Consider the following 115,343-nt stretch of genomic DNA (forward strand, 5'->3'; position numbering starts at 1 on the left):
AGAGGGCTTTCTGGCCCTCTTTTTCTTTCAACAAATCCTGCTTTAACTTGTTGATAACCCCTGAAAATAGAGAGAGGCCGTCCCTTTTGAGACAGCCTCTTTCTTGTTTATATCCATATTTCTTTCTTAAAAAGCTTGATAGTAAAAAACGTTATTTTTAAAATTAGACCGATATTCTTCTAAGTAAGTTAATAACAAAGAATCATCCTTTACAACAAAGTAGATAAATTCTGTTTTTCATAATCAATTACAAAAGCTTGTAAAATAACAAAAGTGAGAAATCATATGACTCTCACTTTTGCGATTAATATTAAATCTTACTCTTTCGAGTATCTATTAATAAGTAGTTGCTTGTGGGTTAAAGTTAGCCCAACCAGAAGTCCAGTTAGTAGTATCAAAAGCACCTTTGTAATTTACCTGCGTAAAGAAACTGTCTAAACCTGTAAAGCTAGCACCTGTTTTAGCAACAGAGGCTGATTTTAGCAAGAAGTTAGGAGCAGTTTGGTTAAATGCATCTTCAATACCTGCGTCTGCGGCTGCAGTAAGAGCAGTATTACCTAAAAGAGCCAATGCTGAAGCTAATGCTGCATCATCAACGTAAGTTGCAGCAGTTGTGCTTTTTACCCCGTAAGGCTTAGCAATACCAAATACCAGGTTATTTTTGAATTCAGATGAACCATCTTTTAATGAAGCTGCAGTATTATCACTTTCAATTATAACACCAGTAGTTGCAAAACCGGTAATAACCGAGTTACGAACAACTAATTTAGAGCTTCTTCTCCAGTGGTTACCAGCTGCGTGGTGAGTATTTGCAGTAGAGTTAGCACCAATTAAAGTCATGTTTGAAATTACAGGACGGGTAAGTGGAGCATTGGTAGTACCGTTAGCATCATTATCAGATTCGATACCGTTTGATGCACCGGTGCCAGCGTTATCGGCATATGCGGGGTCTTGTTGAGCAACGATAAATTGAAGTTTTCCTGAGAAACCATTATCAAAATCGAAGTTATCATCAGTAGCGTGAACTGAAACTAAATATTTAGCATTTACAGTTCCACCAAAAAACTCGAAACTATCATCACCTGAAAATGAAACCTGGATGTGTTCTAATGTGGTACCAGAACCTACACCACCGCAAGTTAATCCATTAATCTCGTTTCCAGGCTGGAACGCAATCCCAGGATATTCGATACGAACATATTTTAATGAACCTGAATTGTCGGCAGCATCTGAACCTCCGTATTTACCATCTCCAGTCACATTATCAACACCACCTTCAATAATACCTTCTCCACCAGTAATATTGATAGGAGCTTTACCTAATAAAATAATTCCTCCCCAATCACCAGGAGCACGTTGTCCGGCAGGTTGAGAAGATGTAAATACAATTGGATCTGATTCAGTACCATTAGCAACTAATTTACCACCGCGAGTTACGATGATTGTTGCTTTAGAATCTTTATCACCTTTAATAACTGACCCTGGCTCGAAAGTAACGGTTGCGCCATTCTTAATATATACAAAGCCTTTCAAAACATATGATCCACGTTTATAAGTAATGCTCTGAGTAATTTCGCCAGTAATTTCCTGATTAACGATAGGTGGTTCAGGAGTAGGATCGTCATTACTACTACTACATGAAGCAAAACCTAATGCTCCAATACCTAATGTTAAAATCGCTAATAAATGTTTCTTTTTCATTTTGCTTCTTTGAATTTGATACAAACATAGAGTCAAGCTGTTACCTAAATGTTAAGCATTGATTATATGTAAAGCATCCTTTCGTTAACAATTTGTTAAGCAATAACACCTCTTATTCTTTTGGTTAATAAAAAAAGGGCCGAATACTTCGGCCCCAATTACAATCAAAAAATAGTGGTAAAAGTGATTGTTATTTAAAGGTATATGAAAAGGCCAAGGAGAAACTTCTGCCAAAAACTGAGGACCCAATAACATTGTCCGACTTATCAAATGACTTACTTTTATTAACATCTTGATAGAATGAGGCTTTCTGATTCAATAAATCCGAAGCTGTTAGTTTTAATTCAGCATTACTCTTAAATAGTTTTTTGCTAACCTGAAAATCAACTACATCGCGAGTATTCTCATAAACATCTTCATACTCACCCGGAACACCCACTTCGTTAATCCGTCTGCCTATTCGATTATACATCAAGCTCATATTTAATGAATTTTCCATTCCACTAAATTGCAAGCCGGCATTGATCAGATACGGTGATTGACCCTGAAGCGGACGACTTCCTATTATATTACGTTTCGAATCGAGTACATCAACTTTGGAATCAATTAAAGAAGCATTAGCAAATACGATAAAATTATGGGCCCAAGCCGCTTTCGAAATGAAAGTAAGATCTTTACGAATTTCGGCTTCTATACCGTAGTTAACTGCTTTATCAACATTTTGAAAGCTGCGTGCACGGTTCACCCCACTTAATCCTGGCACAACCACCTGCTCTATAGGATTTGCAAACCCTTTATAGAATCCTGAAATGGATAATACTTGTCCTGCAGATGGATACCACTCGTACTTCACATCAACGTTATTGATATTACTTGAAGTAAGATTCGGATTACCATAAATAGTGGTAGATATTGAGAAATCATAAAAAGAGAAAGGCGATACTTCTCTGAACTCTGGACGAGAAACTGTTCTTGAATAAGCTAAACGTGCGTTTGATTTATCATTTACCTTATAAGTCAAATTTGCCGATGGCAATAAATCAAACTTAGATAAATCATATTGTTGAGCATGCAGATTATCAATAGTACGGGTTTTTAAGCTTTGATTATAAGCTTCTGTGCGTAATCCCCATACCAATCTTACCTTTTTTGAAAGATTATTGTCGAACATAAGGTACCCTGCATTTAAATTAGCATCAGCAGCATATTTATAGGTTCCATTAATAAGTTCGCCTAATTGAAATCCTCCCGGACGAATATTGGCATCATCAAAAATTTGATCCTGTGGTAAAGAAAGCAGATTGTACTCAAATCCGTTGGAAGTTATATAACCAAGTACTCTTGAAGAAAAATCACGTTGCTTATAATAGCCCATGTAACCGAACTTCAGCAAACTTTTATTCTTAAGGAATGTAAAAGGAACGGATATATAGCCGTTTGCACCATAAACATCATCTTTTAAATCAGAATAAAACTTCCCTCCATAGTTTGGAGATGGAGAACCTCCTACACTGGCAGTATATGGTACCGAAGGATCATCAACATCCTCTAAAGGCTTAGAGTATAGCATTCGGCGCAGGTCAGGCTCCGACCGACGAGCATTGGTATAGTTTAGGTTCCAATCTAATTTAATATTACTCGCACCTACTAAATGCTCGCCTTCAAGTTGAGAAGACCAAAATCCCTTTTGTGACGTATATTCAGTATTTCCAAGAACTGAAGAAGGAGTACCATCATAATTTGCACCTGTTCGATCAGTATGTGCGTTATCAAGATTTCTGTTGTAGAAATTCTTTAAAGAAATTTTATTGTCCTTATAAGTATAAGCAAGGTTAAAAATACCACCTAAAGCTGATGAGTATTTAAATTGGTCATCGTTATAATTGTAAACCTGACCAATATTATCATAATCACCGCGTCCGGTAGTTGTTAAATTTTCCTGATAACGATACGACAAAGAAAACACTGAACCCAGAATAGAGTTATTCTTAAACTTCTTGTTATTACCCAAAGTAAATTGCAAACCTGTAGAAGGAATACCATTTCCTTGGTTAAGCACCCCCCAATCATTCTGAAGGTCGCGACCAAATTGATAGCGCTGTTCATTGCTATAGCTTGAATTTACTTGCGAAGGAATTGTTGAAGGCAGCTCTCTGGTTCCATCTTCAATAGTTAACCAATCAAACTTACCCTTCTTACTTCCTTTAAAAGGTTTAAAGGTTGATTGAGAATTAAACCCAGTTCCTAAGTTAATGGTAATGAAGTTTTCATCCGGAATGTCCTTGGTGGTAATTTGAACAATACCGCCAGCAAAATCACCAGGCATATCAGGAGAAGCCGTTTTATTGATCATTACATTTTCAACCAAATTTGAAGGAATTGCATCAAATGAGAAAGCTTTTCTATCAGGCTCTGTACTTAACATTAACGAATTATTAAGGGTTGTAACGTTATAACGATCATTTAAACCACGAACAATAACAAACTTATTATCCTGAACGCTTGTTCCACTTACTCGTTTTAAAACATCACTGGTACTTTTATCAGGAGTCTTTTTTATAATCTCAGCCGAAATACCATCTGAAATGCTGATGTTATTCTTCTGTAATGAATAAAGCGCGTTTACAGTTTCTTTTTTATATGATGAAGTTACCACTACCTCACCAAGTTCTGTAGCGGCATCATCCATCACCACGTTAAGCTCGGTTACTTTACCAGCTTTAACTTCAACTTCAGCAACTGTTTTTGTTTTATAACTGATGTATTTAAATTCCAGGGTATATGTGCCCGGAGCCAAACTTAACTCATAACGGCCATCAACATTCGTGGGTGCAACTTTCTGAGAACCTTTAACCACTACCGGTAAACCTGCAATAGGTTCGTTAAAGCTTTTATCACTAACCTTACCAATAATTTTACCGTTTTGCGCCCATGCACTAATTGCAGTGAGCATTATCAAAGTCATCGAAAGGAAAATCTTTGAAATGGAGAATTTTTTCACTTTTACCTAATTTTTGTTTGAGGCAAAAGTATATGGGGCACATTAAGCTGATGTTAACTATCAATTAACCTTGTTTTACTTATTGGTTACATCAATGTTAAGTGAAATCAAAAAACAACTACAAACAATTAACTGTCAGCATTTTAAATAATAATGAAAAATTATACAATTATTAACTCAAGTTTTATTTATTGTATTTAACAGTACATTTTAAGTTAACGTTCTAATAAAATGAGGTCAGTAACGCATAAAGCCACGCCAAGAAAGTATTAAACAAAAGGATAATCAGGTTTCAATAATTATTGAAACCTGATTATCCTTTTATATTCCTTGCGAGATTTATAACTAGTAAGCTATGCCCAATTTTTTAAATATGAAATGGAGCAACCAGATAGGGCCTATCAATAAAAACTTAACATCATCTAAAAACGAAGGCTTTTTACCTTCAATTTTATGACCGATAAATTGGAATATCCATGAAACTACAAAAATAGCTGCGCAAATAATGGCCAAGCCCGACAAACCAATTTGTTGCTCAATAAATACATATAAAGCCGAAAAAGCACCTATAATCACCACCATTACCAAGGCTAGTGGCTGCGACAAGCGCCAATAATAATACAATGAGAACGCTATCAAAAAACTTGCCCAGTTCAAAAACTTATAGTCCCATGGAACAGGTATACTCCATAATAAACCAATCAAACTAAACATAATTAATGGGACACAGATCCAGTGAATGAGTTTATTGGTTTTATTCTGATGACTTTCAGCATACTTATCGAAATACTGATCGACTAACTTTGGAGCGTTTGCAGTTGATTTTGAGGTTGCGGCCATCTTCTAAAATTGGTTGTTTTATTAATGATTGGTTAAACATTTATAGCATCCTAATTTAATATAATTCTGTAAATAACAATAAGGCCCGACAAATTGCCGGGCCTTATTGTTATAACTGATTAAACTAAGTCTTAATTCTATTTTGCGTATGCCACCGAACGGCTTTCGCGGATAACAGTAACTTTAATCTGACCCGGATAAGTCATTTCGGTTTGAATACGAGTTGACAAATCAAATGCTAGTGTTTCAGCCTGTTGATCTGAGATCTTATCACAATCAACAACTACACGTAGCTCACGTCCAGCCTGAATAGCGAACGTTTTTTCAACACCAGGATATGATAAAGCAAGGTTTTCAAGATCGTGAAGACGCTTAATATAGCTTTCAACTACTTCGCGACGAGCTCCCGGACGAGCACCTGAAATGGCATCACAAACCTGAATAATTGGTGAGATAATGCTGGTCATCTCCACTTCGTCGTGGTGAGCTCCAATAGCATTACAAACATCAGGATGTTCTTTAAATTTCTCAGCCAGTTGCATACCTAATAATGCGTGAGGGATCTCCGGATTATCTTCTGGTACTTTACCAATATCATGTAAAAGTCCGGCACGTTTAGCCAACTTAACATTTAGACCTAGTTCAGCAGCCATGGTAGCGCAAAGATTTGCCACCTCACGTGAGTGCTGTAACAAATTCTGACCGTAAGATGAACGGTAGCGCATACGACCCACCATACGAATCAATTCCGGGTGAAGGCCATGAATTCCTAAATCAATAACAGTACGTTCGCCGATTTCCACAATCTCGTCTTCCAATTGCTTTTTAGTTTTGGCAACCACTTCTTCAATACGAGCCGGGTGAATACGACCATCGGTTACCAACCGGTGTAACGACAGGCGGGCAATTTCTCTGCGAACAGGGTCGAAACAAGAAAGGATAATTGCTTCGGGGGTATCGTCAACAATGATCTCAACGCCTGTAACAGCTTCCAAGGCACGAATATTACGGCCTTCGCGACCAATAATACGACCTTTTATCTCATCACTTTCAATATTAAAAATTGAAACAGTATTCTCAATTGCAGCCTCGGTAGCGGTACGTTGAATAGTTTGAACAACGATCTTTTTAGCTTCTTTGGTAGCAGTTAGTTTAGCGTCTTCAATTACATCTTTAATTGAAGCCATAGCCTGCGACTTTGCTTCATCCTTTAACTGCTCTACCAACTGTTCTTTAGCCTCAGCAGCTGTTAAACCAGCAACCTTCTCTAGTTGAGAAACATGATCATTCTTAAGCTCTTCAACCTCTTTTTTCTTGCCCTCAACAATCTCTAACTGCTTGGTCAAATTTTGCTTTACCGCTTCCAACTCCTGGTCTTTGCGATTAAGGTTTTCAATTTTCTGATTAAGCGATTGCTCTTTTTGTTTCAAAGAGTTATCTCTCTGTGCCGCAACCTGATTCTTCTGATTGATTTCCTTTTCATGTTCGGCTTTAAGCTGAAGGAACCTCTCTTTTGCCTCCAATAATCTATCCTTTTTAAGGATTTCAGCCTGCGCTTCTGCTTCTTTCAGGAATTGTTTAGCCTTATTTTTGGCCATCACTTCCTGGCTTTTGAATAGCCGACGTAACAAAAACCGGTCGATTCCGATACCTGCTACTAGCGCCAATACTGCATATAAAATAATATCCATTCTACTTTTAAAATAAAAAACCGCAACTAAAACTATATAAACACTTTACAGGAAATTACACCTGGCCAAACAAAAAGTGATTATATAAATTTAACTGCGGTTAAACCTATTTTTAGTCGCTCGAAAAATTACTGACTTGATAAAAACTGTGACAGCTGATGGTCTAATTCAGCTACTTTTTCAGAGATGCCATTATCCTCAATTAAGTTTTTACCATCGAACTTTAGTGCAGCTGTTGCATAATGCAACACACACATCGATAGTAAATCTTGCTTGTCACTAACCTCATAATTCTGCATCAGCATTTTTATGCGGTCATTGATTTCTTTAGCGGCCTTTCTCACAGTTTCCTCTTCCGAAGCGTTAATTCGCAACGGATAAACCCTATCGGCAATATTTATTTTAATGGAAATTTCTCCCATTTGAGCATTAAATCACGAGTTTATTTAGCCAAAAGTGCTATGCACCTGTCTATTTCTTTCGCAAATTCGTTAATTTTTTGTTGGATGTCAAGAGCCTTTTCGCTACCGCCTGATATAGAAGCAGCTAAACGGGCAACTTTTACCCTGTCTTCCAACTCCAAAATTTGAACTTTCCGGCCTTCTGATTCTACCTTAACCTGTTCCAGCTCTTCAATCAACAATGCATGTTGCTGCTGAAGTTTTGCATGCATCACCATTAGTTTCTGCATCTTTTGCTGGAGTTGTTCAAGTGTTTTTACCAGATCAGCCATTTATTTTTGGTTAATGGTTTGTAGTTAACTGCTAATTAACTCACACCCTAAATATATAAATGAGATTACTAATAACTAATAACCAACAAACTTATTTTCTAATTTCGGCACCTAGCTTTTCAAAACCGGTCACTAATTTTTGCATTACTGCATCAATTTGTTTATCAGTCAGGGTTTTCTCCTCATCCTGAATAACAAAGCTTAATGCATACGATTTTTTACCATTTGGCAATTTGTCGCCCTCGTATTTGTCAAAAATATTAACCTCTTTCAAAAGGTTCTTCTCGGTTTGAAACGCCAGTTCTTTTAACTGCGCAAAATTCAATGAGCTATCAAGCAACATTGATAAATCGCGACGAACGGCAGGGAACTTAGCCACTTCTTTATATTCAGCTTTATTATTTAACTGAACTTTAACCATGTACTCCCAATTGAAATCAGCAAAGTAAACAGGCTTATCAATATCCATTTTCTTCAAAATGGTTTTACTCACCTGGCCAAACTGCACAATAACATTCTTTCCTTTTTTGTAGGCCAAAGCTTCTGAAAATAAGTCATTCTTAACAACTTCAGATGATGCTACAGCAACCTTTAGCTTAGTTAAAATTGCATCTACAAAGCCTTTCAACTGGTAATAATCAGCGCTGTCTTTTAAGGCATTCCACTGCTCAATTTCTTTACGGCCGGTAATAAACAATGCTAATTTAGATTCTTCAGCAAAGTTACCTTCAACCTCTTTGTAAATTTTACCGAACTCATATAACTTCAAATCGGCGTTTTTACGATTTTGATTGTAGGCAATAGCCTCTAAGCCCGAAAACAATAAAGTTTGACGCATTACATCCAAATCACTGCTCAATGGATTTAACATCGCCACATTTTCATCAGGATTGATGGTGGTTGTTAAATGACTATAAGCTGATTTGGTTAATGAATTAGACATGATCTCATTAAAACCATTTGAAGTAAAGAAATCAGCAACTGCATGTTGCAATTTCTCACGATCAGGTTTTACAGCAAACGATAAGGAAGAATTCAATACCGTTGGAATTTCGATATTGTTATAACCGTAAATACGTAAAATCTCTTCGATTATATCCACCTCACGAGTAACGTCCACTTTGTTGGTTGGTACGCTTACTTTTAAACCATCTGCGTTTTCAGCAAGAATTTCGATTCCTAAAGCCACTAAAATCGACTTAATTTCATCAATAGAAAGTTGCTTACCTATTAAACGGTGAATGTTTTTATATGAAACTTCTATCTCTGCTTTTTGAATTTTAGTTGGATAGATATCGATCACATCCGAAGAAATTGAACCGCCAGCCACTTCTTTTATCAATTGTGCAGCACGTTTCAAGGCATAAACCGTTGCATCCGGATCTGTACCGCGTTCGAAACGGAAAGAAGAATCAGTCTTTAAACCATGTCTTTTCCCTGTTTTACGAACAGAAACCGCATTAAAGTAAGCAGATTCAAGGAAGATCGCTTTTGTACTTTCATTTACTCCCGAATGTAATCCACCGAAAACTCCGGCAATACACATTTCTTCTTCAGCATTACAGATCATCAGATCTTTTGAAGACAAGGTACGCTCAACACCATCAAGGGTAATGAATTTCTCTCCTTCAATTGCATCACGCACAATAACTTTATTGCCTTTTATCTCAGCAGCATCAAAAGCATGTAATGGTTGCCCCGTTTCATGCAATACATAATTGGTCACGTCAACTACGTTATTGATCGGACGAACACCAATTACACGAAGTTTATTTTGCAGCCAATCAGGTGAATCTTTAACTGTAATACCTGAAATAGTAACTCCTGAATATCGCGGACAAGCCTCGTGATCAATCACTTCTACCGAAATGCTTAACTCTTTATTATCAACTGCAAAGTTATCTACCGAAGGAAGTATCACTTTACTTTTTAAAACAGCAGCGATATCCTTAGCAACGCCAATATGAGAAGCGGCATCAACCCTATTCGGGGTCAAACCTATCTCAAAGCAATAATCATCTTCAATTTTAAAGTATTCTCTGGCCGGCATTCCAATTGGAGCATCTTCCGGAAGCACCATAATACCAGCATGAGATTCTCCCAAACCAATCTCATCTTCGGCACAAATCATTCCTTCAGAAACTTCTCCACGGATTTTAGCTTTCTTAATTTCGAAAGGCTCACCTGATGAAGGATGCACTGTACAACCAACAGTTGCTACCACTACCTTTTGGCCCGCTGCAACATTTGGAGCTCCGCAAACAATATCTAATTCGCGTTCACCTCCAACATTTACTTTGGTTACACTTAATTTATCGGCATTTGGATGCTTATCACGAAAAGTCACATGCCCAATTACCAATCCTTCCAATCCGCCCGGAATGGTTTGTATTTTCTCAAGGCTTTCAACTTCTAAACCTGTATTGGTAAGAATCTTTGAAATTTCCTCGGGACTTAATTCTGTATTTATGTATTGTTTTAACCAGCTATAAGAAATTTTCATTTGTTTCAGCGCTTTTAGGCGAAGCGCAAAAGTAGGAAAAAAAACGGTTTACGACGAAACAGTCGGCAATCTTCAGTATGCAGATGGCAGCAGGCAGTCAACGAGCGCCCTTGATTTTAAATTTATAATTGAGTAATGCATCGTTTACCCTTATCTATTCACCATTCTCATTCAATACTTCTATTTAGATTAATTACAAATAATTTTGCTGGATTAAATTTGATTTATACTTTTGCGCTTAATTTAGATTTAATACAAATAGTACTTCAATATGAACTCCAATATCTACAAATCAACCTCTCTAGCATATGCATTGAGCTTTATGCTGATATTATTTTTAGGCTTCAATGCGCAGGCACAAATCAAAAACGGTATTATTTCTGGAACAGTTAAAACCAGTGATGGAAATCCTGCTGCTTCTGTTAACATAAGTCTAAAAGAATTAAATAGAGGAACCTTTACCAACGAATCGGGTTTCTTTCAGTTAAAAAACATTAAAGAGGGTTCTTATACAATAATAGTAAGTTTTGTAGGCCTAAGTACACAAGAAAAAGCTATAACGGTAACTGCAGGTCAAACATCAACAGTTGAAGTAACCTTAACAGAAACTGCCGGTAAACTAGCCGAAGTAGTGGTAACCGGAGCAAAAGGAGTTAACAAAAAGCCTGTTACAATCGGTAAAATCGAAATAGCTCCTATGGATCTTCCTCAAGCAGTAGCAATTGTGGATAGCAAAGTTATTGAACAACAACAGGTAAATAAATTAAGTGACGCCATTAAAAATGTAAATGGTGTGACTTTAGGTACCACAAGAGGAACTACCTCTGAAACATTTATTGCGCGTGGCTATGCCCTTGGAGCTAATAATATTTTTAAAAATGGCGCCCGTTCTAACTCTTCTGTCATTCCTGAAGCAAGTACTCTTGAACAAGTTGAGGTGCTAAAAGGAAGTTCTGCTCTTTTGTTCGGAAACGTTACGTCAGGTGCAGTTATTAATATGGTTACCAAACAACCTAAGTTTAATTTTGGTGGTGAAGTTTCGATGCGTACTGCCAGCTATGATTTTTACAAACCTATAATTGACGTTTACGGACCAATTAGTAAGAAAGTAGCATTTAGAGCAATTTCTACGTATGAGCATTCAAAAAGTTATAGAAACTCAATTGAATCAGAACGTATCTATGTAAATCCATCTATTTTATACAAAATCACTAATAAAACTGATGTATTGGTTCAAGGAGATTATTTAAATGCAGATTTAACCCCTGACTTTGGAATTGGCACAATAAGTAATGGTGAAACAAGTAGTATTCCTACCACTATTGCTCGTAACAGTACATTTAACGCACCATGGGCGTACAACAAAGCAAAACAAACTACAGCCAATGCAACAGTAAATCATCAGTTTAATGATATTTGGAAATTAAACGGTCAGTTGTCGTATCAAAACTTTGACCGTAATTATTTCTCAACAGAACGCATTCAAGCAGATCGTAATGGAGACTGGGACAGAACCCTAACACGTACTAAAACGAATGAAAACTATTATACTTCACAGCTAAACTTAACAGCTGACACAAAAACGGGAAAGATTGAACATAAGTTATTAGTTGGTGCAGATGCTGAACGTTATAATAATATCACCTATACGTTCAAGAAATTTGTAGCAGCATACGACAAGATCAATCTTTTTGAGCCATCTAAATACACTTTACGTACCGATATGCCGGTTACCTCTGATTCATTAAGAACAGAAGTTCCGACTAACCGTTTTGGCATTTTTGTTCAGGACCTGGTTTCGATATCTGAAAAAGTTAAAGTGCTGGCAGGCTTAAGATGGTCGTATCAGAAAGTAATTACCGGTGATGTTTACAATTTAGCATCTGGAAATCAAACAAAAACTACCACTCCTGATAAGGTAGATAAAGCCTTTTCACCAAGATTTGGTGTTGTTTACCAGCCCTTAAAATCAACTTCAGTATTTGCAAGTTACTCGAATAACTTTGTGCCTAACTCAGGAGTGGATATCAATAATAACAACCTTGATCCATCAACTATTGACCAATATGAAATTGGTGTAAAGAATGATTTCTACAATGGTCGCTTATCTGTAAACGTTACTGTATATAGAATTGTTAACAGCAATTTAGCTCAAATGGCACAATTTAAAGCCGATGGAACTGCCAATTCAGATGCAAACGTTAAGGAACTTACAGGAGAGACCACCAGTAAAGGTGTTGAAGTTGATGTAACCGGAACAATTGCCAAAGGTTTAAATTTCATTGCAGGCTATAGTTATAATGATATGCGCTATACCAAAACCCTTGCAGAACAAAAAGTAGTAGGCAGCTTTTTTGAAGGTGACCGTTTAGTAAACATGCCTGCTCATACTGCTAACGGTACTATTTTCTATAGTTTTTCAAATTCGCTCTTAAATGGCTTGAGAGTTGGTTTCTCAAGTTTCTATACAGGAGAGCGTAATTCAGGATGGAATAACACCTATGGCTATGTGCCACCAAAATCGCCTAAAGATCAACCTAAAAACCGCTTATTTGCTGTCGATGGCTTCACCACCTTTGATCTGTCATTGGGTTACACCTACAAGAAATTATCAATCTTAGGAAAAGTATCAAACATTACCAATGAATTGAATTATATCGTTCACGAGAACTATAGTGTTAATCCAATAGCTCCTCGTCAGTTTACTACTACTTTGGCTTATAAATTCTAATCAGAATCAATAATAAAACTATACAACCGGGTCATTTTCCAGTGACCCGGTTTGCTTATAAATAACATGAAAGTATTTTTTCGAAATATCCACCTCTATTTAAGTCTCAGTGCCGGACTCATCATCTTTATTTCTTGTTTAACAGGAACCATTCTTGTTTTTGAAGAAGAACTGGAGCATTCGTTACATCATAACCGCTATTTTGTAACAGAAAGTGGTTCTCGTTTACCATTAGACCTGCTAGTAAAAAATGCTGTTCAAAGTACTCCAAAATCAAAACTAGCATCGGTTAAAGTGTATGAAGAGGAAGCTAGAACCATTGAGGTAAGTATATCGGTACCCGAAAAGAATAAAAAAGAGGAAGCAGGTAAATCTCAACCTAAGAAAGAAGAGCCAAAAGCAGAAAAAGGCACTAAATCAAAAGAGAAAAAACCTGAAAAGCGTAAACCTACTTTAACTGCTTATGTGAATCCATATACAGGCAACATAATTGAAGTTGTAAACCGTCGTGATTCATTTTTCTTTACTGTTGAATCTATTCACCGTTGGTTATTGGGAGGTAAAGACAGCATTGGAAACCTTTTAACAGGCATTTCTACCTTCATTTTCTTCTTCATTTTAATAACAGGTATCATTTTATGGTGGCCTAAAACGAAAAAGATTTTTTACCAACGCCTAAAAATTAAGTTTGATGGTAACTGGAAACGTTTAGTTCACGACTTACATATTGTAACCGGATTTTACCTTTCCCTCTTTCTGATCATTATTTCGTTAACAGGTCTTGTAATGGCTTTTAACTGGGTAAACAAAGGTATTTTCACCCTTACGGGCAGCAAGATGGAAAACCCGGAACCTCCAACTGTGGTTTATCAAAAAGATGCGAAGCACCTTTCTATTGATGAGGTATACAGTACCGTGCTCAAAGAAGTTAAATCAGCTGAATCATTTAACATTCGTATTCCAAAAGATTCTGTTAGCACTTTTAGCGTAAACGTTTTACCTGAAAACACTATTGAAACCGCCGGAGATAATTATTTTGTTAATCCTTACAATGCAGCAATTGTAGGAGTACAAAAATTCTCAGATAAAAATCAAGGACAAAAAATCAGGGCAATCGTGAAACCTTTGCATACAGGTGCTCTTTATGGTTTACCGACAAAGATCATCAGCTTTTTAATATGCTTGTTGACATTATCATTCCCGGTAACCGGGGTTATAATGTGGTTAAACCGATTAAAGATTGATAAAAAGAAAAGTTCGAAATCGTCGATAGTAGAAACAGCATAATAGAACGGAGCCTAATTACAGGCTCCGTTCTCTTTATAATCACAGTTTGCCTTCATCAGCAAAACTAAAATACCCGCCATTGGTAATAATCAAATGATCCATAACTGATATATCCAATACAGCACCTGCGCTTTTGAGTTTAGCGGTTAAGACCAAATCTTGCTGGCTTGGTTTAAGGTTACCTGAAGGATGGTTATGGACAAGCACTACATTTGATGCAGTATGCTCAAGAGCCAGTTTAAAAATAATCTTTGGATCGGCGATAGTGCCAGTAACGCCTCCCTTACTGATATTTTGAACAGAAAGTAAGCGATTAGATCGGCCTAAAAAAACAACCCAGAACTCTTCATGATTTAAATCAACGAGATAAGGTCGCATAAGTTGATAAGTATCTTTACTGCATACAATTCGTTGAATTTTACTTGCGTCCTCTTCTTTTCTTCTCCGGCCTAACTCTAAAGCCGCCAAAATGGATATCGCTTTCGCTTCGCCAATACCGTTAAAACGGGTAAGTTCTTTAATATTCAGTTTTGCCAAGGCATTTAAATCATTATTCAGTGCATTTAATATATGCTTGCTTAAATCAACGGCGCTTAATTTTGGTGTACCTGAACCTATTAAAATGGCTATCAATTCAGCATCGCTCAGGCTCTGTCGGCCCTTAAGCATCATTTTCTCACGCGGACGATCGTCTTCGGCCCATGCTGTAATGGGCATTTTTTTGTTATAAAGGTTTTCCATAGATGTATATTGTTCATTAAGATGGCAAAAAAAAGAAAAAGCAGAACTCAAAAGCTCTGCCTTAACTAAACTCAATAATTATCTAACTAATGTCTTCCTTTCCCGTCTAACCCCTTCAGCGATTTATATCTTTTTTCGTTATTTCTATACATCCACCATCCAGCAAACAATCCACAGAAAACATATACCGGCACTCCTACATAAACCCTAATCATAAGGTACTCATCCATGTCATCAATTCCTTTAATAAGATCGTACCCGATAACAATAAGAATGATGGGAATCACATACTGAAAAAGCCCAATTCTAATGGCAAATCGCCATTTATTTTCTTTCCTTTCTTTTTCCCATTTGCGCAAAAAAGCAAAGTCATTTTTGGGTTGAGGCATATAGAGAGTATTAAGAATTAGAGAGTTAAAAATTAGCAAACATTTTCAAAAATTGAAAGACAAAAAGTTTACCAAATAAAAAAACGCCTTTAAAGAGGCGCTCATCACATTATTTTTTTTCGGATTGAATCAGCTAACTTATGGAGTGGTAGTAGCTACCGGAATAATCTTCCCGTTAAAAAACTTATGACCTGTTATAGCAAAATCGGCAATGTACTTACCCATTTCAAAGGCTAAAACCGGGGCTTGATAACCAGGGAATGCTTTTTCCAGCATTTCGGTTTGTGCTGAGCCTAAGGCCAGGCAGTTCACCTTGATCTTTTGCTCTTTCAGTTCCTCAGCGAGGCATTCGGTGAGATTATGCAGGGCCGCTTTACTAGCTGAATACGACACCAGACCTGGAAACTTAACACTTCCCTGAAAACCTCCCATGCTGCCAATATTTAAAACATGGGCATTCTCTGAAAAATAAGGCAGTAACTGTTGAATCATCCGGATGTGCCCATACAAATTACTGTGCATCATGTGGTCGAAATCGGTGATGTTTAATTCAGCAAACGGTTTATTGATCAGTTCTCCAGCATTGTTTATTAGGATATCAACTTTACCAAAAATCTGCTTAACAAATGGCAACAAGCCTCCTTCATAGTCACCTGAAAAAATATCGAATGCAATGGCATATAGTTTAGAACCAGGGTTAAGCTGTTCATTTATTCCGGCCAACTTAGCCAGTCGCTCTTCAGTGCGGGCCAATGCAATTATGTTCACATTTGAATGTGCTGCCAGTTCAAGAGCGGCTTCAAAGCCTACTCCACTACTGGCTCCGGTTATGATAATGTTCATGTTTTAGTTAGTAAAAGGTCCATAGTTGATAGACCATGGACCATAATTTTCTTTGCAAAGATAACAGAACAAGACCAATGGACTATCGACCATGGTCTATGAACTTAATTTAATGCACAAGGTCAATTACCGGATTGGCAATCAATGAAAAGCCATCATTAATCAACTTGGTGATTGCCGGGTTACTTGCCGCTTTATTTTTTAGCACATGCTTAATATCATCGGCTAACTCTGGATGCAAACCGGTATGTTCAAAAATCTCTAAAATTTCCAGGGCACATAACCAATCATTGTTGTGTTCGGTTTTCAGTGAGTCCCAAACTGAAGGTAAAAGTGCAACATCGGCCTTATGCTCACGTACATTTCTAACTATACGATACAACTCATGCAAGCGTACCGTTTTATTATCGAACTGCATCTGATGTGTTTTAGTTTCAGAAACCAATGCTATGGGTTCAAAAGCATCTTTATCGGCAGCACCACAAAATACTGAATCAATTTTGTGGCCTACAGCCATATCGTAAACTCCCCAGAAAGGCTCGAAATAAACCTTACCTGAGTTTTTGTCATGCACCTTACAATCAATAAAACTTAAAAGAACCAGTTTCTCTTCTTCCTGAATCACAGATTTTAATGTACCCTCTACAACAATCCCGCTTTCAAACTCAAACACGGTAGGTTCACCCAGCTCAATTCCCATATTCTTAAAGTCATTAATATGAAAATCTTCCAAAGGCATTTCAAAATCTTTCAACTTACCTACCGGAGAGCTAAAACCATCAGCATGATAAGCTTTACCATGTCCATCTAATTGGTTATCGTTATAACTTAAAGCCGATGGACCTGTAGTTTTAATATAAACAGGTACATCATTTTCATTCAGAACTATATCAGTAAAAGTACCGGTAACCTGCAAGCCTGAACTGAACACAGCGGTACAAGTATTTTTACACTCAATAGCTTTCATTAAACCATGAGTTCCTCCTTTTCTGAAGGACATGGTGGAAGCAAATTCTTCCAGCACGTTTATCAGGGTTTCGAAGTCGGGAGTTACAAATAACTGGGGCTGAGGCTTGGTAATATCGTACGAATAATTCAGCGTATCTATCGAATAAGGAAGTTTCGTTACATCCGGACGCATACATGTTGCGCTTTCTCCAATTGACGAAAGTAAGCCGGCTCCATAAATTTTAGGATCTTCAAGGGTTCCGATCAAACCATATTCAACAGTCCACCAATGCAAACGACTCAACAGAGCCATTTCCGAAGGCTCACCCAAATTTTGCTGCTTGAACTCCAGGTCTTTTTCTGCTTGAGCAATATCTGCAGGATCGGCATCAGGCATCTCTTTTAAAATCGATAACTGACGTATTGCTTCATACAATTCAAAGTCTTTTGACGAATACATCGCCTTTGAACCGATATAACCAAAATAGCTTAAATAATCTGCGTAACGAGGTTCCCCAATAATAGGCGCATGTCCTGCCGACTCATGGATAATATCAGGAGCCGGGGTATATTCAATATGATCAATCTGACGAATATCTGCAGCAATTACCAAAACCTTGTAAGCCTGAAACTCCATGAAAGCCGCCGGAGGAATAAAACCATCAACAGTAACAGCTCCCCAGCCAATTTGGCCAAGAGCGTCGTTCATTTCCTGCAAACTAGGGATCTTTTCAATGGTTAACCCTGCCTTTTTCAGACCGGGAATGTATGGATAAAAGGCAACATCCTTTAAATAGCTGTAATTCTGACGCATTACATAACGCCAAATAGCATGATCAACGGTTGTATAATGTTCATAATGCTGCTCAACTATGTACTGTCGTAAATGATTAGGCAAGGCTGCCACCTGTTTATTGTTGAAGGTATTCATTAAAATACTAGATTGATTGGTGCCGTAAATTTAGCAATCGACATTGTTTATCAATAACTTTTTGCAAGTTAGTTTAAAGTCTATCCTGTTTAATAACCGCTTATAAAATTTCCTTAAAAAAATTTAGAATAACAAGGGTTACATTCTCACCTAATTTGGAATTAATGGAAACTAATTTATACGAACCGAACGTAACTTATAGCTGCCAATTCTAGACAAACAGACATAACATACCTAAGGTTAAATTCATCCATTTAAAACCTTATTAAAATGAAAAACGTACAAAAACTACTAATTGTAGTTCTTTCAGCTAGCGCTATGAGTTGTGGCGAAGGAAAACACCCAGAAAATTATGAAGGCTCCGCTGATAGTGCATCTGCTGTATCCTCATCAGCTGCAACTGAAACCGCCAATACTTCAGGAAGAAGATTCGTTCGCTCGTCAGAATTAAAGTTTAAAGTAAAAAACGTAACGGAGGCTACTTATAAAATTGAAGACATTACCAACAGAAACGGTGGCTTTGTTACCCTCACCAATTTAAATAGCAATGTGGATTATACAAATACAACAAAGGTGAGCGCTGATTCATCGGTTGAGTCAAAATATGTAACCGTTACAAATGAAATGACCATCAGGGTTCCTAACACCAAACTCGATACTACCTTAAAAGACATCGCAAAGCTGGTTGACTTTTTAGATTACCGGATCATTAAAGCAGATGACGTAAGCTTACAATTGCTTTCCAATAATTTAACTCAGCAACGCATAACACGAAACGAGCGCCGACTAACTAATGCCATCGATAATCGTGGAAAGAAACTAAATGAAACTTCCAACGCTGAAGAAACCTTATTGAACAAACAAGAAGAGGCTGATAACGCCAAAATCTCGAACCTTAACCTGGAAGATCAGATCAATTTCAGTACTGTTCAGCTTTCTATTTATCAGCGCCAGTTGGTAAAACAAGAGTTGATTGCCAACCAGGAAAACATCAGACAGTATGAGCCGGGATTTTTCAGTAAAGCCAAAGAATCATTCATCACCGGTTTTGAAATACTTTCTGACCTGATTGTATTTATCATCAGACTTTGGGCGCTGATCCTTTTGGCGGTTATTGCTTTTATTCTTTACAAAAGGTATGGCTATAAATTGAGAAAGGAAGTGTAACAAGCTATTAAACGCTCTCTTTTCTACATCACTTAAAGCTATTTGAACATGAAAATAGTATTAAAAAACATTTCGAAAATCTTATACGGTCTTTTGATGCTTTCATTTTTTTTACCTGCAATCAAATCATGTACTGGAATGGAGGGAAGAAAAACAGAAGGTGGTCAGGATAGTATTTCTGTTGATACAACTAAAGCTGCTGTTGATACAACAGGCCTTGCAAGCATTGATTCTGCTGCAACTAAACCGCACAGCTCAACAGAAATCCAGTCTGATTCAACTAAAACTAAGAAGGATTATTTAGATCTGGTTTTAATGCCTGACGGTAAAAACGATTCATTAATCGGTTACGTCTATCGTTATTTCAATAAATCCAGTATAGCTATTTATTTTATCCTTAGCATTATTTCGTTCACCTTAGTGTTAAAAAATAGAAATCCAAAAACGCTATTTAAACTCTCCATTTTAACAACTATTCTTTTAGGCTTATTTCTGTATTGGGGAGATACCGTAGTTTGGGGATTTTGGGTTATTTTATCCATAAATATCAGCATACTAATTATTAATCTTATTCGAGTCAGGCTTCATTCAAAAGATAATAATATTAGCACTCCATAAACAATTAGGTTATATTGAAATCCAATTTGAAGCAAACTCGATTTTCAATAAACCACTGAACATGGAAAAGCTGAACATCCACCCTGATATTACCAAAGCTGAAACTTTACCAACGTCATTCTATAAAAGCATAGACCTTTTTGAGGAATCCAAAGAAAAGATCTTCGCTAAAAGCTGGCAGTTAATAGAATCAGAGGAATATGCAAAACAGGCAGATGAGGCTTTTCCATTTTCATTGTTACAAGGTTTTTTAAACGAGCCTTTGGTTTTAGTCAGAAATCAGAACCATGAATTAAACTGCTTTAGCAATGTTTGCACCCACCGAGGAAACATTTTGGTTCATCACCCCGGTAAATACAAAAAGTTCATCTGCAATTATCATGGCCGAAAGTTTAATATCGATGGCCAATTTGAATCGATGCCTGAATTTAAGGAGGCCAAAGATTTTCCAAGAGCATGTGACGATCTTCATCAGATTGATGTAAAAGAATGGAGCGGATTTCCATTTGTTTCATTAAACCCAGGCTTTGATTTCGATATTTTAGCTGCCATTTTAAATGAGCGTGTTGGCTTTATGCCGGTTTCACAGTTTCAGTTTCGCCCCGAACTATCAAGAGAATACCTGGTAAACGCTCATTGGGCACTGTATTGCGATAATTACCTGGAAGGTTTTCATGTTCCATTTGTCCACCCGGATTTAAATAAGGTTTTAGACTACCAACAATACAAAACCCTGATCTATGATTATTGTAACCTGCAAATAGGCATTGGGGACCATGCCGATGAATGTTTTGACCTGCCGAAGAACCATGTTGATCATGGACAAAAGATAGCTGCTTATTACTATTGGCTGTTTCCAAACATGATGCTCAACTTTTATCCATGGGGATTAAGCCTCAATATTGTAAAACCTATCTCCATTAAACAATGCAAGGTTAAGTTCTTGACCTATATGTATGATGAATCGAAATATGATAAAGGAGCAGGAGCGCTTTTAGATAAAGTAGAACGAGAAGATGAATTTGTGGTGGAGAATGTTCAACGTGGTATTAACTCACGGTTTTATAAAAATGGCCGCTTCTCTCCGACCCGAGAACAGGGCGTTCACCATTTCCACTCACTTTTAAGCCGTTTTATCAACAGCTAGATCATCTCCTAAATTTTTTTTGGCCATTTTCTGAAACAGGTAATAAATAGGAACGCCTGCATTTAATAAGATGACACCGTAAAGAATACTTTTCGGACCGGTTCCTATAATAGCACCTATAGAGAACAGAAAGGCGATAATGGTAATAACAACAAGCTTAATATTCTTTCTCCAGCTAAAGTCGGCTTCCATTTTTCGTTTTATCATCAACTCGGCTACTGAACAAAAGACATATGGAATTAAGGTGGACAAAGTAGATAGAAGAATTAGGTTCTGAAATTGCTCCTGCAGCGATTTTGAATAGTTTAAGCCAATAACAACGCAGGTAAGGGCGCTCGAAATGATCAACGCGTTTGTAGGCACATTATTCCTATTCTTTTTCTTAAAAAATGAAGGGAATGCTCCGTTAGTGGCAACTGCGTAAGCGACCTGGCCTTGCATAAGTATCCAACCATTTAAAGTACCTAAGCATGCAATCACAGCAGAAACAGCAATAATGGTATAGAAAATATTTCCTCCTATTACCTCTGCCGCATCAGCAAAAGGAGCTGTTGATTTGGCCAAATTAGCGTTAGTTAAAATACCCATTACTGCTGTACTGGAAAAGATATAGATCACCGCGGCCAAGACAGTTCCTATAATTGTTGCCTTCGCTATGTTTTTCTCCGGATTACGAATATGCTCGGCAGGAACGGTAGCTGATTCCAAGCCTAGAAAGGACCATAGAGTTAAAGCTGCTGTTTGCAAAAAAATCGCTGGGTAACTAATATGCTGCGGACGAACCCAAAAGCTGGTCGATTTAAAATAGAAGAAGCCAACTGTTCCGATAATCACCAATGGAATTATTTTAAGAATAGTGGTAACCATCTGAAACTGGGCCGCTTCTTTTATTCCTTTCAGATTGATAAATGTTATTATCCATACCACAGCAATTCCAATGCTCAAGGCTGCCAATGGAGATTGATTGAGAAATGGAAAAAATGAGGATAAAGTAGCGACCAGTGTGATAACTATAGCCGCGTTACCTGTCCAAACGGCTATCCAATATCCCCAGCCTATTATAAAACCCATCAGCGGACCAAAAGCCTTATCAACATAAATATAAAGGCCACCGGTAAATGGTAGCAGTTTACTTAAACGGGCGAAAACAATGGCAAGCGTAACAGCTCCAACGGTTGAGATGAGCCAGCCCCACAAACTGAAATAACCAAATACAGCCAATGAGGCAGGTAAGAACAGAATTCCTGTACCAATCATGTTTCCTGAAACAAGTGCGGTAGCATGTAAAAATCCAATCTTTTTATCAGGCATAGTAGTGTATCGCTATAATCAATGTAATTATAAATCTGTTGCTTTCAAAGTGCTCCAAACAACTCTATCTTACTGTAAATCAATTATACAACACTTTTGTTACGAAACATTTCGTAGAAACTATTTTAAATACGAAACTCTTCGTATATATTTGATATACGAAACAATTCGTAGATAAACATTAGCGTTTAGAACGTATGAAAATTCCGAAACCTACCGATGCCGAATTAGAGATACTGCAAGTATTGTGGGAATATGGCGCCAACACTGTCCGTTTTGTAAACGAACATCTGAATGAAAAAAAAGAAACAGGTTACACCACTACCCTAAAGCTCATGCAAATTATGCATGGCAAAGAAATGTTATCTCGAGATGACAGTAACCGTACACACATTTTTGATGCAGCAGTTAAAGAAGAAGATATTCAAAAAGAATTACTTGATAAGTTTTTGGATGCTACTTTCAGAGGCTCGGCGTCGAAACTTGTGATGCACGCACTGGGAAATTCTCAAACATCCAAAGAAGAGCTCGATCAAATTCGTCAACTTTTAGACCAATTAGAAGGAGGTAAATAATATGAATTCCTTTGATTCTATCTTAAACGGAAACTTTTCACAGGCCTTAGGCTGGACCCTTATCCATTCCATCTGGCAAATTGCTATTGTAAGCTTAATACTTGCTGGGCTGATGGTTGTTTTAAGAGATAAAAGCGCCCGACTACGGTATAATGTAGCTATCGGTTCTCTTGGAGCCATTTTGGCAATTTCCTTAGTTACTTTTATGAGTGTATGGAGCAGCACACCTGCAACTTCACAAAGTATCAGTTTCAACCAACTTAGCTACAGTCAGTTGTTTTTTGAGACTAACACCCAAAACAACTTACTTGCAACTTGGTGGAATTTATTAGGTTCATTTATTCAACAAAACTTAAACCTGATCTTAATTGCCTGGGCAATTGGTGTAGCAATCCTTTCTGTTCGACTGATCGGTGGAGTGTCTTATATATTCCGTTTAAGAAATCGGCATTTAAAACCCGTTACTGAACAGTGGCAAAACAAGCTTAAAAAACTTGAAGACCGCTTTGAAATAAAACGCAAGGTAGCCTTGCTTGAGTCGGCGCTGGTGCAAATCCCAACCGTTGTTGGATATCTGAAACCTTACATTTTAGTTCCCCTAGGCACTTTTGCAGCTTTACCGGCTAATCAGATTGAAGCCATATTGGCTCATGAGTTAGCGCACATTAAACGCAATGATTACCTGATCAACATTCTACAAACTATTGTTGAGATCATTTATTTCTTCCACCCCGGAATTTGGTGGATGAGCAATACCATTAGAAAAGAACGCGAATTATGTTGTGATGATTTAGCCGTATCGTCAGGATGCGATGCCCTCTCACTTGCACGCGCATTATCCAATATTGAAGAATTTTTCACCACTCAACCAAAAACAACATTAGCTATGGCAATTAATGGAAAAGGATCGCTATTGAATCGGATCAAGCGATTAATAGGTCACCAAGAACAAAGCACAACAACTCTTAACAGTTTCTCCGGAACAGCGATTATTCTTATTGCTGCAATTATCACCTTTACAATGAATAGCACCAATGTGTTTTCATCAGATAAAAAAGATAAAAAGCCGATTGAAACAGCACTTAATACTGAAAAAATCCCTGTTCAAAATGTCTCGTTAACCAATATTTCTTCAGGGAAATTTGTGAATTTAGATAGTATCAAAATCAATAATAATGTAAGTATTGATGATAAAGATGCCGTGGTAATTATTAAAAACGATAAAGGCGAGGTAAAAGAAATTAAAGTGAATGGCAAATCGATTCCTAAAGAAAACTGGAATCAAAAAGAGCTACAAATGGCAATTAGCCAGCGAATGGGTGCCCCGGTAGCTCCTATTGCACCTCCTCCTGTTCCACCGGTTGGCGCCGTTTCTCCTATAGGAGCCGTTCCACCTGTCCCACCTACTCCACCATTTCCAGGTTCTAGCGCATTGCCTCCTATTCCTCCGGTACCTGCCTTGCCTCCAATGAATTTTAATTTCCCTGGTTTTAAATTCGATATGGACTTTAGTGATGCTAAAGAGAATATGACTCCTGCTGAACGCAAAGCCTTTGAAAAGAAAATGAAGAAATTTGAAAAAGATATGGAGGCCTGGGGTAAAGAATACGAGAAGAACTTTGGAAAAGACTGGGAAGCAAAAATGGAGAAAGAATGGGCTCCTCAGTTAAAAAACTGGGAAATGAGCATGGATGAATGGTCAAAACAAGCGGCTCCTCAATTAGAAGCAATGGCCGCTAATATGGCGAACATTAATCCAGAGGTAAACATGAACTTTCCTGCTCATAGTTTCAATTTTGACATGAATAATAACTTCTCTTCTTCATTGGAACAAGCACTGTTAGCTGATGGATTAATTAAGAAAGATGAAAGCTATAGTTTCATTATCTCAGGAAGAAATAAGGAGCTTATTGTAAATGGTAAAAAACAGTCGGCAGAGTTGTTTGAGAAATATGATAAACTGGTACGGAAATCATCGGGCGCCAAGGGCGATGATTATACGTTCAGCATTTCGAAATAATTCTCTTTCATAAAAATCATATAAGCAAAAATGCCTGCCAGATTTAACCGGCAGGCATTTTTTATTTACCCATAAAGTCTTTGATATTTTTAATCCGTTCTCTGAGCCTCTCACTATCGGGCAAATAATTTAAAGCATTATTAAGCAAAGCTTGAGCTGTTTTATATTGTTTCTTACGTACATAATAACCTGCTGCTGAACCAAAAGCTTCTGCCAACAACTCACCTGAAGAACCATAACTTAATGTAGACTTCTTTAAGGTTGATTTCAATCTATTTAAATATTCTTCTCCTTTGGCAATTTCTCCAAATTCGTATTTTTTTGATACCTGATAGGCTAGGTTAGCCAATTGCAATTGATAAATACGTTCATTACTAGCCAGAAAAGGGTATTTTGCAATGGCGCTATCTACTTCTCCAATAATTTTCGCATTGAGCTGACTGTTGCTTAAATTATTCGTCACTATGTAGGTGATATATCCCTGAATCTCTAAATCATTATTATTCATAAAATAGAGCTTGTCCAAATATTTTAAAGATTCTTTAAATTGATTTTTAAGGTAGTAGTATTTAGAAAAATGGTAATAGGTGATTCGCTTTATATCTACCTGGGCTAATGAATCAATTACAAGGGCAAAAGTCTGATTAAATATTTTAGTATATCGTTCTTCTTCTTGGTTCTTAATCAACAATTTATCGCTAATGTTTGAATAAATATCCTTTAACAGTAATTGATTAAAATCACTGTATCTGATATTAGCGTATTTGGCTAAGTAGTAAGCAGACTCTTCTTCTCTCCCACTTTTCACATAAGTCAGTAGACTCACCAAACAAGCCGACTTAAGGTATTTTAAGCGCTCTTCATTTGAATAAAGCATACTGGATTTTGAAAACTCTTTATATGCATTTACAAAATCAGATTTATTCAGATAATCTAAACCTTGATTATAATATTGAAGTCCGATTAGATGGGTTAAATTGATAGGTATTTCAGAAAAGAAAAACTTATTGAATAAACTATCAACACCCAAAGCCTCCACCTCGTTTTCTTTTATCAATTTATTCTTTTCCAGATATTCAACAAAGCGTTCTTTGGCTTTTTGATCGAAGGTAAGTACAGTCGCTCCTGGAGTGGTTGTCTCAAAAACCATATTATTCCCAGTTTCGCCGACCACTAAATAAACATGATCAGTTGCTTCTTTTATTGAATATCCAATCCCTAGGCGATCTAAAATTAATGCAAACAATGCAGAAGCAGTTACACAGTTATATTGTCCCGAAGTAAAAATATCTTTAAAATCAACGCTAATGTTATACTTAATTAAAAACTGAGCATGAATATTTTTATAAATACTCTTCAAGGAATTTACTGACTTCAATTTTGGGTCAGAAGTATTATAGTTACTTAAAAACTTATCTATCTTTTCTTCTGCTGTTTTATAAAGCTGCTCATTTATTTCCTTGGAAGATGTGTTCATCAAGAGCAATAAGTGATTAACTTTTTTTGTTTTGCCAAAGGAATCAAAACACTGTTCCTCAATTTTGTTTCGGTAAACTGAAGTATCAATGGTTTGAGCTATTGATGAAATGGAGTTGAAAATTAAAAAGAATAAGCAAAGTACACTAATCTTCTCTAAGATTGACTTTTGAAAAAAACGCAGCATGATGATTTAATAAATTGAGCCTAATAATATTTTTATTAACAACGAGAACGATTCGTAACTAAAAGGCAATATTAACAAAAAAAGACCTTCTTAAAGAAGGTCTTTTTTACTATAAAGTTGTGATCAACTATCCTAACAAATTCTTCCAGCTCACTTTCTCAGCAATAATTTTATCCAATTGGTCAATTGCTACACGCTCTTGCTCCATTGAATCACGGTGACGGATAGTTACGGTGTTATCTTCTAACGATTGATAATCAACGGTAATGCAGAAAGGTGTTCCAATAGCATCCTGACGACGGTAACGTTTTCCAATTGCGTCTTTCTCATCATATTGCATATTGAAATCTAGCTTCATCTTATCCATGATCTCACGCGCCTTTTCAGGTAATCCGTCCTTTTTGGTTAACGGAAGTACCGCAGCTTTAACAGGAGCCAATGCCGGGTGGAATTTCAATACCACGCGAGAATCTTGTTTATCGCCTTCGCTCAAATCCTGCTCTACGTATGCATTACACATGGTTAACAAGAACATACGATCTAAACCGATGGAAGTTTCAATTACATAAGGCACATAGTTTCCGTAAGGTTTGCCTTCTGCATTTAGCTCAGGATCGAAATATTGCATTTTCTTTCTTGAATATTCCTGGTGCTGGCTTAAATCAAAATCGGTACGTGAGTGAATACCTTCTACTTCTTTAAATCCGAATGGAAATTCAAACTCAATATCTACAGCCGCATTTGCATAATGCGCTAGTTTAGTATGATCGTGGTAACGGTATTTCGCAGGATCTGTACCTAAAGCCTTGTGCCATTTTAAGCGAGCTTCTTTCCAGTAAGCATACCATTCCATTTCGGTACCCGGACGAACAAAGAATTGCATTTCCATTTGCTCAAACTCACGCATACGCATAATAAATTGACGGGCAATTACCTCGTTACGGAACGCTTTACCAATTTGCGCAATACCAAAAGGAATCTTCATTCTTCCTGTTTTTTGAACATTCAAGAAGTTTACGAAAATACCTTGAGCTGTTTCAGGACGTAAATAAACTACATCTGCCTCGTCAGCCATTGCTCCGAACTGGGTATTGAACATCAGGTTAAACTGACGAACATCGGTCCAATTACGGGTGCCTGAAACAGGGCAAGCAATTTCATGCTCAATGATCAATTCTTTTAAACCAGCCAGGTCTTCGGCTTTCAGGTATTCATCCATTTTAGCCTGAAGCTCTTCAGCCTTTTGGGTTTTACCGTCTTTCTCGTACTTGGCAATTTTATCTTCTAACAAGTTATCGGCACGATAACGTTTTTTAGAGTCTTTATTATCGATCATCGGATCGCTGAAGCCATCAACGTGACCTGAAGCTTTCCAAATTTTCGGATGCATAAAAATTGCCGAATCAATCCCGACAATATTCTCATGCATTTGAACCATGGCTTTCCACCAATAGGTTTTAATATTATTTTTAAGTTCAGCACCTAACTGTCCGTAGTCGTAAACAGCGCTTAAACCGTCATAAATTTCGCTCGAAGGGAAAACAAAACCGTACTCTTTTGAGTGTGAGGTAACATTTTTAAATAGTTCGTCGTTGTTTTTACTCATAGTGGCGCAAATATATTTTTTATCAGCCAAAAAAACACGGTTTGTACGGCATTAATTTGAAACTAACGGCTTTAAGCAGATGTTGGTTCTTTACTCAAACGTGCACATAAGCTTGTGGCTCGAACAATCAAGTAGCCTAACCGCCCGAAGAGTATCATTCGCCAAATACAGTACCTCTTAAAGATATCTTTCAATATAAAATGACAAGAAATCTAGAAACGTCAAATCAATTAATATTAACTCTTTTTGATTGGCTGATTTAACTTCTTTCTCTAACTTTTCTAGTTTTCTTCTGTTTATAGCATTTACTGTTTCATCCAAAGCAACTCCTGACGCTGAGATATATTCAAATTGATTTACGGCATTTTGTGCCATTGACGAAAGATCTGAATTCGCGTTTCGGGAAGATATCTCCGCCTTAGCTTTAAGTTGTGCTATTCGGATATCACGAATTTCTTTTTCAAACTTAAATTGTTCTTCTCTTTCTCGCTCTTGTATTTCTTCAATACTTAGAGGAGCAATATTTATTCCCGGTTGAAATTTCAATTTAACAGCCGTCTTAAACAATTGTTTCTGTTGAGGATTAAGGTTTTTATGAAAATCTACTGAAGCTGAATAATTTAGTGTGTCAGTTTCATAGTTAAACGTTGACAACATCAATGAAGAATCTGGAATACCCCAATTGAAATGTAAAAGCTTTAGTTGAGTGTTATTTTGGGGTACCCCGTTTTTTATTTCCATTTTCTTTACAATACCTAAATAGCTTTTTGCGGTGTATACTAAATCATGCATCGCTTTAATACCGAATTGATGAAAAGCCATTTGGGTATAATCCGGAACCTCAATTATAGAACAGAAATCCAAAGAAAAATTTAATTTGTTGGCAGACACATTGTGATACCATAAACTATCTATTTCAGTTAAACTGTCACTAATAGTTGTTTTCCAATTAGTGGTATCTCTTGGCACATTCCTTAATACTAATTTGTGTTTACTGTTATGAAATAAGTACTGAATTTCATTTTTATTTATATCATAAAAAGTATCATAAACTTTCTCGGTATTATAATCAATCACTATCGTTCTGACCGAATCATTATGATAGTAGCAATTTACCCTTAGCGGTTTTTTAGAACTGGTATTAATTTCATAAACAAAAAAAGCATCCCTTTTTGCTGTTTGTCCAAATACAGAAATTAAGGTTGAGTTTAATAATATCAGAAAAAAGATGGTTAAGATTTTAGGCTTCATTAAAATAGCTAGTTTGTGGCCGCAAACTTAAAATATTCTGGAAAATTCATTTCAACATTTAAGCGCGTAAAATATTTATACTTAATGGCGCCTTTTATTACTTTCGCAGGTGATTTTTGATTTGTCAATAAGCCACTTACTTTTATTAATTGTCTTTAATCCTTATTTTTAATTCATGAAATTAGAATCGAAAATAGAAAACTTAATATTTCAGGAAACGAAAGGACTTTCAGAGGCAACACTAAAGGAGATCCTTGATTTTGTTTTATTTCTTAAGCAAAAAAGTGCAGGATCTACACCAAAATCAACCATTTTTTATGATTTACAATTAATGCAATCTTCAGAGGTAAATCATTTGGAAGAAGAGTTTGCTGACTATAAAAAATTATTCCCGCTTGAAGAATAAATATTTAGCCGATACCATGGCGATTGTCCTTTTTCTCGAAAAAAGAAAACTCCCTGTCAAAGTCAAAGCATTATTCTTGAAAGCAGAAAAAGGAGAAATTGAAATTTTAATTTCTGCAATTTCTTTGGCTGAAATTGCTTACCTAAGTGAAAAGAAACGAATTGACACTAATTTGGCATCAGCCACTCACTTTTTCTCTATTTATTCATCTTTTCAAATAGTTGAGTTAAGCGAAGGTGATATCTCAGCAGCATTTTTGATTGACGATATTCCAGAATTACATGATCGCTTAATTGCTGGAACCGCTCACAAAATGCAAATCCCTATTATCACCAATGATCCCAAAATCATTACATCTATCCATACAAAAACTATTTGGGAATAATCATTTCAAAATAGATTGCTAACTCTTAGGCTGTTTATTACTTTCGCAACTGATTTTTGATAATTGATTTATAGAAGCTTATTCTATCTTTCAATCACTCAATCATTCAGTCATTACAAGAAAGCATGTCGGTAATAGTAGAACAATTAACCAAACAATACCAACACCAAACGGCCGTAAACAGCATTTCATTTGAAGCTCATCCCGGCCGGATTATGGGTTTTTTGGGGCCCAATGGCGCCGGAAAGTCCACCACGATGAAAATGCTTACAGGCTATATTCCACCTTCATCTGGAAAAGCGAGCGTTTGCGGTTTCGATATTGTTGTGCAATCATTAGAAGTTCGCAAGCATATTGGATATCTTCCAGAGCACAACCCTTTGTACTTAGAGATGTATGTAAAAGAATCATTGGCTTTTACTGCAGCTATGCATAAATTAAAAAACCCAACCAAACGCATTGCAGAGGTAATTGAAATGGTGGGTTTGGACGTGGAGCAGCATAAAAAGATCGGTCAACTATCAAAAGGATATCGCCAACGTGTTGGATTGGCACAAGCTATCATTCATGACCCTAAGGTTTTAATTTTAGATGAACCGACCACAGGTCTCGATCCGAATCAGTTAACCGAAATCAGAGGATTGATAAAAACCATCGGAAAAGAGAAAACAGTTATCTTTTCTACTCACATTATGCAGGAAGTTGAAGCCATTTGCGACCAGGTGGTGATCATCAATAAAGGGCTTATTGTTGCCAATGACAACACCTCTAATTTAAAGAACCTGCTTTCTGGAGGCTTTACTTTTTATGTTGAGTTTGACAAGGCTGTATCTGAAGAACAGTTAATGACTATTGAAAGCGTTAACGCTGTTCAACAATTAAAGGATCATGAATGGAAACTAAGCAGCACCGCTGACATCAGGAAACAGGTTTTTGATTTCGCCAAAGCGAATGACCTTGCCCTGTTGAGCTCTAAGCAGGAAGAAAATTCATTGGAAGATATTTTTAGAAATTTAACTAAATAGTTATTGAGTTAATTGTGAAATAGTTATTAGATGAATCTATAATTAAAATCATGACAAGTTTTGAAGACCTTGAGGCATGGAAATTCGCAAGAGAATTCCGCAAAGAAATTTCAGAATTAACTAAACTTTTCCCATCAGAAGAGAAATATCGACTTACTGACCAAATCTTACGTTCATCAAGATCAATTTCAAATAATATTGCAGAAGGCTTCGGAAGGTTTCATTTTCAGGAAAATATTCAATTTTGCAGGCAAGCAAGAGGCTCTTTAACTGAAACTAATGATCACTTATACATTGCTTTTGATGAAAAATATATCTCAAAAGAACAGCTGGATTTGCTACTTGAAAAATCAACTGTTTGCTTAAAGGTGCTAAATGGTTATATAGCCTACCTGAAAAATGCAAAGGAAAAAACCAAATCAATCTAAATCACTAACAATTACGAACCAATAACTATTAGCACAATAACTAATAACTAATGCTAACGATACTTAAAAAAGAAATTTCAGGATTTTTAAGCTCAATGGTTGCTTATGTAACCATTATCTTTTTCCTGGTTATTACCGGCTTGTTTTTATGGGTATTCCCAGATTCAAGCATTTTAGATTACGGATATGCTGGCCTCGATAGCCTGTTTTACATCGCCCCTTATGTATTCATGTTCCTTATTCCGGCTATTACGATGCGTTCTTTTGCCGAAGAAAAGAAAGAAGGAACCTTTGAATTACTTTCTACAAGTCCGGTAACTGACTGGCAGATCATTTTAGGAAAATTTGGTGCAGGTCTTTTACTGGTTGTTTTCGCCCTTGTTCCGACTATTGTTTACTACTATTCGGTTTATGAATTAGGAGCAACACCTGGTAACCTCGATTCGGGAGCGGTTGTGGGTTCGTACATTGGCTTATTATTACTCGGAGCTGCATTTACAGCTATTGGCATTTTCAGCTCGTCAATCACCAATAATCAGATCGTAGCTTTTATCATTGCTGTCTTTCTATGTTTTGCAGCCTTTAACGGATTTGAATCGATCAGCTCAATCGCTTCTTTAGGAGCCTTTTCAACTGCTTTGATCAACCTGGGTATTAATGCGCATTATCAGTCAGTCAGCCGTGGAGTGTTGGATACTCGTGATCTGATCTATTTTCTAAGCTTTGCAGCTGTTTTTCTAGCAGCTACCAAAACAGTTTTATCCGCACGAAAATGGTAGCTAAATTATCAACTGTCATGCTGACGCAGGAAGCATCTGTCACAAGAAATGATATTAATTAACAGATCCTTCGTACCTCAGGATGACAAGCTTTTAAAAACTTGGAATTGACTCAATGAAAAATACCAAACAAAAAAATATACTTCAGCTTATCGGTTTTATCGCTGCTATTTTAGCGTTGAACGTTATAGCTTCCACGTATTTTACCCGAATAGATTTCACGAAAGAGAAACGCTACACCCTTTCAGAAACAACAAAAGGAATACTCCAGAACTTACAAAACGAAGTAGTTGTTAACGTTTACCTTGACGGAGAGCTTCCCGCAAACTTTAAACGCTTAAAAAAGTCGACGCAGGAAATGCTGGATGAATTTAAAGCTTATTCAAATGGTAAACTTTACTTCAACTTTATTGATCCCCTTGCATCCACCAATGTCGAAAAGCAAAATGCGATGATCGATTCATTGGCAAAATCAGGTTTACAGCCAACCAACCTGATGATGAAAACCGATAAAGGGAATACGCAAAAGATCATCATTCCGGGTGCATTAGTTTATTATGAAGGCCGACAACTGCCGCTTAATTTATTGCAAAACAGCAGCAGAGCCGGTGCAGGAACCCAGGAAGAAGCTATTAACGCTTCTATTGAAAACATTGAATACTCATTGGCATCTTCAATTAAGAAGCTATCAGAGAAGAATAAAGCCTTAATAGGGTTTACTATTGGCCACAATGAGTTAGACGACCAACATCTTTCGGATATAGGCAGAAGTTTGGCCGAATCATACCAACTACGACGCGTTGATTTAAATGCGGTTAAGCTGGCTGATCTTTTCAAATTTAAAACCCTTGTAATTGCAAAACCAACTCAACCATTTACCGAGCCTGAAAAATATAAACTCGATCAGTTTTTGGTGAATGGGGGGCGTTTATTTCTATTGCTAGACCAGGTAAATGCCGAAACCGACAGCATCAGAACCCGCGGAATGTCTCTTGCAACTCCTATCAGCTTAAATCTCGACGATCAGTTATTCCGTTATGGTGCTCGGGTAAATTATGACTTGGTAGAAGATGTTTACTGTGCACGTATTCCGGTTATTTTGGGCGAAGGCAACCAGGCTCAGCAAGAGCTTTTGCCTTGGGTGTATTATCCAATGCTGATCTCCACTTCAAATCACCCAATAGTTCGCAACTTAGATGCTGTACGTTGCCAGTTTATTAATTCGATAGATACTATTGGCAATAAAAACATTCATAAAACAGTTTTATTGACCACTTCACCATATACCCGTAAAGCTAAAGTTCCGGCTATGTTGTCATTAGCTAGTGTACAGGAAGAACCCAACCCGAAAGATTATACCGGCGGTCCACAAGCTGCCGCTATTTTAATGGAAGGAAAATTCAATTCGGTGTTTAACAACCGAACAATTGAAGGCGCTGATTTAAGCACTCCTTTTAAAGCCGAAAATAAAGAAAGCAAGATCATTCTTGTAGCCGATGGCGATGTGATCAAAAACGATGTTTCGGCTTTAGACAAGCAAATATTTCCTTTAGGGTTCGATAAATACACCAACCAAACCTTTGCCAACAAAGTGTTTGTAGAAAACAGCATCGACTATTTAAGTGATGATTCGGGCTTATTAACGCTTCGGACCAAAGAAATTAAGATCCGCTTGCTGGATAAAGAAAAGATTAGAGCTCAGCGTTTACAATGGCAGCTAATCAACACCATTGTTCCGGTAGGATTGGTATTACTGTTTGCTATAGGGCATTCGTATTATAGACGAAGGAAGTATGCAGTGTAAGAAAAAAGAAAAATAGTTGCACAAGTCCCATGTTTAGTAAAAAAGCTTCCTATCACAGGAAGCTTTTTTTATTTCGAACTAAAATAAGTTAGAAAGAGTTTTAGTTATACAGCACCCCATCCAACACCTGAATCACATTATATTTTCCCTCAACATCACTGTATATAACTTTAGCTTTTTGATTGATTAAAGGATGATGTTCCATTTCCATGCTCATTGGATGGTAATGTAAATGGTTAAACTTTTTTAGTAAACAGACAAACTTCACTTATATTTCAGTAAATTGATACCAATTGATGAACGAATTTTACGCTCATAAATCATGCATTTGCTCGAATACATTGGCTTTCTGTTACTTTCGTCGGTTAAGTTTTTCTTCTTTTACCCTATATTCATTACTAAAGAAAACTACAATTTTTTCGAGGCCATGACCTTTGGTTTAACCTCGGGATTTATTGGCTCGGCAACCTTTATTTTTTTCGGAGACCTTGTTTACAAGTTCTTTCACAAACTAAAACTCAAGAGGGAAGCAAACGGCCCTGCCAAAGAACCCCAAAAGCGCAGTGTAAAGCACAAACGACTAATTATTAAACTACGTAAAGGTTGGGGATTGTGGGGTATCGCTTTATTATCTCCGGTGCTGATCACTATTCCCTTTGGCTGTTTTTTGGCCACACGATATTACCATAATAAACATAGAATATTGGGTCATTTTATGGCAGCCATAGCATTCTGGTCGGCACTGATCTATATATTCAAAGGATTTGTTGTTACCCTGATCTCCTAAATTAAAACTCAATAAATCTTACAACTTTAACTCCCTCAGCTTTAAAAGGTCCCGCCATCGTATAGTAAGTAACCTCTCCAACTTTTATGAATTCAACAAGTACTTTCGTCTTATTGACTTTATATTTTGCTGCAATATTATCTTCGTTGGTAACCTTATAATTGGCTTCTTTAATTTTTAACCATAATCCTGCACCATCGGCCGCAGGATCACCGTACCAAATCACATCAGCAACACTTTTTTCGAATCCGTCACTTTCATTTCCTTTTCCACAGGAGCTGAATAGGATTAAACTAGTAATCAGTACTCCAATGATATTTTTCATATTCACTCGTTCTTTTAGGGTAAATCAAACTTAACAAACTACCTATATAAATGATTTACAATGAAATAAAAAAAGAGCTCTTTTATTCTTTAGCTTTATTTGGTTTATTAACGAAACGTTGATACTTTCATCTTTTTAAATTTAAAACTAAGGTCTATTTTTAGCCTTTCGAAATTTTACGCTTAACTCATACCAATTGCTATTTAATACATACATAAAATTGCACTTGGGTTCAAAAAACTAACAATACACACATGAAATTTATTGTTTCCACAAGTACCTTATTAAAGCAGCTACAAGCCATTGGTGGTGCGCTGAGCAGCAATACGGTGTTACCTATTCTGGAGAACTTTTTATTTGAGATTAACGAAGGAACACTAACTGTTTCGGCTACCGATCTACAAACTTCAATGACTACCAGCTTAATGGTAGAAGCTAAAGAAAATGGCAAAATTGCCATTCCTTCTCGTATTTTGTTAGATACTCTGAAAACCTTACCTGAACAACCGGTAACCTTTACTATCGACAAAAGTTCATTTGCGGTAGAGATAAACGCTGGTGATGGTAAATACAAGTTGGCCGGTGAAAACGGAGATGATTTCCCTAAAATTCCGGTGGTTGAAAATGCAAATAGCATTTCTATTACCGCCTCTGTTTTGGCCGAAGCTATCAGTAAAACCTTATTTGCAGTTTCTAACGACGAATTACGTCCGGCAATGACTGGTGTTTATTGCCAATTATCACCTTCAAACATAACGTTTGTAGCAACTGATGCGCATAAACTGGTTCGTTACCGTCGTTCAGATACCAAAGCTGAATCTGCTTCATCGTTCATTTTACCTAAAAAGGCATTGAACCTATTAAAAAGTTCATTACCTACCGAAGATGTTGCTGTTCAGATAGACTATAACAACAGCAGTGCATTTTTCCGCTTTAACAGCATCAGCTTAATTTGTCGTTTAATTGATGAGCGTTACCCTGATTATGAAGCGGTAATTCCTCAAAATAACCCAAACAAATTAACCATTGATCGTTCGCAGTTTTTAAGTTCACTTAAGCGTGTGGTTATTTATGCAAATAAAACCACTCACCAGGTTCGTCTGAAAATCTCTGGAAGCGAGTTGAATATTTCATCAGAAGACTTAGATTTTTCGAACGAAGCTTATGAGCGTTTAACTTGTCAGTACAATGGTGAAGATTTAGAAATTGGCTTTAATGCACGTTTCCTGATCGAAATGTTGAACAACCTGGATTGCTCGGAAGTGATTCTGGAAATGTCGACTCCTAACCGTGCAGGTATCTTATTCCCTACCAACCAGGAAGAAAACGAAGATGTACTAATGTTGGTAATGCCAGTAATGTTAAATACTTACGCATAAGTACTTTATTTAATAAGTTATAAAAAAGCTGTTCAGGTAAATCTGAACAGCTTTTTTATTGGTCTCACCTATACTCTACTTAATCAATAGACTTATTTTAAAATAAATTTGGGTTTCTTATTTATAGAAACTTATATTTGACCATCGAATTACTACAATGCTTTTCTAAGCAACCGTAATTCTTTATACAGAAGAGGCGAGAGAACAGGCTCAATGACCCTCTGGCAACCCCCAAAATGGAAAGGTGCCACTTCCTGCCCCGTAAAACCGGGGAGCTATAAAAATTACAGGATATGAAAAAAACACTTCAAACTTCAGTATTGTCAGCTTGCGACTTCAATATTTCGCAACCGGCTAAACTTATTACTAACAAGCTTAACAACATTTGTTATTGCTGTTGTTGTATGTGTTAAAGTGTTTTTACACTTCACCCATGACTTAACGCTCAAGCCAAAGCGCGCTGGCAATAGCTATTAAAGTCGACCTTTCAATTTTCATTTAATTTAAAAATCTTAATCGCTCATATATGTCAACATCAAATTACCGTTTTGAAACCCTGCAATTACACGCAGGTCAGGAAGTAGATGGAACCACCTTATCACGTGCTGTTCCATTATATCAAACAACATCATACGTTTTTAAAGATTCTAAACACGCAGCAAATCTTTTCGGATTAAAAGAATTCGGAAATATTTACACGCGGATCATGAACCCTACCACCGACGTTTTTGAGAAACGCATTGCAGCACTTGAAGGCGGAGTGGCTGCACTAGCAGTTGGTTCTGGGCAGGCGGCTCAGTTTATCGCGCTCAATAATATTTTACAAGCCGGCGATAACTTTGTTAGCACTTCATTTTTATATGGAGGCACCTATAACCAGTTTAAAGTAGCGTTCAAGCGCTTAGGAATTGATGTTCGTTTTGCCAAAGGTGATAAGGTTGAAGAGTTTGAAAAATTAATTGATTCAAATACCAAAGCACTTTATGTTGAAACCATTGGTAATCCGGAATACAATATCCCTGATTTTGATGCATTATCAGCTTTAGCTAAGAAATATGATATTCCATTAATTGTCGACAACACATTCGGCGCTGGTGGCTATCTGGCCCGTCCAATTGAGCATGGCGCAAACATAGTGGTTGAATCAGCTACCAAATGGATAGGCGGACACGGAACCAGTATTGGTGGGGTTATAGTTGATGCCGGAAATTACAATTGGGGCAATGGCAAATTCCCACAGTTTACTGAGCCTTCTGAAGGTTATCACGGACTTGTTTTTTGGGACGTCTTCGGTGAAGGTAATCCACTGGGACTTCCAAATATCGCCTTCGCAATTCGTGCAAGAGTAGAAGGATTGCGAGATTTCGGCCCGGCAGTAAGTCCTTTCAATTCATTCCTTTTTATTCAAGGTTTAGAAACGCTTTCATTACGTGTTCAGCGCCAAGTAGACAATGCTTTGGTGCTAGCACAGTGGTTAGAGGCACATTCACAAGTGGAATATGTTCGCTATCCGGGTTTAAAAAGCAGCGCTTACCACGACCTCGCAAAAAAATATTTACGTAATGGTTTTGGAGGTGTTTTATCATTTAAAATTGCCGGAGGCAAAGATGCCGCTGATACATTTGTAAACAACCTCAAACTCATTAGTCACTTAGCCAACGTTGGTGATGGTAAAACCTTAATCATTCATCCAGCCACCACTACTCACGAACAATTAAGTGAAGAAGAACAATTATTGGCAGGTGTTGAGCAGGGTTTATTGCGTATATCGGTAGGTTTTGAACATATTGAAGATATAAAAGGTGATTTACAACAAGCATTTGAAGTAGTAAATAAAGAAGCCACTTTGGCATAAATACAGATCGGGAGTATTGAGTTAGAATTTAATTTGAACCAATATCAAACTCATTTGATCTAATTTTTTTTAATTGTTTTAAGTTTGCAGTTACATCTGCGGTTTTTACCGCAGATGTTTTCCTGTTTTAGTGACGCATAGTATTAATGATTCAGCAGTTTACGTACAAAAACCCATTTGAATTAGAGTCGGGCGCAATTTTGCCCCAGGTGGAGATTACTTATTTCAGTACCGGTAAGTTAAATTCAGAAAAGAACAATGTTATTTGGATTTGTCATGCCTTAACCGCAAATGCCGATGTTAGTGACTGGTGGAGCGGTATTGTTGGTGAAGGAAAAGTTTTTGACCCCGATCATCATTTTATTATATGTGCGAACATTCTGGGCTCTTGTTATGGCACAACCGGCCCGCTTTCTATAAATCCTGAAACAGGAAATCCTTATTACCATACATTCCCGCAGGTTACCACGCGTGATATGGTTCGTGCACACGAGCTTTTGAGAAAACACTTAGCAATTGATAAGATCAACACCGTAATTGGTGGCTCAATGGGTGGCCAGCAAGCTATGGAATGGGCTATTGAACAACCTGATTTAATAGAAAAGCTATTCTTAATTGCTACCAATGCTTATCATTCTCCATGGGGAATTGCTTTTAATGAAAGTCAGCGCTTGGCAATTGAAGCCGATACGACCTGGAAAAACAGCAATGCTGAAGCCGGCTTAAACGGAATGAAAGCTGCTCGTTCAATGGCGCTATTGAGTTATCGTCATTACGATGCTTATAACATCACTCAAAAAGAAACGGACGTCAACAAAGTGGATGATTATAAAGCTAGTTCTTACCAAGCCTATCAGGGAGATAAACTTGTGAAACGCTTTAATGCTTTTTCTTACTGGCATTTAAGCAAAGCAATGGATGCACATAACGTAGGACGCTGCCGAGGTGGTATTGAAACAGCTTTATCAAAAATAAAAGCGAAAACACTTGCTGTAGGTATCAGTTCCGACTTACTATTTCCGACCAATGAACAAAAGTTTCTGGCTGAAAACATTAAAGGAGCAAAATACATTGAAATCGATTCGTTCTTTGGCCATGATGGCTTTTTAATAGAGTGGGAACAATTAACAAAGATCATTAAAGAATTTTAATATTAGCTAACCGCAGGGTTACACAGTGTAACACTGAGTTTTAACCACAGAGCAACACTGTGCTACTCTGTGGTTAAAAAAACACATAGCCCTACTCTTCTTCTCGTACTTTTAATTTCAATTTAGAAACCGCTAAACTATCCGTTTCCGGCACATTAATCGTTCTGACCCAATTGTTCAGATCGGGTTGGCCAGCATTTACCCAAGCCGTATACCAAAAGCTCCCAATAGAATAAATCGCTGCTCGCATTCTTCTTTCAACCATACCATTCAACTGGGTATGATAAATTGTTGAATACTCATCTGAATAATCACTTACAACAGCCCCATTCTTGCTAATCAATCCAAATTTTCTTTCCGCAGGAGTTGCCTTGTTCAATTTTGACTCGAAATCTAAAACTGAATCGACTGCTGAATGACTTTGAAGTATTAGTTGCCAGGTATACTCATCAGCTTTATCAATATAAACAGCTCTGCCTGTAAGTTGATCATAACTTTCGGCGAACATTACCGGCAAGCGAGTTTCCCAAAAGGCATGAATGCCTTTTTGATTGGTCTTTAAGCCGTTATAGTTTGATGTTGTATGCAGTGGAACCGAAGCATCAGCCACATAATGGCCTAAAAAAGTTGCGTATCGAAGAATCGCTGCAGAGTCTCTTACCATAAAGGCCTTGGTTAAACGCTTCATCACCCGTTCAATGTTCCAGGGCAAAACGCCATTTTGCTGCAACGTATCAATTGAATAACATGTTACCGCCTCATTCCATTGTCGCAGTTTAGTTTGCGTTAATAATTGCGGATACAGATCCAGATCGATATAATGCTTGGGAGCTTCATCTTTTAATAAATAACGAAGTTTATCAGGATCAACGGCATGTTTGGTTATGTAATCAATATTTCGCTTGAAGAAGCCCAGCATTTCTTCGGGCAATGTAAAAACCGCCATACGATTTATTTGCATATGCGACCAGAAGCCCCATTTTCTGGAAGCCTTTGCAGTAATTAACGGTAAAAACAGCAATACGAAAACGATCGATATTATTCGAAAACGCATAGATAGACTTTAAGGTATAGATGTTATAAAGTCTTAGCAGATTTGAAGCCAGATTTTGGCTTGGCACTAACAATATTCAATTCGCTTTGTGATTTATTGAAAATGAACACTTTTATTGCCCCTATGGTATAATTACAAACCCAGGCTTCGAGTTTATTATCATCTTCAAATAAATCAACCCCAACAGGCGCTCCATTTGATTTGAGAGAATAGATTTGCGTAAATCCATTGTCTTCTATTTTAAATATCTCGAGCTTATTCCCTTTGTAACAGGTAACGAATAAAAACTTGTTATTTTTTGACAAAGCAATCGTCCTGGGATTATCAGATGTTTTGGCTGTGAATAATGTTTTACCCGTTACCGGATCGACACAGGCTATCTGAGAGAACATATTATAGGAGATGAACAATCGCCCCTGATCGTCCGTAACAATATGTCTTGGGTTGGATGACACATTAAGGATTGTGTCCTTACTCCAGGTTTTATTATCGAGTACATTAATTTGCGCCCCGCCCATGATGGCTATGTATGATTTTTGACGAGCCTGATCAATGGCAATTCCCCGCGGAATAGCTCCTGTTGAGATATTCTTAACCAAATGTGCGTATGGGAACTCCAATGAGTTAATGGCTAACACGCTGGTTGTTTTTGAATGCCAATTGCTTACCAAAAGGTGCTGACTAGGCTCATCAACTGCAATAACCTTGGGTGTTTTACCTGTCGCAATTAAAGGCACAAAAACAGTATCAGGAGTTGCACCTGTTTCATATACCACCTGCAGTTGTTTAACCACCGAATCAGCATGTGTAGGAACTGTTTTCATCTTTAATACATCCTGTAAAAAGATGGGTGTAATACCTCCATTATTGTGCAGTGAAACCCATAAAATACTATCATGATTACTAATGGCTGCTTCTACTGGTTTTTCACGATAGGAAATGATCTCCTTGGCATCGTCATAATTCCAACCTTTACCAATTGAAGGTTTGAATTTAAACTCTCGGATCAATTGTTTGGATGCCTGACCAAATTCATAAATACTTAGGCCTTCTAAATTCAAGGCATACAACCGACTTTGACTGCTATTGAACAGCACCGATTTAGTACCTGGCGCCGATTGAAGGACAATGGAACTATCAAGTGTCAAATGAGAATAAGGCTTTATGATTGGTTTAATGATGACTAATGTATCAACCTTACTTACCTTTGAAGTCTCTGTTCTTTTTTCAATTACAGCTTTCGATTTATTGCAGCTAACCGTCATGAAACCTAATAGAAATATCACGACAAAAAATAAATTCTTTCTCAAACTCTGGGTATTTGTCGATCAATATTAACTATAAACTTCAATCTATTCACAAAAAATAAATTAATTACTTATTAAGGAGTACTGAAAAACCAATAGTTATTATCGATAACCTAACTGCTTATTTATCTGAAATCAGGAAAATAGCCCATTTACCGTTTCAAAACAGCATTGTTTTTATATCTTTGCACCGGCGGAAATAAACTATAACCCAATGGCTTAAATTTTAAAATGATGTTTGCATTTTAAATTATAAGCCCTATATTTGCAGTCCTTTTAGAAAAGAGTTTAATAATATCATGGCAAATCATAAATCAGCGATAAAAAGAATTCGTGCTAACGCAGCTAAACGCCTGAGAAATCGTTACCAGGCAAAAACAACCCGTAATGCGGTTAAAAAATTACGTGGAATGAACAGCAAAGCAGAAGCTACTGAGTTATTCAGAAAAGTTTCTTCTATGTTAGATCGTTTAGCTAAGAAAAACGTTATCCACAAAAACAAAGCGGCTAACAACAAATCGAAGTTAGCTAAGTTTGTAAGCAAATTAAGCTAATCAGGTACTCCACAGTACTTAATTAAAATATACATGAAAGCTTAACTCTTAAAGGGTTAAGCTTTTTGTGTTTTCCCTCCTTTCATACATAATTACCTTCTAACCCACCACATTCTTCATTGTAATATTTTATATACTGACAAATTTGTATACCATTTACCTGCAATGATTTCTAACTTAGTACGATATATTTAATCAATTCACTTTCATATGAAAAAAAAGCTGATTGGAGCAGCCGCGCTCCTGCTGGGCTTAACAACATCAACCTATGCCCAAAAAGTTGAATTCACAGAATACAACCTTGATAATGGATTGCATGTGATTTTGCATAAAGACAATAGCGCTCCTGTAGTAACTGTATCTGTTATGTACCATGTGGGATCAAAAAACGAGGTAGTTGGACGTACCGGATTTGCCCATTTCTTTGAACACCTGTTATTTGAAGGCTCCGACAACATTAAACGTGGTGAGTTTATGAAAATCGTTTCGCAGGCCGGAGGGCAAAACAACGCCAACACCACTCAAGACCGTACCTATTATTATGAAGTTTTACCATCAAACGAATTGCAAACCGGTTTATGGCTTGAATCGGAGCGTATGCTTCACCCCGTGATCAACGAAATTGGTGTTAAAACCCAAAATGAAGTAGTAAAAGAAGAAAAGCGCCAGCGCATCGATAACCAACCTTATGGTCGTTTTGCCGAAGAAGTGTTTAAACGTTTATTCACCCAACACCCTTATACCTGGCAAACAATTGGGTCAATGGCCGATTTGGATGCCGCCAAACTGGATGAATTCAAGGCATTCTTTAAAAAATTCTATGTTCCTAACAATGCCTGTTTAGTAGTTGCAGGTGATTTTGATACTGAAAAAACTAAGAACCTGATCAGCGAATACTTTTCAGCTGTACCTAAAGGCGAGGCAGTTGTTCAGCCATCCATTACAGAAGCACCTATCACTAAAGCCATTGTAGATAGTGTTTATGATGCCAACATTCAACTTCCGGCAATCATTACCTCCTACCGGGTTCCGGGTATGAAAGCCAGAGAAACTTATGTATTAAACATGATCTCAACTGTTTTATCAAATGGAGGTAGTTCGCGTTTATACAAGAAAATGGTTGATGACAAGAAAAATGCGCTTCAGGTTGGAGCATTCAACTATACACTCGAAGATTATGGCGCTTATATTACTTACGCTCTTCCTAATGGAAACTCGAGTTTAAATGATTTGGTTAAAGATATTGATGAAGAGGTGGCAAAAATGCAAACTGAACTTATTTCAGAGCATGATTTCCAAAAACTTCAAAATATTATGGAAAACAACTTCGTAAACGCAAATAATGGCGTAGAAGGCATTGCCAATAACCTGGCCGACGCTTATACATTCCAGAAAAACACGAATTTGGTGAATACTGAAATTGATATTTACCGCTCAATTACCCGTGAAGAAATGCGTGATGTGGCGAAAAAATATTTAAATCCTAATCAGCGTGTGTTGTTGTATTATTTACCAAAAAGCAATCAATAAGTTTAAAACGAATCTACAATGAACAAGATATTTTTAAGTGCAGCGGCTTTTTTATTGCTATGCACAACCACCTTTGCTCAAACTATTGACCGTACGCATAAGCCTGCCGCTGGCCCTGCACCGGCTATTAATATAGGTAAACCACAAACTTTTGTATTGCCAAACGGTATAAAAGTATTGGTGGTTGAAGACCATAAACTTCCAAAAGTAAGTGCTAGTTTATCTCTTGATCGTGTACCACAGATCGAAGGCAGCAAAGCTGGTGTTTCAGGCCTGATGAGCGCTATGCTAAACGAAGGAACAACAACTCGTCCAAAAGCTAAATTTGATGAAGAAGTGGATTTTATTGGGGCGAATGTATCTGCCAGCGCCGGAGGAGGTTCGGCTTCAGCTCTTACCAAATACTTCGACAAGGCCTTTGGTTTAATGGCTGACGCTGTTTTACATCCTGCTTTCCCTTCAGAATCATTCGATAAGATCAAATCACAAGCTATAACCAGCTTAAAAGCCGATGAAAAAAGCGCTAAGGCTATTTCGAGCCGCGTGGTTGCTGCATTGGTTTACGGAACAGATCATCCTTACGGCGAATTTGAAACCGAAGCCAAGCTTAACGGAATTACCCTTGATGATGTAAAAGCTAACTATAAATCTCAGTTTGTACCCAATAAGGCCTATTTAGTTTTTGTTGGTGATATTAAGCTGAATACTGCAAAAAAGCTAGCCAACCAATATTTTGGAAGCTGGGCAAAAGGCGCTTTAGATGAAAAACCAGTTAAAACACCGGTGAATGTTAAAACCACTGAAATTGACCTGGTAGATGTTCCAAGTGCGGTGCAATCAGAAATCTCTGTTACTAACCTGGTGGGCAACACTAAAAAGAACCCTGATTACTTTGCGCTAATTGTGGCAAACCAAATCTTGGGTGGCGGTTCTAACGGTTACCTATTCATGAACCTACGTGAAAAACATGCCTACACTTATGGGTCTTACTCATCGGTTGGAGCTGATAAATATGGTGCCCGTTTTGGTGCTTCAGCAAGTGTTCGTAATGCCGTTACCGATAGTGCAGTTATTCAAATTGTGAACGAGATTAACCGTTTGGGCAATGAAAAAGCTACAGCCGATGCTATTCAACTGGTTAAAAACACCTATAACGGTAGCTTTGCAATGGATTTGGAAGATAAATCAAAGATTGCAACCTATGCCTTAAATGTTGAAACGGAAGGTTTACCACAGGACTTCTATCAAACGTTCCTACAAAAAATAAATGCAGTTTCAGCCGAAGATATTCAACGAGTTGCCAAGCAATATTTTACTCCTGGTCAGGCACGTATAGTTATTGTTGGAAAGGCTTCGGAAATTGCACCTAACCTCGAGAAGTTAGGCTACAAGATCAATTATTTCGACAAATACGCAAACCTGGTAACTAAAACTGCCGAAGCAAAAGTTGCAGCAAATGTAAATCCTCAAACTGTACTTGATAATTACATTAAAGCGATTGGCGGAAACGACAATGTCAAAAACATTAAATCGCTTTTAATTAATACTGATGCGGCCGTACAGGGAATGACATTAAATGCAACCATTAAGCAAATGGCTCCAAATAAAGAATCAATGATAATGAGCTTTAATGGAATGACGGTAATGAAATCGGTATTTGATGGAGCTGCAGGCTATAATGAAATGCAGGGACAAAAAATGCCTTTAGGTGCGGATGATGTTAAGAAAAAACAGGAAGAACGCTCCATTTTCCCTGAAATGTATTATGCTGCCGACAAGTTTATATTAGCAATTGAAAGTACAGAGAAGGTTAGCGACAAGGATACTTATAAAATGAAAATCACCTCTCCTACCGGAAATATAAGCTATAAGTACTTCGATATAACCTCAGGCTTATTGTTGAAACAGGAAATGACAGTAAAACTTCCTACAGGTCAGGAAATGAGTCAATCTTCAGAGCTTTCGGATTACAAACCAGTTAATGGTGTATTAATGCCATATACGATTTCAATTTCTGCGGGCGCTCAGCAAATAGATTTAAAAGTTAAAGAGGTTAAGGTAAATTCAGAAGTTACCGAAGCTGATTTTAAATAGATCACTACTATTTATAAATAACAAAGGCTGTTTTTAGAACAGCCTTTGTTATTTACTCTATTTTGAAATAAAGAATCTTTGATCTTAACGGTTCCCTTCCTAAGCATTATACAACTTTTCATAATATTCCTCTGCCATTCGGTTCGACTCGAAATATGGCAACACATCCAGCATACTTCGTTTCATCATGGCTAACCATTCGGCAGGCCTTTCGTAATACATCGGAATAATTTTATTTTCGAGGATATCATAGAGATTATTCAAATCTTGCGCATCCTGATCAGAAGTAGACTTTGATTGATCAGCTAAAGGAATGAGAAATGAGTTCTTATCATTCGCATACTCTGGAATCCATCCATCTTGCGTAGAAAAGTTAATAGCTCCATTCATGCACGCCGTCATTCCTGATGTTCCAGAAGCTTCTCTTGGCACTCGTGGGTTGTTTAACCAAATATCTGCGCCATACTTTAGCTTTTTCGAAAGCTTCAATTCATAGCCCACCAATACTGAAATATTTGGATACACCTTTGATAAATGAACTAAACTATTAAACGTCGATATGGCGCCATAATCCATTGGATAAGGTTTTCCCGCCCAAATAATCTGAACCGGATATTTTTTATTGGTAATAATCCTTTCAAATCGTTCCTTATTTTGCGTGATCAATTCAGCCCGTTTATAGCCAGCAAACCGACGTGCCCAAACCAAAGTTAGAACGTCAGTACTGAACAAATCTCCAGCCTGATCTGCCACGGTTTCGAACAAGCGCATTTTTAAGTACTTCTTGCGTATAACCAGCTTCTCATCCTTATCATTCCTTACAAAATCATACATTTCTTTATCTCCCCAATAAGTATAATTCTGGGAGTTAGTGATGGATATTATCGGGCATAAACCTTCATATTTACTCCACATGGCCTTAGCAACCTTACTATGCAACGCCGAAACGCCGTTAGCAATTTTAGCGAAACGTAAGGCTACTTGTGAATAATCGAAAATATCATTGTGCATCCCTGTAATAAAGCGAACCTCATCGAAGTTAGTTCCGCAGAAATAACCCATTTTGTTAAGCAAATAAATATCGTGTTTTTCATTACCGGCTTCTTCAGGCGTGTGCGTAGTAAACACCAGGCGTTTCCTGACTTCTTCCAGCTTCTTAAATTTTTGGTAGAGATAAAAGCTGGCTGCCAATCCATGAGCTTCATTTAAATGATAAATATCCGGCTCGTAGCCTAACTCATCCAAGAGCTTTGCCCCTCCTACCCCCAACAAAATAAACTGAGCCACCTTTGCAGCTAAATCAGCATCGTACAAATGAAAAGACATAGAGCGCGCCAGGTAATCATTTTCAGGGAGATCGGTGGTTAGAAAAAACATCGGCACCGAATTAAACAGTTGCGGCGGAAGATACTTTGCAGTTACCCAAACAGGATGTCCATTAACATCAATAGTATATTTTATTCCTGTATCCTGCAGATATGAATAGATCTTCTCCTGAAACAGCACGTTCATTGATTGATCTTGCTGCCGGATCTGATCATAATAGCCATATTTCCATAAGATACCGATACCTATCAGGTTTTGCTTTAGCTCAAATGCACTGCGCATGTGTGAACCCGCCAGAAAGCCCAAACCTCCAGAGTATACTTTCAGACTTTGGTCAATGGCAAACTCCATACTGAAGTAAGCAACCCGTTTAGAGAATTTAGGATCACAAGAGTAAGGATGGCTGAATTGGGTTTCAAATAGAGACATAGAGGAGCGATGATTTAGTTTCCTCTTAAGTTCCGAAAGAAATGGAGCAAATGCAAATCGAGTCTATTCGCCAAATTGGCTCATAGACTCGTAATATGTTAATTAAGTGCTAATAACACTTTCCAAGCTTCCTGAACATTTCCACTATCGAGGAGTTCTTTGGCTTTAGCATGAAGATGAACTTCGAGTGTATTTTTATCACCAATAAATGAATCGAAAATATCTTTTATTTCAGGCTTAAGTCGCATCGTGTCAATCTCTTCTTCAGTTGGTAAATGTTCAACATTGCCCAATTGACCAAGGTTATTACCTGTTAAAACAGTGCTATTGCGAATAGACGAAGGAATTTGATCAACACCTATTCCAAGTGTCGTTAGGGGTTTAGCAACATGAAACAATGATTCAGGCGTTACACGGCAATACCAATCGCCGCCCAAACGCGCTACATGATCCACCTTTCGTTGATCAATGCCTGAGCCATCCTCTTTCATAATGTGTTCGCTGATGTGCATTTTCACTACCTCAGCCAGCACTAAATTACCGGCGCCTCCCTCGGTTCCTAATGCAATCACTTCACGTACAACACACTCTAATTGAACCGGTGATTCGGCTACCCGCATTGGCTTAATCAAATCGGACTTAAGCATGGTAAATCCTGCCTTTTCAAACTCATTAACACCCTTTCCATATTCGGTACTGGCTAATGAAGTTTGCTGAACCATATCATAGCTTACAATATTGATAACCACCTCTGGCACTTGCTTTACATTCTCTAAAGTGTGCTTGGTAGTATTGTCCCTCACCCTGCGAGCCGGAGAAAAAACACAAATTGGTGGATTGGAACTAAATAAGTTAAAAAAACTAAATGGACTTAAATTATGATTCCCTTCTGAATCAACGGTTGCCGCAAAACAAATTGGACGAGGGGCAATTGCATGCTGCAAATAGTTTTGAACTTCAGCAGGTTTTAGGGATTTTATATCAAGAGAAAGCATGGAATGAATTTCGTGTTTCGTGTTTCGAATTGCGCGTTATAATTTTTTATTTATTGCTTTATGTTTAGATTCGAAATTAACAAGATACTTCATGCAACTGCCGATCTGTTTACCAAGCTTTATTGAGTGTAAATACATTTCATTATAAAAATCTTCTGAAATCATATTTGTTCTTCTCAATAATATAATTTGATTTCTAAACTCACCTGTTGATCCCTTAGCAAATCTTAAAAACCGAATAAAATCTTTGTTATTACCGTATTCAAACCCTTCAGCAATATTATTTGAAATAGAGGCTGCAGATCTTCTAATTTGATCTTTCATACCAAAATCACTTTTTAATGGAGGCTGCTCCGAAATCAGGTAAATTTGTTCAGCAATTACTATAGCATCACGCCAAATTTCTAAATCTTCAAAATTATTAAATGTTCCCAGAGGTATTTTTATCTATTACGTGTTACAAGTTACAGATTAGATACATTTATTTAACGCGTAACCCGCAACCATTAATCCGTAATAAATAATTATACTTTCTTATTCTTTAAAAGCGAGAACTCCGTTTCAACGGCTTTAATAGTATTACTTAACACACCAAGTCCAGTAATTTCCATTTCTACCACATCTCCATCTTGTAACCACTGCTCTTTATAATTTCCGTCATTTAATTTTCCGGTACCGTTTAGTTCTAAGAAACAACCTGTTCCAACAGTTCCAGAACCAATCACATCACCTGGCAAAATATCAGCTCCGTAAGCACAACGCTCAATAATTTCGGCAAAGGTCCAATCCATGTCTGCTACCGATCCGTCCGAAACTTGCTGACCATTTACCCAGCATTTCATTTTCAGATCATAACTATTACCCACATGGCCTTCCTTCGCAGGAACTTTAAACTGCTCTAATTCATCAGGAGTCACTAACCATGGGCCTATTACGGTAGAAAAATCCTTTCCTTTTGCCGGACCAAGATTTAGCAACATTTCTTCCATCTGCAAAGTACGGGCGCTCATATCGTTCATGATCATATAGCCGGCAATGTATTCATCGGCTTCAGCAGCTTTAATATTACGGCCTTTTTTACCAATAACTACTGCTACTTCCAGTTCAAAATCCAGCTTAACAAAGTGATCCGGCATACATTCAATTTCACCAGGACCCTGAACAGCATTATGGTTTGTAAAGTAGAAAATAGGATATTGATCAAACTCCGGAATCATTGGAACACCACGATTACGACGTGCTGCAGCTACGTGCTGACGGAAAGCATACCCGTCACGGCATGAAGTTGGGTTAGGTACTGGTGCTAACAGTTCGAAGAAAATCTCTTCTTTTGCATCCAGTTTACCATCCTTTATATCGGCATCTATTTGTTTTGCACGATCCATCAGCTCATCTCCACCTTGTAGGAAAGCGATGATATTATCAGGAATGGCTTTATTTAATGAATGTAGATTAAAAATATGACCATTGATAAACACTCCAAGGTGTTCCTGGCCTTCGGTTTTATAACTAACTAACTTCATTGCTTAGGTTTTTTTAGGTCGTCAAAGCTATACATTTTTAGCTGAACTCTCCTATTGACATTTTAATCAGAATAATTTCTATCTTAGCCCTTTCCAATTTAAGTAGAAAATGATTTTAAACGCAATACAACATACATCCTTTTCGGACAACGGCAGTATAGCCGCGTTGTTCCGCAAGGAGTTGATTGCTAAAATCGTTTTCGCCCAATATTCCCTCTAAACAATCCCCTGATTTCTTTGTAAATTAGATTCAACAACAACTTACTGATTATCAATAACCCTATTTATTTAACCTAGTTAAATTCTTGTTTCCATATGCCTATTTATCATAATTTGGGCACAATTCCAGCAAAACGCCACACGGTTTTCCGTAAACCTGATGGTAAACTGTATGCTGAAGAATTGGTATCAACAGAAGGATTTTCTAATCTTTACTCGTTGGTATATCATTGCCATCCACCAACAATAGTAAAAGCAACCGATGAACCTTACTCTGTTGAACCTACAATAGCTCGTAAAAAACATTTACGTCATACCAGCTTAAAAGGCTTCAAAATTCAACCTGAGGATGATTTCATGAAAAGTCGTAAGCCGGTTTTGGTTAATGACGATCTGCATATTTCATTAGCTGCGCCACGTAAATCAATGACTGATTATTTTTACAAGAACAGTCAGGCTGATGAAATGATCTTTGTCCATGTGGGCTCTGGAACTTTAAAAACCGGATACGGTAAAATTCCTTTTGAATACGGTGATTATTTAATCATTCCTCGCGGAACGATTTATCAATTGGAGTTTAATGATGAAAACAATCGATTATTTATTGTTGAATCATTCAGTCCTATTCGCACACCCAAACGTTATCGTAACGAGTTTGGCCAGCTACTGGAGCACTCTCCTTTCTGTGAACGTGATATTCGTCGCCCGCAGGATTTGGAAACCTTTGATGAATACGGCGACTTTAAGGTTTTGATCAAAAAGCAAGGATTAATCTATCCTTACGTTTATGGAACGCATCCTTTCGATTTTGTTGGCTGGGATGGCTATCATTACCCATATGCATTCTCGATTCACAACTTCGAGCCGATAACTGGTCGCGTTCACCAACCACCTCCGGTTCACCAAACTTTTGAAGCACATAATTTCGTGGTTTGTTCATTCTGTCCACGTAAATACGATTATCACCCAGAAGCAATTCCGGCACCTTATAACCACAGTAATGTTGATTCTGACGAAGTATTATACTACGTAGATGGTGATTTCATGAGCCGTAAAAGCGTTGAAAAGGGGCAAATCACATTACACCCGGGAGGTATTCCGCATGGACCACATCCTGGAACAGTTGAAAAAAGTATTGGTAAAGAATACACCCAAGAGTTGGCTGTAATGATTGATCCGTTCCGACCGCTAATGGTTACTGATGAAGCGATAGCTATTGAAGACCCGGATTACTTTAAATCATGGCAGGAAAATATTGAATAGATAATTAACTAACTAAACGGTTATGAAACTTTGTTAAACATTCATAATCCGTAATATGATATCTAGAAATTAAATTAGAAATGCAGGTACTAGCCGTTTTAAGTGAACATTTAGCTATGTGGTAACAGTGGCTGAGACATCCGTTTTGAAAAACAAGTGAAAGGGTAACCATTAATCTAATTATCGACTTAAAATTTAAAAACCATGGCAACCGCTGAAGTAGTAAATAAATTAAAAGAATTACATAAGGATCATAATCCTTCAAACGACTTTTTACCATTATTAGGAACTGATCACGTTGAGTTTTACGTAGGTAACGCAAAACAAGCTGCGTACTTTTATCAGATAGCCTTTGGTTACAAACTGGTAGCTTATGCAGGTCCTGAAACCGGTGTTCGTGATAGAGCTTCATACGTTTTACAACAAGAAAAAATCCGTTTGGTATTAACCACTTCGTTTGATCCTAACAGCTATATTTCAGAACATGTGCGTGTACATGGCGATGGCGTTAAAGTATTAGCCTTATGGGTTGATGATGCTGAAAAGTCATTCCAGGAGACTGTTAAACGTGGTGCTGAACCTGAATTTGAAACCAAAACATTAACTGACGAATTCGGTGAAGTAAAAATGTCGGCCATCAAAACCTATGGCGAAACCATTCACACTTTTGTTGAGCGCAAAAACTATAATGGTGCATTTTTACCTGGATTCGTAGCCGTTCAAAACCCTTCAGTTAAATCAACTCCGGTAGGATTAAAATACATTGACCACTGCGTTGGTAACGTAGGATGGGGTGAAATGAACAAATGGGTTAACTTCTACGAAGAGGTTTTAGGCTTTAAATTATTGATCACCTTTGATGATCATGATATCTCAACAGAGTATACTTCGTTAATGTCGAAAGTGGTTTCTAATGGTTCAGGATTCGTTAAATTCCCAATTAATGAGCCTGCAGAAGGTAAAAAGAAATCACAAATTGAAGAATACATCGATTATTACCATGGCGCAGGTGTTCAGCATTTAGCTTTGGCTACTGATGACATTATCCATACAGTTACTGAATTACGCAATCGTGGGGTTGAATTCTTAGTAGTTCCTGATACCTATTACGATAGTTTATTTGAGCGTGTAGGACATATTGACGAAGATATTCAAGCAATCAAAAACCTTAATATTTTAGTTGACCGTGATGAAGAAGGTTATTTGTTGCAAATCTTTACTAAACCGGTAGAAGATCGTCCAACTGTATTCTACGAAATCATCCAACGTAAAGGAGCAACTTCTTTTGGTAAAGGAAACTTTAAAGCCTTATTTGAAGCTATTGAGCTGGAACAAGGTAAAAGAGGTAACTTATAATTACGAACCTTTTATAATTTGTTTAGATAAACTTGGGCCGGATCATCCGGCCTTTGTTATTTATAAGACAATAAAAAAGCGGACTTTGCTCATAAGTCCGCTCCATTAATCGCTATAAAAACTCTAACACTGAATTACTTTTGAACTAAAACCGCTTGCTGGATATTTTTATCTAAAACAACTTCCTTGTTTATTCCATCTTTGGTTCTATAAATATGTTCACCATCCGAAAACAAGAACCATTGATCATAAAAACTAAACCAGGTAAATGTTTTATCAAGAATATTATTGAACATTATATTTTTGACACGAACCTTAGCATCGTACATTAATATACTTCCACCAATCTTTCCCTTTTCATGCTTAAAGTACAGCATCTTATTGCTGTCGATCCAAACCAGTGAATTATATTTTTCAGGTGAACCGAAATACTCATCATTTCTTCTTAAAGCCTTATCTACAATATTTAAATTCCTGGTAACCAAATCATAGACACACAAACGATATTCGCATAAAGATTGATCGTCATAGTTAAAGGTGTGAATAAACGATAGCGTATTTCCATCATTTGAGACACTTAAATTGGTAAAATTTAAGCCATCCGGAATCTGAACTTGATCTTTCTTACCATTAGCAAGACTTATTCGATACATTTTTTGGCCCGAAGAGTAACGATTCCCTGGATTAGCATCCGGATTATCATTAAGTGACACTGCATAAACATACTTGTCACTTACCACCAATTCTGAAACATTATAGATTTTATCGGCTAGCACAGAACTCTGCTGTCGGTCAAAATTATAACTGAAAATAGCAGCTCCATTTGTCCAGTAAATTTCACCTGTTGGAGACGAAGCCCATCGGGTTAATGCTGGATGCGCTGTGTCTTTAATAAAATCAAGCGGGCAATAGCTTCGCTGAACAGCTCCTAAACTATACTTGCCAAATACTTCAAAATTTCCAGAACTGGCTGTATAATTTTCTTTAAATAAAATTCGTTGACCATACACCGACTGTTGTATGAGCAAAAGCGTCAAAATTAGATAACGTTTCATAGATCCCTTGATTAGAAAGCAATAAATATTTAGTTATTTATCTCTTAACGATTAGGGCTGCAGTTGATTGATTGTTGCAATAGATGTAAAAAAATTCCCCGTTTTTTTTTATAACAACCCGAATCTGTGGAACTAAATCCACAAACCATGCCCAACTGGATAAATATAACTTTCGATCTTATCAATAACCCGTATTTTAGTTATCCAAACATCTATATATCGCGTTAAATAGCAGATAATTAACTATTTAAAAAAAATAATCAACTTAATTATTCCAATAAATAATAAAAAAAAACTATTGGTTTTATATTTAAAGTATATGTATACAATAATGGTCAATCTGTAGGAATATTCATACTGAAAGAATATGATTTGACATTTATTATATGTAATATTCGCAGAAGTGGCTAGAAAACACATTAACAACAATCTCACACAATGGACGAAGTAAAGCTTCAGGGGCATTATCAGCTTCCTATATTATTTGATCTTTTAGCAACTTTTCTTTTTGCATTTTCAGGTTCTGTGAAAGCAATTGAGAAAAACTATGATTTCATTGGCGTTTTTGTTTTGGCTATGGTTACCAGTACCGGTGGATCATTGATCAGAGACATATTGCTCCAAAATGGCCCTCCTGCGGTATTACTCGATTATCGATATATTTTAATGGTTTTGCTTGCCGGACTGGCAGGTATTTACTTTTATAACCTTAACAATAAAATGGAAAGCACCATTAAAACAGTTGATGCTATTTCACTTGGAATGTATGCTGTTTTTGGCACTCAAAAAGCCATTGCCTTAGAACTGGGCATTTTCGCAGCATTTATAATTGGATTCATTAATGCCATTGGAGGTGGGTTGATCAGAGATGTTCTTACGAAAGAAGAATCGAAATTATTCAAACCAGGACATTTGTATTCTGTAGCCTCAATTGCGGCAATTATCACCTTTTTAATTTTAGGAGCTGGATTTAAACTTAATGCTCAAATAGCGGCCCTATTTGCCATTGGAGTATCATTTATTCTGAGGTTTTCAGCTTTAAAATTCAATTGGATGACGAAAGCGATTAAGAAACGAATGTAAAAAAACAATTACAGAAACCTTTTACAGTCAATTTATCCCAACGAAACTCACTCCATATTAATTTATTGGTTAACTTTCCTTCATTCATCTATTGAAAAGTAGAATGCATCTAAGCGTTAGTTTTAATTAATAAAGTTAAATCCGTTGATTTAATTAATCAATTGCCCTTGTTATTGAAAAATGAAGGAGCGTACAAAAAAGATTTCAGCTAAAACTCTTTCTATGAAGGTAGCTGATAAAATAAGAAATGAGATAATTTTCGGCAACTACAAAGAAGGAGAGCGTATAATTGAACAAAATCTTTCGGAAGAATATGGCGTTAGCCGTATTCCGATTAGAGAAGCCATTCGGTTATTGGAGTCAGAAGGTTTTTTAGAAATCTCACCTTATAAAGGATCCATTGTCCGGGAAATTACTCCTCAATCTTTTAAAGAAACCTATATAATGCGAATAAGCATTGTGCCTACATTGCTGGAGTATGCATTGCCTAATTACAATTCCTCAACGATTAAACAAGCTGAAGAGTTAATTGATAAAACAATTAATAACCTTTCTAATACTTCGTTTTTGCATTTTGTTGTTAAAATACAAGATATAATGTATGGTCCTTGTAAAATGCCTTATCTCTTACACATTGCCGAATTGGTATTAAAACGCCATTTAATGGTTTTGAATATTTATTTCAATAGTCTTCCCCATAATAATTCTACACTTGATGGCTACCGTAATTTTTTTGAGATCTGTAAAACAAAGCAATATGACAAAGCCATTGATTACTGGACAGAAACAGTTAAAAATCAATACCAACTCATTAATACCGAGTTTACCAGGTGGTATAACTCCAAAGGAAATCCCTTTTAATTCCCATTAGTAAATCTGCAACAACTTCTAGTTAAACATTTTTATTAGAGACACAATTTCTGTGAGATATGTGCGTAATAACATATATTGTGGATTATTTGATGGACAATGCTTTTTATGGAATGCCAGTTTGCTTTTTATTTAATGGAGATAAAAAAGTTTAAAGGTATTGTCTGTGGAATTTTCTTTTGTTTTTTGGTCTGCCTATCAGTGTCTTCATCTGCAAAGTTATTTCAAGTTCCACCTGATTCTGCAGCAAAAAAAAAGTCGTTTACCATCGACTCTATATGGCGGAAACTATATATCGATTCTTTAACACACCGATTTATTAGCAGGAACAAAAAATCAGAAGCTAATCTACAGTTGCAGAGTATTAAAGAATATGTAAAATATGAAGGCAAGGTCATCAAATCAATTGATCTGGTTCAGGCACGTATCTTTAACTTTTCACCACCCATAAGCCCCAATGAACCTCCTTCGCTTAAACAAAGGCTTAGCGAATGGCACACCAGCACCCGATCGTCAGTAATTAAACAATCATTATTCTTTAAAGAAAATGAAAAGCTAAGCTCATACATCCTTGCCGATAACGCAAGATACTTGCGTAGTTTACCCTTTTTACATGATGCAAGAATATATATAGCTCCCTGTGGCACCAATAATGATTCGGTTGAAGTTACTATCCTTACTCAAGACGTATTTGCCCCGGGTATAGCCATCTATCCTGTTTCACATCTATCAGGTATTAAAACTAAATTTTACAATACCAATATAAACGGCCAGGGACAAGCCATTGATGCAGGTATTGAAATTAATAGCGGACGCTCGCCCTTGATTGGCACCTCCATTTCATATACCAAATACAACTTATTTGGAACCTTTGTGGATGTAAATACAGGCTATTCGCAACTAAATACCCAAGGAACAATTGACACCGGGGTTTACGAAGGTTCTTTCTTTATAAAACTCACTCGGCCTTTGTATTCATCATACAGTCATTTTGCCGGAGGATTGACATTTCAATACAATAAATCGCTTAACGTAGATAATGAGCCTGACTCTATTTTTCGCGCCTACCATTACAGGCTTTTTGATGTATGGACAGCCTATGCCTTCAATTTTAAGCGGTTCAACAATAGAGGAAGTGAAAACCGAAGCAGAAGAGCCATTTCGTTTCGATACTACAATCAAAAACTAATTCAACGCCCAACCCAATCTCAATTTATTGATGACCCGAATTATAATAACTGGCAATATAGCTTAGGCCAGTTCATCGCGTTTAGACAAGAGATTTACAATACCCGTTACCTCTTAGGCTTTGGTAGAATGGAAGATATTCCAACTGGTTATTATGCAACATTTGCGGTAGGTAGCGATCATCGTTTGAATAAGAACAGAATATATACAGGAGCTGAATATGAACGACAGAAATCATTAGGAAGAGGCTTTTCATCAGCATATATAGGCTTGGGAGGATTTATCGACAGCCAATTAGAAGATATTATACTTAGTTTAAAGGGTTCGTTCTATAGCAGACTTCTTATCTATAAAAAACTACGGCTTAGGCATTTGATCGAATTGGGATATATTAATTGTTATAACCCTGTTCTATATAAACCGGTAAACATAAATGATGGTTTCGGATTAACGGGTTATGAGGACAATTCGTTAAACGGTTATCAGCGTTTTAATATAAAAAGCGAATTAGTGCTTTATAATTTGTTTGAAATACTTGGATTCAGGTTCAATACTTTTACCTCATTGCAATTCTCGCAACTTGGTGACACCCATGACTTCATTTTTGGAAAACACCTTTACACAGGTATTGGAGCTGGATTTAGAGTTAGAAATGAAAGTTTAGTGTTTAATACTGTAAAATTTGGTGGCTACTATTATCCTGGAGCACCCCAAACTGCCGACAAATTTGTTTTTGAGGCCAAGGCGGTTATTGATCTTCGATTCAATGTAAGCCCTATTAAGTCTCCGTCATTTGTTTTGTACAAATAGTTTTAAGCCTTAAAAATGAAAACCTAAATTAACTGAAACACTTGCACCTCCTTTCTGATCACATCGCATTACCACTAATTCTAAAGGGCCAAAAGCTGATTTCATCCCCAAGGCCACACCATATCCGCTTAACCAGTTGCCATTGGTAAGATCATCTAAAAAAGTACCATTAAAATTATAATAACCCACATTAAATTTACCTGTTAAAAACACATTCTTATATATTTCATATTGATACCCAATCAAGCCCGTTACGATACTGGAGGTGGTAACATTGGCTTCACGCAAACCTATAAAAGTCACCTGATTTCGAAGAAAGTCAGTTGCTCCACCAATAATATATTGATTGAGAAATGCCTGCTTCTGATCGAAATTAATACCCGATTGTGCCTGCCAGATTAAGGTTGAGCGAGTTTTAATTGGCCTGAAATATGAAAAACTTAAACTACCTTTTGTATAAGGTTTAAATGTTACACCTAATGAGTCGAGATTGCCGATCTGATTACCATCCTGATCAAAATAATCCAAGGCAGGATCCTGACCATAAATTAAACCAAAACTGGCTGTAAGTTCCATTCCACGTGTAGGAAACTGTTTTCGATCAAGAGTATTTATATTACAATAGAAATAAGTATCCCAATTGTAGTTCCAACCTGAAAATTCATTTCCTTCTGAAATCTTAGGGTTTATATGGGTAATTTCATAGCTATGCCCTATGCCAATACCAAAAGAAGGTGTAATGGCATATTGGAGCCTGGCATCAATAGCACCGAAGCTATAACGATAGAGAGAGGTTTGTTTAAAATCATCATAAAGCGGTAAATCATAATTAAGATTTTTTAAACTAAAATTAAACCCCCAATTTCTGCTCTCCCCCAGGTATTTAAAATATTCAGCTCTGAATTTCAGATCGTTACCAACATTAGCGGTGAATAATGAGCGTGAGTTTTTAATCAGAAAATTTCGGGAAGTTATATTCACAATTGCTGCGATATCGCTAAAGCTGCTGTAGTGCAACCCCATCTTAATAGTTGTTTGTGGACTTTCCTTAGCGTGTAAAGTCATTTGAATTTTATTACCTTCAATCCTTTCAAAATCATACGTTATACTTTGATAGTTTCGGGTACCAAAAACACGCCTGACAGCTTCGGCTATTTGATCGGCCGTATAATACCCCCCGGTTTTCAATTCAAGTTTACCTATCACAAAACTCGGAGAAGTTACTCGCAAGCCATTTACTATAATTTTATCAATCCTGATCTTATAATTTAACAGTGCAGTATCTTTCTCAACTTTTTCAACCGGATAAAAAGGCCTCAACGAGTCGGCAAGATGTTTAAGCGCTGGATAATATTTCTTAGCGGCATCCTCGCCACGTTTCATAATCGAATCAGCATCATCAAAGGAAGCAGCACTATATCCTTCAATATTAGGTTCTATAAACAAATTACACTCCTTTATCTGTAACACAAAATCTTCAGCCTCCCGATAAGAACCTACCTGATATAAAACATCTAATGCAGAACTTAGTTTATCTTTTGATTGCAACCCCTGCCCAACATTTACTCCTATAACATAATCGGCCCCCATTTCCTTAACATTTTGTACCGGAAAATTCCGAACCACTCCCCCATCAATCAACCTCATACCTTCATATTCAACCGTGGTGAAAACAGTAGGAATTGCCATACTTGCCCTTACCGCATTAATTATATTCCCTTTATCGAGCACCACCATTTTACCGGTTGCAACATCAGTAGCAATGCATTTAAATGGAATTTTAAGCTTCGAAAAATCCTGAACGTCATGAATAGGCAGAAATAACTTAGCAAAGGTTAACCACAACTCCTGAGCCTCCAAAACTCCCGAAGAAATTTTCACTTTCCCTTTTACCAATGGCAATTCAATTGCATACCTGTCAAACTCCGATTTCTCTTCATAAACAATACTTTGCAAATTAGGTTGGTTAGTTAATAATTGATCCCAGGATGTAGCTTTAGCAATCACTTCAATTTCCTTACCCGAATATCCTGCCGCATACAAAGCACCCATTATGGCCCCCATACTGGTTCCGGTTATATAATCAATTTTTAAGCCCGCACTATCAATTGCCTTTAAAATCCCAATATGAGCAAGTCCTTTAGCACCTCCACCGCTTAACACTAAACCTACCTTTGGTCGTTGCTGCCCATAAGCAATTTGCAGGCAAACAATCATGCTGAGTAATAAAAAACCATATTTAAGAATTTGGTTAGTGTATATTGATTTGTGCATACATTGAGATTAACTATTAATCAAATGAATACCATCTAAACATAAATATTTAAATAAGGTTTATTGTTAGTTAAATTTAATTCTCAAAAAGAAACAGAACAAATACAATCACTTTATTCTATCTTTTGGGATTGAAAAACATAAAACATTTTTACCTTATTATTCGCTATTGAATTCAAAAAACCGAGCCAATTATCATTGTAGAATTTAATAAATACTTTTTTTAAAAAAAGATTTTGGTTTAACAGTGTTAGCAAAATTTGTATTATTACGCTCAAATTTTTTACTAAAAACAGAAGGATCGTAAAACGTGAAGAGAATTGCCATATTTGCCTCGGGATCAGGATCAAACGCACAGAAGATAATTGAACATTTTCAGAAGAATAAGGAAATGGAAGTGTCGATTGTTCTTTCCAATCGGCCGGATTCATATGTTCTGCAAAGGGCTGACAATTTTGAAATACCTACACACGTTTTTGACAGAGACGAGTTCTACCAAACAGACGACACCATTAAACTTCTTCAAAGTTTAAATATCGACCTTATAGTACTGGCAGGCTTTCTGTGGCTGGTTCCTGGAAATTTAATTAAAGCATTTCCAAATAAGATCATCAACATTCACCCAGCTTTGTTACCTAAGTTTGGAGGAAAAGGAATGTATGGAAATCGTGTACACAAAGCCGTATTGGAAGCAGGAGAACAGGAGTCTGGAATCACCATCCATTATGTAAACGAACATTTTGATGAGGGTGAAATCATTCATCAATCGAAGTATAAAATTGAACCAAACGACGATGTTGATATGATTGCTTACAAGGGTCAGCAACTCGAGCATCAGCATTATCCAAAAGTAATTGAAAACCTTCTGAAAAAAATATCGAAATAATTAGAAAACAGCTGATTAAAGCAGAATATTTTTTCTAATTTTGCGCCTTGATTTTTTTTAAAGATGAACCACCCTGTAAAAGTTAAAAACGCCTTAATTTCAGTTTATTACAAAGACAATTTGGAGCCGATCATTAAAGAACTTGATCGCTTGGGAGTAACTATTTTTTCAACCGGAGGAACCGAGACTTTTATTCGTGACCTTGGTGTAAATGTTACACCTGTTGAAGACATGACAAGCTACCCTTCAATTTTGGGTGGTCGTGTTAAAACGTTACATCCTAAAATCTTTGGCGGTATTTTAGCTCGCAGAGCAAATGAGTCTGATCAGCAACAACTGGCAGAATTTACCATTCCTGAAATTGACCTGGTTATTGTTGACCTTTACCCATTTGAAGAAACCCTTGCCGCTGGAGCCACAGAACAGGAAATTATTGAAAAAATTGACATTGGTGGAATCTCTTTAATTCGTGCTGCTGCCAAAAACCACAAAGACGTTATCATTGTTGCTTCTAAAAACGATTACGGATACGTTGAGCAAATTTTAAAAGAACAAGACGGTGTTTCTTCAATTGAACAACGTAAAGACCTTGCGAAGCGCGCATTTAATATCTCATCGCATTACGATACCGCAATTTTCAACTGGTTCAATAATGATGAGCCTTTACCTCTTTTCAAACAAAGCATACAAACTTCATCGGTTTTACGTTATGGAGAAAACCCTCATCAAAAAGGTGTTTTCTACGGAAACCTGGATGCAATGTTCGACAAATTAAATGGTAAAGAGCTTTCATACAACAACCTGGTTGACGTTGACGCTGCTGTTCAGTTAATTGAAGAATTTACCGAACCTACGTTTGCAATCCTGAAGCATAACAATGCTTGCGGTGTGGCAACCCGTCCGGTACTTAAAGATGCCTGGGATGCAGCATTAGCTTGTGATCCAATTTCGGCATTCGGCGGTGTTTTAATTACAAACCAAACGGTAGATGCTGCAACAGCTACCGAAATCAATAAGCTTTTCTTCGAAGTTTTAATTGCTCCTGCTTATAACGATGATGCATTGAGCATTCTTACTGAAAAGAAAAACCGCATTATTTTACGTCAAAAACCGGTAGAATTATCTACTAAACAATTCAAAACTTTATTGAATGGCGTAATTGAGCAAGATAAAGACTTATCAATGGAAGGACCGGCTCAAATGCAAACCGTAACCACTAAAGCTCCTACCGAAGCTGAATTGAAAGACCTTCATTTCGCTAATAAAATGGTAAAACATACCAAATCAAATACTATTATTTTAGTTAAGAATGATGTTTTATTGGCGAGTGGAGTTGGACAAACTTCTCGTGTAGATGCATTAAAACAAGCCATTTTAAAAGCTGAAACTTTTGGTTTCGACTTAAAAGGTGCTGTAATGGCATCTGATGCATTTTTCCCTTTCCCTGACTGTGTTGAAATTGCACACCAAGCCGGTATAACAGCTGTTGTTCAGCCAGGTGGTTCAATCAAAGACAAAGATTCAATTGAATATTGCAACAATAATAATGTTGCAATGGTATTTACGGGAGTGCGTCACTTTAAACATTAATTTCTATATTTAACAGCGAGTTAATTTAAAAATTAAGCGTATATACAACACAACAATTAAGTAAGAACTAATAATTATAACCGAGCAACAAACCGAATGGGACTGTTTAACTTTTTTACCCAGGAAATCGCAATTGATTTAGGTACAGCCAACACCCTGATCATCCACAATGATAAAGTAGTGGTAGATGAGCCTTCTATCGTGGCCCTTGACCGCAAAAGCGGCAAGATGATCGCCATTGGTCGTCAGGCAATGCAAATGGATGGTAAAACACACGAAAATATTAAAACAGTAAGACCATTAAAAGACGGTGTTATCGCCGATTTTGATGCAGCTGAACATATGATCCGTGGTTTTATTAAGATGATTAACGGTGGTAAGGGATGGTTATTCCCTTCGCTACGTATGGTCATTTGTATTCCATCGGGTATTACTGAAGTTGAAAAACGTGCTGTTCGTGACTCGGCAGAAATTGCTGGTGCAAAAGAAGTTTATTTAATTCATGAGCCTATGGCTGCCGCTATTGGTATTGGTATCGATGTGGAAGAGCCTATGGGTAATATGATTATTGATATTGGTGGTGGTACCACTGAAATTGCGGTAATTGCCCTTGGAGGTATTGTTTGTGACCAATCGATTCGTGTTGCGGGTGATAACTTCGATTCTGACATCGTTAATTACATGCGTCGTCAGCATAACATCCTTATTGGGGACCGTACTGCAGAAAAAATTAAAATCGAGGTGGGTTCAGCGTTATCTGAACTACAAGAACCTCCTTCAGACTTTGCAGTACAGGGTCGTGACTTAATGACCGGTGTACCTAAGCAAATCATGGTTTCTTATACCGAAATTGCTCATTGTTTGGATAAATCAATCTCTAAAATTGAAGAGGCTATTTTAAAAGCGTTAGAAATCACTCCACCAGAGTTATCAGCAGATATTTTCCAAACAGGAATTTATTTGACCGGTGGTGGTGCATTGCTTCGCGGTTTAGACAAACGTATTGCAGCTAAAACCAAACTACCAGTTCATGTTGCTGAAGATCCACTTCGCGCAGTTGTTCGCGGTACAGGTATTGCACTTAAAAACATTGAGAATTTTAGATTTTTAATGCCGTAATTAAAAATAGTGATCGAGTGAACGAATGACAGAATGAGTGATTAATCCAAATCCATATTCTGTCATTCGTCATTCTACTATTCACCAATAAACAACATAAACCAACCCAATGCGTAACCTTTGGCTATTCATTTTACGATTTCGCGCATTTTTCTTGTTTGTTATTTTTGAGGTTATTGCACTTGTTTTACTCATCAGGAATAACGATTACCAGAAAACAACATTCCTTAACTCTTCTAATCAATTTATTGGTGACCTTTACGAAACATCCAACGACATAAAAAGTTATGTTTTACTGGGTCGTGTAAACGATAGTCTTGTAGCCGAAAATGCCAAGCTTCGTAACATGCTTCCCAATGTTTTCTATAATGATTCGATAAAGTCGAAAACGGTGATAGATACACTGAAACAAGACTCCTTGAAAATCCAGCAGTACTCATATATTGAGGCGAAAGTTGTAAACAATACCATCAATTTCAGAAAGAATTATTTAACCATTAACCGTGGCAGCGATCATGGCATTAAACCCGGAATGGGGGTAATTTGTTCCCAGGGAGTTGTAGGTATCGTGAAAGATGTTTCTGCACATTTCAGCACTGTCATGTCGCTTTTACATAAAGACATGAGTATAAGTTCAAAACTTTTAACCAGCAATGCGATTGGCTCTGTGATTTGGGAAGGCACTAACCCGCATTATGCAACTTTAAAAGATATCCCGAACCATATACCTGTAAAAAAGAATGAAATGGTGGTTACAACCGGCTATTCTCTATTCCCTGAAGGAGTTGCACTTGGTAAAGTGTCCGATTCTCCGAAACAAACCGGAGAGAGTTTATTAAATATTGAAATTAAGCTTGCCACAGACTTTCAACGTTTACAATACGTATACGTTGTTCAAGATAAGTTTATACAAGAAAAGCAGAAACTTGAAGCCAACCTGAGCCATGATTAGATTAATTGCTGCTAACGTTTTCCGATTCATTTTCCTGGTATTATTTCAGGTATTCTTTCTTCCTAATTTATCGCTTTATAACATTGCAGTACCTTATCTGTACGTAATGTTCATCATTTTACTGCCAGTAAACATTGACGCATTCTGGGTGTTTGTTCTTTCTTTCTTATTAGGAATTTCTATTGATGCATTTTCTAATACTCTGGGCTTACACACTGCTGCATGCGTATTAATGGCCTTTTGCCGTGGTGGAATTTTATCAATTATGATACCTAAAGGAGGTGAGTTTTTGCCTGAACCAACCATCAGGAACTATGGATTCCGCTGGTTTTTCACCTATAGCGCCATTTTAGTGGTCATTCATCATGTTTTTTTGCTCAATATTGAATATTTTCGATTAAGCGAATTTTTAACCGCGACAAGCAAGGCAATTATAAGTTCGGCGTATACTTTAACGTTAATAATTATCAGTCAATATTTATTCGGTAGCAGAAGGCGATAATGAACAGTTTTTTTCAGCGGAAGTTTATCATACAGGCCATTTTCCTTTCAGCTATTTTTATACTGATCGTAAGGCTTTTCTACATTCAAATCATTGACGACCGATACCTTGACTTTGCTAATAACAACGTACAAAGGAGATTAGTTGTTTATCCCCCACGCGGAGTTATTTACGACCGTAAAAATGTTATTCTGGTACAGAATGAACCGGTATATGATTTAATGGCTGTACCTAAAAGTATAAAACCTTTTGACACAACGCTATTTTGCCAGTTGATTGACGTAGAGAAAGATAAATTTGTTGAAAAGCTTGAAAAAGCTCGCGAATATTCAGCGGTAAAAGCTTCCCTCATTGAAAAACAGCTTTCTGCAGAAACTTATGCAAGCTTACAGGAGCACTTATTTCAGTTCCCTGGTTTCTTTGTGCAAAATCGTACCCTTAGAAAATATCCTGAACCAATTGCAGCCCACGTTCTAGGTTACATTGGAGAGGTTAATGACCGTTTAATCGAACTCTCTAAAGGTGATTATCGCCAAGGCGATTATATTGGAATAAGTGGCATTGAACGTTCATACGAGAAGCTTTTGCGCGGCCAGAGAGGTATCAAACGTGTAATGGTTGATGTCTTTAACCGCGAACAAGGAAGTTTTGACAATGGTAGATTTGATACAGCCGCGGTTCCTGGTGATAAAATGATCACCTCAATCGATGCAAAGTTACAGCAATACGGCGAATCGCTAATGAAAAACAAGGTTGGAAGTATTGTAGCCATCGAGCCTTCTACCGGTGAAATATTAGCATTTGTAAGTGCTCCCAATTACGACCCTAATCTATTAGTTGGCCGTATCAGAGGTAATAATTACATGAAGCTTCTTAAAGATCCTTTAAAGCCTTTATTTATTCGCCCTATTCAGGCGCAATATCCTCCTGGTTCGGTATTCAAACCTATACAGGCTTTAATTGGTCAGCAAATGGGTTTAATAACACCTGATCAACGCTTCCCTTGCGGAGGTGGTTATAGAATCGGTTCAAGGCTAGTTAAGTGTGAGCATAATCACTCTCCGCAAAATATGGTCGAATCGATTCAAAACTCTTGTAATGCCTATTATTGCTGGGCATTTAAAACAATGATCGACAATCACCCAGGCATGAATGTGGAGCAAGCTTATACAGCATGGCGAGATGCGATTGAAAAATTTGGTATTGGAACCAAACTGGATATCGATTTACCGAACGAATTAAAAGGCCTTTTGCCGACACATAAATATTACGATAAGATTTACGGAGCTAATCACTGGAGATCATCGACGATTATTTCATTATCTATCGGACAAGGAGAGCTTGGTATTACTCCTTTACAGATGGCAAACGTGATGGCAGGAATCGGCAATCGCGGCTACTTTTATCGCCCACATTTAGTAAAGGCCATAGGTGATAAGAAATTAATCCGACCAGAATATTCACAGCGCAACTCTTTGGGTATCGATGCAAAATATTTCCCACCGGTAATTGAAGGAATGGAAAAAGTAGTTTTGGCTGGTACTGCAACATATGCGCGTATCCCCGATATTCCAATCTGTGGAAAAACCGGTACTGCCCAAAATCCTCACGGAAAAAACCACTCCGTATTTATGGGTTTTGCGCCAAAAGACAATCCTAAAATCGCAATTGCCGTATTTGTTGAAAACGCTGGTTACGGAGCAACCTGGGCTGCGCCAATTGCCAGTTTAATGATTGAGAAATACATAAGAGATTCGATCACTCGTCCGAAATATTATGAAGAACGTATAATGAATGCGAGCCTTTTACCTGGTGATGAATTTAATGCCAGTGGAAATATTAAGAAAAAGGAAGAGAAAAAAACTGATTCGAATACAACAAAAAAGGAGGAGAAAAAGCCCGTTACCACTAAGCCAACGGCTACAATTCAAAAACCTCGAGAAGAAAATACGGTTTCAACCCAAAGAAGATAGAACAGCGAGTTAACAATGAACCAAAATCAGCAAACCAGCCCGTTTTATAACGTTGATTGGACCACCATCATCATCTATTTCTGCTTAGTTCTTGTTGGGTGGGCCAATATTTATGCTGCCGTTTATGACGCTGACCATGCCAGCATATTCGATATGAGTAGAAATTATGGAAAGCAGCTCATATGGATTCTAACATCCGGAATAATTATTACGGTCATCCTGTTAATAGATTCCAAGTTTTTTAATTTTTCGGCCTATGTCTTTTACGGCATTACCATTATTTTATTGATTGCGGTATTATTTGTGGGTAAACTCGTAGGCGGAAACCGAGCATGGTTTGAGATTGGAGCGTTCAGATTGCAACCTGCTGAGTTTGCCAAAGTTGCCTCCTGCTTAGCTATAGCACGCTATATGGGGTCTACGAACCTTAAACTTAGTGACTTTGGGGATCAACTAAAATGCTTTGCACTCATTTTTACTCCTGTTGCACTCATTTTGCTCCAACCTGATGCTGGTTCTGCAATGGTGTTTATGTCCTTCTTTTTAGTCCTATACCGCGAAGGCTTGCCTCCATTTTACCTTGTATTTGGATTTGTTTCAGTCATATTATTTGTTCTTTCATTACTTATACCGCAATCCTATATAATTATATTTCTTGTAGCATTAACGGCCTTTTTGTTGTGGAGAGATCGCAGGGTTCGTCGTCATTACTTCTTAATAATTGGAAGTGCGGTATTGGCAATAGCCTTAGTTACCGGTGTAAATTACGCATTTAACAATATCTTAAAACCACACCAACGTGATAGAATTGATCTGTTATTGGGCAAGAAAGTGGACCCTAAAGGTGTTGGATATAATGTTAACCAGTCGAAAATAGCTATTGGTTCTGGTCAATTTATAGGTAAAGGCTATTTAAAAGGCACACAAACTAAATACGACTTTGTGCCTGAACAAAGTACCGATTTTATTTTTTGTACCATTGGTGAAGAATGGGGTTTCTTGGGTAGTGTGGTCGTATTGGGATTATATTCTTTCCTCTTAATGCGAATCGTAGTCATTGCCGAAAGACAGCGATCCACCTTCTCCCGAATTTACGGATATGGTGTGGCCAGCATTATCTTCTTCCACATATTTATAAATATCGGGATGACAATCGGTATTATGCCTGTAATTGGTATTCCGCTGCCATTTATCAGCTATGGAGGTTCTTCTCTTTGGAGCTTTACCATCTTATTATTTATACTGATAAAGCTCGACACCAACCGTAACGGAATTATTCGATAAATCGCAGTTTAACAATTTCGTTAAACTGTTCCTGTAATTCGGGCTTATTGATCCAATCATATTTAGGAGCCAACTGTTGTTCGATATAACGGTTGGCTTCGTTGTAATTGGTGCAGGCGTTTAATTCTTTAATTGCATTTTCGAACGACTCAACACTATTATTGAATAAACCTTTTATAAAAGCAAACTTATCATTCAAGCCAATTGCCTTTTTTAAGTCGCCAATTGGAGTCTTAAGAGCCGTGTTAATCTCAACCTTATCCTTCTTAGTCGACGATATTGTGTCATTTAAACTTGGCACTTTTGATTGAAAACGCTTATTTATTTCGGCCCAGGCCTCTTCTTCCTTCTTTATCTTTTCTTCAACCGAAAGTATTGGTTCTGGTTGGGGATCCGGTTTCACTTCTACAACCTTCACTTCCGGTAACACGGGCTCATCTACTTCAGGAGAAGGGAGTACATCAAGTTCGTTTTCACTAATTTCTTCAATGACAACAGGACTTTGCTCCATCTTCAAAGTGGCCTTCACCGAATTATCAATCCTTGGTTCTTCTTTATATTCAGTTCGAGGAGTATTCTCCTCAGCTTTTACTAAAAGCTCATTTATTGATGATGGTTTAACCAATTCGTGAATAGTACTGCTTTCAGTCGATGTACTAGCATTTTCTTTTTCAATTATCTTCCTAAGAATCTGAACGTGCTCTCTTAAATAATTAGCATTGGCCTCAACAAGCTCCAAATCAATCACTTGAACAGTTGGTTGAACATACAAAGTGCGGCATTCAGTTCTTAATTCATCCAGAATGGAGCCTATACGTAGTAAAATATTATCTCGGTTCATAGTAATCAGCTTAAACAACTAACGAATGTAATGTTCTGTTGGTATCAAAAATAATAATTAGCAGCAGAAATAGTACCAATAAAAAAGACCGACCAGATGATTAACAGATATTTACAACTTATCAACAGCAATAGAATTTATTTATTTAATGATGATATTCGCACCTGAAAAGCATTAATTTGATTGTGGATGATAAACGAGGGAATAGAAAGACCAAACATATTTCAACGAGGCAGTATAGAAGTAATTTGCGGACCAATGTTTTCGGGGAAGACCGAAGAGCTTTTACGCCGTTTACGAAGGGCTCAAATAGCAAAATTAAAGGTTGAAATTTTTAAACCCTCTACTGATACACGTTATGATGCAACAGCGGTTGTTTCACACGATTTAAACTCCATACAATCAACTCCAATAGAAACGTCTTCTTCTATTCTTCTTTTAGGTAGTAATACACAAGTTGTTGGTATTGACGAAGCCCAATTTTTTGACGATGAGTTGCCGGTAGTTTGTGAAGCCCTTGCCAATAAGGGTGTACGAATTATTGTGGCAGGTTTGGATATGGATTATACAGGAAAACCATTTGGGCCAATTCCTAAATTAATGGCTATTGCTGAGTTTGTGACCAAAATTACGGCAGTTTGCATGGTTTGCGGAGCTCCGGCAAGTCGTTCTTATCGCCTAGCTGCTGGCCGGGAAACAGTTTTGCTTGGAGAGAAAGAAAGCTATGAACCAAGATGCAGAGTATGCTTTAATTTAGATAAATAGATAGTTTTATGCTCCTTGATAATTTTTTTTAACAAAAAGTTAGGTATTGATCATTATTTTTTTCTATTTTAGAAGACAGTCAAACCCAATACCAAATTATTATGTTGCTAATTTCAGACCTAAGCTCTAAAGTTGGCGCTCTTCTCATTAAAATAGGATTTTCAGAAGAAACCTTAACGGCTATTCAAAACATTGATTCTCATTTTGCATTCAAATGGTTGTCAATAACCGTAATCCCAACCTTATTCCTTGTAGTTATTTGGCAGAAGAAAAAGCTTTATAGTTATCAGCGCCGTTATGGTCGCCGTTAATTAATAGAGTAGATGAAAAGCTAAACTAAAAAGATCTTAAATGAAAAAAGCCCCAACTTGGGGCTTTTTCTGTGGTGATGGCCGGGATCGAACCAGCGACACAAGGATTTTCAGTCCTTTGCTCTACCGACTGAGCTACATCACCTTCCGGTGTAAAATAAATTGTGGTGATGGCCGGGATCGAACCAGCGACACAAGGATTTTCAGTCCTTTGCTCTACCAACTGAGCTACATCACCTCTTTTTTGAAGTAAAACCTCTTTTGATCTTACTCCCTAAAACAAAGCCTTTTTGATTTCGTTTTGGGACTGCAAATGTAGTATCTTTTTATTCAAATCAAAAAGGTTTTTCTGTTTTTTTAGACACCATAAGCATAAGTATCAGATTATCTGTGAAAATAGATTTTAGAATTACTGAGTTAACCGTTTTAAAAATTTAAATTAGTACTGCTCTAAAAAATCAGCTCAACTCCCAAATCTGCAATTTATATCAATTCTAAGTAGAAAATAGACCGTTTTAAAAATTGGTTTATTTTATTGAATTATTATTTTAGCGTTATACTCTGATCAAAAACCTTATGTTAGCACAGCTTCTATTTGTACTCATTTCTGCAGCCGCGATTTGGCTATTCGCTAGAAATGTGAAAAAAATCCGCAGAAACATCCTGCTGGGTAAAGATATCGACCGATCCGATGCCCCTGCAGAGCGATGGAAAACCATGGCCATGGTGGCACTCGGTCAATCAAAAATGATGAAAAGACCTGTTGCCGGATTTTTTCATATCCTTATTTATGTAGGCTTTGTGATTATTAATATCGAAGTTTTAGAAATTGTAATTGACGGTATTTTTGGCTCACATCGAATTCTTTCCTTTGCAGGAGGACTATACAACTTCTTGATCGGATCATTTGAGGTCCTTGCCCTGGGAGTGCTATCAGCCTGTATTATTTTTTTAATCCGCAGAAATATCATTCATTTAAAACGTTTTTCGGGCACTGAAATGAAAGGTTGGCCGGTAAGTGATGCTAACTATATTCTTATAGCCGAAATTTTATTGATGACCGCTTTTTTAACCATGAATGCCGCCGACTATAAACTACAAGCATTAGGGGTTTCTCATTATGTTAAAGCGGGTTCTTTTCCAATAAGTGCAGCTTTGGCATCTATTTTACCTGACAACATAACCGCCCTCGAAGTAATTGAACGGGTATGCTGGTGGTTTCATATTGTAGGGATCTTTGCTTTTTTGAACTATATCCCCTATTCAAAACATTTCCATATCTTATTAGCTTTCCCCAATACATGGTATTCAAATCTTAATAACAAAGGAAAGCTCACCAATATGGCTTCTGTAACCAATGAAGTTAAAGCCATGTTAGACCCAAGCTTTACTCCTCCAGCTGATGCTACTCCGGGAAGATTTGGAGCTAAAGATGTAACCGATTTAACCTGGGTAAACTTAATGAATGCATACTCTTGCACCGAATGTGGAAGATGTACATCCAACTGTCCGGCCAACATGACCGGAAAGCTACTTTCGCCACGTAAAATCATGATGGATACACGTGATCGTTTGGAAGAAGTTGGCAATAATATCGATAAACATGGCAAAGATTACCAGGATGGTAAAACACTATTAGGTGACTATATCACTGCCGAAGAGCTTTGGGCATGTACTACCTGCAACGCATGTACTGAATCTTGTCCTGTAAACATCGACCCTCTTTCAATTATTGTTGAACTACGTCGCTACCTGGTAATGGAAGAGTCGAACGCCCCGGCAAGCATTAATAACATGTTCGGAAATATTGAAAACAATCAGGCTCCCTGGAAATATTCTCCTACCGACCGTATTAACTGGATCAATCAATAACCAATTACACTAAAAAAATGAATCAACTTCATATAAAAACCATGGCCGATTATATGGCCGCAGGCGAAGAGCCTGAAATACTTTTCTGGGTTGGCTGCGCCGGAAGTTTCGATGAACGGGCACAGAAGATTACGCGTGCAGTAGCAACGATCTTAACCAATATGGGAATCAAATTTGCCATTTTAGGAACTGAAGAAAGCTGTACTGGTGACCCTGCAAAACGCGCCGGAAACGAATTCCTTTTCCAAATGATGGCCATGACCAATATAGAGGTATTAAATGCCTACAACATTAAGAAAATAGTTACCGCATGCCCACATTGCTTTAACACATTAAAAAACGAATATCCAGGTTTAGGCGGCACGTATGAAGTAATTCACCACTCTCAATTAATACAACAACTAATAGATGAAGGAAAACTTAAAATTGAGAACGGAGAAGCCTTTAAAGGTAAAAAGATCACCTATCACGATCCTTGCTATTTAGGCAGGGCAAATGGGGTTTATGAAGCCCCTCGTGCTGTTATTGAACAGTTAGATGCTGAACTTACGGAAATGAAACGTTGCCGCACCAACGGATTATGTTGCGGTGCAGGTGGAGCTCAAATGTTTAAAGAACCTGAAAAAGGCAACAAAGACATAAATATTGAACGTACAGAGGAAGCTCTTGCCCTTAAACCTGATGTTATTGCAGTAAGTTGTCCGTTTTGTATGACCATGATCAGAGATGGAGTAAAACTGGCCGAAAAAGAAACCGAAGTACAGGTATTGGATATCGCAGAAATAGCCACTAAAGCTAACGGCTGGAGTTAACTAAAAGTTAGTTATAAAACACAGAAAAAGCTGCAATGGAATTAATTCCATGCAGCTTTTTCATTAATCAGTAACCCCAAAAAAAAGGCTGTTATCGCTAACAGCCAGAAATGTTTTAGAATAGGTACTCAAACCTGAGTACTGCTGCAATCAGCATCCGTAGATTTGGTGAGGTCGCGATACTGGCGGCTAAAGTAACATATGAGGAATATGTAAACAATACCTACTATCAGGTATTTTACATGTTGAAACATCCACCTAAAACTGCTATTGCAGTTTATCGAGCGACAAGCGAATCCGCCATTCTTTAGGATAGTAATTATTAAATCGATGCCCAATTTTCTTCACCCAACCTAATCCAAGTCCTTCATATTCAACTAAATTCCAACCTTCAGAGCCTCCACTAAAAACACTGTCATCCTTCCGTAGAAACTTCAATGCTTCATTCTTATCAACTTTTATCACTGAAAAAAACGACTTATTTAAATTTACACTTAAAGCAAGTGCATGATCGGGACGAAATTCTTTCTTAGTATGTTGCCCAACCAATATTCCTGCGCTAAAAACATTTAACGAATCATAAAGAAACTCCACTTCTTTGGCCTTTGCTATCGGAACAGCAATAATATCTTCATCTTTGGAATAATATTTCCAATTTCCTGCATTAATAAAAACCTCTTTAAATGGGGTAACATTCTTATCCTCCAAAGGCAGCAAACGGCTCTTTGCTCTTTTTTTAGGAAATTTAAACTCGCTACTGTCATCCGCTTTTTTCCGAACTATCGCTAAAAAAAAGCCCTCCCCTTCAGCTCTATGCGGATAAAAACGATAGCCAGTACAGCCAGAGAAACTACTTTCCTTAACGTTCCAGGTTTCTTCAAGATTCAATTCAACGTTTTCTGCATCATACTGCTCGCAAAGCCAAGCTAAATTTGCCTCATTCTCCTCTTTACTAAAAGTACACGTGCTATAAATTAAAATACCATTAGCTTTCAATGAAGGCCATATATCGGCTAGTATCCTGCGCTGACGTAAGGCACAATGCTGCACATTATCTTCCGACCATTCATCAACCGCATTTGCATTCTTACGAAACATTCCTTCTCCTGAACAGGGTGCATCAACCACAATACAGTCGAAAAACTGCTTGATATCTTTGAACTCTTTAGGATCGTTGTTGGTAACTACTACATTCCCATTTCCCCATTTCTGGATATTCTCCGAGAGAATAGGAACACGACTTTTTATAACCTCATTAGATACAATTAAACTATCAGCAGGAAACATTGAAATCAGATGCGTGGACTTACCTCCCGGAGCGGCGCATAAATCAAGTACATTCATACTTTCCTTAACTGGCAACGATTGTTGAATTGCCTGCTCTAAAAACATTGAACTGGCCTCCTGAACGTAATAGGCCCCGGCGTGCAGAAGTGGATCGGCAGTAAACAATGGTCGTAAAGGAAGGTAATAACCCGTTTGGGTCCATAAGATTGGCTTATAGGCAATATCAAAAGGATATTTATTTTTATTTATTCTGATACTAACCGGTGATTCAGAACCTAACGCTTCAATGAATTGTTCAAGCTCAGGACCTAAAAAATCGGCCATTCTTATTTTAAATGGAGGAGGTAGTTTCATGTTCAAAGATAAGTCATTATTAATTATTGAATAACGCTTAAGGAGCCTAATTCAAAAATTGAAGAATTGGTAAAGCTTATTAATGGTCAGATAAACATCATATATTTAATTTTTCAAATTCATCCATTGTTAAGATAACTATCTTTGCGCTATGAACAGTTTTAACGAAGCATCAAGGGTTTGGATTTATCAATCGGACCGTGAATTAACAACTGAAGAAGTTAATAGTTTAGAGTACATTTTAAAACAATTTACTACCGATTGGACAGCGCACGACAATTTATTAAAGGCAAGTGCTCGCATTTATTATAATCGTTTCATTGTATTGATGGTTGATGAATCTCAGTATGGAGCAAGTGGTTGTTCAATTGATAAATCGGTTAGGTTGATGAAAGAAATTGAGAATAAGTTCAAAATCAATTTATTTGATCGATTTAACATTGCTTATAAATATAATGGACAAGTAAAATCTGTTTCAAGAAATGAATTCGAGGAACTTCTTAAAGAAAAAGTACTTAATGGTGAATCTATTGTCTTCAACAATCTTGTAACCACTATAAAAGAATTTGAAAACAATTGGGAAGTACCTTTAAAGAACAGCTGGCATAATCAGGTTTTCGCTTCAGTTCTATGAAATTGAATAAACGATTAAAAAAACCTGAATGGCAATAAATAGCAATCCCAAAATAATATAATCCACCCTTGTAAACTTGCTTAATTTCATAGATTTAACTTTTAGGCAACAAATGTGTGCCCTAAATTAAAAGAATTATTCTCAAAATAATATTTTAAACAAGAAAAAGCTCAAAAATTAAAACTTTTGAGCTTTTTTACTTTATCAATTCAATAATATCTATTATTCAAAACCAACCGGCCCTAATATTCGCATAAAACGCATAATTCGTTTAATTTTCTTTTTAACCATAGGAGAAGGTTTGGTAGGAGACCAGTTTAAAGGATTAGGCAAAATTGCCGCGATTGAAGCCGCTTCACGCTTACTCAAATCAACTGCAGGCTTTTTATAATATTCCAATGCGGCCGCCTCTGCTCCATATATTCCATCACCCATTTCGATAACATTTAAATATACTTCCATAATTCGCTTTTTCGACCAAAATATTTCGATCAAAAAAGTAAAATAGGCTTCGAAGCCTTTACGAATGTATGAGCGTCCGGACCATAAAAACACATTTTTGGCCACTTGTTGAGAAATGGTGCTTCCTCCCTTCACTTTTTTCCCTTTCTTTTTCTCATTATATACCCAGGCTTTACGCATAGCATCCCAGTCGAAACCCATATGCTCCATAAATAATTGGTCTTCAGATGCAATTACTGCGCGTTTCAGATTAGGTGAAATTTCCTCAAAAGAAACCCAATCCTTTTCCAGTTTGATTTCTTTCCCATCGGCTTTTTGTTCAAAGCATCTTTGCACCTGAAGAAAAGTAACAGGAATTGGAACAAAGCGATATATAATAACCCAAAGAATGGTAATGACGAAAAACCACAGAGCCGCTTTCCCTATAAATCGAAAAACTTTTGACATAGTGGGGGCAAAAATAATAATTGAAACGAGGCTGAAAACAAAGAATTAAAAATTGATGACATTAATTAGTCTCAATGGCTTGCAGTTCGATATTGCCTGATATATTACACATGGCGGCAATCTCTGTAGTAATTTTATCGAGCTGCGATCTTATTAAATCCAGATCAATAAGCTGCCGTTCGATGTCTTTTTGCTTTTGTGGATCATTCGAAGGATTGCTTTCCCTGATTTTCAGCACCTTATTTTCAATTTCAATAAAGAATCTTGTAAATGAGTGCCGCACACATATAAGCTGATCATTTTCAATAGCCTCGGCCAGGTCATTTAATAAATTAGTTGATTCATCTATTAGGGTATAGGTAATCGGATAATTAAACTCTTTACTAATTCCAGGCAAAATTGCCCCGAAAGAAGTGATCTCTCTGGTTAATTTGGCGTTGTAAAAACCCAGATCCTCTGCAAGTTTCAATCTTTCTTTGTTCGCACCCGGCTCATATTTTATTCGCTTAAATGCATCTGCCATATTTAAGTTAGAAACCTCGGCCTTACGTCTCAATCCGATTAAGCGACTGTGAAAACCCGTTTTTTCTTTCAATTCGTATCCTACCTGATCAAGATAGTTCTTATTAGCCATTATAGCCATAGAAAGGTAATGGCCCAACTTCACATGTTCCCATTTTGGCCACAATAAATAAGTAGCTCCAACCGCAATAATTCCTCCCACTACCGTATTCATCATTCGGTACAAACCTATATGCCATTCGTAAGGAAGTGTTAAATCGATCATGGCAACCAGCTCAATTGTTAGAAAGAATACTGCGATGGCATAATTACGCTGTTGAAAATAAAAGAACAGGAATAAACAAACTGCAATAACAATAAAGATTACATAATGAAATTGAACATAATGCATTAAAATACTGGCGGCAAAAACACCCCCTAATGTGCCCAATACCCTATCCCAAGCCTTTAACCTTGTAGAACTAAAATCGGGCTGTAAAACCACCATAATTGTTAAGGATATCCAATAGCCACGAGGTATTTCTAATGTGTAATACAGGAAAATCCCGATGGTGGCAATTAGTGCTAAACGTAAGCTATGCCTAAACAATTCAGATTCGGCAGTAAATTCCGACAAGGTGTTTTTCCATTGAGAACGTATGGATATTACGGGTTGAAAATGAGTAATAAACGAAAGCTGACTACGTTTTTCATCAATTCGTTCGGCCCAGGTAAGTGCCGTATTTAAATACCCGATCGATGACTCGAACATACTGATCACCTTCAAAACCTCTACTTTATCGTATAGAGAAAGATTAGCAGCTTCCAATCTTTTCTTCAAAATAACGATTGTATTTTCAGAGCGTTGAATCCTGATCTTAAGCAATTCTTCATCTTCTATAGATCTCGACATTAAATAATGCCCTACCGTGGAAGCCGCCAATTCCAAAGCTTGAAAAGTATTTTTCAAGGTAGGCACAATAAAACCAAGACGTTCGTGCTTACTTACTTCATTCATCTCATAGAAAAGAGCCATAGCTGTTGACCCAAAACGCGAGCTCGCCCTAACCACTTTCAACAATTCCCGTCTAACAGAAACTATCTTATTATCACCCTTTCTTAAATATGGCAAAAGTTCGTTTATTGCTATTCTAAGCTTAGTTTCTTGTTCGTTGAGTTGATTTTCTGCTTCTTTCTCATCAATACCCGAAAGTTGCGGGACCATTCCCATCATATCCGCACAAACTGTCCATGGTTTTGAAATAGCAATATCATAGGGCAATTGCGGTTTAATCAACCAAAGAATAATAACACGGAGCACAATAGCCCAGGAACCACCAATTAAAACGGCAATTGCTCTTTTCTCAGCTACAGCAATCGTATTAGGACCAAACAATGAGAGAAGAAAAAGGATAACAGCCAGCGTACCCAATGTTAGCCCATGATCCCCTAATCCTCTTGCCATCCCAGATAAAAAGGCTACCACCAGCAGGAAGGCCATTGCCGCAAACATATTCCCTCCGGCGATAGTTCCCAAAAAGGAAGCAGCCGCTACTGCAATTGCGCCTAAGATCATTACCCATACCCGTTGAGCAAATGACCCGGTAACACGGGCCCACGAAATAAGTTCAGCTGCCAAACCTCCATAAACCCCAATATCACTATGACCCGTTAATTGGGCTACTACAAGAAAACCGACCAGGCTAACCATCGAAACCAAGGCTCGGGTTATATCAGGATTTTGTTGTTCGCGGTGTATAAATGTACGGGGATTAGTTATGTATGTTTTTAACAGCACAAAGAATAGTTTATTGATGTAATAATTTGCCTGTAAATTAGGCAGAAGGGTAGAAAAAACGAAGAGCTGACAAAAAGAAAAGGCGCCTGTAAACCAAGCGCCTTTTCAATATAAGTTAATTGAAATTATTCAGCGATAACTTCAAAAGGCACCTGTACTTTAACTTCTTTATGTAAGTTAACGTTTGCAACGTACTCACCAATGAATTTAACATCAGTTTCGAAAGTGATCTTACGACGATCAACTTCAAAGCCTAATTTTTTGATAGCTTCAGCAACTTGTAATGCATTTACAGCACCAAAGATTTTACCGCTTTCACCAGCTTTAGCACCGATAGAAAGTTTCACATCTTTTAAGCCTTCAGCAATTGCTTCAGCGTCTTTTTTCAATTTATCTTGTTTGAACGCAATTTGGCGTAAATTTTCAGCCAAAATCTTGCGATTGCTATCGTTAGCGATAACAGCGAAACCTTGAGGAATTAAATAGTTACGTGCGTAACCAGGTTTCACATTTACAACATCGTCTTTTTCGCCTAGCGCTTTAACGTCTTGTTTTAAAATTACTTCCATTGTAGCGCCCTCCTTATTTTAAACCATCAGTTACATAAGGCAAAATAGCGATATGACGGGCACGTTTAATTGCCTGAGCTACTTTGCGTTGGAATTTTAACGAAGTACCAGTTAAACGACGAGGTAATACTTTACCTTGCTCGTTAATAAATTTTAACAAGAAAGTAGCGTCTTTGTAGTCGATGTATCTGATGCCATTTTTCTTGAAACGGCAGTACTTTTTACGGTTATCCTCAACCTTTGGAGGAGTAACGTATGAAATGTTTTGATTAGCCATTATGCAACACCCTCCTCAGATTTTCTAGAAGCTTTAGGAGCTAATTCTCCTTTACGTTTACGTTCAGTGTAAGCTGCAGCGTGTTTGTCTAACGCAACAGTTAAGAAACGCATAACGCGCTCATCACGTTTGTACTCAACTTCTAATTTGTTAATTAACTCGCCTGAAGCCTTAAACTCAGTTACAGTGTAGTAACCTGTAGTTTTTTTCTGGATTGGATAAGCCAGCTTTTTCAAACCCCAATTGTCTTCGTGGACAATCTCGGCTCCGTTATCAGTCAGGATCTTCCTGAATTTGGCAACAACTTCTTTCGAAGCTTCTTCTGATAACAACGGGGTTAGAACGATTACGGTTTCGTAATTCTTCATTTGTTGTTTAATATATTAATTAAAAAATTCTCCCACTAAGGGGCTGCAAATGTAGCCATTTTATTTTGAAATTCAACCAGTCACATTAAAAACATTTCAAACTCATAATCCTACTTTTTTTTGCTGACACCTAGTTAATAGCTATACATTTTTTCACGACAGTGCAACATTTCAAAACACAATAAGTCATTGTAACAAATTGATAAACAAGATAGTAAATATCAATATGCAGTAATAGGTAAGTTACAGCATATCAATAGCCATGTTACAAAAAACATAGTACTATGTGTAACCTACTAGTGTAACTTAGCGTCATAACTACCAACTAATTGATTTGAAAACTATAAAACTAAACACAATATGAAAACGCTCGTAAAAACCATCACTGTTGTTAGTATTGCTACTCTAACTACAATAGGCACTACGAAATTAAACATTAACACTTTTGCTGGTTCTACAGAAGCTAATGAAAAAGCTTTAGATATTTATTTCCCTGCAGAAGAAAATACTCCTACAAAAACACAACAATTAGCCGAAGTAACTGTACATGCTTACTCGATCGAAAAACTGAACGCTCTTGTTGAATTTAAACCTTCTATAAATGAAGATGCAGATGTAGATGTTTCAGATTTAACAAAAATACAAGGGCTTGATGAAAAAATTAAGTTCATACCATCACAACAAGAAGTTGAGTTTGAACCTTCTTCAATCACCGATAAATCAATAGAAGAGTTGATCAAATTTACACCTTCCGAAACTTTTGATAATGAATCATCAGAACTTGAGCTTAATGCTTTAATAAAATTCGTTCCATCAGAAATGGACTTAAACTCAGTTGTTGAGCCTTTATCAATTGAGCAAATGTTAAAGTTCACTCCAAGCGAGTTAAGCTCTGAATCAATTATTGAACCTGTAAGCACTCTTGATCAATTAATAAAATTTACTCCAAGTATAGCTTCAAGGGACAGCGAAATTATTGAACCAGTGAGTATCGAGGAACTTGTAAAGTTTCAACCATCAAACTGGGAAAATGAATTGGTTGAAGAACCTGGCACAAATAGTAACACTGAAATGATAATAAAGTAATATCGTATTAGCTGATAACTCATATTTATAGGGAGGCACGAACATCATCGTACCTCCTTGTTTTTTTAATGATCAAAGTCCTTCAATTCCTTCTATTCTAAGTTGACTACTACTTCCTCCCTTAGCTTAAAATCTATCTGTTTTTTAATGGCCATGCAACATTCAAACCCCCACCTAGTCATTTCAACAAACTGATAAACAACGTACTAAACACCAATACACAGTAATAGGTAAGTTACAGCACAACAATACCCATGTTACAGAAAATATAGTACTATGTGTAACCTACTAGTGTAACTTAGCGTCATAGCTATCAACTAAATAATTTGAAAACTATAAAACTTAACACAATATGAAAACGCTCGTAAAAACCATCACTGTTGTTAGTATTGCTACTCTAACCACACTCGGCACTACGAAACTAAACATCAGCACTTTCTCTGGTAATTCAGAAGCCGATGAAAAAAGTTTAGACATTTATTTCCCTTCGGAAGAAAATATACCTACAAGACCACAACATTTAGCAGAAGTAACTGTTCATGCTTTTTCAACTTCAAAACTAAACGCTCTTGTTGAGTTTAAACCTTCTTCTATTATTGAAGATGTAGATGTTTCAGATTTAACTGCCATACAAGAACTTGATGAAAAAATTAAGTTCGTACCATCACAACAAGAAGTTGAGTTTGAACCTGCTTCCACCTCCGATAAATCAATAGAAGAGCTGATCAAATTCAAACCTTCCGCAACCTTTGATAATGAATCGACAGAAACTGAGCTTAATGCATTCATAAAATTTGTTCCATCAGAAATTGACGTAAATTCTATTATTGAACCTTTATCGATGGAACAAATGGTAAAATTCACTCCAAGCGAGTTAAGCTCAGAATCAATTGTTGAACCAGTAAGTTCTCTTGATCAATTAATAAAATTTACTCCAAGTGCAGCTTTAGTTGACAGTGAAATTATTGAACCAGTGAGTATTGATGAACTTGTAAAATTTCAACCTTCAAACCTGGAAAATGAATTGGTTGAAGAACCTGGCACAAATTGTAACACAGAACTGGTAATTAAGTAACATCCGTATTAGCAGGTAACTCATATTTTACAAGGAGGTACGAATATTAAGGTACCTCCTTGTTTTTTAATAACTAAGACCATTTATTCCTTCCTTTACAATAGACTCTACAACTATTTCTCCCCTTAAATCTTAATTGAAGGTCTTATATTTATGAAATCCGAGTCGAAAACATACAATTCGACATTAAAACCTAAGGTTTGTTTACGTATGCATTAAGCAAGCTCATTCTTTTTACTTTAATAAAGGCCGATGATTCACTTACCTCATTTAATTACCGACCTCACTTTGATCCTGGTTTCGGCAGGAGTAACCTTGCTGATTTTTAAAAAGTTAAAGCAACCCGTTGTATTAGGCTATTTAATTACCGGGCTACTAATAGGTCCGAACTTTACACTATTTCCTACCGTTACTGAAATAGATAGCATTAAAATTTGGGCCGAAATAGGTGTAATCTTTCTCTTATTCAGCCTTGGACTCGAATTCAGTTTTAAAAAATTAGTTAAAGTTGGAGGAAGTGCCTCTATAACGGCAATTGTTGAAGTTGTTTCAATGCTGGCGATTGGGTATATAACTGGTAAAGCCATGGGCTGGAATCTGATGGATAGTATTTTTTTAGGAGGAATCTTATCAATTTCATCCACTACCATTATAATTCGGGCCTTTGAAGAGCTAGGCGTAAAAAACCGGAAGTTCGCCAGTTTAGTTTTCGGGGTATTGATAGTCGAGGATCTGGTGGCAATTTTATTACTGGTATTGCTTTCAACCTTGGCAGTAAGCCAACATTTTGCAGGTGATAAAATGCTGATCTCAGTATTAAAACTTATCTTTTTCTTAGCTATTTGGTTTTTGGGCGGCATCTTTTTAATCCCTACTGTGTTAAAAAAAGCAAAGAAATTAATGAATGATGAGATGCTACTGGTTATCTCATTAGCACTTTGTTTATTAATGGTTTCATTAGCAACCGTTGTAGGGTTCTCACCTGCCCTGGGCGCTTTTGTTATGGGGGCCATACTTGCAGAAACAACATCAGCAGAAAAAATCGAGCATTTAGTTAAACCTGTCAAGGATTTATTTGGAGCTATATTTTTTGTATCAGTAGGAATGCTGATAGACCCTAAGGTATTAATCCAGTACGGCGGACCCGTTTTGGTAATAACAGTGGTTACAATTGTCGGAAAAACATTGAGTTCCGGATTGGGAGCGCTCCTTTCGGGTCAACCATTAAAACACTCCTTGCAAACAGGGATGAGCCTGGCTCAAATTGGAGAGTTCTCATTTATTATAGCCACTCTCGGCTTAAGCCTAAAAGTCACCAGCGATTTTTTATATCCTATAGCTGTAGCGGTTTCTGCCATTACAACGTTTACTACACCTTATCTAATTAAACTAGCAGAGCCTACTTATAATTTCGTTTACAGGCTCCTTCCTGAAAAAGCTCAACTAGCATTAACCCGCTACAGCTCAGGAACTCAAACCATTGCAGAAACCAATAATTGGAAGGAGTTTTTTAAGACCTATTTATCAACCATCGTAACCAATTCAATTGTTATCATTGGCATTTTGTTCACCGTTAAATATTTAACACCAAAACTTAACGAAAGCTTTATTAACAATAATAGTTATGGTGAATTAGCGATTATTGTTATAGCCTTTGCTTTAATGAGTCCTTTTCTATGGGCCTTGTCGGCAAAAAAAATACAGGGCACGGCTTATAAACAACTATGGGTTGACACTAAATATAACCGGGGACCATTGATCACGCTCGAAATACTTCGAATTATGCTTTCGATAGTGTTTATAGGCGCTTTAGTTGCACAATTTTATTCAATTAATTTTGCAATAATTTCGGCAATAATAATATCAGTGGTTAGCTTTATTATTTTCTCTACCCGACTTCAGTCTTTCTACGGAAAATTAGAGTCCCGCTTTTTAACCAATTTAAATGCCCGGGAAATAAGTGCGGCTTCTAAACGGATGGACGAATTGATGCCTTGGGATTCACACCTGGCTTATTTTACTGTTAACCCTCAATCTTTGGCTGTTGGCAAAACACTGGTGGAGCTTTCATTAAGAGAAAACTTTGGAGTTAATGTTGCGGTTATTGAACGCGGAACCAGAAAAATTAAGATACCATCCAAGGAAGAATATATTTACCCATACGATAGAATTGCCGTTGTTGGAACCGATGAGCAATTAAAAAGCTTTGAGCAATATATTTCATCAGAACCAACTAACGACATTGAAAGTAATGGAGGTGAAGTTACTCTTCATAAAATTACGGTGAACGGAAACTCCCCTTTACTTAACAAAACCATAAAAAGCTCCGGAATACGGGAAAAAGCAATGGCACTAATTGTAGGTATTGAACGCAGAAATGAACGAATCTTAAACCCAGAAAGTTCATTCCGATTCGAAAAAGGAGATATTTTATGGGTAGCCGGCGAAAAGAAACTTATTCAGGCAATTGTAAGCTAAACGATAGCAACCTCCTAAGGTGAAGTGAGCAATTGAACAGAGATTAGTTGAGCAATTATTACATCCTTTTTATCGTTACAAAACAATGCTTGCACTTGGCTTAAACTATTTCTATTTTCGTTGCGGATGGAAAATTTCATTGTATCGGCACGGAAGTACAGACCTGATAAATTCAACAGTGTTGTTGGTCAGGCACATATAACCAATACGCTGAAGAACGCGATCAAAACCGGGCAGCTCGCTCAGGCATTTTTGTTCTGTGGTCCTCGCGGAGTGGGCAAAACTACGTGCGCCCGGGTACTGGCAAAAACCATCAACTGCCAGTCGCCAACTGCCGATTTTGAAGCATGTGGAGAATGTGAATCATGCCTTTCGTTTAAACACGGAAACTCCATGAACATTCATGAGCTTGATGCAGCTTCGAATAACTCAGTTGAAGATATCCGCAGCCTGGTTGAACAAGTTCGCTATGCCCCACAAGCCGGCAAATACAAAATTTACATCATCGACGAGGTTCACATGCTTTCAACGAGTGCTTTTAACGCATTCCTGAAAACCCTGGAAGAACCCCCTTCTTATGCGATCTTCATTTTAGCAACTACTGAAAAGCATAAAATTTTGCCAACCATTTTATCGCGTTGTCAGATTTTTGACTTTAACAGAATAAAGGTGGATGACATTGCACACCACCTGGAGTATATTGCTAAAACCGAAAATATTGGATTCGAACCTGATGCTTTGCACATTATTGCTCAAAAGGCGGATGGCGCTCTGCGCGATGCCTGCTCAATGTTCGACCAGATTACTTCGTTTTCTCAAGGAAATATTACTTACAAGTCGGCTATCGACAACCTTAATATTCTTGACTACGATTATTATTTCAGAGTTACAGAAGCTCTTTTAAACGAAGATATTTCTAAAAGTCTGTTAATATTTGATGAGATCTTAGATAAAGGCTTTGATGGAAACAACTTCATAAACGGACTATGCAGTCACTTCAGAGATTTATTGGTTTGCAAAGACACCGCAACCATAAAATTATTAGAAGTAAGTGAGGGCATCAAACAAAAATACCTGGAGCAATCACAGAAAGCTCCCGTATCGTTCTTACTTTCAGGGTTAAATATTGGTAACCAAGCCGATTTAAATTATAAAGGAAGCAAAAATCAGCGATTGCAAATCGAGCTGTCGTTGATGAAAATGTGCCATATCAGGGCAGCCTTAAATTTATCAAATGGTCAACTTCCGCAATCGGAGGTAAAAAAAAAACCTGATACCGTAGCAAGTTCACCAGCTCAACCAGTTTCGGCGCCATCTATTCCAACTCCAACTGTAGCTAAAACCGAAACTGTTGCCGTTCCTAAAACAGAACCACAGAAAATAGCTCTGCCAGTTGTAAAAGCAACTGTTACAGCGAGTATTCCGTCATTAAAAATTCCATCGATAAAAAACCTAAGCGGGAACTCTGCACCGGCAGAAGATGACGTAAAAGTTGAAACTTCAATTCCAGAAACAGTTGAAATAAAAGTAAACCAACCGTTTACTGAGGAGCAGCTATTACGTTATTGGAATGATTTTGCGGAAATTGCAGCGCAGGATTCGAAGATTGGGTTACAAACCGTTATGACGGTAAATGCGCCTAAACTCCGTCCGGATTATACAATTGAAGTCATAGTCATTGATAAATATCAAACCGACATTATTCAATCTGAGCAGATAAATATGCTGCGATTTTTAAAGAATAAACTTCAAAATAATACCATAAAGATTGAAACAGTAATTGGTGAAGGCGCTGAACATGCTAAAAAAACACTTTATACTTCGACTGATAAGTTTAAATATCTGGCCGAAAAAAACCCGAACTTAATTGAACTAAGAAGACGCCTGGATTTAGAAATTGACTTCTAGTGTTTAATTGAATCCTGAACAGATTCGTCGTCCTGATCTTCGGTTTCCATCTCTTTCTCATCCGTGGTCTCTTTCCCCATTTTAACTATTGGATTATCGCGAGTACCTGTTATAGTCATTGGAATTCCGATGATACCAAATGGAGGTAAGCCCAAACGAAACTTCAAATTTAATCGGCCATCAAAGGTAGTTTGCCCTTCAATCTTTGGACGAAAACCGGCAATCTTGAACTTTGTTTTTTCAATATTGATCACATTGTTCTTGATAGAGGTTTTAATTTTAACCCCTTTAAGATTTGGATTATTCACTTCGTCTTTACCGGTACTTTTACTCACGGCAGTAAGCATTTTCAATCCTGCTATTTTAACATCTTTAATCGATAATACACCTGCTCCTACTAATGAAGGATAAACTGGCATCATATCGGCATTCAAACGCCCCTGTAGCTGATATTTAAGAGACACCACCCCCTGTGCCTTGGCAGCCGCTGGCGCCAGATCATGAAATATTTTAATTTCCTTGTAAGCTCGTTGAACGTCAAAATCCTGGGCATTTATTTTATAGCTAAAATTGGCTTTTCTCGGACTAACACTTACATAAGTGGCGTCCATCACTACTTTACATCCAATTAAATTAAACCCTGTTTTATTCAATGCGAGTTGCCCATTATTAATGATCATTTGCCCCTGGCAGCTATCCAATTGTAAGGCATCATACTTAACTTTTTTGGCAAATGCATCAAAAGTCATATTCAAGTTTTTAGGCAAAATAACCACACCGCTTTCCCCCCCTGACACCTCTGTGGTATCACCGGCAAAGGCCATAAACTCATCAACCAAAAAGTAATTCGATTTTAAATCGAATGCCCCTACCAGCAACTCATTTTTTACTGCATAATTTATCACATTGGTCAGATAGCCATTAAGCTCAAAATCAGTTTGCCCATAAATAGCCTTAAACTTATCAAACCATACTTTATCATCCTTAAAACTAAAAATACCGGTTTGCAACTTAAACGGTTTCGGAAACAACTCTGACATAAAAGTGAGATTGATAAGTTTTAAGGTGCCGCTGTTTTTCAATCGTGCATAATTCCCTTTTTGAGCATCACTTTGACGACCACGTAATGCAAGATTGGCGTCAATTCTTCCATCTACATTTAAACCTTTACGAGAGAAAACTTTATAAATACGACCCATATCAATTTGCCCATTGGCCTTAACATCATAAACCATATCATCAAAATTCACCAGGTCGGCTTTTAAAGTAAAAGGCTTGCCTTCAAATGAAAACGTTAGTGGATCAATATCAACTTTCAAATCCCTTAATGTCCCGCTATTATTGGTAATTGTTGAATTAATCTGAATATTCTCAATTGGATTTGGGTAATACTTGGTTTTAACTGATCCGTCTTTTAGAGAAACTAGCGCCTTTGTATGAGGAAACTGTCGTTGAGCAGGATCATATTTCCCACTCGTAACAACATCCATAGTTAACATTCCTCGAAGATCCAAACTATCCATTGGATACACCTGCTTAAGATCAGCCATGTTAAAATTAGCTTTCAGATCGGCCTCCATAGGAAATCCTTTAGAACCATTAATTTTTAAAAAACCTTTAATATAATTTTTAAGGATGGTCGCATTCAGGTTCTCTATAGCAATATTGGCGTTTTTAATGTTATGGTCGGCACACGCTCCATTAATATTAAAGCTGATGTTATTAACAGATTGAGGCAAGGATGCATATTTGAAATAACCATTTCGTAGTGACGATCGTAAGGTAAACTTTGGAATGGATAAAATCACCGTATCGCGTTTTCGCAAACTCGTCGGATCAGGTCCTACACTATATTTTCCATCAGCCAATAAATGCAGGCTATATTTACCCTTTACTGAAAAATCACTAACACCGTAGGCCTTTTGCCATTTTTCCAGGTCCAACTCTGAATTAATATTTGCATAAATGTAGGGATCTTTCAACCCTTTCACTTTTATAATGGAGCTGAAATAATCCTTATCAATATTAAAGAATAGCGAATCGATCTTCAGGAAAGCACTATCCGGATTAAACCCAGGCAAACTTGCATCCATATTCAGGAAAAGATTTTTCACAGGCGATGGAACCTTTTGGTTTGCGATCAAACCATTCCTCACCTTCATATTCAAATTAAAATCAGGCATCTGATTCTTATCTGAAATATATTTACCTATTACGCTTGCGGTAACATCAGTAGTTCCCTCTACCTGTGTTTTATCCAGCCATTTTTGATACTCCGGAGGAAATGCAGTAAATAGATCGCTTAAATTAGCTCCTTTGGTGGTGAGCCTAAAATCCATGTCATAACCAGTATCCAAAAACTCAAATCGACCGTTAAACTGTACAGGTAGTTTATTAATCTTCAGATCATTTTTTTGAAAAAGCAAGGCAAATGAGTTAGTATTAATTCTGGTCACCAATTGCGCATTCACCTCTTTATTAAGAAAATAAGAAATCCCATCATAGCTAAAATCTAATGAATCGATTTTAGCAACGGTAAATAGGTCAAACAGATCTTTACTTAAATCACCTTTGCCGGTATAGTTAAGCCCCTTGGCTTTTATCAGCATTGGAAATGATCGATCGTTATAAGTCAAATGACTATGAGTTATTAGTATCTTCTCGATTTTTAGTGACATACTGCTGCTATCGGCAGCTTTCTTATCTTTTTTTTCTGCAGAAGAGACATACACATTATAGTTTGCCTCGCCTTTTTCATTCACCAGAATATTAATGGCAGCGTCAGATAAGAAAATTTGATCAACCTTGAGACTTTCGGCAAAAACGCTCTCCAAATCAATTCCTAGTGCTATTTCTTTCGCGCCTACTAAAGTTTCGTTGGTATAAGGAGAAGAACCATTGAGATTGAAATCATAAAGGGTAAGAGTTAGAGATGGGAAATGCTTAAAGAAAGACAAGCCTACATCGGAGTAAGTCAGCTTGCCTCTTAAATTTTTCCCTGCCCATGTTTTAATTTTAGCCGACACTCCATCTTTTAAAAAGAATGGAGTAATGAACAGAATTAATAAAAAGCAACTGATTGCAATTCCGATAATTTTTAAGGATTTAATAAGAGTAGAGCGAAGTTTAGGATTCATCAGTAAGCAAGATCGTAAATTAAAATAAATGTAATTAGCTAATTAAAAGCATTATACCGCTATTAAATTTACTAAAAATTAAGGCCATAAAACACAAGTGAACATGTGTTTTATGGCCTTTAATCAATAAATATTATTATTACTTAATTCTAACTAACTGATACTTTAGTTAGGTTATTTTTCGAGGGATAGGTAAACCAATAAATTGTAATAGAAATTAAAGAAAAGATAATGCCCACCAAACAAACTCCAAACCATTGATAAAGGTCCCAAACCCATAAACCAATGGCCGAGCCCATAGCCGTTCCGATAAAACTGCCTGTCATGAACACGGTATTTATACGATTACGGGCTTCCGGAATAAGTGCATAAATACGCGTTTGATTAGATACATGAATCCCTTGTATTCCCATATCAAGCAATATAATTCCGACGATTAATCCGATAACATTATGTCGCGAAATATATAACAGTACAAAAGACAGCAACATAATTACTACACCAAAACCTATGGCTACCCTCGGATTGCGCTTATCGGCAATTTTCCCAACCAATGGAGCCATTAAAGCACCCATCCCGGCAGCCAAACCAAACAAGCCAATGGTATTAGCATTAAAATGAAAAGGACTTGCTGATAATAATAAAACCATGGTAGTCCAAAACATTCCGAATGAACCAAAAGCAAGTGCATTTATAGCGGTCGCCTCGCGCAAAACATGTTGTTCTTTTACCAGTTGCACCAATGATTTCATCAACTGACCATAACTCCCCTGAAAACTGGGTTTGCTGGAAGGAAATGTAAACGTCATTACTATTGCCAGCACCAAACATATTCCGGCTGCAATGTAAAACATGGCACGCCATCCCCATAAGTCCCCAATAAACCCACTCAAGGTTCTCGATAGTAAAATACCTATCAGCAATCCGCTCATTATTGTTCCAATAATGCGTCCTCGTTGTTCAGGTGCGGCCAAATTTGCCGCCATCGGAATTATAAGTTGAGGCACCATGGAGGTAAACCCAATTAATAATCCTGCAATTTTTAATACAAAGATATTTTGAGTTACAGCAGCACCTATTAAGGCCACAACGGAAGTAAGTGTCATAACAATGATCTGTTTTTTCCGTTCGAGCTTATCACCTAAAGGAGTACAAAAGAATAAACCCAATGCATAACCGAGTTGTGTATAAAAGTTGATCTGTCCGGCATTACTCTCAGAAACATTGAACTCTTTACTAATTAGCACCACCAAAGGTTGACTGTAATAGATATTGGCAACAATCAGCCCAGTAGCAAAAGCCATGAGCAGCATCTGGGCTCTGCTTAAAGATGAAGTCATTAAAACGATTTTAGACGAACAAAGATAGGTGCATGTAAATGCAAAGCTGTAAATTGTAACAGGTTATTTGCCACTGCAAACAAATAGTAACTTTTACATGCAACTTTTAATCATTGATTGCGTCATTAACAAAAGATCTATAACTAACTAAACAATAATACTTATCATGAAACTTTTATTAAAAACCTTATTGGCTTCTGTAATTGCCTTGGGCATTTGTAACATCTCTTATTCCCAAACGACTTCCAACAAGGCTCCGGGCATTAGTCCTAGTGTACATGATTTTAACGCAATTTCTGTTGGTGGACCAATCAACGTATTTGTAACCATGGGAAATGAAGAGTCGTTACGAATTGAAGCATCTGAAGAAAACGTAAAGAACATGATCGTTGAAGTTAAAAACAACACACTTGTCCTAAAGCTTAAAAACTCTTCGTATATGTGGAAGCATTCGGAGGGAAAAATCAATGCTTACGTTACGGCAAAACAGCTTAGAGGGTTGACAGTTGGTGGGTCTGGATCGCTGAAAGTTGAAGGTACTGTTAAAGCCGATAACGTAGATTTAACCGTAAGCGGCTCAGGGAATATGAACTTGACTGCCGAAGCATCCTCATTAGAAAGTACCGTTAGTGGTTCAGGCTCTATAAGAATTTCCGGAACGGCAGATAAATCGGATATTACCGTTAGTGGCTCTGGATCATTTAATGGCAATGATTTAAAAAGCAACAAAACTTCAGTTGTGGTAAGTGGCTCTGGTGAAGCGCGTATACATACAGAACAAGCACTCGAGGCCGTAATAAGCGGCTCCGGAAGTGTGAATTACAGCGGATCGCCAACAAATATCGACACAAAGACAAGCGGTTCTGGAAGAGTAAAAAAAGTAGATTAATCAGTGTTTTAATAAAAAGAGAAGGCCCGTTTTATTGACAAAACGGGCCTTCTCTTTTTATTCTTGTTAATTATTTAGCATCAGAAAGTATATGTTTCGCATAATTCACTTTCAATTCATCTAAACGCAAGGCCTGCTTTTTAAAACGATGCAAAAAGTCGGTATAGTTTTTATTGGCTTTTGTAGTCCAAACAACTTCGGCCATAGCCAACGAACGTGGAAAAACCATATACTCCACATGCTCCGGAGTTGCTACATACTCGGTCCAAAGGTTTACCTGCGCACCTTTAATATATTTTGCCTCTTGTTGTGTTAATGTATCAGGAACTGGTTCGTAAGAATACACTTTTTCAACCGGGGTAAACCCGCCAATTGCCAAGGGTTCATTTTCTGACTTAGCTTGATAATGATCAAGATAACAGAAGCCACCCGGAGTCATTATTACATCATGATGTTGCTTAGCCGCTGCAATGCCGCCTTCAATTCCTCTCCATGACATTACCGTTGCATTAGGAGCCAATCCTCCCTCCAAAATTTCATCCCAGCCAATTATCTGACGACCTTTTGAATTGATAAATTTCTCCATCCGTTGGATAAAATAGCTTTGCAATTCATGCTCATCTTTTAACCCTTTCTCTTTTATCAGTGTTTGACAATGGTGGCAGTTTTTCCAACGAAGCTTCGGACATTCATCACCACCAATATGAATGTATTTACTCGGGAACAAGTCCATTACCTCTGTTAGCACATTTTCAAGAAATTTAAAGGTGGTATCGCGCGGACAAAATACATCGTTAAATACACCCCAACGGGTTGCTACTTCATATGGGCCTTGTGTACATCCCAACTCCGGATAAGCCGTTAATGCAGCTAATGCATGTCCGGGCATTTCAATTTCGGGGATTATATTAATAAATCGATCTTGAGCATATTTTACTATTTCTTTAACTTCCTCTTGAGTATAAAACCCTTCATAAGTTTTACAATCGTACTGCCGATCCATGATTGGGGTCCCGGTAGTGGTTTTACCAACTGCAGTTTCTTTTCTCCAGGAGCCCATAGTAGTTAATTTCGGATATTTCTTTATCTCAATTCTCCAACCCTGATCTTCAGTTAAGTGCCAGTGAAAGGTGTTGTACTTAAATAAAGCGAGCAGATCGATGTAACGTTTAATGAAATCAGGCGGAAAAAAGTGACGGCAAACATCCAAATGTGCTCCACGATATTCAAAACGAGGTGCATCCTGAATAACTGCACAAGGAATTGTCCATTTAACCGATGAAACCACTTGTTTATTTTCAATTTGCGGAGGCAATAACTGACGCAGCGTTTGAACGGCTCTAAATGCACCTGCTGCTGTTTTTGATCGTATATCAATAATGTTTTTTGAAATTGCAATCCGGTATTCCTCTTCATTCTTCATCCCAGGATCAAGTGTAAACACAATTACATTTTTGGAAGCGTTCTCTACAAAACTCAATTGAAAGCCAGTAGAAGCATTTACCAGATCCACTAAAAAACTAACTGCTGTTTTAAGCTGCTCATCTTTATTATTCAACACAATTTTTGTTGAGGCATTAATAGCAAACTCACCTTTACGAGCAATTAACGTTTGCGGTTTGGGAATAATCGGGTATCGCTCAGCTGTTGATTGCGCATAGCTCAAAATGGCGCACACTACCATCGGCAGCATCATCAACAATGCCTTGATCTTAATTTTCATATATAATTGTTAGTTAACTGGTACGAATTTTAAAGATAAAAAAGAAGGCCGAAATACTTGTGTATCTCGGCCTTCTTTTTAAATATTATTCAAAAGCTAGCGCATTAAACGCTTAAGCTTTGGATAGTCATCATGTAATGACTTAAATGCCATCGGTTTTCTGTCAATTGAAGAGCTCAATTCCTTCAACCTTAAACTGAACGCTCTGCTTGCTTGCGTTTCGCGGGTACTATATACTACCCCATTAGTTATTTGAACCAATGCTTTATTCAATAAGGCTTCATGGATATCACCCAATGGTTTTAGGTCTGACCCATTATCCAAATCTTCAATATCAGGTACAAATCCTGTATTATAATCTGACTGACCTAACGAGTTAAAGCTTTTGGTAACAATGGGTTGCATTCCCCACTTAATTTTTCCGGTTTCATCTGTTACCGTAATTGACCCAACGTTTTTACCGTAGGTTTTAGCTCCAATTAAAAAAACAGGCATGTAAGGTCTCAATCCGTTTATCAATAACTCACTGGCAGAAGCGGTATGATTACTGGTTAACACATAAAGCTTATTCAAATTAGCACCTATATTATTGGATTTTGAAATGAATTTGCCTAAAAAGAATGCGGCACCCAAACTAGGGTCATCCATTATTTCTTTCGTTACCTGTGTATTGTATTCCTTTTTATAAAATACTTTATTCGGATCGAGATCTTTTACTATTAAGCTGGCTAATAAAGTGGAAGAAGTCACTAATCCTCCCGTATTAAAGCGAAGGTCTAACACCAGGTCGGTAACGCCTTGGGCTTTAAATTTCCCAAAAACTTCGTCCATTTTTTTATCATATTTCCCAGTTTTATCACCTGGGTCGGCAACAAACTGGTTATAAACAAAGTAGCCGATCTTTTTATTATTAATAGTGTAAACTGAGTCCAAAAACACAGGATTCTCTTCAATTTCCAGCGCAATAAGATTTTTGGTTTCCTTATCAGTAAAATTTCCGTTTGAATAAGTAAGGGTGGTGATAGTAAAAGAATCAAGACCAAAAAGTAAAGATTCGTAGTTAGTAGTAGTAAGCTGTTTTCCGTTGATCTTTCCAAAGATATCCCCTCTTTTTAACCCTGCTTTTGCAGCCGGAGAATTAGGTAAAACATACAAAATCTGACCAATTATATTCGAGCCAACACCCGTGGTGTACAACCTGATCTCATAGCCAACCGATTTGGAGACACCGTTCAATGAATTTTCTAAATCTTCAGCACTTTCCTGAATCCACGAAAAACGATCTTCAGTTTTATAAAGCAATGATTCAAAAAATTGATCCGGCGCTAAATTTTTATTTGTACTTGCAGGAATTTTACTAGTCCAGTAGTACAAGTAGCGCATATTATCTTCTATCCATTGATTTACTTCCTTGTTATTACCCGGCTTAGGATCATCTTTTTTACATGAGTAAGTAATTGTAATAGCTGCTAATGCTGTTATTGCCCAAAACTTAAGGGCACTAATCTTTTTGTTCATAGATAAACTTCTTAAATGGTATAAATTCTTTCTTGGGTTTCAAAAATAGAAAATTAAACGAGAGTCCTAGCCGCTTTTAACTTCACTGCAAATAATTGATCCTAGTCATGTAAAGCCTTATATCATGAATTTTCAAATTCTCTAATTTCCAGCCACTCACATCCATCTATTTTTATAAATTTGGGCTCGATTTGAAAAACTTCATAAAATTCGCATTATGTCAATAGAAAAAATTAAAGTTGCCAACCCTGTGGTTGAATTGGACGGCGACGAAATGACCCGCATTATCTGGAAATTCATCAAGGACAAATTAATTCTCCCTTATTTAGACCTTGATATCAAATATTACGATTTAGGTATTGAGCATCGTGATGCTACAAATGACCAGGTTACTGTTGACGCAGCTGAAGCTATTAAAAAATATAATGTAGGTATTAAATGTGCTACCATCACTCCTGATGAGCAACGCGTAGAAGAATTCAAACTGAAACAAATGTGGAAATCACCTAACGGCACCATCCGTAACATTTTGGACGGTACTGTTTTCCGTGAGCCTATCGTTTGTGACAATGTTCCTCGTTTGGTTCCTAACTGGACTGCCCCTATCTGCGTTGGTCGTCACGCATTTGGTGATCAATACCGCGCTACCGATTTCGTAACTAAAGGAAAAGGTAAATTAACTATCAAATTTGAAGGTGAAAACGGTGAAGTAATTGAGCACGAAGTGTACAACTACAAAGGTGATGGCGTTGCATTAGCAATGTACAATACTGATGAGTCGATCCGTGGTTTTGCTCGTTCATGCTTTAACCAGGCGATCATGAAAAAATGGCCTTTATACCTTTCTACCAAAAACACCATTTTGAAGAAATATGATGGTCGTTTCAAAGATATTTTCGAAGAAATTTACCAAGGCGAGTTCAAAGCTGAAATGGACAAATTAGGTATCACTTACGAGCACCGTTTAATCGATGACATGGTTGCTTCGGCTTTAAAATGGAACGGAAACTTTGTTTGGGCTTGTAAAAACTATGATGGCGACGTACAGTCAGATACAGTTGCTCAAGGTTTCGGTTCATTGGGTTTGATGACTTCAACTTTGGTTACTCCAGATGGTAAAACAATGGAAGCTGAAGCTGCTCATGGTACTGTAACTCGTCACTACCGCGAACACCAAAAAGGTAAACGCACTTCAACTAACCCAATTGCTTCTATTTTCGCTTGGACTCGTGGTTTAGAGTTCCGTGGTAAATTAGATGGCAACCAAGCATTAGTTGACTTCTGTCAAAAATTAGAGCAAGTGTGTGTGGAAACTGTAGAGTCGGGTAAAATGACCAAAGACTTAGCGGTTTGTATCTACGGTAATAATGTTACTGCTGATCAATACTTATATACTGAAGATTTCTTAGCTGCAATTGACGAAAACTTAAAAGCTAAGTTAGCGAAGTAATTTTTTGGCTGATAGCTTTTAGCAATTAGCATTTAGATAAGAGCGCCCTTGTTTCAGCAGAAACGAGGGCGTTTTGTTTCATATTATCTTTGTTCTACTTAATAGTTGATTTGCAAATAATTAAGAATATTGATTAAAATGCCCCAAAATAAATAAATACAGTTAAAGTTTTGTAGACACGTCAAATATCGAAAACTGAATATTAGATATATTGTACAATTTGATTTAGAAAACCAAACACTGATAAAGCACAACATGCAATACAAACAATTACCATCATTTATTCCATTTGTTCTTTAACTTCTTATCATTAAATTTGAGAGAATTTAATTGCGTCTAAAGCAATTATTAATACTTTGATATTCAACGTCATGCAAAAGCTATTATCCATCATAAAAAACAAATACTATTTATCACTAATAATATTTTTTGTGTGGATGCTGTTTTTAGATCGTAACGACTTCGTTTCTCAATATGAATACCGCCAGAAATTATCTCAAATCCGCAAAGACCAGGATTATTACAAAGAAGAGATTATTAAGGTGAAAAAAGATGTAAAGGAATTATCTACAGACCCTGCTCAGTTGGAGAAATTCGCCCGTGAAAAATACCTGATGAAAAGAGATGGTGAAGACATTTTCATCATTGTTCCTGAAGACGAAGAAAAGAAGGATAAATAAAGACTTCTCCACTTTCCTATTTCTAAATACCCCTCCTTTTACTACTCACAACAGATTTTAGCTAGCTAATTTAACACTATCAAATTCAATAGTTTATCTGTAAATTGACATTATAAATCTTAACTAAGGTTTATTACATGTAATTGTTGTGACCATAATTGACCAAACTATTAAAGGCGTTGGTGACAATTATCATGTTTTACAGCAATAAGCTTACCTATATTTAATCATAACAAAACATTAAAAATGAAAACTATTCTAGTTCCTACCGACTTTTCTAAATCTGCCAACAACGCTTTAATGTTTGCCAAAAACCTGGCTGTAAATCATAACTATAGAATTAAGCTGCTACATATTGTTCAAACTATGGTTGATCCCAATATGCCTCCGGAGATAATTGACGAAGTACTAACGACTCAAGAAAATGAGGCAAAAGAGCAAAATGAAGCATTACAAAAAGAAATAGCAAGTGCCGGAGTTGAAGTTGAAAGTATTACCCGGAGGGGATTTTTAATTGAAAGTGAAATTTTGGAAGAGCTAACAGCAGGTGATATTAATTTGATTATTATGGGTACTAAAGGGGTCGCTGACCTGGTAGACAAACTTTTAGGAAGTAATACTTCTTCAATTATTGAACGGGCTACTTGTCCGGTTTTGGTAGTCCCATCTCTTGCCAAGCCTGACAAAGCCATAAAAAAAATTGTGTATGCCACTCAGTTCCACGGGGAAGAGTTACCGTTTATCGAACGTATACTAGACTTCTCTGATAGCATTAATGCGGAAACCACTATTCTAAAAATTACTACCAGTGATAAACAAGAAGAATCTTTAATCAACAAATTGAACCTTAGCTCATCCAGCCATAAATGCAAAATTGAAACATTCTCCGCACATTCCGTATCTGAAGGAATTAGTGAATACGCAAAGAAAAATAATACCGACTTATTGGTTATGGTAACACATAGGCGTACGCTGTTGGAGAAGTTTTTCAACCCAAGTATCACTAAGAAGTTAGCCGAACATGTGAATGTGCCTTTGCTGGCCTATCACGGATAATTATTCAATCCCCATACTCGGGGATTTTTTATTAACATAAAAAACTAACCAATGAAAATCGCTTTCTTCTCAAGTAGACAATACGACATCGAAATATTTAATGAGCTAAACACACAATACGATCACAAGCTTGAATTCTTTGTTCCGGAATTAAATGAAAAATATGCAGTACTTGCCAAAGGACATGATGCTGTTTGCATTTTTGTTAATGATGATTTAAATGAAACGGTGATTGCTGAACTAGCAGGATATGGTATAAAAGCTATTTTACTACGTTGTACAGGATTTAACAACGTTGATTTTGCAGCAGCTAAAGCCCATGGTATAATGGTTTATCGTGTCGGTTATTATTCTCCCTATTCGGTGGCTGAATACGCCATGACCTTAATTTTAGCGCTCAACAGAAAAGTTTACAAATCATACAACCGGATTAAACGCGGCAATTTTGAACTGGAAGGGCTAATGGGCTTCGACCTTCATCAAAAAACTGTTGGGGTAGTGGGAACAGGAAAGATTGGCAAAGTATTCATTGATATTTTAAAAGGCTTTGGGTGCAAAGTACTTGCCTATGATTTGTTCCAAAATGAGGATTGTTTAAAAGCCGGAGTAACCTATACAGAGCTTAATCAATTGTTTGCTGAATCGGATATTATCAGCTTGCATTGCCCCTTATCTGAACAAAACCGACATATGATCAATGAAGCCTCAATTGAACTCATGAAGCCAGGAGTAATGATCATAAATACCAGCAGAGGCGGACTTATCAATACCCTGGCTACCATCGAAGCACTTAAAACAGGTAAAATAGGTTCACTTGGAATTGATGTGTATGAAGAAGAAGCGGAGTTATTCTTTAAAAATCTTTCAGACAAAATTATTCAGGACGATATTTTTGCACGCCTGCTTACTTTTCCAAACGTGCTCATTTCAGGCCACCAAGCGTTCTTTACTAAAAATGCGCTGGATGATATTGCAAACGCTACACTACAAAATGCGAAAGATGCTGAAACACAAATTACAAATGAAAACAGTTTGTAATTTGTAATTTCGCGGCTTATTCATTGAAAAGCCATGAGCAAAATATTCCATTTATCCACCTGCAGTACCTGTAGTAAAATCATAAAACAAGCTGAAGAAGCAGGAATTAAATTTGAAAAGCAAGACATTAAAACGGACCAAATTTCGGCAGCGGAACTTGAAGCGATGATGAAACTGGCAGGCTCTTATGAAGCTTTATTCAGTCGCCGCTCGCAAAAATTCAGACCAATGGGATTGCATGAAAAGAATCTGACTGAAAATGATTATAAAGAATTAATACTTCAGGAATACACATTCTTAAAACGACCGGTGGTAATTTCAGGTGAAAAGATTTTTGTAGGCAATAGTCGAAAGGTTGTAGAAGAGATGATTGAAAAATTAAAACAATAGACCATAGTCCATGGACCATGGTCTATTGACTATGGTCTATTTCAACATCGCCACAAAGTCATCAAACAAATAACGTGAGTCATGTGGGCCGGGTGATGACTCAGGGTGATATTGAACCGAAAAGGCTTTTTTACCTTTAACCCTGATACCTTCAATAGTACCATCATTTAAGTTAATGTGTGTAATTTCAACTTTATCAGAAGCTTTTACTTCTTCTGGTTTTACAGCAAAACCATGGTTTTGTGAAGTCACCTCGCAATGATTTTTGATCACATTTTTTACCGGGTGATTTAAACCACGGTGACCATTTTTCATTTTATAGGTGGAAATTCCGTTTGCTTGAGCCAGCATTTGGTGGCCTAAACAAATTCCAAACATAGGTTTCTCTGCAGCTAAAATTTGCTTAACGGTTTCAACGCCGTAAGGCATTGCTCCCGGATCTCCAGGACCGTTAGAGATGAAATAACCGTGAGGTTTCCATTGTTCCATTTCTGCAAAAGTTGTTTTTGCTGGAAACACCTTACAATACACACCACGGTCATCGAAATTACGAAGGATGTTTTTCTTTACGCCCAAATCAAGAACGGCTACTCGGTAAGCAGCTTCAGGATTACCATAAAGATAAGGCTCTTTCGTACTTACCTCCGATGAAAGCTCTAAGCCCTCCATTGAAGGAACGTCTTTCAACTTTTTCTTTAACTCTTCGATATCCAGAATTTCAGAAGAAATAATTCCATTCATAGCCCCTTTATCACGGATATGACGAACCAGTTGACGCGTGTCTACATTGCAGATAGCTACTACGTTTTCATTCAGATAATACTCCTGAATTGATTCGTCAGCCATTTTACGAGAATAGTTCGACGTAAAATTTTTGCAAACCAAACCCGCAATTTTAACTGAATCTGATTCTACCTCATTCTCGCTAATACCATAGTTCCCAATATGTGCATTGGTTGTTACCATGATCTGACGATAATAAGAAGGGTCTGTGAAAATTTCTTGGTAACCGGTCATTCCGGTGTTAAAACAAATCTCTCCGGTGGTAGTACCTATCTTACCAGCCGCTTTTCCGTGGAATACTGTACCGTCTTCGAGTAACAGAACAGCAGGGATTTTCTCGAACGTGCTCATTAAGTTGCAAAGGTAGAAAAAATCAGGTACTTTCGCCTGCATTTATTCAAAAATCCACAAAATGTCAGTCAATACCGAAATTCGTCGCATTACTACCAATACAGTACAGGAAATGAAGCTTAATGGCGAAAAAATATCTATGCTAACGGCTTATGACTTTTCAACTGCAGTTATCCTTGATAGCGCAGGTATAGATGTAATTTTGGTAGGCGATTCGGCTTCTAATGTAATGGCCGGGCATGAAACTACACTCCCTATTACCTTGGATCAAATGATCTATCATGCATCTTCGGTAGTTAGAGGCACTAAAAGGGCGTTAATTGTTGTCGACCTTCCATTTGGCTCGTATCAGGGTAATTCAAAAGAGGCTCTTGCCTCTGCAATCAGAATTATGAAAGAGTCGGGTGCTCATGCAGTTAAACTTGAAGGCGGCATTGAGATCAAAGAATCGATAGAACGTATTATCTCAGCAGGCATTCCTGTAATGGGCCATTTGGGATTAACACCTCAATCGATCTATAAATTTGGAACCTATACCGTTAGGGCCAAAGAAGAAGCGGAGGCCAATAAATTACTTAGCGACATACAGATTCTTGAGCACGCAGGCTGTTTTGGAGTGGTTTTGGAGAAAATCCCCGCCAAACTTGCCAAAGAAGCGACTGCTCTAGTAAAAATCCCAACAATTGGTATTGGTGCGGGCCCTGAAGTTGACGGCCAAGTGTTAGTGGTAAATGATATGCTTGGCATAACAAAAGGATTCAAACCTCGTTTTTTAAGACAATACCTAAACTTATTCGATGAAATTGGCGGAGCAGTAAAACGATATATTGCTGATGTAAAAAGCCAGGATTTCCCGAACAAGAAAGAACAATATTAAAATAGAATACGTTTAGAAGTACGGAGTTAGAATTGTAAATGTCAATTATTCAGTATTGTACATTGCACTTCTAACTTTTAACTTTAAGTGATGGGCAAAGGATTAGCAAATACCTATTCTTATAAAGATATCGAAGTGCTTTATGAAGACAATCATTTATTGGCTATTAACAAGCCGGCAGGCATTGCTGTGCAGTCTGATGAATCTGGCGATAAGCCATTAATTGATTTTGTTAAAGATTACATAAAATACACTTATAACAAACCTGGAGCAGCTTTTGCGGGACTTATTCACCGCTTGGACAGGCCCGTAAGTGGTGTGATCTTATTTGCCAAAACAAGTAAATCGCTCGAACGATTCAATAAACTATTTAAAGGCCGGGACATTCAAAAAACGTATTGGGCGGTAGTAAAAAACCAACCTCCTAAAACGGAAGACACCCTTATTAACTACTTAAGGAAAAACCCTCAAACAAATACTTCAAAAGCTTACGATAACGAAATAGAAGGAAGTTTACGATGTGAGCTGAGTTACAAGATTATAGCCAGGTCTGATTCTTATTTTCTACTGGAAGTAAACCCAATAACGGGTCGTCATCATCAAATACGGGTTCAGTTATCTAACATTGGATGCCCGATAAGAGGTGATCGAAAATATGGATTTCAGCGCTCTAACCCTGACTGGAGCATTAATCTCCATGCCCGGAAAATAACATTTGAACATCCAATAAAAAAAGAGCTCATGGAAATTGTGGCTCCTCTGCCCAAAGACCCTGTTTGGCATAACTTTGGAATCAAATAAAATTAGAACTCGAAGTTAGATTTTAGGATGTAAACATTCTGACTGGCTTAAATCTAAAATCATAAATCCAAAATCCTTCTTCATACTTTGTACTTTTAACTTCTAATTTTATTCGTCTATTTTCATTAAATTCAACATACCAGACTTCTATGTATGTTTGAAAAACTCTTCGATCTTTCGGCACATCAAACAACTGTAAAAACAGAAATAATTGCCGGCATTACCACCTTTATGACAATGGCCTATATTCTTGCCGTAAACCCTTCTATTTTAAGTTCAACTGGAATGGATAAGCATGCATTATTTACCGCCACTGCTCTATCCACAATTGTTGCAACAGTTACCATGGCTTTTTTGGCAAACTTACCAATTGCAGCCGCACCAGGCATGGGGTTAAATGCTTTTTTCGCCTTTACTGTGGTACAAATAATGGGATATCATTGGCAGATGGCCATTACCGCTGTTTTTATAGAAGGCTTAATTTTTCTGGTTTTAACATTTTTTAATGTTCGTGAACTTATCATAAACAGTATTCCAAAAACACTAAAAGACGCAATTCCGGTTGGCATCGGTTTATTCATCACCTTTATTGGTTTGCATAATATGGGCTTGGTAAAAGGAAATACCGAAACCCTGGTGGCATTAGGCGATATGCATAACAGAAATGTTTGGGTTGGATTAATCGGACTTTTACTTACAGGCGTGTTGGTTGCCCTAAATATAAAGTCGGCTATATTAATAGGAATAGTGACTGCTGCAATAATTGGAATTCCTTTGGGCATAACTAATTTACCACACGGAAACTGGGTGAGCCTCCCTCCTTCACTATCGCCCATATTTGCCAAATTTGTTTGGAAAGATCTTTTCACTACCGACATGCTCGTTGTGGTACTCACATTTTTGTTTGTTAACCTTTTCGACACAGTTGGAACACTATTAGGTGTGGCAGCTAAAGCAGGATTAATAGATGCGAACGGAAACTTTCCAAAAGTTAAACAGGCATTATTTGCCGATGCATTTGGAACAACCGTGGGTGCAGTATTAGGCACAAGTACTGTTACAGCCTATGTTGAAAGTGCATCGGGAGTAGCTGCCGGGGGGCGCACAGGACTTACAGCACTGAGCACCAGTGGAATGTTTGTAATTGCTTTATTTTTTGCCCCGGTATTTCTTATGGTTCCTTCTTCAGCTACAGCGCCAGCTCTGATTATTGTTGGTTTATTCATGGTTTCGTCAATTACATCAATAAGTTTCTCCGATTTTACAGAAGCAATTCCCGCCTTTATGACCATGGTAATGATGCCCTTTACCTATAGCATTGCCGAAGGAATCGTTTTTGGTATGCTCTCATTTGTATTTATTAAGCTCTTTACCGGCAAAGCTTCACAAATAAGCATAACCGTTTGTATTATTGCCATTTTGTTCTTGCTTAAACTATTTTTATAAAAAAAAACACGCAAAACTTGAAATCGGAATGTATCCCATTTCAAGTTTTGCATTCTACAAAAGTCCTTACTTACTTTTCTGAGTCAACGGTTCTTTAAGCCTCAAAACAATTGGCTCATTTTGTTTTTTGATCATTAAATCAAATAATTCTTTAATTGCAGCATAGTATTCAAACGGATAAATCTCTTTATCAAGTTTTAGCATCCCCTGCATTACTATTCCATCGCTTATCTTCTCGAATTTTCCTATATAAGACCCTATTCTTCCCGGCAACACAAAATTCACATCATTGGGCAACGTTTCAATCTCATAATTATCTGGCAACTTGACATTGATAATAAATGACCATGATTTTTTTAAACCGAAATCAACAGGAAATGAACGTATATTTTGCTTAAATGGATTACTAGTTGTCCGTTCAAAGAAATAAGGGTTTAAATAGATTGTTTTTGATGGTTTTTCATCTTCGGCCTCTATTTCAAAATCATAATTGATGTTTAACGATTCGTTAGTATTATCGAGATTGTCAATCTCTACATTACTAATCGTTCCGTTTGAAAACTGACTTTGCAAACTCTTCTGATAGTCCTCTTTTGATGAATAGCCTGCTATTTTCTTTCTTGCATTTAGTGCATAATCATATTTCAGTGAAACAGCTTGATGGCTTTTAATCTTACCTGTCTTATCCAGCTCAATATTACTTCTCACCTGAAACGTATCATAATACGAAGGAGTTAGCATTAGCCAATCAGATTTTTCATAATCAATAATACGACCCCGATCATTAAAACAACGAAAAGGAAGCTCACCAAAAGCCGCTCGTTTCTCACTGATATCTAACAAGTAAACATTGTTACCGATGGTTACTCTAGCTATTGTATAATTAAAATCAGTTAAAACAGGATATAATGAATTAGGAATACCATTATTACGAGTTGATAGAATAACCGGTTCGGCCGAATACCCCATAGATCTTAGCATTCCAACTAAAAATAAATTAAGCTCAGATACCGATCCTGTTTTTCGACTCCAGATATCTTCCGGGTCACTATCAGTAAGCACCCCGTTTTTCTCATTCCAGGTAAAATAACGCTGAAAGTAAGCATATAGCTGTTTGACATTATCAAGTGAATCTGCAGCCGTAATATTTAGCTGCTGATAAGTTTTCTTGTAGAATTTCTGGTTCTTTTGAAAGTATGAGGCAAATCGAGGTTCTCGAAACAATTGCTGCTCGACGTTTTTCCATGTTTTCGTAATTTTCTCCTTAGCACCCGTATTGATGTTAATAAACTCTTCCAATTCAAACTCCACACGAGCCTGATAGTTTCTTATGGTGGTCATATACTCTTCCTCCTTAATAGCAGGCACATGATCCATGGAAAGCTTAATAAACGTACAATCAGATTTTGCTGGACCAGGAGGGTCAAAGCAATCTTTTAACAATGTGGTTGACTGGCTTTTTAATTTTTGTAAACCTCGCAGCGTTACATTATAGGTAAAATAGCCTGGTATACGGGCCCAATATTCACTATGAACTACCGGTATTTCCTTTTGAAAGGCCCATTCCTTAAAATTATAAAAATAGAAAGGAGTTCGTATTGTATACTTATACTCCAAAACCGATCCGGGCTTTACCATTGGAAAAGTAAATTTTACCAATTCATACTTTTCACTAAGTCGTTCAGTAAATTGTTCCTTTGATGCCAGCTTAGTTTTAACGATCTGTCCATGTTCAAAGTTATAGGTATAGGCCTCCAAATAAAATATATCTTCCTGAGCTCCCTTATTGCGATACAAAGGAATCGTTATTGTAGCTGCGGATTGACCTTTCTGATTAAAAATCTTGATCTTACCATAATACCTAAACATCAATACATCAGGGTGCTCGTCATCAATGTGTGACTCACCAAATTCATTCAGAATAATTGCATTTGCACTTGTATCTTGTCGATAAGACTTTAATTCGAGATCGTCTACCGCAATCTCTCCAAATTTGTACGGAATAGTTTGACAAAAAGATGTAATTGCACTACCACTAAGCAATAGTGTGAATAAAAGTTTTTTCATAAAGGATTGTTTCATTAAAATAAGGAGAGGTAAACGCGTTAACAAACCTAACAATTAAGCCAGATTAAAAAAACATATTTAAACGACAAGCGCCAGACCTAAGTCCGGCGCTGCCTATAAATACAACATAGTTATTATTCTGCATTAATTCCGTTATGCATCAACTTAAAGCTTATTGAATACGTTTTGAAACATTACAAATAAGAAAAAAGGAAGGAATAAAACTAGATTAAAAATACATTCTATAATTAATCTGGCTCCTTATTGCCATACAGATAGATCAAAGCCCAAAAATGCCATAGCATACACACTAGGTATTTTAACGGTAAAACATGGGGTTATGGGTTAGAGCAACTTTCCCAAAAACCCCACGTACCAATTCAACTAATTATTGCTTGTAGTTCCTTCTAATACACTGATAGTAGTTTTTTGATCACCTATCTGAATCATAAACTCACCAGGCTCGGTTACTCGTTTCAGTTCATTATTAATAAATGAAAGCTTATCTCTACCCAGTTCAAATGATACAGTTTTAGTTTCTCCAGGCTGCAAGGCTATTTTCTCAAATCCTCTTAAACGTTTTGCCTCTGGAGTAATTGAAGCCACTAAATCTTTGGCAAACAACAATACTGTTTCTTTACCTGCTACTTTACCGGTATTTGACACTTCTACAGAAACGGTAATTTTACCATTTTCTCCAATTTGGTTATTGCTCACTTTTAAATTTGCATACTTGAAAGTGGTATAACTTAATCCGAAGCCAAATTCCCATTGTGGGTTATAGCCTGCCCATTCGTCAAATGGCAACGTTTCAGTAGTTTTATGATAGTAGTTATGTAAGCTGTTTACACTGCGAGGATAAGTGTATGGCAATTTACCGCTTGGATTAATTTTACCTGCCAATACATCAGCAATTACGTTTCCACCTTCATTTCCTAATAAAAATGCATGCACTACTGCTGCACTTAAAGGTTCGATTTCAGAAAGCACACGCGGACGGCCTTCTGTTAATACAAACACAATAGGTTTACCTGTTGCAGCTAGTGCTTTTGCCAATTCAACCTGTGATTTAGAGATACTGATATCACCTATATTACCCGGAGTTTCAGTATAACTGTTTTCACCAATACATAAAACAATCACATCAGCATTTGCTGCTTTGGCAACTGTTTCCTGGATGTTGGTAGCACTTGTAAAGCTAGCACCTTCACTATAATCAACATTCGCAGCACCAAAGGTCTTTTGCATCGACTCTAAAATAGTATTCTTGTCAGCTTCGGTTTCGTCACTGTTTAGGCCCTGCCAATTACGACTCCAACCGCCATTTAACGCACGCATCGATTTAGCAGCCGGACCGGTTACTAAAATTTTGCTAGAAGACGATAAAGGAAGGATATTATTATTGTTTTTCAACAAGGCAACACATTCAGCCGCTACATCGTAATTAACTTTTGAATGTTCGGCGCTATTAAATGCCAGGTAATCCTTGGCATTTCCGGCAGGATTGTTAAACAAATCAACCTCGAACTTCACTCGTAAAACACGACGAACAGCATCATCAATACGGCTCATTGATACTTTACCTTCTTTTGCCAACTCAATTAACGCATCGCAAAAAGTATAGTCAGTTGGAACCATACTCATATCAATACCCGCATTAATGGCAATCATTACGGCTTCCTTATTGTCTTTGGCAACATGGTGACGTTGGTATAAATACTCGATATCTTGCCAATCACTCACTGCAAAACCTTTGAAGTTCAGCTCTCCTTTTAAGATGTCAGTTAAAATATGCTTGTTGGCATGAACCGGAACACCGTTAATTTCACCACTATTTACCATAACGGTTTTTGCTCCTGCATTAACAGCTTCGGCAAACTGAGGAAGAAAATATTCACGTAATTCACGCTCTGGGATCCAGGCTGGGGTACGATCATGACCACTTAATGGCATACTGTAACCCATATAGTGTTTCAAACAAGCAGCCACATGGAATTTATCGGTTACAAGGTTCTCCCCCTGAAACCCTTTTACCATTGCTTTACCTAACTCACCTACCAAATAAGGGTCTTCGCCAAATGTTTCCCAAATACGCGGCCAAATCGGATTACGACCTAAGTCCAATACTGGGCTGAAAGTCCATGGAGTAAAGGAAGCTCTTGTTTCATAAGCTGTTATCTCCGCAGCTTTTTTTACCATTTGAGGGTTGAACGAAGCAGCCTGAGCAATTTGTTGAGGGAACAACACTGAGCTGGCAGTATAGTTATTACCGTGAATGGCATCAATACCGTAGAGCACAGGAATTTTGTTTGGTGATTCAAGGGCCATTTTTTGTATGGTTTGAATTACACCCTGCCAGTTAGCTACTGTTTGAGCATCGCCACCAATATTAAGGATCGAACCTACTTTATGGGTACGTATACATTCGCTGAGTTTATCAAGATCCAGTTGATGAGGTTCTACGACTTTACCATTTTCGGTTTTAAGCAAAATCTCAATACTGATTTGTGTCATTTGCCCAACCTTTTCTTCCAACGACATTTTGGCCAATAACTCATCAATTTTCTTTTCAATGTCAGCTGCCGAAAGTGGCGAAGCTACAGTTTGAGATGCAGGGCTTTTTGCTTTCTTTGCCTGAGCATAAGCCCCAGAACAAGCCATAGCAGCCATCATTAATGCTAATGGTATCTGTTTATATTTCATATTGATTTTTGGGAACAGAAGAGTATAAACTAATCGGTTTATAGCAAAATACTATAAACCGATTAGTTAAAATTTAGTTATTAGTAGTTCTGATTTTGAGATAACCCACCAGTTCTAACATCATTAATTGGAATTGGTAACACTTCGTTTCTATTAGGAGTGAAACCCGACGCAGCTAATTCAGTAGCCGCCATGCCCCAACGTACAAGGTCAATGTAACGGAAGCCTTCAAAAGCAAGCTCAACTTGACGTTCGTGAACGATTGCAGCAAACAATGCGCTTCCAGAAGCAGTAACTTCAGGCATATGAGAACGATCTCTAACAAGCTTTATATAAGCCCGTGCTTTTGTTTCGTTTCCAGCTCTGTAATTTGCTTCAGCAGCCATTAACAATACATCAGCATAACGAATCAAACGGAAGTTGGTAGTATAGTTAAGCTCGTTAACATCCACGGTATTCTTTTGGAAAGTACCATACTTGCGTTGGAAATAACCGGTATAATCATAAGCAGTTGGAGCAGTCCAATTACCGCCACCAGCTTTCAACTCAGCTTCTGACATAACTGAATATTTTCTACGCTCATCACCGGCTTCAAATGCATCATACATCTTCTTGGTAGGAAGGTTAAAGCCCCATCCGGCAATTAATGAGTCTGCAGTTGCTTTAGTATAATAATCACCCCTTGGACCCATGATCTGGATGTGAATATTACTTTCAGGCTGATTACCCCAAGGGAAGTTACCCCAGTTGTATTTTTCAGCAGAGCTAAATGATGATTCAAAAATAGATTCTTTACCAAACTCACCTGCAGGTGAAAAAGCATAAGCTATTGATTTTTCAAGACCATATACACCTGAATTAATAACCGCTTCAAACTGAGTAGCCGCATCAGCCCATTTCTCTTGATATAAAAGCGCTTTACCTAACAATGACTGTGCAGTTCCTTTAGAAACTCTATATCTTTCCGCTAAGCTATAAGCACTTTTTAACGGCAGATCAGGAATTGCTTCAGTTAAGTCTTTTTCAATTTGTGCATACACTTCAGCTTTAGGTGCTCTGGTTCCTTTTGTATAATCTTCTGGTTTAACCTCGGTTAAAATCAATGGAACATCACCCCAAAGTGATACTAGGTCTAAATAAGTATACGCTCTTAAAGCTTTGGCTTCAGCAATAATACGTTTACGTTTATCAGACTCAGGCTTTACGTTATTTATAACCAAGTTGGCGCGATACACCGTGTAGTAAGCTACTCTCCAAGCAACTTCCATATTTGAATTGGAAGGATCAAGCGTCGCTAATTTATCCAAAGCCTGGTAACCAGGTTGATCACCCGGACCGCTACCACCAGCTGCACTTTCATCAGAAGGCAACATTTTTATCATATAACGGCTACCCCATGCGGTATAATAATCAGCGCTCGACATATCATATACGGCCGTTATTGCATACTCTGCATCTTGGTCTGTTTTGTAATACTCATCAACAGGTAGCTTGCCTGGTACATCCTGGTCCAGGAAGCTTTTTCCGCAGCTGCTGGCAATTGTTACCAGAGCAGTGCATAATACTATATTCTTAACAATTGATTGTTTCATCTGTAAAATAATTAAAAGTTATACGTTGTATTCAACACCTCTTTAATTAGAAAGTAACTGCAAGACCTCCGGTAAATACTCTTGGAGTAGGGTAAACACCTCTGTCGATACCCACGCTATTCGCAGCACTTGCATTGGAACCACCTTCAGGATCAAATCCTTTATAGTTAGTGAACGTAAAGAAGTTATCGGCTGAACAGTAAACGCGTAAGCTTTTCACTTTAATTGTATTCATCAATTTGCTTGGGAACGTATAACCTACTTGTAACTGGCGGATACGCATAAAATCACCTTTAAACACCATTAGATCACTATTGTAAACATATTCGCTAGCGGTGTTCGCTGCAAACCAGCTGTTGGTACTTCCGTCGCCGGTCCAACGATCTTTAAAGAAGAACTCAGGCTTATTTGCCGAAGGACGGTCAGTACGGTTAAAGCCCATCATTACGTCATTTCCACCTTGTCCTTGTAAGAAACATAAGAAATCGAATCCTTTGTAGCTCATATTCAAGGTTAGACCAAAAGTATAAGCAGGATTTGGATCACCAATCATTGTTTGGTCAGCCAGGCTGATTTTGTTATCCTTGTTTACATCAAGTACAACTGGATCACCTGGTTTTGGAGAATAACCGGTTAACTGATTATCAGCTACATACTGATTAATTTGTGCCTGATTTTGGAAGATACCATCCGTTTTGTAGCCATTGAAGTACCATAATGGTCTGTTCAAGGAGAACATTGTTGCAGTATAACCAGTACCTACACCTGCTCCATTAATTACATTAAGGAATGGATTCATATAGGTAACTTTATTTTTCAAGAAACTAAGGTTACCACTAACAGAGTATTTAAATTCTTTTGATGAATTGCCCTTATAGGTTAATCCAAATTCCCATCCTTTATTCTCCACGTCACCACCATTTACAACAGGAAGTATGTTACCTACATAGTGAGGAACAACACCTGGTGTTAACAAATCTTTGGTGGTTTTCTTAAACCAGTCAACTTCTAAGAATAAACTATTGTTTAAGAAGCCTAATTCACCACCGAAATCTAACTGCTCACTGGTTTCCCATGTTAAGTTTTCATTTGGAAGGTTAGTAGGAGCCGCTCCAGTTATGTTTTTTTGATCAGCCGGATCAGAGTTTGGATATTGAATACCAGCTGTAGAAATACCCGCATTCCATGCACCTACGCCCACGTTTGACAAACTACCATTTTGTCCCCAGCTAGCACGAAGCTTGGTATAGTTCATTACTTTCGCAACAGATTCAGGGAAGAAGTTTTCGCTTGACACTACCCAGCCTCCTGAAACGGCAGGGAAATAACCCCACTGATGGCTTGGAGCCATTTTCGATGAACCGTCAGCTCTGAATGAACCGTTAAACAAATACTTGCCTTTATAATCGTATCCGGCACGAACAAAATAAGAAGCCAAGGTACTTGCGTAATACTGACCAGCAATCCTGTCTTTGGTATCAGGAGAAAAATCAGCATAAGCATATTTATCACCTGATCTGAAGAATCCATCAAAGCTGCTTGACATGTTGTTGAAGTCTGACTTGTAGGCCGACATACCCGCCATAGCAGTAATTGAATGGCTGCCAAATGATTTTTGGTAGTTAGCAAAGTTTTCCCATTGCCAGTTGAAGTAGTTATTTTGGTAATCACTACCATTCAATGAGCTGTTCTGATTATCAGGAGAGAACCAATATAGTGGAGTCCATTGGTGATTTTTAACAAACGCTGCGTCGATACCAAATCGGCTGGTAAACTTCAAGCCTTTAACAATGTCAAAATCAGCATACACGTTACCTACCACTTTATTTTGCTGTGTTGATTGATGCACCAAATCCACTTGACCTAGTGGGTTACCATACTCACCTAACACATATTTTGATATACCGTAATAGTTGCCATTTGCATCAGTAGCTAAAGGCATACCATCTGTAAGAGCCTTGGTAACGTGAGTTGGAAGAGCACTTCCTGAAGGGTAAACAATCGGAGTTAGTGGATCTAATGCTATAGCACTTGAAACCACTGAACGGAACTCACTATTTTCAGCAAAACCGGTAGTAGCAAAGTTTGAATATGACAAACGCTCGCCCACATTTAACCAGTCTTTCACTTTATGATCTGAGTTTAATCGAACAGTATAACGTTTAAAATCCGATTTATCTCCACCAGCAACACCTTGTTGGTTGAAATAGCTCATGCCGACCAAATAGCTTGATTTCTCTGAACCACCACTGAACGTTAATGCATGACGTTGCTGAGGTGCGGTTTGAAATAAAGCATCTTTCCAGTCAGTACCATTGCCAGCTGCAGCTACCTCATCCGTTGTTGGTTTTGTGCCAGCATAATTAGCTTCAGTAAGGTATTGAGCATATTGCTGAGGATTCATCATTGGCATAATGTTGCCAATTGACTGTACGCCATATTGAAACGAGTAATCAATTTTGCTGGATTCTTTCTTTTTACTACCCGACTTTGTAGTAATAATAACAACCCCATTCGCTCCTTCAGCACCATAAATAGCAGCAGAAGCAGCATCTTTCAAAATTTCAGTTGACTCGATTTCTGATGGATCTAAGTATTCAATACCACCTGCACGCATTCCATCAATAATGTACAATGGTTGTGAGCTGGCATTTGAACCTGCACCACGAATACGAATACTTACCGGAGATCCTGGAGAACCTGATTGAGGTAATACGGTTACACCAGCAGTACGACCTTGTAAAGCCTGGTCAATACGGCTAATAGACGTGGTTTTTAAGTCTTCGGCTTTCACTTGCGAAATAGCTCCTGTAACCAAGCCTTTTTTCTGAGTTCCGTAACCCACAACAACAACTTCCTCTAATGAGGAAACATCTTCTTGTAATTGTACAGAAATAGAAGTTTTGCCTGCGATAGCTCTCTCTACAGGTTTGTAACCTATAAAGTTAAATACCAAGGTTCCGTTTGATGGAGCCGAAATTGAATAATTACCATCTGCATCAGTTGAAGTTCCTTTACTGGATCCTTTTACAGAAATAGTAACGCCGGTTAAAGGAAGACTCTGAGAGTCTATTACTTTACCTTTAACGACTAATTCTTGGGCGAGGAGGTGTGTTGTACACAACAGTAACAACGCCAGAAAAACAAGTACATGTTTTCTCATAATTGGTTGAATTTGTTTATCGAACAATAAATTGGTTAATAAAAAATTTAAATCGGTCGATTCAAATATAAACCACCAAACAAAAAAAACAATACAACTAACTGATTAACAGTGCATTATAGACGCATTGATACGCTTCAATACCAGACCTTTCGTTCGTATTATGTATTGATTCTGTGACATAAAGCATTAAATAGGGTCGTTAATTTTTTTTTTCTGATACGCATTCATACCGTAAAGTAAAAAATCAAAACAAACTCAATATCAGCACTTTAAACTTGTTAATATATTTTAACAACTAATTAAATTTGTGTTTTGCCAAAACAAAATCTCAATTTTCTTCCCAAACGCCAACGTTTGCATTGAATTCTTGAAAACAATCAAAACATAATTGCACAGTACCAAGGATGTAAAGAATAAATAAGAGAGAGTTAATTGCGGTTAACTGCAGAAAAAGTGACGAATCAGCCCGGGAAGAACGGTAAAAACAAAATCTAAAAATCAATCGAAATGACAGACTAAGACATTACAAAGTCGATTGCAAAACAAGCCCCTATTAACAATCAAGGCGGCATTAATTAATGCCGCCTTGATTGTTAAGCCTTTGGAGATCGTTTAACTCTTAATTAATGTGATTCAAATCAAGTCTAAACTACTCTATCTCTTCTAGCAATAATTCACTCCACCCGTGTGACCCAGCCTGTTTTTTGCCCTTCCGTTTGTTTTGAAGTACTTTCTTAATTTTAGAAGAATAGGCCCAACAGGTACTCTGACGGATATCCAGGATCTCTGATAACTTATGAGAGGATATTGTTCCATTCGATGAATAAAGCAGAAATATCATGTAGAAAGCCTTATTAATTGGAATACGGGTATTCTGTAGAATAGTATTAGCGGTAACCGATTCCTCATATCCACATTTGGCACATCGTTTATTCAGCAATCCATGGCCATTATAATAAGTTCCATGGCTACATTTTAAACAGTTATAGCCGCTATGCCATTTAAGCTCTGCCAAAAACTTAATACAACTTTCATTATCAGGGTAGCGTTTGCTAAACTCATCAAAGTCTACATCTTTTGACATAATGCGGGCCTCTGTAACCTTAGCAACATCTTCTTTAAGTTGCACATTATCACTAGTCAGCAATTCATTCATATGTGCAATTTCATCGGCTTGTTGGCGCAATAATTCGTTGGCATCAACCAACTCTTGGGTTTTAAGTTTAACCTGTGC

General features: G+C 37.3%; 91 protein-coding genes, 2 tRNA genes and 1 riboswitch (1 of these 94 running past the window's edge). Of the genes, 50 read left to right on the top strand and 43 right to left on the bottom strand.

Translation table 11 applies throughout. The features are described 5' to 3' along the window. Positions 1-336: 336 nt before the first annotated feature. The 7 genes from NF867_RS02455 to pheT form a co-directional block, all read right to left on the bottom strand. Complete coding sequence (locus NF867_RS02455; protein ID WP_252585956.1) at positions 337-1,701, bottom strand: hypothetical protein; 1,365 nt, start codon at positions 1,699-1,701, stop codon at positions 337-339. A gap of 190 nt (positions 1,702-1,891) precedes the next feature. After that, positions 1,892-4,702: a TonB-dependent receptor gene (locus NF867_RS02460; RefSeq protein WP_252585957.1), complete on the bottom strand. Its 2,811-nt coding sequence runs from the start codon at positions 4,700-4,702 to the stop codon at positions 1,892-1,894. A gap of 345 nt (positions 4,703-5,047) precedes the next feature. After that, positions 5,048-5,542, bottom strand: a complete 495-nt coding sequence (locus NF867_RS02465; protein WP_252585958.1) for an Mpo1 family 2-hydroxy fatty acid dioxygenase — start codon at positions 5,540-5,542, stop codon at positions 5,048-5,050. 137 nt (positions 5,543-5,679) lie between these two features. After that, complete coding sequence (rny, locus tag NF867_RS02470) at positions 5,680-7,233, bottom strand: ribonuclease Y (RefSeq protein ID WP_252585959.1); 1,554 nt, start codon at positions 7,231-7,233, stop codon at positions 5,680-5,682. A 128-nt stretch (positions 7,234-7,361) separates the two neighbouring features. Beyond that, positions 7,362-7,655, bottom strand: a complete 294-nt coding sequence (locus tag NF867_RS02475) for a cell division protein ZapA (protein ID WP_252585960.1) — start codon at positions 7,653-7,655, stop codon at positions 7,362-7,364. 20 nt (positions 7,656-7,675) lie between these two features. Continuing rightward, positions 7,676-7,966 (bottom strand): hypothetical protein, encoded by a 291-nt coding sequence (locus tag NF867_RS02480; protein ID WP_252585962.1) that lies wholly within the window; start codon positions 7,964-7,966, stop codon positions 7,676-7,678. A 91-nt stretch (positions 7,967-8,057) separates the two neighbouring features. Next, a complete protein-coding gene (gene pheT / locus NF867_RS02485; RefSeq protein WP_252585964.1) occupies positions 8,058-10,469 on the bottom strand; it encodes a phenylalanine--tRNA ligase subunit beta in 2,412 nt (803 codons plus the stop codon). Between the two features lie 271 nt (positions 10,470-10,740). On the opposite strand from pheT, the gene NF867_RS02490 reads away from it, so the two are divergent. Together NF867_RS02490 and NF867_RS02495 are read left to right on the top strand one after the other, a co-directional pair. Continuing rightward, positions 10,741-13,200 carry a TonB-dependent receptor gene (locus NF867_RS02490; RefSeq protein ID WP_252585966.1) on the top strand — a complete coding sequence of 820 codons (2,460 nt, stop codon included), beginning with the start codon at positions 10,741-10,743 and terminating at the stop codon, positions 13,198-13,200. A gap of 66 nt (positions 13,201-13,266) precedes the next feature. Further along, complete coding sequence (locus tag NF867_RS02495) at positions 13,267-14,487, top strand: PepSY-associated TM helix domain-containing protein (protein ID WP_252585967.1); 1,221 nt, start codon at positions 13,267-13,269, stop codon at positions 14,485-14,487. Between the two features lie 39 nt (positions 14,488-14,526). Here NF867_RS02495 and radC read toward each other — a convergent pair whose 3' ends face one another. The 4 genes from radC to NF867_RS02515 all read right to left on the bottom strand — a co-directional run bounded on the left by radC (position 14,527) and on the right by NF867_RS02515 (position 18,339). Further along, a complete protein-coding gene (gene radC, locus NF867_RS02500) occupies positions 14,527-15,228 on the bottom strand; it encodes a RadC family protein (protein ID WP_252585968.1) in 702 nt (233 codons plus the stop codon). An 86-nt stretch (positions 15,229-15,314) separates the two neighbouring features. Beyond that, the gene (locus NF867_RS02505) at positions 15,315-15,617 is read right to left on the bottom strand and encodes a hypothetical protein (RefSeq protein WP_252585969.1); all 303 of its coding nucleotides are present in this window, start codon (positions 15,615-15,617) and stop codon (positions 15,315-15,317) included. 138 nt (positions 15,618-15,755) lie between these two features. Further along, complete coding sequence (locus tag NF867_RS02510) at positions 15,756-16,460, bottom strand: SDR family NAD(P)-dependent oxidoreductase (protein WP_252585970.1); 705 nt, start codon at positions 16,458-16,460, stop codon at positions 15,756-15,758. Positions 16,461-16,569: 109 nt separating this feature from the next. Beyond that, a complete protein-coding gene (locus NF867_RS02515) occupies positions 16,570-18,339 on the bottom strand; it encodes an aromatic amino acid hydroxylase (RefSeq protein ID WP_252585971.1) in 1,770 nt (589 codons plus the stop codon). A 270-nt stretch (positions 18,340-18,609) separates the two neighbouring features. On the opposite strand from NF867_RS02515, the gene NF867_RS02520 reads away from it, so the two are divergent. The 3 genes from NF867_RS02520 to NF867_RS02530 all read left to right on the top strand — a co-directional run bounded on the left by NF867_RS02520 (position 18,610) and on the right by NF867_RS02530 (position 21,271). Beyond that, a complete protein-coding gene (locus NF867_RS02520; RefSeq protein WP_252585972.1) occupies positions 18,610-19,506 on the top strand; it encodes a DUF4349 domain-containing protein in 897 nt (298 codons plus the stop codon). A gap of 48 nt (positions 19,507-19,554) precedes the next feature. Beyond that, on the top strand, positions 19,555-20,124 hold the full coding sequence (locus NF867_RS02525) for a hypothetical protein (RefSeq protein ID WP_252585973.1): 570 nt from the start codon (positions 19,555-19,557) through the stop codon (positions 20,122-20,124). 61 nt (positions 20,125-20,185) lie between these two features. Then, positions 20,186-21,271 (top strand): aromatic ring-hydroxylating oxygenase subunit alpha, encoded by a 1,086-nt coding sequence (locus NF867_RS02530; protein ID WP_252585974.1) that lies wholly within the window; start codon positions 20,186-20,188, stop codon positions 21,269-21,271. Here NF867_RS02530 and NF867_RS02535 read toward each other — a convergent pair. Next, entirely contained in the window at positions 21,248-22,582 is a 1,335-nt protein-coding gene (locus NF867_RS02535) for an amino acid permease (RefSeq protein ID WP_252585975.1), read from the bottom strand. The two genes, NF867_RS02530 and NF867_RS02535, sit on opposite strands and share 24 nt — an antisense overlap. 197 nt (positions 22,583-22,779) lie before the next feature. Here NF867_RS02535 and NF867_RS02540 point away from each other — a divergent pair, with 197 nt between their 5' ends. Then, entirely contained in the window at positions 22,780-23,157 is a 378-nt protein-coding gene (locus tag NF867_RS02540) for a BlaI/MecI/CopY family transcriptional regulator (protein ID WP_252585976.1), read from the top strand. 1 nt (position 23,158) lies between these two features. Beyond that, positions 23,159-25,177: a M56 family metallopeptidase gene (locus tag NF867_RS18365; RefSeq protein WP_279639322.1), complete on the top strand. Its 2,019-nt coding sequence runs from the start codon at positions 23,159-23,161 to the stop codon at positions 25,175-25,177. Between the two features lie 61 nt (positions 25,178-25,238). Here the strand turns inward: NF867_RS18365 and NF867_RS02550 are convergent, their stop codons facing one another. The 3 genes from NF867_RS02550 to NF867_RS02560 all read right to left on the bottom strand — a co-directional run bounded on the left by NF867_RS02550 (position 25,239) and on the right by NF867_RS02560 (position 29,697). Next, complete coding sequence (locus NF867_RS02550) at positions 25,239-26,840, bottom strand: hypothetical protein (protein ID WP_252585977.1); 1,602 nt, start codon at positions 26,838-26,840, stop codon at positions 25,239-25,241. Between the two features lie 127 nt (positions 26,841-26,967). Further along, positions 26,968-28,446: a glycine--tRNA ligase gene (locus NF867_RS02555; protein WP_252585978.1), complete on the bottom strand. Its 1,479-nt coding sequence runs from the start codon at positions 28,444-28,446 to the stop codon at positions 26,968-26,970. Positions 28,447-28,623: 177 nt separating this feature from the next. Next, positions 28,624-29,697, bottom strand: coding sequence for a hypothetical protein (locus tag NF867_RS02560; RefSeq protein ID WP_252585979.1), 1,074 nt, complete (start codon positions 29,695-29,697; stop codon positions 28,624-28,626). 175 nt (positions 29,698-29,872) lie between these two features. Between NF867_RS02560 and NF867_RS02565 the strand changes: the two genes are divergently transcribed. From NF867_RS02565 to NF867_RS02595, 7 genes are all read left to right on the top strand, one after another. Further along, positions 29,873-30,103 carry a hypothetical protein gene (locus NF867_RS02565; protein ID WP_252585980.1) on the top strand — a complete coding sequence of 77 codons (231 nt, stop codon included), beginning with the start codon at positions 29,873-29,875 and terminating at the stop codon, positions 30,101-30,103. Continuing rightward, a complete protein-coding gene (locus tag NF867_RS02570) occupies positions 30,093-30,488 on the top strand; it encodes a type II toxin-antitoxin system VapC family toxin (RefSeq protein ID WP_252585981.1) in 396 nt (131 codons plus the stop codon). Before NF867_RS02565 ends, NF867_RS02570 begins: the two co-directional genes overlap by 11 nt. Positions 30,489-30,613: 125 nt before the next feature. Beyond that, complete coding sequence (gldA, locus tag NF867_RS02575; RefSeq protein WP_252585982.1) at positions 30,614-31,513, top strand: gliding motility-associated ABC transporter ATP-binding subunit GldA; 900 nt, start codon at positions 30,614-30,616, stop codon at positions 31,511-31,513. 50 nt (positions 31,514-31,563) lie between these two features. Next, a complete protein-coding gene (locus NF867_RS02580; RefSeq protein WP_252585983.1) occupies positions 31,564-31,941 on the top strand; it encodes a four helix bundle protein in 378 nt (125 codons plus the stop codon). A gap of 50 nt (positions 31,942-31,991) precedes the next feature. Further along, positions 31,992-32,720, top strand: a complete 729-nt coding sequence (gene gldF, locus NF867_RS02585; protein WP_252585984.1) for a gliding motility-associated ABC transporter permease subunit GldF — start codon at positions 31,992-31,994, stop codon at positions 32,718-32,720. A 115-nt stretch (positions 32,721-32,835) separates the two neighbouring features. Continuing rightward, on the top strand, positions 32,836-34,524 hold the full coding sequence (gldG, locus tag NF867_RS02590) for a gliding motility-associated ABC transporter substrate-binding protein GldG (protein WP_252585985.1): 1,689 nt from the start codon (positions 32,836-32,838) through the stop codon (positions 34,522-34,524). Positions 34,525-34,846: 322 nt separating this feature from the next. Continuing rightward, a complete protein-coding gene (locus NF867_RS02595; protein ID WP_252585986.1) occupies positions 34,847-35,311 on the top strand; it encodes a hypothetical protein in 465 nt (154 codons plus the stop codon). A gap of 1 nt (position 35,312) precedes the next feature. Here the strand turns inward: NF867_RS02595 and NF867_RS02600 are convergent, their stop codons facing one another. Then, a complete protein-coding gene (locus tag NF867_RS02600) occupies positions 35,313-35,636 on the bottom strand; it encodes a hypothetical protein (RefSeq protein ID WP_252585987.1) in 324 nt (107 codons plus the stop codon). A gap of 254 nt (positions 35,637-35,890) precedes the next feature. Between NF867_RS02600 and dnaN the strand changes: the two genes are divergently transcribed. The 3 genes from dnaN to metX all read left to right on the top strand — a co-directional run bounded on the left by dnaN (position 35,891) and on the right by metX (position 40,021). Next, on the top strand, positions 35,891-37,015 hold the full coding sequence (gene dnaN, locus NF867_RS02605) for a DNA polymerase III subunit beta (protein WP_252585988.1): 1,125 nt from the start codon (positions 35,891-35,893) through the stop codon (positions 37,013-37,015). Between the two features lie 180 nt (positions 37,016-37,195). Then, positions 37,196-37,299, top strand: a riboswitch (SAM riboswitch). Between the two features lie 242 nt (positions 37,300-37,541). Then, positions 37,542-38,870 carry an O-acetylhomoserine aminocarboxypropyltransferase/cysteine synthase family protein gene (locus NF867_RS02610; protein WP_252585989.1) on the top strand — a complete coding sequence of 443 codons (1,329 nt, stop codon included), beginning with the start codon at positions 37,542-37,544 and terminating at the stop codon, positions 38,868-38,870. A gap of 146 nt (positions 38,871-39,016) precedes the next feature. Then, entirely contained in the window at positions 39,017-40,021 is a 1,005-nt protein-coding gene (metX, locus tag NF867_RS02615) for a homoserine O-acetyltransferase MetX (RefSeq protein WP_252585990.1), read from the top strand. A gap of 91 nt (positions 40,022-40,112) precedes the next feature. Here metX and NF867_RS02620 read toward each other — a convergent pair whose 3' ends face one another. Both NF867_RS02620 and NF867_RS02625 read right to left on the bottom strand, forming a co-directional pair. Further along, entirely contained in the window at positions 40,113-41,075 is a 963-nt protein-coding gene (locus NF867_RS02620) for a zinc dependent phospholipase C family protein (RefSeq protein WP_252585991.1), read from the bottom strand. A gap of 23 nt (positions 41,076-41,098) precedes the next feature. Next, complete coding sequence (locus tag NF867_RS02625) at positions 41,099-42,385, bottom strand: YncE family protein (protein WP_252585992.1); 1,287 nt, start codon at positions 42,383-42,385, stop codon at positions 41,099-41,101. Between the two features lie 296 nt (positions 42,386-42,681). Between NF867_RS02625 and rpsT the strand changes: the two genes are divergently transcribed. The 3 genes from rpsT (at position 42,682) to NF867_RS02640 (ending at position 46,560) form a co-directional block, all read left to right on the top strand. After that, entirely contained in the window at positions 42,682-42,936 is a 255-nt protein-coding gene (gene rpsT, locus NF867_RS02630) for a 30S ribosomal protein S20 (protein WP_252585993.1), read from the top strand. Between the two features lie 210 nt (positions 42,937-43,146). Beyond that, complete coding sequence (locus NF867_RS02635; RefSeq protein ID WP_252585994.1) at positions 43,147-44,466, top strand: M16 family metallopeptidase; 1,320 nt, start codon at positions 43,147-43,149, stop codon at positions 44,464-44,466. Positions 44,467-44,484: 18 nt separating this feature from the next. Next, positions 44,485-46,560, top strand: a complete 2,076-nt coding sequence (locus NF867_RS02640) for a M16 family metallopeptidase (protein ID WP_252585995.1) — start codon at positions 44,485-44,487, stop codon at positions 46,558-46,560. A 99-nt stretch (positions 46,561-46,659) separates the two neighbouring features. On the opposite strand, the gene glgP is transcribed toward NF867_RS02640, so the two are convergent. From glgP to NF867_RS02660, 4 genes are all read right to left on the bottom strand, one after another. Then, positions 46,660-48,315 carry an alpha-glucan family phosphorylase gene (gene glgP, locus NF867_RS02645; protein WP_252585996.1) on the bottom strand — a complete coding sequence of 552 codons (1,656 nt, stop codon included), beginning with the start codon at positions 48,313-48,315 and terminating at the stop codon, positions 46,660-46,662. A gap of 98 nt (positions 48,316-48,413) precedes the next feature. Next, positions 48,414-49,310, bottom strand: a complete 897-nt coding sequence (locus NF867_RS02650; RefSeq protein WP_252585997.1) for a flavin reductase family protein — start codon at positions 49,308-49,310, stop codon at positions 48,414-48,416. A gap of 36 nt (positions 49,311-49,346) precedes the next feature. After that, positions 49,347-49,757: a four helix bundle protein gene (locus NF867_RS02655; protein ID WP_341870026.1), complete on the bottom strand. Its 411-nt coding sequence runs from the start codon at positions 49,755-49,757 to the stop codon at positions 49,347-49,349. Positions 49,758-49,834: 77 nt separating this feature from the next. Next, positions 49,835-50,833: a fumarylacetoacetate hydrolase family protein gene (locus tag NF867_RS02660; RefSeq protein ID WP_252585998.1), complete on the bottom strand. Its 999-nt coding sequence runs from the start codon at positions 50,831-50,833 to the stop codon at positions 49,835-49,837. A gap of 315 nt (positions 50,834-51,148) precedes the next feature. Between NF867_RS02660 and NF867_RS02665 the strand changes: the two genes are divergently transcribed. Next, the gene (locus NF867_RS02665) at positions 51,149-52,315 is read left to right on the top strand and encodes a homogentisate 1,2-dioxygenase (RefSeq protein ID WP_252585999.1); all 1,167 of its coding nucleotides are present in this window, start codon (positions 51,149-51,151) and stop codon (positions 52,313-52,315) included. Between the two features lie 204 nt (positions 52,316-52,519). Further along, positions 52,520-53,671 (top strand): 4-hydroxyphenylpyruvate dioxygenase, encoded by a 1,152-nt coding sequence (gene hppD / locus NF867_RS02670; protein ID WP_252586000.1) that lies wholly within the window; start codon positions 52,520-52,522, stop codon positions 53,669-53,671. Positions 53,672-53,805: 134 nt separating this feature from the next. On the opposite strand, the gene NF867_RS02675 is transcribed toward hppD, so the two are convergent. Continuing rightward, positions 53,806-54,726 carry a hypothetical protein gene (locus tag NF867_RS02675; protein ID WP_252586001.1) on the bottom strand — a complete coding sequence of 307 codons (921 nt, stop codon included), beginning with the start codon at positions 54,724-54,726 and terminating at the stop codon, positions 53,806-53,808. Between the two features lie 438 nt (positions 54,727-55,164). Here NF867_RS02675 and NF867_RS02680 point away from each other — a divergent pair, with 438 nt between their 5' ends. The 3 genes from NF867_RS02680 to NF867_RS02690 all read left to right on the top strand — a co-directional run bounded on the left by NF867_RS02680 (position 55,165) and on the right by NF867_RS02690 (position 58,677). Further along, on the top strand, positions 55,165-55,809 hold the full coding sequence (locus NF867_RS02680) for a trimeric intracellular cation channel family protein (RefSeq protein WP_252586002.1): 645 nt from the start codon (positions 55,165-55,167) through the stop codon (positions 55,807-55,809). Positions 55,810-55,989: 180 nt separating this feature from the next. Beyond that, the gene (locus tag NF867_RS02685) at positions 55,990-56,670 is read left to right on the top strand and encodes a GntR family transcriptional regulator (protein WP_252586003.1); all 681 of its coding nucleotides are present in this window, start codon (positions 55,990-55,992) and stop codon (positions 56,668-56,670) included. Between the two features lie 210 nt (positions 56,671-56,880). Further along, a complete protein-coding gene (locus NF867_RS02690) occupies positions 56,881-58,677 on the top strand; it encodes a BamA/TamA family outer membrane protein (protein WP_252586004.1) in 1,797 nt (598 codons plus the stop codon). 9 nt (positions 58,678-58,686) lie between these two features. Here NF867_RS02690 and NF867_RS02695 read toward each other — a convergent pair whose 3' ends face one another. After that, positions 58,687-60,951, bottom strand: coding sequence for a patatin-like phospholipase family protein (locus NF867_RS02695; protein WP_252586005.1), 2,265 nt, complete (start codon positions 60,949-60,951; stop codon positions 58,687-58,689). Between the two features lie 310 nt (positions 60,952-61,261). On the opposite strand from NF867_RS02695, the gene purN reads away from it, so the two are divergent. The 7 genes from purN to rodA all read left to right on the top strand — a co-directional run bounded on the left by purN (position 61,262) and on the right by rodA (position 69,257). After that, positions 61,262-61,837: a phosphoribosylglycinamide formyltransferase gene (gene purN, locus NF867_RS02700; RefSeq protein WP_252586006.1), complete on the top strand. Its 576-nt coding sequence runs from the start codon at positions 61,262-61,264 to the stop codon at positions 61,835-61,837. A 63-nt stretch (positions 61,838-61,900) separates the two neighbouring features. Then, complete coding sequence (gene purH / locus NF867_RS02705; protein ID WP_252586007.1) at positions 61,901-63,427, top strand: bifunctional phosphoribosylaminoimidazolecarboxamide formyltransferase/IMP cyclohydrolase; 1,527 nt, start codon at positions 61,901-61,903, stop codon at positions 63,425-63,427. 96 nt (positions 63,428-63,523) lie between these two features. Further along, on the top strand, positions 63,524-64,546 hold the full coding sequence (locus NF867_RS02710; protein ID WP_252586008.1) for a rod shape-determining protein: 1,023 nt from the start codon (positions 63,524-63,526) through the stop codon (positions 64,544-64,546). 109 nt (positions 64,547-64,655) lie between these two features. Then, positions 64,656-65,498, top strand: coding sequence for a rod shape-determining protein MreC (mreC, locus tag NF867_RS02715; RefSeq protein WP_252586009.1), 843 nt, complete (start codon positions 64,656-64,658; stop codon positions 65,496-65,498). Then, entirely contained in the window at positions 65,491-66,000 is a 510-nt protein-coding gene (locus NF867_RS02720; protein WP_252586010.1) for a rod shape-determining protein MreD, read from the top strand. The genes mreC and NF867_RS02720 overlap by 8 nt, the downstream gene beginning before the upstream one ends. Continuing rightward, positions 66,000-67,973, top strand: coding sequence for a penicillin-binding protein 2 (gene mrdA, locus NF867_RS02725; RefSeq protein WP_252586011.1), 1,974 nt, complete (start codon positions 66,000-66,002; stop codon positions 67,971-67,973). The genes NF867_RS02720 and mrdA overlap by 1 nt, the downstream gene beginning before the upstream one ends. 15 nt (positions 67,974-67,988) lie before the next feature. Next, on the top strand, positions 67,989-69,257 hold the full coding sequence (gene rodA, locus NF867_RS02730; protein ID WP_252586012.1) for a rod shape-determining protein RodA: 1,269 nt from the start codon (positions 67,989-67,991) through the stop codon (positions 69,255-69,257). Here rodA and NF867_RS02735 read toward each other — a convergent pair. After that, positions 69,247-70,098 carry a hypothetical protein gene (locus tag NF867_RS02735; protein WP_252586013.1) on the bottom strand — a complete coding sequence of 284 codons (852 nt, stop codon included), beginning with the start codon at positions 70,096-70,098 and terminating at the stop codon, positions 69,247-69,249. The two genes, rodA and NF867_RS02735, sit on opposite strands and share 11 nt — an antisense overlap. A 189-nt stretch (positions 70,099-70,287) precedes the next feature. Here NF867_RS02735 and NF867_RS02740 point away from each other — a divergent pair, with 189 nt between their 5' ends. Both NF867_RS02740 and NF867_RS02745 read left to right on the top strand, forming a co-directional pair. Beyond that, positions 70,288-70,863, top strand: a complete 576-nt coding sequence (locus NF867_RS02740; RefSeq protein WP_252586014.1) for a thymidine kinase — start codon at positions 70,288-70,290, stop codon at positions 70,861-70,863. Positions 70,864-70,964: 101 nt separating this feature from the next. Then, positions 70,965-71,174 carry a hypothetical protein gene (locus NF867_RS02745; protein ID WP_252586015.1) on the top strand — a complete coding sequence of 70 codons (210 nt, stop codon included), beginning with the start codon at positions 70,965-70,967 and terminating at the stop codon, positions 71,172-71,174. Positions 71,175-71,246: 72 nt separating this feature from the next. On the opposite strand, the gene NF867_RS02750 is transcribed toward NF867_RS02745, so the two are convergent. Both NF867_RS02750 and NF867_RS02755 read right to left on the bottom strand, forming a co-directional pair. Continuing rightward, positions 71,247-71,319, bottom strand: a tRNA-Phe gene (locus NF867_RS02750). Positions 71,320-71,339: 20 nt separating this feature from the next. Next, positions 71,340-71,412: transfer RNA gene (locus tag NF867_RS02755), tRNA-Phe, on the bottom strand. Positions 71,413-71,750: 338 nt separating this feature from the next. On the opposite strand from NF867_RS02755, the gene NF867_RS02760 reads away from it, so the two are divergent. Next, entirely contained in the window at positions 71,751-73,046 is a 1,296-nt protein-coding gene (locus NF867_RS02760) for a 4Fe-4S dicluster domain-containing protein (RefSeq protein WP_252586016.1), read from the top strand. A 17-nt stretch (positions 73,047-73,063) separates the two neighbouring features. Beyond that, positions 73,064-73,858: a (Fe-S)-binding protein gene (locus tag NF867_RS02765; protein WP_252586017.1), complete on the top strand. Its 795-nt coding sequence runs from the start codon at positions 73,064-73,066 to the stop codon at positions 73,856-73,858. Between the two features lie 267 nt (positions 73,859-74,125). On the opposite strand, the gene NF867_RS02770 is transcribed toward NF867_RS02765, so the two are convergent. Continuing rightward, positions 74,126-75,499, bottom strand: coding sequence for a methyltransferase RsmF C-terminal domain-like protein (locus NF867_RS02770; RefSeq protein WP_252586018.1), 1,374 nt, complete (start codon positions 75,497-75,499; stop codon positions 74,126-74,128). A 151-nt stretch (positions 75,500-75,650) separates the two neighbouring features. On the opposite strand from NF867_RS02770, the gene NF867_RS02775 reads away from it, so the two are divergent. Then, entirely contained in the window at positions 75,651-76,133 is a 483-nt protein-coding gene (locus tag NF867_RS02775; protein ID WP_252586019.1) for an ABC transporter ATPase, read from the top strand. 222 nt (positions 76,134-76,355) lie between these two features. Here NF867_RS02775 and mtgA read toward each other — a convergent pair whose 3' ends face one another. The 5 genes from mtgA to rpsF form a co-directional block, all read right to left on the bottom strand. Beyond that, complete coding sequence (mtgA, locus tag NF867_RS02780) at positions 76,356-77,042, bottom strand: monofunctional biosynthetic peptidoglycan transglycosylase (RefSeq protein WP_252586020.1); 687 nt, start codon at positions 77,040-77,042, stop codon at positions 76,356-76,358. A gap of 61 nt (positions 77,043-77,103) precedes the next feature. Next, positions 77,104-79,341, bottom strand: a complete 2,238-nt coding sequence (locus NF867_RS02785; protein WP_252586021.1) for an FUSC family protein — start codon at positions 79,339-79,341, stop codon at positions 77,104-77,106. A 125-nt stretch (positions 79,342-79,466) separates the two neighbouring features. Beyond that, complete coding sequence (gene rplI / locus NF867_RS02790) at positions 79,467-79,910, bottom strand: 50S ribosomal protein L9 (protein ID WP_252586022.1); 444 nt, start codon at positions 79,908-79,910, stop codon at positions 79,467-79,469. A gap of 13 nt (positions 79,911-79,923) precedes the next feature. Continuing rightward, entirely contained in the window at positions 79,924-80,187 is a 264-nt protein-coding gene (rpsR, locus tag NF867_RS02795) for a 30S ribosomal protein S18 (protein WP_252586023.1), read from the bottom strand. Continuing rightward, the gene (gene rpsF, locus NF867_RS02800) at positions 80,187-80,555 is read right to left on the bottom strand and encodes a 30S ribosomal protein S6 (protein WP_252586024.1); all 369 of its coding nucleotides are present in this window, start codon (positions 80,553-80,555) and stop codon (positions 80,187-80,189) included. The genes rpsR and rpsF overlap by 1 nt, the downstream gene beginning before the upstream one ends. A 360-nt stretch (positions 80,556-80,915) precedes the next feature. Here rpsF and NF867_RS02805 point away from each other — a divergent pair, with 360 nt between their 5' ends. The 4 genes from NF867_RS02805 to NF867_RS02820 all read left to right on the top strand — a co-directional run bounded on the left by NF867_RS02805 (position 80,916) and on the right by NF867_RS02820 (position 87,102). Then, positions 80,916-81,641 carry a hypothetical protein gene (locus NF867_RS02805; RefSeq protein WP_252586025.1) on the top strand — a complete coding sequence of 242 codons (726 nt, stop codon included), beginning with the start codon at positions 80,916-80,918 and terminating at the stop codon, positions 81,639-81,641. Positions 81,642-81,993: 352 nt separating this feature from the next. Then, positions 81,994-82,716, top strand: a complete 723-nt coding sequence (locus NF867_RS02810; RefSeq protein WP_252586026.1) for a hypothetical protein — start codon at positions 81,994-81,996, stop codon at positions 82,714-82,716. Positions 82,717-82,968: 252 nt separating this feature from the next. Then, positions 82,969-85,194: a cation:proton antiporter gene (locus NF867_RS02815; protein ID WP_252586027.1), complete on the top strand. Its 2,226-nt coding sequence runs from the start codon at positions 82,969-82,971 to the stop codon at positions 85,192-85,194. A 126-nt stretch (positions 85,195-85,320) separates the two neighbouring features. Continuing rightward, positions 85,321-87,102, top strand: coding sequence for a DNA polymerase III subunit gamma/tau (locus tag NF867_RS02820; protein WP_252586028.1), 1,782 nt, complete (start codon positions 85,321-85,323; stop codon positions 87,100-87,102). Here NF867_RS02820 and NF867_RS02825 read toward each other — a convergent pair. Continuing rightward, positions 87,099-90,239: an AsmA family protein gene (locus tag NF867_RS02825; protein WP_252586029.1), complete on the bottom strand. Its 3,141-nt coding sequence runs from the start codon at positions 90,237-90,239 to the stop codon at positions 87,099-87,101. The genes NF867_RS02820 and NF867_RS02825 overlap by 4 nt on opposite strands. 149 nt (positions 90,240-90,388) lie before the next feature. Beyond that, positions 90,389-91,579 (bottom strand): MFS transporter, encoded by a 1,191-nt coding sequence (locus NF867_RS02830; RefSeq protein WP_252586030.1) that lies wholly within the window; start codon positions 91,577-91,579, stop codon positions 90,389-90,391. 166 nt (positions 91,580-91,745) lie between these two features. Between NF867_RS02830 and NF867_RS02835 the strand changes: the two genes are divergently transcribed. Next, complete coding sequence (locus NF867_RS02835) at positions 91,746-92,468, top strand: head GIN domain-containing protein (RefSeq protein ID WP_252586031.1); 723 nt, start codon at positions 91,746-91,748, stop codon at positions 92,466-92,468. Positions 92,469-92,538: 70 nt separating this feature from the next. On the opposite strand, the gene NF867_RS02840 is transcribed toward NF867_RS02835, so the two are convergent. Further along, positions 92,539-94,191, bottom strand: coding sequence for a beta-N-acetylhexosaminidase (locus NF867_RS02840; protein ID WP_252586032.1), 1,653 nt, complete (start codon positions 94,189-94,191; stop codon positions 92,539-92,541). A gap of 96 nt (positions 94,192-94,287) precedes the next feature. Continuing rightward, the gene (locus tag NF867_RS02845; RefSeq protein WP_252586033.1) at positions 94,288-95,709 is read right to left on the bottom strand and encodes a S41 family peptidase; all 1,422 of its coding nucleotides are present in this window, start codon (positions 95,707-95,709) and stop codon (positions 94,288-94,290) included. Between the two features lie 217 nt (positions 95,710-95,926). On the opposite strand from NF867_RS02845, the gene NF867_RS02850 reads away from it, so the two are divergent. The 5 genes from NF867_RS02850 (at position 95,927) to NF867_RS02870 (ending at position 100,323) form a co-directional block, all read left to right on the top strand. Continuing rightward, the gene (locus NF867_RS02850; protein WP_252586034.1) at positions 95,927-97,159 is read left to right on the top strand and encodes an NADP-dependent isocitrate dehydrogenase; all 1,233 of its coding nucleotides are present in this window, start codon (positions 95,927-95,929) and stop codon (positions 97,157-97,159) included. A 371-nt stretch (positions 97,160-97,530) separates the two neighbouring features. Beyond that, a complete protein-coding gene (locus NF867_RS02855) occupies positions 97,531-97,839 on the top strand; it encodes an FtsB family cell division protein (RefSeq protein ID WP_252586035.1) in 309 nt (102 codons plus the stop codon). Positions 97,840-98,085: 246 nt separating this feature from the next. After that, positions 98,086-98,895: a universal stress protein gene (locus tag NF867_RS02860; protein ID WP_252586036.1), complete on the top strand. Its 810-nt coding sequence runs from the start codon at positions 98,086-98,088 to the stop codon at positions 98,893-98,895. A 51-nt stretch (positions 98,896-98,946) separates the two neighbouring features. Beyond that, complete coding sequence (locus tag NF867_RS02865; protein WP_252586037.1) at positions 98,947-99,933, top strand: 2-hydroxyacid dehydrogenase; 987 nt, start codon at positions 98,947-98,949, stop codon at positions 99,931-99,933. Between the two features lie 33 nt (positions 99,934-99,966). Continuing rightward, on the top strand, positions 99,967-100,323 hold the full coding sequence (locus tag NF867_RS02870) for an arsenate reductase family protein (RefSeq protein WP_252586038.1): 357 nt from the start codon (positions 99,967-99,969) through the stop codon (positions 100,321-100,323). A 36-nt stretch (positions 100,324-100,359) separates the two neighbouring features. On the opposite strand, the gene carA is transcribed toward NF867_RS02870, so the two are convergent. Then, positions 100,360-101,457, bottom strand: coding sequence for a glutamine-hydrolyzing carbamoyl-phosphate synthase small subunit (carA, locus tag NF867_RS02875; protein ID WP_252586039.1), 1,098 nt, complete (start codon positions 101,455-101,457; stop codon positions 100,360-100,362). A 61-nt stretch (positions 101,458-101,518) separates the two neighbouring features. Between carA and panB the strand changes: the two genes are divergently transcribed. From panB to NF867_RS02890, 3 genes are all read left to right on the top strand, one after another. Beyond that, a complete protein-coding gene (panB, locus tag NF867_RS02880; RefSeq protein WP_252586040.1) occupies positions 101,519-102,334 on the top strand; it encodes a 3-methyl-2-oxobutanoate hydroxymethyltransferase in 816 nt (271 codons plus the stop codon). Positions 102,335-102,424: 90 nt separating this feature from the next. Beyond that, positions 102,425-103,135, top strand: a complete 711-nt coding sequence (locus NF867_RS02885) for an RluA family pseudouridine synthase (protein WP_252586041.1) — start codon at positions 102,425-102,427, stop codon at positions 103,133-103,135. A gap of 153 nt (positions 103,136-103,288) precedes the next feature. Continuing rightward, the gene (locus NF867_RS02890; RefSeq protein WP_252586042.1) at positions 103,289-104,581 is read left to right on the top strand and encodes an NCS2 family permease; all 1,293 of its coding nucleotides are present in this window, start codon (positions 103,289-103,291) and stop codon (positions 104,579-104,581) included. Positions 104,582-104,647: 66 nt separating this feature from the next. Here NF867_RS02890 and NF867_RS02895 read toward each other — a convergent pair whose 3' ends face one another. The 5 genes from NF867_RS02895 to NF867_RS02915 all read right to left on the bottom strand — a co-directional run. Further along, positions 104,648-106,648 (bottom strand): DUF3857 domain-containing protein, encoded by a 2,001-nt coding sequence (locus tag NF867_RS02895; RefSeq protein WP_252586043.1) that lies wholly within the window; start codon positions 106,646-106,648, stop codon positions 104,648-104,650. Positions 106,649-107,032: 384 nt separating this feature from the next. Continuing rightward, entirely contained in the window at positions 107,033-109,351 is a 2,319-nt protein-coding gene (locus NF867_RS02900; RefSeq protein WP_252586044.1) for a glycoside hydrolase family 3 N-terminal domain-containing protein, read from the bottom strand. Between the two features lie 80 nt (positions 109,352-109,431). Continuing rightward, positions 109,432-110,943, bottom strand: coding sequence for a RagB/SusD family nutrient uptake outer membrane protein (locus tag NF867_RS02905; RefSeq protein ID WP_252586045.1), 1,512 nt, complete (start codon positions 110,941-110,943; stop codon positions 109,432-109,434). Between the two features lie 46 nt (positions 110,944-110,989). Next, positions 110,990-114,106, bottom strand: a complete 3,117-nt coding sequence (locus NF867_RS02910; RefSeq protein WP_252586046.1) for a SusC/RagA family TonB-linked outer membrane protein — start codon at positions 114,104-114,106, stop codon at positions 110,990-110,992. Positions 114,107-114,758: 652 nt separating this feature from the next. Continuing rightward, on the bottom strand, positions 114,759-115,343 hold the end of the coding sequence (locus NF867_RS02915; RefSeq protein ID WP_252586047.1) for a 7TMR-DISM family protein. Its footprint extends 1,278 nt past the window's final position; only the last 585 of its 1,863 coding nucleotides appear in the window; the start codon falls outside the window, past its right edge; the stop codon is at positions 114,759-114,761.

This window comes from Solitalea agri, from assembly GCF_023914155.1.
Taxonomy (GTDB): Bacteria; Bacteroidota; Bacteroidia; order Sphingobacteriales; family Sphingobacteriaceae; genus Solitalea; species Solitalea agri.

Excerpts from the sequence above, each read along its gene's own strand:
- NF867_RS02775 (WP_252586019.1), top strand. The coding sequence starts at position 75,651 with ATGAACAGTTTTAACGAAGCATCAAGGGTTTGGATTTATCAATCGGAC.
- NF867_RS02610 (WP_252585989.1), top strand. The coding sequence starts at position 37,542 with ATGTCAACATCAAATTACCGTTTTGAAACCCTGCAATTACACGCAGGT.
- NF867_RS02855 (WP_252586035.1), top strand. The coding sequence starts at position 97,531 with ATGCAAAAGCTATTATCCATCATAAAAAACAAATACTATTTATCACTA.
- NF867_RS02860 (WP_252586036.1), top strand. The coding sequence starts at position 98,086 with ATGAAAACTATTCTAGTTCCTACCGACTTTTCTAAATCTGCCAACAAC.
- NF867_RS02830 (WP_252586030.1), bottom strand. The coding sequence starts at position 91,579 with ATGACTTCATCTTTAAGCAGAGCCCAGATGCTGCTCATGGCTTTTGCT.
- NF867_RS02850 (WP_252586034.1), top strand. The coding sequence starts at position 95,927 with ATGTCAATAGAAAAAATTAAAGTTGCCAACCCTGTGGTTGAATTGGAC.
- rplI (WP_252586022.1), bottom strand. The coding sequence starts at position 79,910 with ATGGAAGTAATTTTAAAACAAGACGTTAAAGCGCTAGGCGAAAAAGAC.
- NF867_RS02510 (WP_252585970.1), bottom strand. The coding sequence starts at position 16,460 with ATGAACATTATCATAACCGGAGCCAGTAGTGGAGTAGGCTTTGAAGCC.
- NF867_RS18365 (WP_279639322.1), top strand. The coding sequence starts at position 23,159 with ATGAATTCCTTTGATTCTATCTTAAACGGAAACTTTTCACAGGCCTTA.
- NF867_RS02650 (WP_252585997.1), bottom strand. The coding sequence starts at position 49,310 with ATGCTTTCTCTTGATATAAAATCCCTAAAACCTGCTGAAGTTCAAAAC.
- gldA (WP_252585982.1), top strand. The coding sequence starts at position 30,614 with ATGTCGGTAATAGTAGAACAATTAACCAAACAATACCAACACCAAACG.
- NF867_RS02910 (WP_252586046.1), bottom strand. The coding sequence starts at position 114,106 with ATGAGAAAACATGTACTTGTTTTTCTGGCGTTGTTACTGTTGTGTACA.
- NF867_RS02520 (WP_252585972.1), top strand. The coding sequence starts at position 18,610 with ATGAAAAACGTACAAAAACTACTAATTGTAGTTCTTTCAGCTAGCGCT.
- hppD (WP_252586000.1), top strand. The coding sequence starts at position 52,520 with ATGGCAACCGCTGAAGTAGTAAATAAATTAAAAGAATTACATAAGGAT.
- NF867_RS02895 (WP_252586043.1), bottom strand. The coding sequence starts at position 106,648 with ATGAAAAAACTTTTATTCACACTATTGCTTAGTGGTAGTGCAATTACA.
- NF867_RS02635 (WP_252585994.1), top strand. The coding sequence starts at position 43,147 with ATGAAAAAAAAGCTGATTGGAGCAGCCGCGCTCCTGCTGGGCTTAACA.
- NF867_RS02580 (WP_252585983.1), top strand. The coding sequence starts at position 31,564 with ATGACAAGTTTTGAAGACCTTGAGGCATGGAAATTCGCAAGAGAATTC.
- NF867_RS02890 (WP_252586042.1), top strand. The coding sequence starts at position 103,289 with ATGTTTGAAAAACTCTTCGATCTTTCGGCACATCAAACAACTGTAAAA.
- NF867_RS02765 (WP_252586017.1), top strand. The coding sequence starts at position 73,064 with ATGAATCAACTTCATATAAAAACCATGGCCGATTATATGGCCGCAGGC.
- NF867_RS02600 (WP_252585987.1), bottom strand. The coding sequence starts at position 35,636 with ATGAAAAATATCATTGGAGTACTGATTACTAGTTTAATCCTATTCAGC.
- NF867_RS02480 (WP_252585962.1), bottom strand. The coding sequence starts at position 7,966 with ATGGCTGATCTGGTAAAAACACTTGAACAACTCCAGCAAAAGATGCAG.
- NF867_RS02560 (WP_252585979.1), bottom strand. The coding sequence starts at position 29,697 with ATGAAGCCTAAAATCTTAACCATCTTTTTTCTGATATTATTAAACTCA.
- rny (WP_252585959.1), bottom strand. The coding sequence starts at position 7,233 with ATGGATATTATTTTATATGCAGTATTGGCGCTAGTAGCAGGTATCGGA.
- NF867_RS02505 (WP_252585969.1), bottom strand. The coding sequence starts at position 15,617 with ATGCCTCAACCCAAAAATGACTTTGCTTTTTTGCGCAAATGGGAAAAA.
- rpsR (WP_252586023.1), bottom strand. The coding sequence starts at position 80,187 with ATGGCTAATCAAAACATTTCATACGTTACTCCTCCAAAGGTTGAGGAT.
- NF867_RS02675 (WP_252586001.1), bottom strand. The coding sequence starts at position 54,726 with ATGAAACGTTATCTAATTTTGACGCTTTTGCTCATACAACAGTCGGTG.
- NF867_RS02815 (WP_252586027.1), top strand. The coding sequence starts at position 82,969 with ATGATTCACTTACCTCATTTAATTACCGACCTCACTTTGATCCTGGTT.
- NF867_RS02525 (WP_252585973.1), top strand. The coding sequence starts at position 19,555 with ATGAAAATAGTATTAAAAAACATTTCGAAAATCTTATACGGTCTTTTG.
- NF867_RS02475 (WP_252585960.1), bottom strand. The coding sequence starts at position 7,655 with ATGGGAGAAATTTCCATTAAAATAAATATTGCCGATAGGGTTTATCCG.
- NF867_RS02515 (WP_252585971.1), bottom strand. The coding sequence starts at position 18,339 with ATGAATACCTTCAACAATAAACAGGTGGCAGCCTTGCCTAATCATTTA.
- gldF (WP_252585984.1), top strand. The coding sequence starts at position 31,992 with ATGCTAACGATACTTAAAAAAGAAATTTCAGGATTTTTAAGCTCAATG.
- mtgA (WP_252586020.1), bottom strand. The coding sequence starts at position 77,042 with ATGTCAAAAGTTTTTCGATTTATAGGGAAAGCGGCTCTGTGGTTTTTC.
- NF867_RS02900 (WP_252586044.1), bottom strand. The coding sequence starts at position 109,351 with ATGAAATATAAACAGATACCATTAGCATTAATGATGGCTGCTATGGCT.
- NF867_RS02870 (WP_252586038.1), top strand. The coding sequence starts at position 99,967 with ATGAGCAAAATATTCCATTTATCCACCTGCAGTACCTGTAGTAAAATC.
- pheT (WP_252585964.1), bottom strand. The coding sequence starts at position 10,469 with ATGAAAATTTCTTATAGCTGGTTAAAACAATACATAAATACAGAATTA.
- glgP (WP_252585996.1), bottom strand. The coding sequence starts at position 48,315 with ATGTCTCTATTTGAAACCCAATTCAGCCATCCTTACTCTTGTGATCCT.
- NF867_RS02740 (WP_252586014.1), top strand. The coding sequence starts at position 70,288 with ATGATAAACGAGGGAATAGAAAGACCAAACATATTTCAACGAGGCAGT.
- NF867_RS02825 (WP_252586029.1), bottom strand. The coding sequence starts at position 90,239 with ATGAATCCTAAACTTCGCTCTACTCTTATTAAATCCTTAAAAATTATC.
- panB (WP_252586040.1), top strand. The coding sequence starts at position 101,519 with ATGTCAGTCAATACCGAAATTCGTCGCATTACTACCAATACAGTACAG.
- NF867_RS02620 (WP_252585991.1), bottom strand. The coding sequence starts at position 41,075 with ATGCGTTTTCGAATAATATCGATCGTTTTCGTATTGCTGTTTTTACCG.
- NF867_RS02820 (WP_252586028.1), top strand. The coding sequence starts at position 85,321 with ATGGAAAATTTCATTGTATCGGCACGGAAGTACAGACCTGATAAATTC.
- NF867_RS02695 (WP_252586005.1), bottom strand. The coding sequence starts at position 60,951 with ATGCACAAATCAATATACACTAACCAAATTCTTAAATATGGTTTTTTA.
- NF867_RS02465 (WP_252585958.1), bottom strand. The coding sequence starts at position 5,542 with ATGGCCGCAACCTCAAAATCAACTGCAAACGCTCCAAAGTTAGTCGAT.
- NF867_RS02495 (WP_252585967.1), top strand. The coding sequence starts at position 13,267 with ATGAAAGTATTTTTTCGAAATATCCACCTCTATTTAAGTCTCAGTGCC.
- NF867_RS02660 (WP_252585998.1), bottom strand. The coding sequence starts at position 50,833 with ATGAAGTTAGTTAGTTATAAAACCGAAGGCCAGGAACACCTTGGAGTG.
- NF867_RS02490 (WP_252585966.1), top strand. The coding sequence starts at position 10,741 with ATGAACTCCAATATCTACAAATCAACCTCTCTAGCATATGCATTGAGC.
- rodA (WP_252586012.1), top strand. The coding sequence starts at position 67,989 with ATGAACCAAAATCAGCAAACCAGCCCGTTTTATAACGTTGATTGGACC.
- purH (WP_252586007.1), top strand. The coding sequence starts at position 61,901 with ATGAACCACCCTGTAAAAGTTAAAAACGCCTTAATTTCAGTTTATTAC.
- NF867_RS02535 (WP_252585975.1), bottom strand. The coding sequence starts at position 22,582 with ATGCCTGATAAAAAGATTGGATTTTTACATGCTACCGCACTTGTTTCA.
- NF867_RS02530 (WP_252585974.1), top strand. The coding sequence starts at position 20,186 with ATGGAAAAGCTGAACATCCACCCTGATATTACCAAAGCTGAAACTTTA.
- NF867_RS02640 (WP_252585995.1), top strand. The coding sequence starts at position 44,485 with ATGAACAAGATATTTTTAAGTGCAGCGGCTTTTTTATTGCTATGCACA.
- rpsF (WP_252586024.1), bottom strand. The coding sequence starts at position 80,555 with ATGAAGAATTACGAAACCGTAATCGTTCTAACCCCGTTGTTATCAGAA.
- NF867_RS02550 (WP_252585977.1), bottom strand. The coding sequence starts at position 26,840 with ATGCTGCGTTTTTTTCAAAAGTCAATCTTAGAGAAGATTAGTGTACTT.
- metX (WP_252585990.1), top strand. The coding sequence starts at position 39,017 with ATGATTCAGCAGTTTACGTACAAAAACCCATTTGAATTAGAGTCGGGC.
- NF867_RS02835 (WP_252586031.1), top strand. The coding sequence starts at position 91,746 with ATGAAACTTTTATTAAAAACCTTATTGGCTTCTGTAATTGCCTTGGGC.
- NF867_RS02885 (WP_252586041.1), top strand. The coding sequence starts at position 102,425 with ATGGGCAAAGGATTAGCAAATACCTATTCTTATAAAGATATCGAAGTG.
- NF867_RS02540 (WP_252585976.1), top strand. The coding sequence starts at position 22,780 with ATGAAAATTCCGAAACCTACCGATGCCGAATTAGAGATACTGCAAGTA.
- NF867_RS02720 (WP_252586010.1), top strand. The coding sequence starts at position 65,491 with ATGATTAGATTAATTGCTGCTAACGTTTTCCGATTCATTTTCCTGGTA.
- NF867_RS02680 (WP_252586002.1), top strand. The coding sequence starts at position 55,165 with ATGGACGAAGTAAAGCTTCAGGGGCATTATCAGCTTCCTATATTATTT.
- NF867_RS02710 (WP_252586008.1), top strand. The coding sequence starts at position 63,524 with ATGGGACTGTTTAACTTTTTTACCCAGGAAATCGCAATTGATTTAGGT.
- NF867_RS02845 (WP_252586033.1), bottom strand. The coding sequence starts at position 95,709 with ATGAACAAAAAGATTAGTGCCCTTAAGTTTTGGGCAATAACAGCATTA.
- dnaN (WP_252585988.1), top strand. The coding sequence starts at position 35,891 with ATGAAATTTATTGTTTCCACAAGTACCTTATTAAAGCAGCTACAAGCC.
- NF867_RS02865 (WP_252586037.1), top strand. The coding sequence starts at position 98,947 with ATGAAAATCGCTTTCTTCTCAAGTAGACAATACGACATCGAAATATTT.
- NF867_RS02555 (WP_252585978.1), bottom strand. The coding sequence starts at position 28,446 with ATGAGTAAAAACAACGACGAACTATTTAAAAATGTTACCTCACACTCA.
- carA (WP_252586039.1), bottom strand. The coding sequence starts at position 101,457 with ATGAGCACGTTCGAGAAAATCCCTGCTGTTCTGTTACTCGAAGACGGT.
- NF867_RS02840 (WP_252586032.1), bottom strand. The coding sequence starts at position 94,191 with ATGAAAATTAAGATCAAGGCATTGTTGATGATGCTGCCGATGGTAGTG.
- NF867_RS02745 (WP_252586015.1), top strand. The coding sequence starts at position 70,965 with ATGTTGCTAATTTCAGACCTAAGCTCTAAAGTTGGCGCTCTTCTCATT.
- NF867_RS02805 (WP_252586025.1), top strand. The coding sequence starts at position 80,916 with ATGAAAACGCTCGTAAAAACCATCACTGTTGTTAGTATTGCTACTCTA.
- gldG (WP_252585985.1), top strand. The coding sequence starts at position 32,836 with ATGAAAAATACCAAACAAAAAAATATACTTCAGCTTATCGGTTTTATC.
- radC (WP_252585968.1), bottom strand. The coding sequence starts at position 15,228 with ATGGAAAACCTTTATAACAAAAAAATGCCCATTACAGCATGGGCCGAA.
- NF867_RS02810 (WP_252586026.1), top strand. The coding sequence starts at position 81,994 with ATGAAAACGCTCGTAAAAACCATCACTGTTGTTAGTATTGCTACTCTA.
- NF867_RS02735 (WP_252586013.1), bottom strand. The coding sequence starts at position 70,098 with ATGAACCGAGATAATATTTTACTACGTATAGGCTCCATTCTGGATGAA.
- NF867_RS02685 (WP_252586003.1), top strand. The coding sequence starts at position 55,990 with ATGAAGGAGCGTACAAAAAAGATTTCAGCTAAAACTCTTTCTATGAAG.
- NF867_RS02905 (WP_252586045.1), bottom strand. The coding sequence starts at position 110,943 with ATGAAACAATCAATTGTTAAGAATATAGTATTATGCACTGCTCTGGTA.
- NF867_RS02760 (WP_252586016.1), top strand. The coding sequence starts at position 71,751 with ATGTTAGCACAGCTTCTATTTGTACTCATTTCTGCAGCCGCGATTTGG.
- NF867_RS02665 (WP_252585999.1), top strand. The coding sequence starts at position 51,149 with ATGCCTATTTATCATAATTTGGGCACAATTCCAGCAAAACGCCACACG.
- NF867_RS02565 (WP_252585980.1), top strand. The coding sequence starts at position 29,873 with ATGAAATTAGAATCGAAAATAGAAAACTTAATATTTCAGGAAACGAAA.
- rpsT (WP_252585993.1), top strand. The coding sequence starts at position 42,682 with ATGGCAAATCATAAATCAGCGATAAAAAGAATTCGTGCTAACGCAGCT.
- mrdA (WP_252586011.1), top strand. The coding sequence starts at position 66,000 with ATGAACAGTTTTTTTCAGCGGAAGTTTATCATACAGGCCATTTTCCTT.
- NF867_RS02595 (WP_252585986.1), top strand. The coding sequence starts at position 34,847 with ATGCATTTGCTCGAATACATTGGCTTTCTGTTACTTTCGTCGGTTAAG.
- mreC (WP_252586009.1), top strand. The coding sequence starts at position 64,656 with ATGCGTAACCTTTGGCTATTCATTTTACGATTTCGCGCATTTTTCTTG.
- NF867_RS02770 (WP_252586018.1), bottom strand. The coding sequence starts at position 75,499 with ATGAAACTACCTCCTCCATTTAAAATAAGAATGGCCGATTTTTTAGGT.
- NF867_RS02455 (WP_252585956.1), bottom strand. The coding sequence starts at position 1,701 with ATGAAAAAGAAACATTTATTAGCGATTTTAACATTAGGTATTGGAGCA.